Below are 115,343 nucleotides of genomic sequence, written 5' to 3'. Positions count from 1 at the left end.
TGCTTTGACTGATTTAGGAGATCAAAGTGCCGCATTATATTCTAATATCTTTTCTTTAAAAGTAGATTTAGCCCTTTTTAGAAACTAATATTTCATCACTTTACCACCTCGATAATGAAAAATTCCCTTTTACAAAAAATAATTTTCAGCATCCTTTTCATAGCTGGAATCAACAATTCTTTTGCTCAATCAGCTATTTTATCGCAAGACGCTAAAGTTAGCGTCCTAACTTGTGGAACAGGAAATGAATCGTACTCACTATTTGGCCATACTGCGATCCGCATTACTGATGCTCCTAATTTTATAGATCTTGTATACAACTATGGCGCTTTTGACTTTAACACACCCAATTTTGTTGCTAAATTCACCAAAGGAGATCTACAATATTTTGCAGTAACCCATCCGTTTAACGATTTCATGAATGAATATCAATATGAAAGAAGGGCTGTTTATGAGCAGGAATTGAATATATCATTAGATAAAAAACAACAATTATTTGACAACCTCAACCAATCTGTATCATCTGGAGACAGCCATTACACTTATAAATTTATTGATAAAAACTGTACGTCTATGGTTGTAGACATCATCAACAAAACCTTAGGCACACAAGCAATTGTTAAAAAAACAGATACCGATATTACTTATCGCTCCATTCTATACCCCTATTTTGATAATCATTTCTATGAACAATTAGGAACAAGTATCATCTTTGGAACAAAAGTAGACGAATTAGGCACCCATATTTTTTTACCATTCGAGCTATTAAAAAGTTTAAAAATGGTTCAATTTCAAGGACAGCCATTAGCCAAAGAAAGCACAATATTACTCGCTACAAACGACGTTCCTGAAAACTCTTTATGGAACAACATATACAGTTATATTCTATTTTTATTATTAATTGTAAGCATCAATAAAAAAGTCCTACGCCAATTCTATTTTGTCACTATGGGAATATTGGGATTGTTCTTTATTTTTATTGGTTTTTACTCATCGCATCATGAATTAGCCTACAATTACAATGCGCTATTATTCAATCCTAGCTTATTAATTCTTGCCTTTTATTATTGGATAAAGAACAGTAAAATGATGCGAAATCTGGTGTATTTTAACATCGCTTCTTTGATTGTATATCTAGTTATAGTAGCCAATAAAGCCCATTTATTGATTGTACTTCCTTTGATCGCAACTAGTGCTTTTTTATTGATCAAAATCATTTTAAGAATACAGAAAAACAAAATGCACACGAACAAAATCCGGGCTTAAAAACTATTGCCCTCTGTAGAATAAAACAGTCGTAATTGTTTTAAGAGTAATGTTTAAATCCAGATAAAAACTACGATGCTTGATGTAGTATAAGTCATACTGTAGTTTGATTAAACTGTCGTCAATATTTTCACCGTAGGAGTATTTCACTTGTGCCCAACCTGTAAGTCCAGGTTTTATAATATGTCTGGTTTCGTAAAAAGGCATCATTCCCGCAATTTGTTTTACAATTTCGGGACGCTCAGGACGCGGTCCTATAACAGCCATTTCTCCTTTTAAGATATTGATAAATTGTGGCAATTCATCAATCCTTGTTTTTCGTAAAAAGGTACCAAAACGGGTTATTCGAACATCATTGCTAACCGCAAAAACAGCACCATTGCGCTCTGCATTTGCAACCATAGTCCTAAATTTCAAGATGCTGAACACTTGTCCATCCTTACCTATACGTTGCTGACTATAAAACAACTTTCCTTTATTACCAATGGCGTTACCAGCTACCAATAGCGGCAGCAGCAACAAGCCTACCCCTACACCAATCAAAGAAATCCCAACTTCTAAAATTCGAACAATAGACAAGTACAATTTATTATGATTGGAACGACTGAATGGAAAAAATCGATAAAAATCACGCGCCATAAACTGCACTGGAATTCTTTGTGTTTTACTCTCGTATACTTGGGTGTATTCCCGAATCACTTTTCCTGATTCTAAAAGCATTAATAACTGATGGTATAAGTCCGAGGTAATTCCTTGTGTGTTTTTGGAAGCAATAACAATCTCAGAAATTCCTTTTTCCTTTACAAAAAATTCTAAATCTTCTCTTTTAACATGCTGTACGTAATCATGTTGTGAGTAATCATCAATAATCGAGTCGGCATTGACGTAAGCAATAATTCGATAATGAGGATCAATATTCTCGAGACCTACAATCAACTCTTCAACCTCCTCCTTATCACAAATTAAAACTGCATTTTGAATAAAGCGCGTAGAGGCTAAAAACCGAACATAAAAAAGTCGCCAAAGGACCAAAATTAAGAAAAAGACTAGGAAGAAAACCAAAATTTGCAACCGATTAGAAGGCAGGACAGGAGAAATAAATGGAGTCAATAGATAGACTAAAACTGTTGTAGAAACTGTTAGTAAAATACTCTTTAAAACTAGGTATTCACTGCTTGCAACTTGAAGATTGTATAATTCGAAAATGATCCCAAAAACGTTGAGATATACAATCAAGAATAGTGTATATAAAGGATTATGAACAGAAAATTTAAGGTATTCCAATTCGAAAACACTCCCTGCCAGATACAAAGCCCCTAATACAAAAACCACATCAAAGAAATGAAGAATCATCTTTCGCTCTGATATTTCAAAATGCATTTTGTGTTTTGACATAATAATTGTGGTAATTGTCGCAATTTAGCGCAAAAAAAGTAACAAAGAAAACTATTCTAAGTCTCTTTTTTTGAATCTCCCAATTGCACCTGTAAAATAGACAAGGCGTATATAAATGCCGGAACAGCGGTTCGCATTGCTGCGTGATTAATGGTTAAAAACCAAAAGGTAACGAAACATAACAAATACATGTTAAACTTATTTTCGAGGTACAATACGAGCGGTGTCAAAAAAAGGATCAGCAATCCCAAAACTCCAAGTGTACCATGTTCCGCAAGCATGCGCGTAATCTCATCATGGGAAACGATAAAAACCCCGGTTTGTTGCTCTCTAATTTCAACCCCTTTACCAACACCAACACCTAGAAGAGGGTTATCGAGAAAAAGTTGTATTTCATTTTGAGCCACTTCTTCCCGTCCTGTAAACTGACTCTCCTTCGCACGACCAGCAGCATCTTGATTGGCATATCTTTTATTAATTAGTCCATTAGTTTGCAAAGAGGTATAGCTCCAAATAGCGGCTAGCATAATGAAAACCAATATAAAAATATAATTGAGTTTTATTTTACCCCCTTTATTAGATTTATAATACAAGAACAGCAGTAATAAAACAATCATTAAAAAACCGGTAATCATTCCTCCTCTTGAAAAAGTCACCATACCGCGATAGCCAATATTAAAAACCACAATCAAATTGATTAATAACACATACTTCGATTTGGACTCCAAGATAATTCTAGAAAAAAAGATAAAGACCCCTAAACCTAGAATAGTAGCCACTTGATTAGGTCCAAATCCTCCCGAAGTTTCAAAATTAGACTGTGTGCCCGTAACAACATCTTGTACATTGGGCGTATAAAAAATCAAATAAACGGTACAGGAAACAATAGGTAATCCAATCGATAACAAGATGTTATTCATTTGCCTCAAGCTAACCCTCCTTCTATACGTGTACAATGAAGCTAATGCCAAACAAATAGGACCGGAAATATTAAATACAATACTATTTCTTAAATTCGAGTCAAAATTAAGCACAAAAGTAGACAGGACCACGCCAGGAATCAGTAACAATATAAAGATCCAATAAGGAATCGCACCCTTAGAAATCCCACTGTAATACATACCCAGCAACACAAAGATCATTACCCCATACTTAGAAAATTCATAGGTAACATTACCACCTGTCATACGCAGCAACACTTCACTACCTACAACATAACCCGCAACAAGTAAAGCCTCGTTGTTCTTATTTTCGGTTTTTATCACATAATAAAGTCCCAGTATAATAGTAGAATACCCATAAATTTTTGACATAAAGGGAAAGAGGAATATCAACAAACCGATCCCAACATGGAATAAAATTACTTTAAGATAATTACTTTCTTCTTTATTCATTTTTAATCGTACGTTTTATCCAATTCATATAGTGTTCAACTACACTTTCCCCCGTGTATTTATCATTTATTGTTTGATACAACCTATTACCTAATTGTACTCTCAAGCTTTCGTCATTAATTAGCTTTACTAATGAATCCAAAAACAATTGCTCATTATCAAGAGCAATCACCAAGCCATTGACATCCTGAGTCACTACCGTGGCTACTTCACCAACATTTGTAACTACAACAGGTTTCTTAAATAATCCGTATTCTAATAGAGCAAGCGGTAAACCTTCGGACTGTGATGTAAGAATACCTATTGTAGATTGCTCCAAAACGGCAGCTATAGCTGTTATACTATCGTATAAATAAACCTGCTCACTTAATCCTTTGTCTGTAATTTGATTTTTTATTGTAGTAGCATATTCATCTTGAAAATCTTTCCCAACCAAGTGAAATGTCCAATCAGGATTCGTTTTGAGCAATTTCTCAGCCAGTCTCAAAACTAAAAAATGATTTTTTTGAAATCGCAAATTTGCCAAACATACAATTCGCTTGCCATCAATACCATGCAAAATTGTTGTTTTATTCTCGTTATTGTAATTTTGCTCGCTCACAAAATTGGGTAAATACAGACTATTACTAAAATGCAGTTCATTACTGGCCCAATTTTTTAGTTTTTGATTAACCACAATAACGCCTGCAAAAAAAGGCAAAATCGTTTTTAGTAACCAAACTGATCTTTTATCCAGAAACTCACTATTTCCATAGTGATCATGCCAGATCATTTTTACTGATGGACAAATTAACTTTAAAAGAAATGCAATAAAAAAAGAAGTACTGTGAGCATGAATTATTGCTACTTGATTTTTTAAAACAAATTTTCTCAATCGCCAAAGCGCCCAGAGATCAAAACTCGCCTTTTTATTCAAAAAAAGATAGTCAACTTTTTCATTCAGTTGCTCCTGCAACGCTCCCTCTTTACGACTCACTACTAATCCCGAAAAATCAATTTCGTCCGCTAGTGCGTTAGCATAGTTAACAGCCATCCTTTCTGCACCGCCAATTTCAAGAGAATCTATGATTTGAATAATACGCATTAGATCAATAGTTTTTTTATTTCCGTTTCAAAAAGGTCAAGCGTATACTGTTGAGACCAATCGAAGGCGCGTTTTTGCTTTATTTTATAGTCATTATTATTTTGTAAAATAGTGATCAATTTTTCGATATCATCATTTATGTTCATAGTCAACAACACTCCTCTACTTTCATAATCTAACATAAAGGGAACGCAAGAAACTGCAGTTGCAACAGGCACTGATCCCCAAAACATGGCCTCAGCAATTGCTTTTGGCCAACCTTCACTTTCAGAAGGCAGCAGTGTAAAATGACTTTGTTGGTATGCTTTTTTCAAAGCCTCTTTATCTTGATTCCCTTGTAGGGTAATAAATCTACTTAAACTATTTGCTGCAATATAGGCTTCTAAATTGTTTCTTTCAATACCATCACCATATAAATCCAAGCCAACATTGAACCCTTTACGTATTAAACCCTCTACTAAACGTATGGCATACAAAGGATTTTTTCCTTTCACCAAGGCACCAACAAACATAAATCTAATAGTTGAATCTAAATTTTTAACCACCAAATCCTTTTTTTCGTTTTCAAAATAACTGGCTGTAAAAAATGATTTGCAATTTTTAGTTTGCCCTTCCCATGTGCCGTAAATTAAAACCTGCATATTTCTAGTCAAAAAAGTATTTTGAAGTATTTTCTGCTGCAATTTATAAGTCCAAGGCTGCTTTGATTTCGGATCCCAATTCCCTGCGTACTTGGCTGTTTTCTTTTTGTTTGGAAATAAAATTTGAACAAAGCAAGCTAGTAATCCTATATTTCCAGGGCAACGAAGGTGAATATGATCTGCCTGACGCATGGATTTATATAATATCCACAGTATTTTTGGGATTTTAACAAAAGTACGCAAACTGCCTTTTAAACTTAAAACATCAAAATTTTCAATGCTTATAAACCGAATGTTTTGTTTCTCATAAGCCAAATGTATAGCTGTTTTCAAACTATTGTCAACTGGAGCTACAATAACTACATCATCAATATTTGGTGTCCAAATATTCATCTCTCGAACGTAAGGTGCGTAAGCAAAATAGTGATCACTTTCAATGATATGTGGAACATGAGTTAAGATTAAAAATCGCATATTTATGAACTTAAAAGGCGAACAGCAGTATTAACTATTCAACAAGAGAATTAATAATATAATGTGCCTGAGCCAATGGTGTGCAATAGGTGTCAAAGTATAATTTAGCTTTAGCGCCAATGACTTTATGAGCTTCAGGATTTTCAATTACATAATCCAGTACCTCTTTGTAGTGTGCTACAGCTGTAATTGAATAAATACCAGAACTATTCACAAAATCATTGGGCAATTGAACTTTAAAAGGAAACGACAAAACAAATAAACCTTGATTTAAATATTCGGCTAATCTCCAACTTATGGCACCACAAACAGCGGGATTATTTAAGGCTACCAATGATTTAGCATTCAATTTTGAAAATTTCATTGGCGAATACTTTTTACTATTAAGCTCATTATCATAACCATAATTAAAACCATCTGACCGAGGAACAAAACCTCCTTCAAATTTTATTCTGCTATCTGCTCTACAAAAACGAATAAACGCCGCTCTTATTTCATTAGTCTCCGATTCTTTTTTCCAAATATTTGACGAGAAAAAAATAAAATTTTCCTTTTCAAATCTAACTTTGTAATTTTCATACACTGGTCTTCGAACTAGTATATACAACTGTCTAACTACCTCTTTCAGTTTCAAAAAACGAAACAAGCCAATACCAAAAACACGACAATACAGCGTGACTATATTGACAGGATAATGAGGATATAAAGGTTTAACCTTAGGCTGCTCATAAGCAGCATGCCCCATTAACTTATTTGTAACAAAATACAAACTGCAAATATCATATAAATCTTGATGTACCCCTACAGGATCATCATTGTCAATCACTACAATTTTACCATCCATTCTAAAAACAAGGACTGGTTTATTATTATAACCAATAAAATTAATATCCATTTTAAAAATTAAAATACAGACCTGTTGTAATCCTAATAAATAATAGGAGGTATAGTAATTAGGAATATTTAGTAATTCTATCTTTTTCATCATATATCAGTGCAATCGCAAATAGAAAAATTATTTTGGTTTATTAATCAACAAACTCCACCAACCTACCGTTCTACCCAAGGCTTCGGTAAATGCTTCTTTTCTACTTGAACTTGTAATTACATTTGTAAAACGAATCACCGTTAATAAAATAGTAATGGCGTGCCATTTTAATTGATGTTTAAATATTGGGTTTGGATTTTTAGTACGCCATACATACCAGCCATTTCGTACCACCATTTTGCCATATAAGTACTGATTAGGTCTACCAGCGGCATCATGGTAGTGATTTAGTTTTGCTGCAGTATTCAAATATAATTTCCCTATTTTAGAAACTCTCAATGTAAAATCGGCGTCTTCATACAAACCATAACCTTCAAAATAAGTGGAAAACTGAAGGGTATTAAAAACTGTTTTCCTAAAAGACGAAACGCCTCCCATCAACATTTCTACAGGATATATTTTGCCGCTTGGAGGTAAAAACCCCACACTGCGTCCGTGCGAATACATGGATGAATATCCGGGCGGGCAATCACTATCGAGACCCAGTTTTTTGCGCATCACAAAACGACTACCGTCTTTTTGCTTCCAGCCATCAAAATAATATTCTTTAATTATTGGTTTATAATCATAGCCTACAAACTCACTTTTAGTTTCATTTATAATATAGCCTCCTACCCCTAGAGCTTCAGGATAATCACTATATGTTTTTAAAATTTGTTCAAAGTAATCGCTTTCTAAAACAGTGTCATCATCAAGAAAACAAACCACTTCTATCTCCTCACCCACACGTGCAACACCATAATTACGTTGCTTGGTTAAACCTCGTTCGTGGTCTAAAACCTTATAATATCTTATATTATCAATAACATGCATCTGCAAAATTGCCTTTGTAGCGTCATCCGTAGAACCATCAACAATTAAAATTTCGTCTGGATATACCGTTTGCTGCTGTACTGATAGTAATAATTTCAGCAAAGGTTCAGGACGCATATAGGTACAAATAATCAAAGAGAATTTCATACTGTAGTATTTAATTTACCTGCCCAATAGATACTGCGTTTCCATTGTTTTTTAAAATTTATGAAATAAGTAAATGGGTTTTTTATGGATTGGTGCTGGTAATACTTAAAAAATAAAATAGTCTTATAGCCTAAGTTTTGCTGTTTTGTTTTATGGTTAATTTGAAACAACATTACCGTAGGAGAGGGTTTTGGCTGAATTTCATCATGCTCCCAAGCTAGTTTGGGTTTGGTTCTAAAACCACCCATTGGCGCTTTTAAATGTAAAATTCGAGGTTCAGGCAAATACAACACATCAATACCTTGATTTCTAATTTGCATCCCGAAATCATTGTCTTCTCCATAACCAAATTCATAACCTTTTTGAAACGAAACTCCGTTTAGCAGTTCCTTTTTTACAAAACTATTTCCAGCTCCAAAAGTTTCAGCTTGCTTTACATTCGAAATCAAAACTGCTTCTCTATTTTGAGGATAGGCCACCGAAACTGCATAAGCTCCATACTGCGTCAGTTGTACAAAAACAGTTTCTATTAAAGTAGATTCAAAACGATTATCATCATCCGCTAGAAAAACCCATTCACTTTCTACCTCTTGCAATGCGAGATTTCTAGCATTACAAGCTCCTGCTTGATGCGTGAAAATATGTTTAATTTCAAAAGGCCAACTTTCCTTTATTAGATAATCTAAGTCGGAAACACTTTTATCAACTGGGTTTTGCTCTACAACAATGACCTTTTGCGGCAATACTGTTTGTTTTGCTAAATCCTTTAAAACATCGTGCAAGTATTTTTCCCTCCCTATAGTCGGGATAATAACATCAATGGTTTTCTGTTGTACAACATTCTCATTTGAGGCGACTTTTATATCCTCTAAATTAATCTTACTTGCTACTCTTCTTTTATAAAACAGCGAAAGAAAAAAAGGAAAAATCGGCAGCTTGTTTTCGTACCATAATAAATTAAGAAACAATAAAAAGACCCAACGCGTTTTATAATGTTGTTTTACAAATCGAAACAAAGTGAACATTGACGCTGTTACTTCCTTACTATTGTTTTGGTCGAATAGCAATCTAGGTTCTGAATAGCACAGCAAACCTTTTGGCATTGCTAACTTTGCTATCGAGCTCAAATAATAATCCAAATTATTTTGACAAGGAATACTTTCTAACTTGACAAGTACCGAAGCATGAATCATGCCCACAGCACTACTCATTTGCCAAGTAGGAAAACGCACTTTTTTATTGACATTCACAAATAATGACTCATCAATATACCCAATTTGTTCACTTATAAAAAAGCTGTTATTTGGGTTAAAAGAAAGCATTAATTTATTGTGGTGAAACAACTTGTTTACAACCTCAATATTCAAACCCTTCGCGTAATCTACGTGACACCATACTAAAACAACATCCGGATTCTTGGCCGCTATTTGTCGCAATCCGAAAGAGACCGAAACGGTAGCGTCAAAATCAATCAGTTCTCCTAATTCATTTTCGACCCTTGAAATGGCATTGTTAGTATGATATATAAAAATCAAATTTTATTGAATTACAGTTTTATAAAAATCCATGCTTTGCTTTGCTACAACTGCAATGCTAAATTTCGCTATTGCTTTTTCTCTGGCGGCTAAACCTAACTTTTGCTGTAAAGCTGCATTTTCTAATATCGAATTTATCTTAGCAGCATAAAGGGAGTGTTCTTTTGGGTGCACCAAAAATCCATTTATACCATCATCAATTACATCCGAAGCCCAGCCAATATTGGAAGATACTATTGGTTTTCTTAACGCCATTGCTTCTATCCACGAGACTGGTAAAGCCTCCGCAAACGAAGGAAAAACACAAACGGTTGCTGCATTTATATGCTGCTGAATTGCTGCATACGGTACCGCTCCAACATAATTGACACGCAATAAAGCTTCTGGCGTAAACAGCTCTTGCATCATTTCCCAAGTTGAAGCAGCACCCGAAATAATATCTGGCACATCTTTACCTACTATAACCAATTGTACAGTTGGATTTAGTGCGACCAATTCATTAAAAATGAATGGCAGTTCTAGCAGTCCTTTTTTTCGAATGAGACTTCCAAAATACAAAACAGTATTGGGTATAACAACGCTATCTTCGTTTTGATCAAACGAACTGACGTCAATCGAATTAGGGATGATAGTGAATTTTTTATTTAGCCCAAAAACAGCATTCGTTTGATCAGCGGTAAACTGACTAACAGAGAGTAACGCGTCAGCCTTTTGTAATGCCCGTTTTTCATGAAATTTATTTTTCCATTTTACCTTGCGATGGTCTAAATTACAGAAATAGGTATCTGAACCATTCAAACGAATCACTATCGGGCATTTTTTCGGGCTAATAAAAGAGGTGATTCCCGTCCAATCTGACGCTTCAACTAAATCGACTTGGTTGCTTTTATGCAATTGATTGATAATGCGTTCGATTTTTTTTCGAGTAAAAAACCAAGACAAGCCTTTAATTTTAATATTTTTTAAGCGTTGAATCACCACCTTTTCATCCTTAAAAACGGCATCTTGATCTTGTCCATACACTAAAACATGTACTTCACAACCAGCTGCAACAAGTCCTACCGCCAGGTTCTTGATGCTAGTACCTATCCCTCCTGAATTTCCAGTAAGAACATGCGGATATTCTGGTGTAAGAAAAGCTATTTTCATTTTTTTGATTTAAAAAAATCGTGTATAATAACATTTGTAAACAGGCGCGCGCCTTCATCATTCATGTGACCACAAGAAGAAAAATACTTGTTTTCTACCACTGCATTTTCGTAATTGTGAATTTCAGGATACGCTTTGTGTACTTTATCAAAATAATTCATTCCGGTAACATTTTCACACATAGGTGTCATGATGGCAATGAAATGAATATTATTGGCCCTGCATAAAGCTTTTATCTCTTCATAATATTTGTTGTGAGGCAACGGATTCAAATTGACAATATTGTTTTTCATATTCCCTTTGGTTTTCCCTAAAGAGTAATAGCCTTTGTTATTTAAAACTGACGTTTTTTCGTTGGTTGCCACTTTGAACATATCACGAAACCCTATCTTAGTTTCAAACTTCAAATACCTATAAAAAGGAATATAATAGAGCTCGTTGAAATCTTGTTCGTTTTCAAAATGTTTTCGTACGGTTTCTGAGCTATGTAAATACGGTAAGTATTTGGCTGAAACCCCCTCTGATTGCTGGTCATTTGATAGATTCAAATCGGCTTCAAGAATTACATTTTTGATTTGGTATTTTCGTTCGATCATCAATTTCAGGAGCAAATCCGCTTCAAATAAATGCCCGCCACTCATCCCGTAATTGAATGTTTTTAAGCCTTGTTTTTCGAACAAATCAGAAACAAAATGATTGTTGGCTCTTGACGAACCTAAAATTACCACATCATATTTACGAGCGTTTGAATTAAAAACATAATCGATTTTCCCTCTGTTTTTAGATTGTTTGTAAATGGTTGTAAAACCAAAGTCTAGCGCAATAGCAACAACTACAAGAACGATGCTTATTTTTAAAATAAAAAGTAAAAACTTTTTCATATCAATTAGTACTATATATTTTTAAAATTGGAAGTAGATAAATTCTTTGTAATCAGAGTAGGTTCCTAAGGCAATAATAGCAGCAATTGCTAAAGCGACCTTCAACCAACTGTTTTTACCCGAAAGTGGTTCTTCTTTGAATCGATAGTTCCATTCGACCACAACAAAAAGTGCAATCATCAACAGTAGTTCGTAATTGTAGCGTTCGTTAGTAAGGTATTGCGAACTAAAATTCCCCTCAGTGAATATTCTTTTGATGTACAAAACGGCATCTGTAATCGACTTCGCTCTAAAAAAGATCCAAGCCAAGCACGCTAATGCAAAAGTGTAAAAAATGTGCAGAATCTCTTTTGCGGAAGCGAAATTCCATTGCAACTGCACCATCTCCATATTCGAACGGTTTTTATTGAGTACTAAAAGCGGTAAGAAATACAAGGCGTTGATAAATCCCCAGGCCAGATACGTCCAATTAGCGCCATGCCAAAAACCACTGACTACAAAGATGATAAACACATTGCGTACTTGTTTCATTTTAGACCCTTTGCTCCCTCCCAACGGAATATATAAATAATCCCGAAACCAAGAGGACAAGGAAATGTGCCAACGACGCCAGAACTCGGCAATATCTCTCGAAAAATAAGGGTAATTAAAGTTCCGTAGTAAATCCATCCCGAATAACTTAGACATTCCCAATGCCATATCCGAATAGCCGGAGAAATCGCCATAAATCTGGAAGGCAAAATAAACCGCTCCCAACACTAAGGACCACGAATTCATCTGGGTATAATTGTCGAAAATAGCATTGGCATAGGTGGCACAAGTATCGGCAATAACCACTTTTTTTACCAGTCCCCATATAAATTGATACGCACCTTGCTTGGCTTTCTCATAGTCAAACGTTCTTTTTACCTTGACCTGCGGCAGTAAATGCGTCGCTCTCTCAATTGGCCCAGCAACTAAAAGCGGAAAATAACTCACAAATAAAGAGTAGTCCACAAAGTTGTATTCGGCTTTTATCCTTTTGTAATAAATGTCAATTACATACGATAGACCGTGAAAAGTATAAAATGAAATCCCCACAGGCAAGACGACGTCTAGCAAAAACGGACTTGTTTTAAGTCCGAAATCACTTAAAAGTGTCGCAAACGAACTCGCAAAAAAGTTATAGTATTTAAAAACCCCAAGAAACCCTAAATTGATTCCGATGCTCAACCAGAACCAGAATTTCCTAATTTTTTCGTTCTTGTTTTTTTCTATTTGGATTCCGGTATAATAATCCAGAAAAGTAGAAAAAACCAATAAAAATAAAAAACGCCAATCCCAGCAGGAATAGAAATAATAGCTCGCTAGAATTAAAAGTAGGTTTTGACTGCTTTTGTTTTTATTAAAAACAAACCAGTATAATACAAAAACGATGGGTAAAAAAACCGCGAAGGTTAGGGAGTTAAAAAACATAAGTTATAATAAATGAAAGGCGCAAATATACTATTTCAGGAGCGTTATACTTATTTTTGAGAGAGTAATTGCAGGTGATTTTCAACCATTTTATGGAGCGAGAAATCACTTAAATCAGCTGTAAAGGCATCCCTAGTGATAGCTGCTTTTGAACTTAAAATATTTTGAAGAATTGTTTTTAATCCTTCCACATCTTGTTCTTGAAACAAAAACCCGTTTTGATTGTCGATTACTAATCCCAAAACATTTCCTTGATTAGCAGTAGTTACCACTGGTAAATGAGAAAACAACCCCTCTAAAACCGCATAACCAAAAGTTTCTCCATGCGATGGATGTATTAAATAATCATAGTTGGCATACAACTCTTTGAGATTAGAAACACTCCCTTTAAAACTAAAATAATCTTGCAAATTGTATTCTTTAATACAGTTTTCTAGATGAGTTTGGTAATAACCTTCGCCATAAATAGCAATGGTAAAGTCAAATTTAACCTCATCATTCAATAATTTTACAGCCAAAATTAAATCTTGAATTCCCTTTTCTTTTCGCAAATGCGAGGCAACTACAAAACGATTATTTGTAACAAAACTGGTTTTTTGTTTAAAGTTGCCTTGTTGCAATCCGTTATAAACAAGCTTCGTTTTGGATTTTATTTGTTTCCCAAAATCCTGGATCATCGCGTGAACCGAAAAAGGAGACACCCCAATGAATTGATCGATATATCGAGAATACAGCAATCCTTTTAGTCTTTTTTCGACTTTCTTTTTTAACGGATACCCGTGCAACGGCCTAGGGTTATGATCGACTCCAATTACCTCAGCAGTCGATAACTGTTGTTTTATTTTTTTAAAAAACGGCGTACAAAATGCTACAAAATGGGTGATAATATGGGTGTAAGTAGGCTCGTGCTTTTTGCTGAAATCCAGAAAAAAAGCTTCGATACTTTGATTCCCGCTTGCATAAATAGTGAGCTTGTTATAGTCACCATGATCCGATTTGTTGGGAAAAAACCAATCTATTTGAATATTGTTCCGTTTACAACTGGCATCAAACTCCCAAAAGAAATAATCCATACCTCCTACACGTTCGGGAAGCAATTCATAATTACAAAGTATAGCAATTTTCTTTAAATTATCCATTGAGTTGTGCTAGAGATTGCGCAATACGCTTACTGGTTCCTTCAAGAGATGCGCTGATTTGCATGGCTACCAACCCTTTTCGTTGAAGGCTGCGACCAGCAGGATTTGCTAGTGCTTCATTTATTTGTTCAACTAATTCCTTTTCATCTTTAGCAATAGTAACTGCTCCACTATCAATCACTTTTTTATAATGATCGTAATTTAAAAATCGTTGATCATTGTACAACCCATTTTCAAGATTACCAAAAACAGTATTGATTACGGGTTTATCAAACAGCATAAAATCCAAACTCATAGTCGAGCACATATTCACATTGAGATCAGCATATTGCAATAGTGCGCGTAAATCTTTGATATCTTCTATAGACGGAATGCGTTGTGACCAGGCTTCTGCATGGTTTTCGCGAGTTAGAATCCACTTGGGGTTATTCCAACTAATTTCTGGAAATTCCGCTTTGATTGCAGCAAACCGAGTTGCTTCTTCGGCTGGAGAAGTACGAACTACAAGTTGACAATTCGTTATCTTACCAGCTCGAATCGCTTTAACTATCGCTTTAATAACTATTGGATCATTCCCTCCAATACTAGCATCTGCACAGCTGAAGCAAATAATTCTCTTATTTTTATCTAAATCAAAAAGGGTATAAAATTCATCTTTAGAACAACTATATTGCTCCATTGTATAGGGTTCAAACTGAGGTGTACCTACCACTTTTACTTTATCTGCAGTAACATTAGGGTAAAAATGCAACAACTCTTTTTTCATCAAATTACTCCAAACTAAAAAAGAATCAAAGGTTCCTAACATCCTTCCTTTTGAAGCCAAATTGTCCCAACTAAAAATAAAACTAGTTGTTGGAATTTTATGTTTGATAGCAGCATATAAAAAAGGAGCTAAATAAGGCGGTCTTTGGTGGGTAAAAAACAACTGTGTTGGTTCCTCCTTTGCTAACAAATGAATATACGATTGCGTTACTTCATGTTTTGAAAAACTAAAAAACTGTAATTTTTCGATTTGCTTAATACTCCAATCAGAGTGGATTACTCTGGTAACCGCATAAATACATTTTACTAAAATAGCTCTCAATGAATTCTCTTTAGGATAACCTGATTTCAATGTGTCGCTCATTCCATAAAAAGATTTAAATCTTTGCAAATGTGCCACTTCTTTCCATTTTCTAAAAAACCAAGTTAGCTTAGGCTCCTCAAAAACTGTTAATTCTCTTATAGCAACCGTTTCTATCAACTTTGTTGGGAAAGCACTAATAGGTAGGCCCGAATAAATAGTTACTGAATCAAATTCCTTAGTTGCGGCTGCAAGAAAGTCACTCATAATAAAATTACGAAAACCAACCCCATCAGTTATTACTATTCCTAGTTTTTTCATTTCTTTTGGAATTATTAGATTCCTCTAAATTGCTTTTGATGATTGATTGTCCAAAACGTTTCTTTTTCGATTACTTGTAAAAATAATGCGCTGCTGTTTCCAGAACCAAAATCAGGATTAACGACTACTGTTTGATGTTCGTCAATAGTTTTCAAAGCACTACTGATGCTCTTCACCGAATAATCTACATTAATAATATCAGCATGTACCGCACGGTTTTGTTGTCTTGTTCCAATATTGATGATGGGCAATCCGTAATACGGAGCTTCCCTGATTCCTGCACTACTATTGCCAATAATAAATTGTGCGTTTTTGAGTAAGGTTAAAAAATACTCAAAACGCAAAGAAGGAATAACTCTGAAACGGCTATTGTTTTTAAGTTTTTCAAAAGCCGAAATAATATATTTACTGCCCAAATCATTGTTGGGATAAACAACTACATAATTGTGATCATCGGTTAGCAAACAATTGACAAAATTATCTGTGTATTGTTCCATTTCATTTGCCTCGGTAGTTACGGGATGAAACATAACAATGGCAAATTTCTCAAAATCAATTTGATAATATTCTTTAGCAACTTCAAGGCTAGGCAAGGTATTCGAAAACATAATATCAATATCCGGAGAACCAATCGTAAAAACAGAGGAAGCAACTTCGCCCATTTGCAGCAGTCTTTTGGCCGCTTCCTCATTCGAAACAAAATGAATATGACTTAGCTTGCTCACACTATGCCTAATCAATTCATCTACAGTTCCTGATAATTCACCGCCTTCAATATGAGCCACTAATATATTATTCAAAGAACCTACAATGGCACCCGCCAGCGTCTCTACTCGGTCACCGTGCACCACGATTAAATCAGGATTTATTTTTTTAGAATAACTGGATAGCCCTTCAATAGTTTTCGCCAGCGTTAAGTCCATTGTGGCTTCGTCGGTATGGTTTTCAAACGTATAAATGTTTTTAAACTGACAGCGTTGGATTTCCAATAGTGTAAAACCGTATTCTTCCTGCATGTGCATACCGGTAACAAAAACAAAAACCTCAAAATTTGGATGTTGATCCAAAATAGAGATTAATGATTTTATTTTACTAAAATCAGCACGAGTGCCTGTTAAGAATATTATTTTTTTCATTAATTATTTTAAAATTCCTATTGTCAGGCGGAGGGGAGTCGAAGCTCTTGTCTATAAATACATGTTTTGTATTAAGATGATTCTCGACTCCGCTCGAATTGACAATTGTTATCTCATGTACTACTGTCAAGCTGAGCGGAGTCGAAACTCTTTTATCAAATCACGTTTCACCTAAACTAGATTCTCGACTCCGCTCGAATTGACAATCGTTGTTTCATGCACCACTGTCAGGCTGAGCGGAGTCGAAGCCTTTTTGTCAAATTACGTTTCATCTAAACTAGATTCTCGACTCCGTTGAATTGACAATTGTTATCTCATGCACCACTGTCAGGCTGAGCGGAGTCGAAGCCCTTTTATCAAATCACGTTTCACCTAAACTAAATTCTCGACTCCACTCGAATTGACATTTGTTGTTTCATGTACTACTGTCAAGCTGAGCGGAGTCAAAGCCTTTGTTTTTAGCATGTGAATCATTTTTACATTCTGATAAAAATGGTAGCAGATCATATTCTCCATTTATTAAGGCTTCTTTCTTAGCTCTGCTCCATTTTTTAATTTTCTTTTCAAAAACAATTGCTTGATTTGGATCTAGAAAATCTTGATACCACACTAATTCTACTGGTCTAAGTTTATAAGTGTACGCGTCAGGGTATTTGCCAGCATTGTGCTCCATCAGTCTCCTATCGACATTTGATGTAACGCCTACGTAATAGGAGCCGTCTTTACATTTTAACAAATAAACATAGTAAAACTTCATTTGAGTTCTTTTTTATTTTAGCTAGATTCTCGACTCCGCTCGAATTGACAATTGTTGTTTCATGTACCACTGTCAGGTTGAGCGGAGTCGAAGCCTTTTTATCAAATTACGTTTCATCTAAACTAGATTCTCGACTCCGCTCGAAGGGACAATTATTGTTTCATGCACCACTGTCAGGCTGAGCGGAGTCGAAGCCCTTTTATTAAATCATATTTTCATTTAACCAGATTCTCGACTCCGCTCGAAGGGACAATTATTGTTTCATGCACCACTGTCAGGCTGAGCGGAGTCGAAGCCCTTTTATCAAATCACGTTTCACCTAAACTAAATTCTCGACTCCGCTCGAATTGACAATTGTTGTTTCATGCACCATTGTCAGGGGGAACAGAGTCGAAACCCTTTTATCAAATCACGTTTCATCTAAACTAGATTCTCGACTCCGCTCGAATTGACAATCGTTATCTCATCTACCATTGTCAGGCAGAGCGGAGTCGAAGACCTTTTATCAAATCACGTTTCATCTAAACTAGATTCTCGACTCCGCTCGAATTGACAATCGTTGTTTCATGCACCACTGTCAGGCTGAGCGGAGTCGAAGCCTTTGTTTTTAGCATGTGAATCATTTTTACACTCTGATAAAAATGGTAGCAGATCATATTCTCCATTTATGAGCGCTTCTTTCTTAGCTCTGCTCCATTTTTTTATCTTCTTCTCAAAAACAATTGCTTGATTTGGATCTAGAAAATCTTGATACCACACTAATTCTACTGGTCTAAGTTTATAAGTGTACGCGTCAGGGTATTTGCCAGCATTGTGCTCCATCAGTCTCCTATCGACATTTGATGTAACGCCTACGTAATAGGAGCCGTCTTTACATTTTAACAAATAAACATAGTAAAACTTCATTTGAGTTCTTTTTTATTTTAGCTAGATTCTCGACTCCGCTCGAATTGACAATTGTTGTTTCACTTACGACTGTCAGGTTGAGCGGAGTCGAAGCCTTTGTTTATAAATACCTGTTTTATATTAAAATGATTCTCGACTCCGCTCGAATTGACAATCGTTGTTTCATGCACCACTGTCAGGGGGAACGGAGTCGAAACCCTTTTATTAAATCACGTTTCATGTAAACAAGATTCTCGACTCCGCTCGACTTGACATCGTATTTCTCATCAACTTCCCAATTGTCAGGTTGAGCGGAGTCGAAACCCTTTTACAATCATAACCCTAATAAACAACATTATCGACTCCGCTCGAGTTGACAATTGTTGTTTCATGCACCACTGTCAAGCTGAGCGGAGTCGAAACTCTTTTACAATCATAACCCTAATAAACAACATTCTCGACTCCGCTCGAATTGACAAACAATATTTCTCATAAACCTCTTAATTGTCAAGCTGAGCGGAGTCGAAGCCCTTTTATCAAATCACGTTTTGTGTTAAAGTGATTCTCGACTCCGCTCGAATTGACAATTGTTGTTTCATGCACGATTGTCAGGCTGAGCGGAGTCGAAGCCCTTTTGTGAAATTACTTTTTATCTAAACTAGATTCTCGACTCAGCTCTAATTGACAAACGATATTTTTCGGCGGAGTCGAAACCCATTTACTCAATATCCTCCAATCTCAATTGTTCATCATTCTTTATATCCCTAAAAGCAATTTTACCAATCAACTCATTAAATCGTTCGGCTAAAACTTCACCCGTTCCGGGGCGTTTTACCCAAATATTATCCATGGTAAAAGCTTCTCCCTTTTTTATTGGCTTAATTGTACACACGGTTGCAAAAGCAAAATCTATAGTGACTTGTTCTTCTTTGGCTGGTTCTTTAGTGCCACCTCGCATTTGCCAGATTTCATTAGAACTTACAATTAAATCCTTTGTTGCCTTCTCGTCCATACTACACACAATATCTGGTCCTGTGCGTTGCATGGTATCTGTAAAATGACGCTCTAAAATACTTGCGCCCAAAGCTACTGCACCCAAACAGGCATTGTTATTTAAAGTATGATCTGACAAACCAAAAACCTTATCCGGGAATGATTCGTGCAGTTGTGTCATAGCGCCAAAACGAACCAAATGAATAGGCGTAGGATATAAATTGGTGGTATGCAATAGCGCTACTGGAACTTTGTGTTTGTCAAAAATGGCAACTGCCTTTGCCACACTTTCTATGGTATTCATACCTGTACTCAAGATAACGGGCTTGCCAAACGAAGCAATGTGTTCTAGCAAAGGATAGTTATTACATTCTCCAGAACCTATTTTATAAGCCGGTACATTAAATTTTTCTAATCTGTTTGCCGCCGCTCTTGAAAATGGTGTTGAAATAAAGATCATGCCTTTAGTTTCGACATATTCTTTTAAGCTTAATTCGTCTGCTTCATTTAAAGAACAGCGCTCCATGATTTCGTATATCGAAACATCTGCATTGCCTGGAATAACTTTTTTGGCAGCACCACTCATTTCATCTGTTACAATATGGGTTTGGTGTTTTACTACCTCCACTCCTGCTCGATGAGCGGCATCAACCATTTGTTTGGCAACTGCCAAAGAACCTTCATGATTAATTCCAATTTCGGCTATTACTAAAGGCGGAAAATCGGGCCCTATTTTTCGGCCTGCTATTTCTATATAGGTATTCATAATTGTGTTATCAATTAGTTTTTAGGAATTTTTGAAATAAATATTCTGCGTAGTCAAAATCATCTTGGGCATCAATGTCCACAGTAGCAAAAATATGATTTACAAGATAAGGAAAACTACTTTCATTCATAATTTCGCCCTTTACAATTTGTTGTGCTTCACAAATATACAACAGCCCATTTTCAAAATAAAGCGGGGCTAAATCCTGAGAACGCTGACCAGCTTTGTAATTCATTGGAATAAAACGGTCCTCTACAATATTCCCTAGTTTATGCTCATTGCGACTTACCGTAAATAAGCTACTCGACTGATTGTTGCTGAATGTAGCAAAGGCTTCTTTCAATAAATTTTCGGGACGTAATGGATTTGTTGGTTGCAATACGATGACATTTGCAACCTCATGCTCAATGGACTCTAAAACATGTTGCAAGGCAGTTATTGTAGGTTCTAAATCTCCCGCAATATTAACCGGCCTGTCGATTACTCGAACTCCTTGCTCTAGTGCTATTTTCTTGATCAAAGGATCATCGGTACTTACATATATTTCATCTACAATTTCCTGATTTTTTTTTGCGTAAGCGATAGAATGAACTAAAAGTGGCAACCCTCCCAATAGCATAATGTTTTTGTTTGGTAAGCGATTGGAACCACCTCGTGCTGGTACAATGACAATGTTTTTCATATCACTTCTATTTAAAATTAAAACCGCTTTTCACAACATCCTTATTTTTTTATTGCAAAATAAGCTTGCGTATGACCGCGTGATTCGGCTCTTTGTAAAACAAATAGTTGCAATATAAGGTAACGCGCTACATCTTTTAAATAATTAAAACGAATACGAAATTTTGGAGCTATTAATTTTCCAATGGTTGCCATTTCGATAATTTCGAAGCCGTTGTTTTCTAAATGAAATTTTACAATATGTGGCAAGGGAACATAAACATGGTGTTCTACTAAATGTTTCTCTTGAAAAGCATAGAGCGCATTTTTGAATAACAGTGAGAACTTACTTGCTGCGCTTAACGGATTTGGGGTAGTAATAGCTATGAACCCTCCTGTTTCAATATGGTTAGCAATGTTCCTAATACCTACTTCTGGATTTGATAAATGTTCTAAAACCTCCAAAAAAATGACAAACCCAGGCTTGTTGGCTGTTATAGCTGCTGGATTATTGAGATCCCAAATGACAGATGCATCAATTTTCCTGATATAATCAAAGGGTTGCCAGTCCAGTTGAAATTCCTGTGCTATAGGCTGAAACCAGCCAAAGCCAGCGCCAATATCACTTACTGTTTTATTTGGCATTTGAGTAACAACTTGCTTTAATTTTGTCTCAGCCCACTGACCGCGATCTAAGTTTTTATAGTTTATCATCCGTAATTTTTTCGTGGCTTGGTTGCCAATATATTTTTGTTGGGCTTAATTTTGAATACACTTCCCATTCTTTGGGAGACAATCTCTTGCCCTGTTTAAAGAGTTTAGGGAAATTTACAATTAAATCCTTGAATGCTAATAGCAACACCAACAGTACATTTAATTCTCCTTTGAATACTTTTCGTTTAAACTGCATCCAGATTGAATAACTAAATTTTCGTGGCACTAAATGCAATGGAATAAACATAAAAAGCAAATACCAACCCGAGCGTAAAGAGCGTCTTAAACGCAAATTATGATCCAAATCGTTCCTTCGGGCTTTGACATTTGCACGATGTTGTACTAAAACTTGAGGCACATAATCAACAGACCAATTGTTCTTAAACAATTCATAAGAAGCAAAATCCTCTTCGCCGTAAAACTCGAACCATTCTGGGTAATTTGCAATACTACGCCATGCCTCCATACGCCACACATGTCCGCAACCTACAAAACTTTGCACTACCTGATCTTTTTCGTTTGTGCTGGTCGTAATAGGTGCTTCGAGCCCCCAAAAGATGCGAAACGCAAGTAAACCGGACGCTGGATTGGTATCGAAATATGCGCTAATTATTGGTAATGGTTTTTGGGTAATAAAATGGGCATCGTCATCCAAAGAAATAGCGAATGGTGTTGTGACTAAATCAAGTAATCTATTCCGACTATATATTAATCCTTTACTTTCTTTGTTTTGAATTAATTGAATAAAAGGATATTGTTTTGCAATAAAATCATGGCTTCCGTCAGTCGAGCCATCATCACAAATTATATAGTTCACTTGATCATAGCTAAACAAATCGGTACATTTAGCTAAAGTAATCCTAAGATCATGAACCCTATTTTTTGTGGTTATTAAAATCGTAAAAGAAGGTTTTATCGACTCCATTTTTAATACCTTTTAATCATGTGTTTTGGTAATTTTTTACAACGTAAAAAAAGTGTATTCAGCCAACCAAACGATAAAAATTTTACAAACAATCTGTTTTTAACAAAATACACGACTGTATTAATGGGTTTTCTTTTTGAGAAATTGATGGTAGGAAAATCTACTTTTAGCTCATTTTTTGCAGGTACGACCATCCAATCTTCATGCACATTACCCATGTGAAAGGCATAATTATCCTGAGTTGTTAAACGCCAATAATCTTTTTCTAAAGGTAATTTATCCAGATAGCCTTCGCTGTCTCCTCCCATTTTGTAACCTATATAACTCACTATATTTTCAAAAACATCTTTTTTATAAGTCGCTACAAAATGTCCTGATCCAATCAATACTTTCAGATCTGGATTAATGGTTAATGACAAATTGTATTTTAAGTAATCTTGATTATAATTTCTATCCCATCCTATACTGTGATAAAAACGAATTAAGGCTTCTTGATTTTTAACGGGACTAAAGCACATTTTACCATTGAACAAATTAGCCAATAACACATTACCGCAATGGCCTTCATACATTTTAAATTGAGGCGCTATACCCACTACGCCCGCTTGCGGTACCTGATTGAAAATCTTTGTCGTTTCACTTTGCCAACTATTTAAAAACAAAACATCGGCATCTGCAATTGTGACTAATGGAATTGCATTGCCTGCAATTCCTTTTAAAACAGCATTTAGTTTGCCAATATTCTCGGTATGTATCAATTCCTGAATTAGCTTTTGTTCGTATAATTCATTGAGATATATTTTTACGTCATCACAACTCCCATTATTAACAATACTAATGCATGTTTTAGCGTGTACCGTTGCCACTAACGAATTGATGCATAATTGTAAGATCCTAAAACTATCTTTAAAATAATCTTCTTGATGCGGTATATACACCGGAATAACCACCTGATGTAGATAATCTGGTGCACTTAACAATTGATCTTTATGTGGGTTATGACCGACTCTCATTTACAATTTTTCGATACAAATTATTAACTTTTATATTATTAATAGCATAATCCAAACGTAGTTTGGCAATATTTTCATTGAAAGCATATGCTTTAGCAATTAATGACTTATTATTCAAAGCCTTACATATAATAGAATATATTTCGTTGTTACACTCGGGATCATTAATTAAAAAACCGTTTATACCATCAGCTATAATTTCAGCGGTTGCGTTTCCTGGATTAGACTGAATAGGGAAAGCTCCCATGACAATAGCCTCTAAAAGAGTATTAGGTATACCATCTGAAATACTGTTGCCAATATATAAAAGGGATTGCCCCATTAATTGAAGTAATTCCTGTTGAGATAACTCGTTACGTGTGAAAAATTTAAAAGGCAATTTTTTATTTTCGATAAAAGAGCACACTTCTTGGTGAGACCCAAATATTACGATTTCATATTCTGGATAAGTTAACTGTATCTTTTCCATTTCTTGTACAACAATTAAAGCTCTTCCAAAAATATGTTGGTACCCTTTTATTAAAATTATTTTTCGCTCTGCAATTTCCTTTTTATGCTTCGCCAAAGATTCAACCATATATCCAGTTCCTCCGGGGATTACCTCATTAAGATATCCAGAAAAACCTAATCCAACTGCTAGTTTACAGTCACGTTCACAATCCGCTTGCAGGTAATCAACCCTCTGCAACACCTTTCTTAATTTCGCATTATGCCTGCTTAAATCTTTGTAATAATATAGGTCATTTCCCCAGCACGAATAGATCCATTTTAAATTAGGAAATTTCTTCATTGTCCTCAAAATTGGATACGAACAATTTTGCATTTCAAAACTGTGAACGACATCAGGATTAATTTCTTCTATTATTTGCTTTAATTTTTCGTCAATAGTAACTTCAAGCAAAGGCTGGATAATATTAAAAACTGTGGACATTTTTTTTTTCAAAAAATATTCCCCTTTTATATATGGCATTTTTCGTTCTTTCCATTTGGCATATTGCTTCACTCTGGGGAAAGTTTGTAATTCCCCTCTATCCAAAACATCAAACCAATATAAATCATGTTCAGAGTCTTTTAAATTCTCGATCCATCGAACAAAATGAATTGAATTCATCGAAACAAAAAGTATCTTCATTTGCTACAACAATTTATAACCTTTATTAAATATACGGAACACCAAAAAACCAAATAAGGTTTTAAAAACACCTAAAAAATCAAACAAATATAATTGTGAAAATAGAAGACCTTTTAAATAATACAAGTTATGTTCGTCACGCCTAACCATTGCTTCCCGAAATAAATACTTATAACGATCTTTTATATACACCTGAACAATTGAAAGATCAATTTGATTATTGTTTTTTATTATTTGAGAATGTTTATGCCTAGCTCTAAACTCCGACTTAACTTCATCTATATCTAGCTTTTTAATTTGTTGCGACAATGATCTACTGTGAACTCTATACTTAATAAGTACTTCATCTAGATAAGTGATTTTAGGCTTTTGATATATCATTCTTAAATTAAAATCCCAATCGTCTAAATTTCTTATGGTTTCATCAAATAATTCAATTTGATTTGCAAGAAATTTTTTTGTCCACATTGGCGGCGAAACATAAAACTGTACTTTTCCAATTAAATAATCTTGAATCAAATTTTCAGAGTAGATATTATTTATTTTGTCCCAACACCCTGATTCCGCATCAAAATACTCTAGTTTACAAACACTTACATCTGCCCCCAAAGACAAGGAATTCAATTGCTTTTCTAAGCAAGTAGGACACATCAAATCATCACTATCAAACCAATTAATGTAAATTCCTTTCGACAGCTTGTATCCATAGTTTCTGCAAGAATTGGCTCCTTTAGGTCTTTCTATCGGCCTAGAATAATATCTAAAGCGAGAATCCAGTTCTACATACCTACTGATTACAGAAAATGAATCATCGTTGCTATGATCGTCAATAATGATACATTCCCAATTTGAGTATGTTTGATCCACAATACTATCTAATGTATCGCCTATTAAATCCGCTCTATTATAAGTGGGAATAATTACAGAAATTAAAGGATTCATCGATTATTAATTTTCATTATAATTTTATTAAAAAGTTTCAAAACAATAAAGATTCTAAATAACCATCATAAGTTCTTACCTCTATTAATCGCATATATCATTCCTGTGCTTAAAGCCATATTGCGTGCAAAATATTCAAATTTATTATCCCTTAAGATCAACTCCAATGATGAACTACCTTCATCATGCCATTCCAAAATGATATAATCTATTTTCTTCAGGCATCCAGACTCATTTAAGTCCTCAAAAATCTCATACTCGGCACCTTCGCAATCAACCTTAATTGCTATTTTTGAATTAGGATGCTCTTTAAGTATCATTTCAATTTCATTGGAAGCGTTTTTCAATTTGACATTGACATTAGTAACCGCTTCTGCAACAAAACTACTGCTTTTAGATCCACGTATTCCCGTGTTTCCCTTTACATTACTATTAAATAGAAAAACTTGATCTCGGTCATTTTTAGCTAATCCATAATTTTTGATAGATTTGACTTTTAAAAAATGACTATTCATTTTAAAATTAATTAACGCTTGATGATAAGTTTGACGAACCGGTTCAAATGCATAAATAGCTTCTATATTTTCTTTAAGCGATAAAAAAATCGATGCTAAACCTATATTTGCACCAATATCACATAAAACTATCTTTTCACTTGTAAAAAAATCATATTCCTTTTTCACAAAAATCTCTGAAATTATTAATATTTCCTCATACGTTTCTACATAGATTTTAATTTCTTGGAAATTAAAATTTAGTCCGTAGTCACAGTCCTTGATTTGCAGATCTGGAAACGAATACAAAATTTCCTTAATAAACTCTATTGATTTTACTACCAAATGCTGATTAATTCTTGCTTCAAATTGATTTACAAATTTTAAATTTTCGACGTTAATTTTGTTTTTATTTTCAATCCTATATCCACATTTGGAGATCAATGTGTAAATAATCTTTCTCATTAGAGTTAATTTTTAAAAGGTTCCAAATTAATAATAAAATCAATATTATCATTAAATTGTACATCACTAAAATAATTACCAAAGGCAGCCGAAATCTCTTTTTTATCTAAAGTAGTTATAATTAATGCTTCTAATTTTATTGCTATATCGTTTTGATCATTACTTGTGGCCATGTATTTATCATCATTTATAATAGTGCGCAATTCACATACCTTTGGCAATAACGCTAAAACCGGCTTATCGAGTGACGCTACTAATGGCGCTTTCCCAAGTAAGATATTGCTATAATCTAACACACTTTCTATTAAAACAATAATATCAGCTTCCTCTTTCTGTTCGTTTGCAGAATTTGAAAAATCCAAACTATCTAAAATATGAATGGTATCAAATACTTTGTATTTTTCTTTTAATCTATTATTTTCCGAGCTCTTCAAGCGGAGAACTAATTCCGACTGCTCCAAAATCAATTTGTTTTTTCTAATCAACGATATGTATGCATCAATTAGAATATCTATGTTCCGACCAAATTGTAACCCTCCATGATAGGAAATAGAAATTGGCTTTTGTTTTTTCCGAACCTGAGTTACTTTAGACAAGTCAAAAACGTGTTTATCATACTGATGTGGCAGTGTATAAAACTTTTTTTGATTACCATAAATCAATTGCAAATCTTTTGACAGTAAATGCGAGGGTGTTGTACAGCGAAAGGCCTTTTGAACAACAGAATACATTGATTTAAAATCAATTAAGTCTTTTTCTGTCAGAGGACCAGTTCCTGAGGAATCAAAAAACAGTGGAAACGGATCATGAAAATTAATAATAGCTTTCGACAAAATAGGCAAGCCTTCTAAACCTAAAATAGTTTCATACTCTAACCCTGCACTACGAACAAAAACCAAATCATAAGCATCTGCATTAATTTTTGATATTGCTTTTTTATACTGGTTTAATAAAAACAATTTGTACAATGACTTTGTAAAAACTCTTCTATAAATGGCATTAGTAATTTTTAATAAAAAAGAGGGCTTCCTTTTTATTAGGTATTCAGTTATACTATTCACCGGCAAAATCTCCTTGTCATACTCGTGTTTGTAGTACATGAAATAGTGCACATCTAGCACTGCATTGGGATATAAATGGGACAACTTACCAATAAAAGAACGAGAAACGATCCCTTCACTAGTTCCTGAAACCCTAAGATCTTGAACAATTATTAATATCTTCATGATATTTTTTTTAGAACCATCAGTCCACTTTTTATCAGGAACTTAATATATTTTTTAAAGTAACCTTTGCTCAAGTACAACTTCGTAAAAAGTACCCAAAACCGAATGTTTTTTTTATTATATAAAAACGTTTTTTCAAGATTCTCTTGTAAAACAGGGATTTGAAGGTCGCTAAAAAATCCCTTTTTCTCCTTGATCAAATAATAGAAAAACTCAAAACTAGCTTCGTTTTTTAAAACTAAATTATCAGCTCTAGATGTGATGTTATCACCACTTAACCTAAATTGCACAACGGCCTCATTAATCGTATAAATTAATCCAAAATTGGACACTTCGAGCACCGCTAAAATATCCGAAAACCAAGCCAAAGGAAGATCCTTAAATTTATGCTTGAGCAAAGCATCTTTATTAAAAATAAATTCACTTAACGAAGAGCGGGTGCCACCCTTAAACTTACGCATCAAAAAATCAGCCGAAGTCTCATACATAGGATGTGTATATATACCAGATAATGTTGCATCGTTCTGATCGATTACTTGCGTTGCGTAGCGAATCACTTTGCAATTCTTACTTTCAACCAGATCTTTATTTTGGTAAAATAGTGCCACGCAATTAGCATCAATAGTATCATCATCACCTAGAATCATTACCCAATCTTGGTTGCCGACCATAGCCAAACAACGTTCCCATTGTTGTGTTAACGATATCGAGCCTAAGTTAGTTTCGTAATACTGATATTCAAAATCAAATTGACTTTTAAATTTCTCTAAAAGTTTCGATGGATCCTGATCACTAGCATCATTTCCAATATAAACTTTGAAGCGTTTATCTGTTTGAAGCGCCAGCGATTGCAAGGTAGCTTCAAAAAAACGGATTTTATAATACGGAATAACAATAGCTAATACCAATGCTTTTACTTTAAAGATTTAAGATATAAAAAGACTGCTTTTGCAAAGGCTAACAAACCTAATTTCTCAGTTACTTTTTTACACAACAAACCAAACTGATAGGTATTTGACTTTTTTAAATTCACTTCTCTTTCTCTCCAATAAGTCATCCCGTTATGATTCCTAATTATGGCCGATTCGTAAAGTTTTTGAAATTCAGCTTCATTTAAAAAATCTTTTAAATAATGAATGGCTTCAAGCGTTTCATTAAAAAAACCTTTGATTTGTGTGCGTCCTTTTGGATTTAAACGGTAAAAAGCCAACTGTTCATCAATATAGAAAGTCTTTGGGGATTTCTGAAATATTCTAAGCCAAACTATCCAATCTTCCTGAGCAGTTAGACCCTCAGGAAATATAACAGCATCAAATAAATCTGCCTTAAAAAACCAACAATGAATAGGAATTGTAAAACCATCATTCCAATACCTTGCAAGATTCTCAAAATTAAATTCAAAAGAGGCTAATTTAGAGAAAGGAGGTAATACATGTATCGTCGATTTGGTAAACATTGAATAATTACAGCAGCAAACTTGAACATTGTTTTTAAATATTGCCTCAAGAGAAATTTGTACTTTATCTACTGCTAGTACATCATCTGCATCTAAAAACTGAATATATTCTCCTTTTGCGAGTGTTAGCCCACTGTTTCTTGCTGCACTAACGCCTTTATTTACCTGATTTGTATATTTAAACCTATTATCTTTAGTAACCCATTCCGTTGCGATAATTTCGGTACGATCTACACTGCCATCATTTATAATAATACATTCCCAATTTGAATACGTTTGATTAAAAACAGATTGCAAAGTTTCATCCAAGAATTGATCTTGGTTGTAGCAAGGGATAATAATCGAAACTAATGATTTCATAACTGTACTATTATTATTTTTCACTTTGCTTTTTATAACATCTAACGCGATAATAAATTCACTTTCACACTTTTTACAACTTCGAGCCACTGCCTGCCGTAAGTAGCGTCGGGTTCAATATAATTACCTTCAGCCCACTCATTCCATGATTTGATAATCACAATTTGAGGATTATGCGGGTTTTTCAATAATTCATTGACCGTATTTTGCAAATGAACCTTCCAAGACAGTGGGGTGGCATTGATGAAGATCATCGCTTTTTTACCTGTTCTTGCGGTATTATCCCAATTTGGAAATACACAAGAAATATGTTTTAAACTTGTGAAACTAGAGTTCATTTTTGCCACACCTTTCTGATAATCGAAAATTAAAGGTTTTGATCTTTCATCAATTGATTTATTCTTTCTATATAAACTATTCGTAATCTTATTATATTTTCGCTCTAGTGTAAGATAAATGCTATTTTTAAGAGACATAGTTTTTTGACTGTAGCGCATTTTCATAAAAACATCTACTCCAACTTTACCATAAACAAAATCGCTATTTAACACTGCTTCTGAGCATATCGTGGCTATCAAATGTATACCATCAAATCCTTCTTGAATAGCAAGTTCATTAAAAGTAGTTACAAAGACGGCTATATCTGGTATATCATCTAATTTATACACATGAAAAACAGGTTTATTCTGCTCTTTGATGTATCGTTTGTCTTGAAAAAAAGGAAGTAAATATTCGAAATAGGCTTGGTAACCTTCCTTGCCTTGATACGTTTGTTCTATTAAGACTCTTGGATCGTGAATACCATGCCAAATACCTTTCCAGGTTTCGTTTGCCCAACAAAAACAAAAAGGGAAATCTATATTCTTATTGCTAAGCATGGCTTCTGCGGGTTTTTCTAATAGCATTTTCCCCTTACCAAACCAATACTGATAGTATACAAAACCATCTATACCGTATGACTTAGCTAATAGTGCTTGTTGCTCTTGAATTTCGGGAATTCGTAAATCATAAAAACCTAATTCGCCTGGCATAATTGGTTGATTATGTCCTTTGAACAAAGGCTGTGCTTTGGTAACATTAGTCCACTCTGTAAAGCCTTTGCCCCACCAACTATCGTTTTCAGGAATAGGATGAAACTGAGGCAAATAATAAGCTAAAAATTGTATTTTATTGGCCATTATTTTCAAGGTTTTCTTTTGTGATTTTTAGATATTTTTTACCCCATTTTTGACATGGCTCTAAGTGATTACCCTCCGCCCACTCATTCCAAGCATTAATAAATAAAAACTTTTCATTGTTAAGTTTCCAAGGAAAGTTTTTTACTATAAACCCCAACCAATCGCCATAAATTTCAGGTGTTGAATTAATAAATATAGCTGCATTTTTTTTTCTTCTAGCACTGTTATCCCACATAGGGATAAGACATGGACTTACATTACTAACAAACTTTTTTTGCTTTTGAATAGCAACTAATTTTTTATAGTCAAAAACAATATTGCTTGTGTCATTTTTTTCTTCTGAGGTAAAAATAGATAATATTCTGTTTAAAATATTTTCAGACTTAGGACTATTATAAATTGCTGATTTAGGAAAAACAGGTTGAAATTCTACAGCAAAATCAAAACCCATAAGTAAGGGGTCATCATAAACCCCCCAACTCTGCATATAACCTAAATGCATTTCACCAATTCCTTTTTCTATGGCAATATCCCTCCAAATTTTTATAGTTTTATTAATATCAGCGAACAATTTAGGTCTATAAATAATAAAAACTGGTTTACCATTGTGTCTAATATATCTTTCGTCAGTAAAGTAATGATGACAGAGAAAATTAAAATGTTGTGCATCATCTTCAAAACTATATTCTTGATTCATTAATATTTCTTGCTCTTCACCATCCCAACGTCTAGTCCAGTTTTCATTTGCCCAACACAGCATAAAAGGCAAATTTTCCTTTGGATTTTTTAATTTACGATCCAAAGGTTCATGTAAGAGCCTTTTGCCATTAAACCAATAATGATAGTAACAAAAACCATGAATACCATATTCTTTTGCCAATTGCTCTTGGGCTAATCTAGTTTCTTCCAATCTTAAATCATAAAAACCTAGATCAGCAGGTAAGTGAGGTTGATAGTGTCCTTTGAACAATGGTTTCGCTTTAGCGACATTTGTCCATTCCGTAAACCCTTTTCCCCACCATCTGTCGTTGTCAGGAATTGGATGAAATTGTGGTAAATAAATGGCAATGGGTTTAATTTGATTTGACATACCTATAAATTTTTACAAAAATTGGTGGTATAAAAGCAACTATTAAATCTGTCATTTTTTCCCTTTTATTTCTTTTTCTAATACTTTTATCTTCCGTCCTCACATTAAAATAATTAACATATAATATGTTTTTCTGGATGTGTTTTTGGAATAGCACAACTTGATTTCTAGTTTTCTCAGCATTACTCGTCATGCTTTCAGGATGAATTCTGATCAAAGTTTTGGTGTTGTTTGCATAGCCAATATGTTCAAAAACTAAATTGTGTAATGCACATCTAAAGTGAAAATCCCAATCTTCTAAAGCCGCTAGGCTTAGATCAAAAAAACCAACTAAATTAAAAACCTCTATTTTATAAATTGGTGCACTAATAACCATAGGGTTGCCGAAAGATAAAACTTCTTTTATATCGATGTCATACCTCGTTAAAAATACTTCAGGTTTAAAGCCGTTCCTTCCTAAAATTTTTAAGGTACTGGAATTAGATTCGAAATACCGGTAACCCGAAATAGAAATGTCTATAGTCGGATTATTTAGCATGAATTGAATCTGATATTCTATTTTATAACTTTCAATGAGATCATCAGCATCCAAAAACTGAATATAATCACCCTTTGATGATTCAATCCCTGCATTTCTAGCACTACTCAAACCACCGTTTTCTTTATAAATGTATTTAAAACGAGGGTCTTTAATCAGCCATTCTTTCGCAACTATATCAGTATCATCTGGGCTACCATCATTGACAATAATACATTCCCAGTCGCTATACGTTTGATTCAATACAGACTGTAATGCCTCAGGCAAATACTGAGCTTGCTTAAAACAAGGAACGATGATAGATATTTTAGGACTATTCATTAGTTTTTTTTTGAAATAACCATAATTGATAAATTTCAATTTTTGGTTTACCTTTATCTGGAGAAATAGAAAAACGATCTAACATTTTTTTGGTAAAACCATTATTGGTGACAAGATTTTCTAATTCTGATTCCAAAATCCAGTCTTCAATTGGCTGATTTGGGTTACTATATTTAACCCATTCCTTTTGAGCCTCTTTTCTTGGTGTAGTCACAATTAAATGTCCGTTATCATTTAATAATCTAAAGATATCCTCAATAAATTGTTTTTTACTATTATCAGGAACATGTTCAATGACTTCTGAAGTAACAATTAAATCAAACTTTTCAATTTCCCGATTTTTTAGCAAATCTTTTGAAGTCCCACAGATAAATTTTATTTCAGGAAATATTTTTTTTGCGTACTCAACAACAGGTCTTACTGGCTCAATCCCAATCACATCTCCATAATCTGAAAGCAAATTAGTCAACCATCCTCTCCCACATCCTAAATCTAAAATAGAAAAGTTATTAAACCCTTTTTTAAACTCCATTGTCTTCAAAAAAGTTTCAATAATTTTCCATCGTATTTTTTCCTCTTCATTTGGCTCAGTTGAATTCCAATAGGAGTTTTCAACAAACATTTTTTTATAAAACTCTGTTTCTTTTTGATTTTCTGATTGAAAAACCTTTGTTAAAAAATTAATAGCTTTTCTAAACATTAACTAATCATTTATTTTATTATACTTCCAAACAATCTTATCGTGAAACACTTTATTAAGCTTAAAATTCAAACTATTAAGTATTCCATTATGAAAAGATTCACTTACAGTAAACTTTATAGCGTCATTTACAATTTCAATATCAGTTACAGAGTCCCCTAAATACAAATCTATTTTATACTCACCTGGAAAAAGTTTTAAAGATTCAATATAAACTGTCACCCTACCATTATAGATATTAGAACTATTAATTTTTTCTTGATGATAATGTCTGTTATTAACTCCTATTAACTCAACATCATTTAAATCTTTTATAACTATACCAAGAACTAAATTTGTTATACTATTTTTTGCTTCAAAATAGATTTCCAACTTAAAACTACAATTGTATTTAATCAAACCATTAGAAGTGTGTAATAACGCTTTTTTTATAATCTTACTTCCATTGTATTGAGTTTCATTTTCAAAAACTGAATCAGAGTTATATTTCTCAATACAATCATCAATCCCACCTTCAAAAACAACTCCACCATACTCTAATACAATACCCCTAGTACACAAGCTTTTCACCGCCGCCATATTATGACTCACAAACAACACTGTTCGCCCGCCTTGTTTAGAAATATCTTGCATCTTGCCAATGGCTTTTTTCTGGAATTCAGCATCACCTACAGCTAGAACCTCATCGATGATCAAAATTTCGGGCTCTAGGAATGCGGCTACGGCAAATGCCAAACGCACCGTCATTCCGGAACTATATCTTTTAACCGGAGTGTCGATATAACGCTCACAACCTGAGAAGGCAATGATTTCGTCTATTTTGGAGGCAATTTCTTTTTTGGTCATCCCAAGAATGGCACCGTTTAGAAATATATTTTCCCTGCCCGTCATTTCACCGTTAAAGCCCGTCCCTACTTCTAGTAAGGATGCCACACGGCCACCAAACTTGATACTCCCTGTTGTAGGAGCTGTAACTCGTGATAAAATTTTTAATAGCGTAGATTTCCCTGCACCGTTTTTACCAATGATTCCTAATACTTCTCCGCGCTCAACTTCAAAATTAATGTCTTTTAACGCCCATACGTACTCACTTTCCCCTTTGGTAGATCGGTCATTAGTATCACCAACTTGTAAATACGGGTTTTCCTTACCACGTATGGTATGCCACCACCTGTTCAAGTCATGACGGAGCGTACCCGTACCTACTTGTCCTAAGCGGTATTGCTTTGAAATATTTTCGGCTTTTAGAATAATGTCTTTACTCATTTTTATTTTTTGACTGTATCAAGTCCTTCGCTCTAATTTTCTATTATTAATCAAATACATTTGCAATTTGTAAATCACAAAATTACTTAATATCATCCCACAGCTACGCATCCCTGAGTCCCATATAAAAGGAAACTCAGAAATAAATTCATTTATTAAAAATACTATAATTTAAATCGTTCCACGCTTGTCAAGAATTACCTTCTCACTCCTCACGTAAACAGAATTAGCTAAAACTTAGATACTGCTTCGCATTCTGAGTCACATTTTATTGACAGCAGATGCTACTTTATTTTTTTTATTCGTTAGTACTCTTTGTCATGACAAAGACTCCGCAGCGACTCCCCTTCCTTCGGAGGGGGCCGGGGGGAGGAATTTAAACCGTATCTATAAAACTCTTCTCAGTATTATTAAAAACCAATATGCCTACTAAAAATAAAACCACCGTTACCACTGCTGTATAAAGCAATCCTAAAACAGAAATACTACCTACACTCAACAACATAAAACGAGTAGATTCTATGATGTAAGCCAAGGGATTGTATTTTATAATCCAAGCGTATTCGGGCATTTTTTCTTGTACTAAAGCCATGGGATACACTACCGCCGAGATGTACATCAATAATTGAATTCCGAAACCTATTAAGTAACTAAAATCTCTGTATTTTGTAACCATTGAGGAAATAATCATCCCCAAACCGAGTCCTAAAACGCCCATTAGAACAACCAAAACAGGAAAACCCAGACTCCAAATACTCAACCCTATTGGAGCTCCTTGTAAATAATAGTAAATATAAAAAGCAATGAAAATAAAAAATTGGATTCCGAATTTCAATAAATTAGAGATTACAATAGAAATAGGGACGATGATCCTAGGGAAATATACTTTTCCAAAAATTCCTGCATTGGCACCAAAAGTGTTTGAAGTACCAGTAAAGCAAGCCGTAAAATAATTCCAAATAGTAATTCCTGCTAAGTTAAACAAGAAAGGCGGAACGGATCCAGTAGAGATGCCTGCCAAATTATTAAAAATAATCGTAAAGGTAATCGAAGTAAACAAAGGCTGAATTAAATACCAAAGTGGCCCTAAAACAGTTTGTTTGTAAACCGTAACCACATCTCGCTTGACAAAAAGTGTAAGCAAGTCTCGGTATTGCCAAACCTCTTTAAGATTGAGCGTGAAGAAATTATTTTTGGGTGTTATTTCAAACAACCAATTGGCATTGTTTTTTTGGCTATTCATTGGTGGTATTTAAAGCGCTGCAGGGTAATACAATTTTCTAAATTAATGAATTTTGAGAAATAAACCCCTTTTTACTAAAACAAAAAACACAAAGAGAATCTTTGTGTTTTTTGTTTACTATTAGTTACATTAATGAAAATTAACTATTTATCCAATAATTGAAATTCCGAATTCATGCTTTTAAATTCTGGAACTATTTTTTTCATTTTGGCTACAACTTGTTCGTTGTTGAAATTGTTTGCTATTTGGATTAACTCATTAATATCAAAATGCAATACTTCATATTCATCCTGAATTTCTTCGGCTATCATAATTTTATCGTGATAGGTTGGAATCGTTTTTGAAGTATCGTTTAACAATTCTTCGTATAATTTTTCACCTGGACGTAGGCCTACAATTTTAATCATGATATCTCTATCCGGCACAAATCCAGCTAACTTGATCATTTTCTTGGCCAAATCAATAATCTTAACTGGTTTCCCCATGTCAAAAATATAAATCTCCCCTCCGTTACCCATTGCTCCAGCTTCTAACACTAGCTGACAAGCCTCTGGAATCGTCATAAAATAGCGAATAATATCGGGGTGCGTGATTGTTACAGGTCCACCCTCGGCAATTTGTTTGGTAAACAAAGGCACTACTGATCCATTCGAGCCCAATACGTTTCCGAAACGTGTTGTAATAAATTTGGTGGCTTTTAATTCATTTAGCTCTTGGCTTCTCAATTGCAATGACTGCACATATTTCTCGGCAATTCTTTTACTAGCACCCATTACATTGCTAGGATTAACTGCTTTATCAGTAGACACCATTACAAATTTCTTCACTTGGTATTGACACGACAAGTCGGCCAGAATTTTAGTACCCCCAATATTGGTTAAGATTGCTTGCGATGGATTTTCTTCCATCAAAGGCACGTGCTTGTAAGCAGCAGCATGAAAAACAACTTGAGGCAAATAGGTACTAAACACATTATTCATTGCTTCCTTGTTCCTTACATCACCTACGATCGTAATAATCTTAGAATTGAACTCACTTTTTTCCATTTCTAGGTACAAATGGTGCAAAGGCGTTTCGGCTTGATCCAAAACCAATACCGTTTTTGGATTAAAAAGCAGCACTTGTCTCACGATTTCACTACCAATAGAACCCGCAGCACCAGTAATCAAAACGGTTTTATCCTTGAGCTGTTTCGTAATTCCTTTATTGTCTAAAACAATGGGTTTTCTTTCTAATAAATCTTCAATCTGAATGTTTTTTACCTTTTGAGAGATTTCTTTTTGGTTTTCCCAATCCGTAATCAAAGGCACCATATATACTTTATAATTGAACTCTAGACATTGGTCTACAATAGTCAGTCGTTCTTTTTTTGACATACTCTTGTCTGCAATAATAACCCCTTGAGTGCCTATAGAGCGCATTAAAACAGGTAATTTTTTCTTTTGAACAAATATGGGTAAGTCCAACATTCGTTTGGAAGAATTCTGATTGTTTTTATCTACAAATCCTACAATTTTAAAACGAGGAGGCGTTTCTAACTTCAGCGCTTTTGCTACCGAAATAGCATTGGCATCTGTACCATAGATTAAAGTTCTTGTTAACTCTACTTTATTCGTTTCGGCAAAATACCTTTCAAAGGTTTGCTTGATCACTACTCGGTACAAAAACAACCCACAAAAAGCAAGTAGCATGTTAATAAACAGGGCTGTATTTAAAAAAGCTTTATAACCAAAATATAATGAAAAACCAAAATTAGCCACTAAAAAAACCACTAAAACTGATATTTGAGAAAATAAAAGTTTCAAGGCATCGATATAAGAGGAATGCCTAATGATCCCTGAATAGGTTCTAAACAACCAAAAGAAAAATACATTGACACCAAAAAAAGCAACTAAAAAAAGGAGCTTATTGGGAACAATGATATACGGCAAACCGGTACCATTAAAAATTAATTTGGTAAATATAAACGCTATAACTAAAACAACTAAATCCATAAAAACAATAATCCATCGTGGCAAATAGCTCATATTATGGATGTTGATCTTATGATTTGTTCTTGAAAAAAAACTAGCGATAATGTTGCCTAGCTTCGGATTTTCGTCTGTGTTCAAAATAGAATATGTTTTTTTTTAATGTTTAATTTTTACTGAGTCAAAAATACAATTATTTGTATCAAAAAAAATAATTTTGTTTTTAAGATAACCAATACGAGAAGTTATTATAGCAGAATTTACCTTAGTTAAAACTCCATAAAACACATATCACCTAACCTTAGCCTATTCTAAAGTTTAAAACTTCTGTTTTATTAACCCTAGTAGGTACTCCCCATAACCTGATTTTTTTAAAGGCTCAGCTAAATCTCTTAATTGTTGTTCTGTTATAAAGCCTTGTCTCCAAGCAATCTCTTCAATACATCCCACTTTTAAACCTTGACGTTCTTCCAATACTTGAACAAACTGTCCCGCTTGCATCAAACTGTTGAATGTTCCCGTATCTAACCAAGCGGTACCTCTACTTAAAATACCTACTTTCAGATTCCCTTGTTCCAAATAGACTTTGTTCACATCGGTGATTTCATACTCGCCACGCGGACTTGGTTTAATATTCTTGGCAATTTCAACTACTGAATTGTCATAAAAATACAAACCTGGAACGGCATAATTTGATTTTGGTTCTAATGGTTTTTCTTCAATAGAAAGTGCTTTGAATTCATTATCAAATTCTACCACACCATAACGTTCCGGGTCTGAAACATGGTACGCAAAAACCACTCCGCCTTGCGGTTTTGTATTCGATCGAAGCAACTCCTGCATATTAGCTCCAAAAAAAATATTATCTCCTAATACCAAAGCTACATCATCCTTACCTATAAATTCTTCTCCAATTACAAAAGCTTGAGCTAAACCATTAGGAATAGCTTGCTCTGCATAACTGAATTTACAGCCGATTGCCAAACCGTCTCCTAATAATTTTTTAAAATTAGGCAAATCGTGAGGCGTTGAAATGATCAAAATTTCATTGATCCCTGCCATCATTAATGTAGATAACGGATAGTATATCATAGGTTTGTCATACACGGGCATCATTTGCTTACTCATCGCTAATGTCAGCGGATGCAATCGTGTTCCTGAACCACCTGCTAATATAATTCCTTTCATAGTTTATTTTGTTATTAGTAATTCGAATTTCTAAAATTAACCATTATTCTATAGCTTAATGAAGCTGCGCCAAAATTATTAACATACCCAGTTCCATTTTTGTACATTTTAAATAATTGGTCAACTGTGCATAAAATGCAACTCGTATTTGTGATACTACTTTTATCTCTACAGTAATTGCATCACAGCAAATAAAGCGATATTAATTGAAGTTTTGCGATTTTAAAAGTAATCCAAATTGCTATTATTTGCGAGAACTAACCGTCCTTAACATACGCAGTCGAGTGTCAAATATTTGAAGAATGCGCAAAAAGAAAAGGTGTTTGAGTACGTAGTCCGAGTTTTTTTCTTTTAATATTCGAAAATAAATTTGACCGACGAGGATGTGGAGACTTAATTTTTATGTTTCTTTTTTGATCAAGCAAAAAGAAAATCATATCCTTACAAATAAGTAATCCTCACTTTAATACAAGTCTCAATAACACCAAATAGCTCTTCTTTTTAAAGTATTTAATTGCTCGAATCCATTAGTGAAATTCGACTTAAATTCGTTTTCAATTCGCGTATTGTTTCTCATAATACGTTGCATACTCCCCACTCGTGATATTATTCAACCAAGTTTGATTATCCAAATACCAATTCACTGTTTTCTCTAAGCCTTCCTCAAAAGTAACCGAAGGCTTCCACCCTAGTTCTTTATTGATTTTATTGGCATCGATAGCATACCGTAAATCGTGACCTGGACGGTCTTTCACATACGAAATCAATTGTTCTGACGTGCCTGCTTCGCGACCTAATTTCTCATCCATGATTTTGCAAAGTAGTTTTACCAAATCAATATTTTGCCATTCATTAAAGCCTCCAATGTTGTAGGTATCGTGATTTACCCCTTCATGAAAAACCAAATCAATAGCAACGGCATGATCTTCTACAAATAACCAGTCACGCGTATATTTACCATTCCCGTAAACAGGTAAAGGTTTATTTTGAATAATATTATTAATGAATAGCGGAATCAATTTTTCAGGAAAGTGAAAAGGTCCGTAGTTATTAGAGCAATTGGTCAAAACATAAGGCAAACCATAAGTCTCTCCATACGCACGTACAAAATGGTCAGAACTGGCTTTGGATGCCGAATACGGTGAATTAGGATCGTAGGCTGTAGTTTCAGTAAACAAGCCTTCAGCACCTAAACTTCCATACACCTCATCAGTACTGATATGGTAGAAACGTTTTCCTTCCATATCATCTTTCCAAATCGTTTTGGCAGCATTCAATAAATTCATGGTACCTATCACGTTTGTTTTCACAAATGATAACGGATCTGTAATAGAACGATCCACATGCGACTCTGCAGCTAGGTGCAAAACCCCATCAAACTGATGTTCCGCAAACAAGGCATCAATAAAAGCAGCATCTACAATATCTCCTTTTACAAAAGTATAATTCGGTTCGTTTTCAATATCAGTGATATTTTCCAGATTACCTGCATAAGTCAAAGCATCCAAATTGAATATTTGGTATTCAGGATATTTTTTCACAAAAAGGCGTACCACATGAGAACCTATAAATCCGGCACCTCCTGTGATTACTATTTTTTTCATTTATATATTATTTTTATATTCGTCAGCCCGAGTAAATTTATAAAATTGTCTTGAGAACTGTTAAACAATTTTAAACATTAAACATTTTTTCAAACTCTCTTTATAATGCGGCACAGTAATACCGTAAACCTCTTTAATCTTAGTTTTATCCAATAATGAAAAAGCAGGTCTCGCAGCAGGCGTTGGATACGATGAAGAGGGTATACCACTTACTTTACAACTATCTCCAGTAGTTTCTTGTATCGCCAATACAAATTCGTACCAACTGATGGCTCCTTCATTCGAATAATGGTAAATTCCAGGAATCCATTCTTTCGCTGATACGATGTCCATCATGGCTTGCGCCAAATCAGCAGCGTAGGTAGGTGATCCTATTTGATCATTCACCACGCCTAATGAATCACGTTCATGCAGTAGACGTTGCATTGTTTTAACAAAATTATTCCCAAAACGACTGTACACCCATGACGTTCTAAGAATTAAAACATCTGTATTAAACATCAAAGCAGCTAACTCTCCTGCGCGTTTCGTAGCGCCATATACATTGATCGGATTGGTAATAGCTTCTTCATTCAACGCAGTTGACGACGTTCCATCAAAAACGTAATCGGTCGAAATGTGTATCAACTTCACCCCATGTTCTTTTGCAAAGGTAGCAAGCACTGCAACAGCTTGATGATTGACAAGATCAGCTAATTCCGTTTCCGATTCCGCTTTATCCACTGCCGTGTATGCTCCACAATTCAATATAATGTTTGGTTGGATAGCTTCCAATTGACTTTTCAATACAGACAAGTTGTCTAATGAAACTTGTGTCCTATCTGCAAAAACCCATTCGTATTGCGGATAATTGACAGATAATACTTTTAATTCCAAACCTAATTGTCCTGTAGCTCCTGTTACTAAAAATTTTTGCATTAAAACTTACTATTGCAATTTTCAAAACTAGGCAAAACAAGATCTTTTCCTGAAATAATGGCTTCATTTAAATTAATACCCCAATCTATATTCAAAGTCTTATCATCAAAACGAATACCTCCTTCACTTTCTCTATCATAACAATTATCACATTTATACATCACAATTGCAGAGTCACTTATTACCGAAAAACCATGTGCAAAACCTTGGGGTATTAATAATTGCTTTCTATTCCCAGCTGTAAGATAAATACTAAAAGATTTCCCAAATGTAGGCGAATCTTTTCTTAAATCTACCGCAACATCAAGTATCTCACCATGCAAAACTCGAACTAATTTTGTTTGTGCGAAAGGTGGGTTTTGATAATGTAGTCCTCTCAAAACACCTTGCTTTGAAAAAGATTGATTATCTTGAATGAAAGATAAATTAATTCCTAAATCACTTAATTTACTTTTATTAAAGGATTCAAAAAAAAAGCCTCTTTCATCTTCAAATACATCTGGAGTAAGAATTACCAAATCTTTAATTTCACTGGTTTCAATATTCATATGATTTACTATTTTTTTACTCCAAAAAAAGAAGTAACAGCATTAGCTATTCTTTCCCGATCTTCATCTGTTAAATTTGAACCCGAAGGCAAGCACAAACCATTATCAAACAAATTTTCAGCTACTTTAGTTCCATAATAAGGATATTTAGCAAAAACAGGCTGTAAATGCATAGGCTTCCATAAAGGTCGAGATTCAATGTTTACATCTTCAAAAGCCAAACGTAAACTTTCCCTATCAATTCCAAGTGCTTTATTCGGTTCTATTACTATAGCACTTAACCAATAATTAGCATAATAATCTTCATTAGGTGAAATAAAAACGGTTACACTTGGAATATCTTTGAATAAAGCTACGTAGAAATCATTCATTGATCTTCGCAAGGCAACATGATCGTCTAAAACTTGCATTTGCCCTCGACCAATTCCAGCACAAATATTGCTCATTCTATAATTATACCCTATCTCACTATGTTGATAATGTGGCGCGTTATCTCTAGATTGTGTAGCAAAAAACACCGCTCTATCTTTCAATTCCTTCGATTTAGTAACTATTGCACCACCCCCTGAAGTAGTAATAATTTTATTACCATTAAATGACAAAACTCCTATGTCGCCAAAAGTACCACACTTTTGTCCTTTATAGCTACTTCCTAATGCCTCAGCACTATCTTCTAAAACTGGAATTCCATGTTTCTCTGAAATAGCCTTAACAGCCTCAATCTTATATGGCACTCCATATAAATGAACTGCTATTATAGCTTTTGGCTTTTTACCTTTCGCAATCCTATCGATAATAGCTTCCTCTAAAGCTATTGGACAGATATTCCAAGTTTCATCTTCACTATCAATGAAAACAGGAGTAGCGCCAAGGTACAAAATTGGATTAGCTGAAGCAGAAAAAGTCATGCTCTGACATATCACCTCATCACCTGCTTGCACACCAAGTAGAATTAATCCTAAATGTATTGCAGCTGTACCTGAACTTAATGCTCCAACATGTGCACTATTCCCTAAATAATTTTCTAAATCAGTTTCTAAACCATTTACATTAGGCCCTAATGGAGCAACCCAATTGGCATCAAATGCCTCTTTAACAAATTTTTGCTCGGATCCTCCCATATGTGGAGACGAAAGCCATATTTTTGTGTTATTCATATAATTTTTATTACTCATGAAACTTTATTGGTTTTGCAGGAATACCTACTGCAGTGCAATTTCCTGGAAGTGATTTAGCAACTACAGCACCGGAACCAACAATAGTGTTTTTACCAATATTTAACAAATTAATGATCTTTGCCCCTGTACCTACATAAACACATTCTTCAATTATCACTTCACCTGAGACATTAACAGATGGCATAAAAGAGCAAAAATCTTTTATAATAGTATCATGTCCTACTGTACATTGCAAATTCAAAATCACAAATTCACCTATATTTATATTAACAGTAATAATTGTAGAAGCACAAATAATCGAACCTTTACCTACAGTCACAAAATCAGTACCTATTATTACATTCGGATGAATTAAAGTAGGAAAATAAGCAAAACTATTACTTATTTTATTATAGATATCTTTTCTAATTTGAGGAATTGCTACTGCAATTACTATAGCTGTACTTTCATTCAAATTATTAATATCACTTACCTTACCTAACACTGGAAAGCCATTTACGATATCCCCTTTAACAAGACCATCATCAAAAAACCCAACAAACTCATACTTGTTTTTTTCAATATTAATTTGATCGATTAAAAATTTGACTTCCCGACCAAACCCCCCAGCTCCTACGATTGCTATTTTATCCATATTTAATTCCCTTTAAACGCTTCGGTCGTTACCTGACCTTTCATATTTATACCTTCACTTACAAACACTTTTTTAATTGTCAAAAAAAATATCTTGAAATCTAACACAAAACTTAAATTACTAACATAGAATAAATCATACTCGAATTTTTTATCCCATGATATTGCATTGCGCCCGTTGATTTGTGCCCAACCAGTAATTCCTGGTCTAACATCATGTCGCCGATTTTGTTTTTCATTATACAAAGGCAAATATTCTGGTAATAAAGGTCTGGGACCTACAAGACTCATATCGCCTTTTAAAACATTTATTAATTGTGGAATTTCATCAAGGGACGTCTTTCGAACAAAAGAACCTATTTTCGTAAGTCTTTCAGCGTCAGACAAAAGACTACCCGAAGAGTCTTGCTTATCATTCATCGTTTTGAACTTGATGATTTTGAAAATTTCTCCATTTAATCCTGGACGTAACTGGAAAAAAAATGGCTTGCCTTGATTTGCAAAATACAAACCAACAGTTATTAAAACAAAAAAAGGGCTTAAAAGTAGTAAGCCTACCACAGCAGAAATAAAATCTATTATTCTTTTAAAAAAAAATCTATACATTATCTAATATTCATATGTTTTCGCATCAATTCAATATACTTTTTAGCTAAAATAGTTCTATCAAAATTTGCTTTTGCAAATCTATATCCATTTTCTCCTTGTGTTTTAACTTGCATTGGGTCATTTAAATACATTCTAATTTTCTCAGCAAAATCTTTGGCATTTTCTGGCTTAACAAATACCCCCGCCTCAGCATCTTCTACTAATTCTTTTGAAACCCCATCAATAGCCATTAAAACAGGACGTTTACAAGACATGTAATCAAACGTTTTATTAGAATAAACAGTTTTGAAAGTATCCACATCTTTAAGTACTGAAGCTCCCATGTCGGATGCCAAAATATATTTGAAAACTTCTCCTTTTGGAACGGGATCCAAGAAACGAACATTAGTCACTTTCCTTTCTGTCGCCAACGTAATCAGTTTTTTCTTTTCCATACCATCTCCTATCAACAGAAATAAGACATTTGTATCAGCCAATAATAATCCAGTTTCAATGATTTGCTCTAAATGATTTGCAACGCCATGTGCTCCAACATACGTTATCACAAACTTGTCAACAAGATTATGTTCCTTTCTAAAAACAGCACTATCAAAATTCTCAACAAGCTTATCTGACAAAGTAAAATCAGCAGCGTTAGGAATGAAAATGATTTTATCAGCACTTACTTTTTTCTTTTCGATTAAAACATTTCTAAAAGCAGGTGTTAAGACATTTATAAGTGTTGCTTTTTTATAGATAAAAGCCTCCAATGCATAAGCCAACTTTATAATTATACCATTAGTTACTACGCCAGTATCTATAGCTGATTCCGGCCATAAATCTCGAATTTCGAAAACAAAAGGAGTTCTTTTAAACAGAGAAATCAAATACCCACTTATACCTACAAATAAAGGTGGAGACGTTACAATGATAACATCATACCTTCCTTCGGTCATAAACAAACCAGCCCACAAACTTGAAAAAACAAAGGAAAAATACCCCCATAATCTACCTACAAAACTAGAATTATAACTCTCTGAAACATGACATCGAATGATATTTACAGCACCTTGTTGTTTTTTCTTAAACCATTTTCCTTTGTATTCTGGTCTTTTACAACTTGAACTATAGTGCATCATCCCTGCTATAACCGTAACGTCATTTCCTTCCTCGGTCCATTGCTTGGTAATTTCATTCCAACGGGAACCACCGTGATCATTGTCTTCTAAAAAATATTGATGAAGTAAAAGTATTCTCATAATAAAAAATTAATATAATAAACAATACAAAAAAAGCTATAAAAACAATTTTGCAAAAACAAGTTAAAACTACAATCGTAATAGGACACGATTCATTTTATTAGCGAGCCATAATCTAAGGCAAATTTACTTTTATTTAAATTAACTATACTGTACTAATATCAAACTTTTTAGAAGTGTAATTCACACAATAGCCAACAAAAATCCAAAATTCAGGACGTTGCCAAAATGAAGAACTAACAAACAAACGTCCCATTGCAATCAAGAAAAGTACAAAAAAAATCATTTTTCTTTCCTTACTAGTACTACTAACAACTTTAAAAATATTGTAAAAAATAAATAAAAAGAAAAATGCAAAACCTATCACTCCAAAATTCACCAAAATATCTAAAATAATATTATGATAATATGTTGACCCCGTATCGATAAAGCAAGTATTCAAGGGAGAACCAAACCAAAAAGACTCATCTATCCGTTTAAAAGCTAATCCATAAATATCGTCTCGTCCAGAACTAGTCGAAGCCAATGAATCTCCATTAAAAAGATTTAAATACTTAGTTAAGGAATAGGAATACAAACCAAAAGTATCCAAACTTTCAAGTAAATATTCTAAAACAAACTTTAAACTTGCACCAATTAAAAAAAGAAAAAAAAGTATATACAATTTAATTTTTTTACTGACATCTGAAATAAAAAACAAATAGATCAGCGCAAATAAAATAAATGTTAACATCGCACCACGCGCCCCAAACAATAGAAGCTCTGCAAACGATAAGCAAAAAACAATAAAAGTCCACTTTTTATTATTATCTCTAAATAAAAAAAGAAATGAAAATATAACTGTAGGCAATATAGCATATCCAAAACGCATATAATTTATTTCATCTAAATACAATGAAGTAAATGGAATTGCACCTAATAGAAAGAAATTCAACAAGCCTAATTTATACCCATAGCTTAAAAAATGATCTTGCGAAAACCTCAAGGAACCTATCAAAATACCCGACATTCCTATTGCAAAAAAAGAAATTATCAATTCCATTGCCACATTAGTTTCTGCAACATAACGTTCAAAAGGTAACTTTGTTATTAAAACACTTAATGGAAGAATAAACGATAAAGCCGAATAAGATGAAATAATAATCCTATTATTAACCAATGCATAACAGAATAACAAAACGGTAAAAATAGCTATAGGGTATTGACCTCTCATCACCACGGTTATAGGGATTAACAAACCGTATTGAAAAAAATACAACAAAACTAATAACGTATTGCTTTTGGCATCATTTATACTTTTCTCTGCAATTGTCATTATTGAATGCATTTATATATTATACTTTTTTTACTATTCACCAATAAAAAAAGTCTCATATTTATTATTCTTAATAAAATCTATCCAGTTAATAAATTCTCTGCAAACAATAGTTTTTGTGTTAATAGTTTGAATAGAAGTTGATTTAAGTAATTTATTTAATATATTTTCAAAAAACAGAAATTTAATGTTATTTGTAAATAAACCATTGTGGTTTTCTCTAATCAATCTATTTAAATAAATTGAAAAACTATGAAAATTAATGTTAATATAATTTAAATCTCTAATACAATTTTCTACTGACGACAGTTTAAAAAAATCAGGTGATAAATTTACAATTTCAATTTTATTTTTAATTGATTTTATTCTAACAGAGGTCACAGGATATTCAATAATACCAGACTGGGTTTTGTACACTTCTGCTTCGAAAACCTCACCAGTTAGCATATCCAAATTAATCTTTTTTTCTTTTTGAAGTAAAGAACTATTTTTATAGCCTGCATCAACTAATGAATTATAATAGGAATCATTAGCACTAAACCCTCCCGGTCTAAATGACTCTACCTCTATGCCTTGGTTACTAAAAAAATCTTTTGCAAAAGTCAACAATTCAGTCTGCTGTGACTGATTGTATTTATTAAACGCATCATCTTTACATTCAAAACTGACGGGTAAATTAAAGGCATGAATGTGAGGCTCAATTTTAACATTCTCGTAAGCACTTAAACTATGTATTAACCATTTTACACATTCAGTGTATTCTTTTTGATCAATTCCTGCTTGTTTTGATGATAGGCTAATAAAAAATGTGGCTTTTAAATCCCTTTTTCGCAACTCCTCCGCCATATACATTGATGCCAAATACACACCCGCTAAATAATTTTCACTACGACTTATTCCCGAAACAATAGTTTCAATATCAACTGTTAAATATACTTTCTTCATGAAATTATGGCTCTTTTTATTGAAATAATCTTTGGTATTAAACTCTTAAAACTGCTATATACTTTTTTAAAAATAAAAAATTTAATATTGTTGTTCTTAAAATATACAGTCCTATAACTTTCCTTTAAAACTGGATTAAACATACTCTTGAAACGTTGTACTTCATCTGGACCGCCATACGAAATATCATAAAACGACAAATCCATACTTCTTGCAAGTAACATTCCTTCTAGTTGCAAAAAATAGCCCGTAAGCAAATCAGGACTGTTACGATAAACACCTCCCATTGTATAACTTAAAACATTACTAGATCTTTCTAGAAAAATGGCCCCTTGAATTGTATCATTATACCATGCGGAGATAACAAATGCTGTTTTGTTTTGAACACTTTCAATCACAAAATCCCTCATATCCTCCCAACTTCTTACATGATAGCCCTTCTTTTTTGCATTAGTTTCAAAACACAAATAAGCCTGCTTCAATTCATCCTCTGTTGTTGGGCACTGAGACACTAACCCTTTTCTACAAGAAGCTCTAACGTCCCTTCTCCCTCTTGGTAAAAAGGAATTGATTAATTCTTCTTTAGACAACCAGTCTTCATTTAACTTAAGATTAATTAAATTAGAATACCTCGGATTAGAAATATTAGTAAATATACGACCCTCAATACTTTTAAAAGAAGCATCCACCAACAAATCCATTGGAATCGTTATTTGAGAACTAAAAGCCCTTAATTCTTTCCCTCTATTTATAAATTGTTTAATAAACTCATTACTATCAAAAATGGTTTTTATGTTGCTACTCATAGTAGGCCCATAAGAACAAACGTATAATTTAAAAAAAGGTAGTGTAACTATTACATTAGCTGATCCAACTTGAATAGTATCACTTTCATCAACACATAATAATAATTCCCAATCCATTCCGTATTTTTCATAGGCTTTTACTCTATATATAGACTGAACAAATGAACTTGACTCGTCAGACAACATAAAATCATTCCATTTATCAATCCATTTTTTTTCTTTCGTATAAATCCAATTATTCATTCAAATACCCATTTTTAAAATCATTAAAATTATCTCTAACCCGAAAAGCAACTATCATTTAGATCTCATTTTTAAAAGATTAAAATTCAAATATTTCTTTGAAAAATAATAAGAGAAAAAACAGGACAAAACAAACATCAATCCTCCAGCTGAATATCGTATATATACATTTTCTTCCATACTTATAAAACTAGTAAGAAAAATAAAAAGTAATGCGAGTAATGCCGTTTTAACAAACAATTTTTCAAACCTAATTAAATACAGCTTCTTAACCGCGACTGTCATAAATACCATGTGAATAACTCCACCAAGAACCATTGAAATTCCCATGCCGATTAAACCGTAAAACTTAAAGAAAACAACATTTAAAACAAGCTCAATAACTCTATACACAATTGCTAAAATTGTAAAAAATTTAGTATTGTTTTTGGCTATCAAAATCAAATCAACTTGATTTGAAATTATAGTAATTAGAACACCATAGATACCAATTCTAATAAAGTTAATTATTGGATCAAATTCTTTGGAGTACAAAAGCGTAATCAGAAAAGGCAATACCATCAAAAATAAGACGATCAGTGGAAAAGAAATTAACAAACTTACTATTGATTGTTGATTCAATTCATTTTGCACTTTAGCATTATCATTATTAACCGCAGCGATCCTAGGGTAATAATCAGTGGTAAGAGCATTAATTATTACACTAAAATATCCAACCATAATTATTACACCTGCATTATAAAATCCTACAGACTGAAGCCCCCCTTCTTTACCAATATAGCTAGAAACCAAAAAAACAGATAATTGGCTAAGAAAAGTCGTGATAGACAAGGCAACACCCATTTTTACCATGGGTGTAGCTTTTTGAACTAATTCTCTTTTTGATAATTTTATTCTTCTGTATTCTATCTTACGAACATAATAATATGAAAATAAATATGCACATATTGGCGTTATAATTAAAACTGGAATAATACCTTCAATCTCAAATACTAAATATAAAGGTATAGAAATAAAAAGCCCCACTAGTGATCCAAAAACATTTGCTTTTGCCAATAATCTAAGATGCCTCATCCCTTTTAAAATAGCCAACTGACCCTCCCATAAAGTGATAAAAGCTACCGCTATAGACAACAACAAAAAACTCGTAGTGTACAAGTTATTACCAAAAGACCATTCACTTAACCATGGCGACAATACTGCTGTAATCACAAAACCAATAGCTGCTGTTATTACGATTATTTTTTGTGTAGCAATTATCGTTTTTGAAAAAGCTTCTATATCATTATTTTGATTAGCTTCCGAAATATCTCGAACCGCACTTTGTGAAATACCTAAACTCGTTCCCGTCTTTAACATTCCTATGGCAGAAGAAAAAAGACCAATCATACCGATCCCCGCAGAACCAAGAGTAACTGCAGCAACTTTATTTAGGACTACTTTTACAAGAATACTAAATGCCTGTACGAATGCAAAAAGAAAAGTACTCTTGAATATAACATCATAATTTTTATTTTCTGACATAAACTAAAGCTACCTTATTTTTGTAATTCTACGTCTTCGCTGGGTACCGAAAAACGATTGGGTTTCATATTCCCTAATAAGCCCATTACAGCTCCAAAAATTAACCAAAAATATTCTTTAATTTGATAAAAGTTCCCCTTAATTAGATTAATTAAAATCTTATATAAAGACCCAAACACATAAAATAAAAAAACATAGATTACTCTTAATAAACCATAATGCTTTTTAGCCACATAGACCTTATTTCTACCCGCCAAATACTTTGTATAGGGATCTCTTCTGTTTGTGTTCGTATCTTTATTAATATGTTGATGCCATGAAACTGCATCACTGATAGCCGCCAATGTGTATCCACTTTTTTTAGCTCTCAAACCCATATCAACTTCATCCGAATACATAAATAAATTATCATCCTGTAAACCCACATTCTCATAGAACTCTCTCTTTGAAAGATTCATACCGCCAGTTAAAGCCTCACAATAATGAATGTTTTCATTTATATTAGAATGAACTTTCCCTACACAATATGGAATCATTATCAAAGCTTTAGATATCGAACATCCAAAATCTTCAACAATCATAGAATCTTTAGTCAATAATATTGGAGCAATCATACCCAATTTAGCGTCAGAAAACAATCTTCTGTGCATTATTGTCGAGGCCCCTACTTTTAATCTTATGTCATTTCCAATTAACATTATTGCATCTACATCAGGTATAGAAAGCGCATACCTAATTCCATCATTATACGCTCCTGTACACCCACCGTTAGAAGTTCTGTATATAATGTGGGATCGACTAAATCCTTCTTGAAGCTTTTCTTTATATCCTTGTTCTGAATTATTATCTACGATTACATGAAGAAAAATTTCATTTTCATATTCTAAAAAATGTTCTTGCCATTCTTTATATTTGTAATCATCATTATACGTTATTGTTATAGCAGCTATCCTCACTTTTATCCTTTAATTATATTTTTCACACCTCAAAAATAATTTCTATATTCTTATCTTACAAAGCTCCTCACTTACCTACAAGCTATTCCTTTTCACCATTTAATCTACTGGGACTGTTTTTAAAATTTCCAAAGTATTACTATTTATTATTCAGAAAACTATTTCAAACAACTTAAACTTTGCCCTCAACTCAATTAAAATTATCCAAATATTCGTCATTCATAATAATATTACTCTTAGACAAACTAATTACAGAATTGACAACCTATACTTCATTCTTCAAAAAAAAAAATCTACAAAAAATAGATTTTTCAAAATTGTTAATTCAATCAAATTTTTTTTTAAAACTAACACCAAAAACCACATAGCACAAAAACACTTTTCTCTATAATTTATTCTTATTCTATAGGTCTAATCAATAAAATAATAACTTCTACAATCAAACTTGATTCGTAAATAACTCTTAGTCCTATCAAAACAAAATTTTGCCATCAAAATGATAAAAACTTGCCTGTTTAATATTAAATATCTTAAAAATTTTTAATTAAATATCACTACATACAGTTTTGCTAAACTAGAACTTGAATTTATAGGTCTATAAATTTCTATATTTTTTTTTCAATTATTAAAATAACCTTCCCGTATAATCTATATTATTAACATTCTCCTTAAAGTTAAAAATCATAGACTTAATCTCTATATTCTTTAAAACATTAGAATTATCACAATCCAAAATTGCCCATCCGTTTTTTGAATAAAATGAAATTAAATTCTGTTTACAAAATAAATACCCCGGAATATCTACAGAAACTAAAAAATCATTTAATTTTCTTACTATTTTACTTCCAAAACCACTCCCGTTTTTACTTGAACAAACATTTCCTATACCATATACGGACCATAAATTTCCGTTTATTAATAATCGAACATCTACTAAATTAAGATATGCAACCAATACATCATCATTGTATAGAAGAAAATGTAGATCATCTTCATATAAATTCTTCAAAATCCATTGCTTTTGACTACCTATACTATAATCCCCAAAAACAGATTTAATCTTACATACTTCTAACAATTCTTGTTCCGAAATATCCTTTTGCTTCACAATACTTAAGTACTCCATTGAATTTTACTTTTTCATCCAATCAAACCACCATCCACAAGGAATAGCTACAAATTGTTGTTTGAATTTATTTACTCCAACTAAATTAATTTTATTATTAAAAACAGAATAAATATTATTGTTAATATGTACCCCCGTGGCATAATAACCTCTTGATTTAAAATAGGCTATTGTTTCCTTACTATTTTCTGAAAGCGTACCAAAAACCCAGTAATTAGGTTGGCTATCCTTCATTATAACTAATGGGCTAACTTCAATATTATTTTGCAACTCATTTTGCCATTTTATAGCGTTCTGTTGTTGCTTTTTTAATAATTGATCAATACCTAACATTTGCTTTGTACCAATAAATGAATTTACTTCACTCATTAATCCCCCATATCCTTCTAATTGTATATCACAGTCAGGATTGATTTCTCCATCAGCTGTTCTGAATTGCGATCTATCTATACCATAATCTCTAATTAATACTGCCTTATCATATAAAGCTTTATCTTTAAATACTATAGCCCCTCCTTCAATTGTATTGGGCAATCGAACGGTCTGAAAAGAAAAAACAGTTAGATCTGTCCCTACATTCCCTAATCTTTCCCCTTTATATTCAGCACCAAAAGCCTCAATTCCATCATCAATAATAGGAATTCCATATTTTTCGCCTAAAGTATTAATAGCTGTAATATCTCCAACATATCCACAGAAATGATTGTGAAAAATAGCTTTAGTATTTTTAGTTATTTTAGATTCAACATCAGTAGGACATAGAGTTCCTGTTTCATGATTAATATCCGCCCAAATAACTTTTAATCCTTTTGTGGCAAAAGGTTGATTAGAAGCCAAACAACTCACAGGACTTGCTATTACCTCATCACCAAATTGCAACCCTAAAGTTGACAACACCACCTGCATAGCTGTATTATAAGAATTAATAGTCAAGATATAATTGCAACCTATAAATTCCTTCAACTGAGACTCAAATTGCTTGCCATATTTTCCAAAACCTAACTGTCCAGAATAAAGTATTTCATTTATTCCGGTAATTAAATTTTCCGGCATATAGGGTTTGTAAATTGGAATCATTACCAGCCTTGTTTTATTAAAGTTACTATTTTTTCTCTATCTTCATCTGAAACCCACCATCCACAAGGAAGATGCACCATTTTACTATAAAACAAATCTAAATTGGGTAATTTAGTTGGAAAATCATTCAAATAGGTATGCAAATCATTTCGCTTATGAAGTTCCGAAGCCATAATTCCATTCTCAGCCATCATTTTGACAAATCCATCACGATTATCTACTTTGATAGTATACAACCAATAAGATGGTTCTGAATCAGGATAATATTCGATCATTTCAACTCCTTTAACATCCTTAAGTTGCTCGTCAAAATACTGCCCATTTTCGATATATCTTTGAATAAGTTTTTCTATATTCTCCAATTGAATCAATCCAATGGTAGCATTCACATTATTCATGTGGTATTTGTAGCCTTGAAAAGTAATATCATTGTCTAAACGGCTTAATTTCTTATCTAAACCAAACCATCTTATCACCTTGCCTTTTTCATACAATTCCTTATCAGCAATTTGCAAAGCTCCACCGTCAATCGTTGTTAAATGTTTGATGGCTTGAAAAGAATAAACCGTAAACGGAAAATGATTTCCTGTTTTTTGGCCTTGGTATTTAGCCCCTAATGCATGAGCTGCATCTTCGATAACTGGAATATTATACTTTTCGGAAATCGCTTTAATTCCTTTTACATCTACTGGAATCCCTGCATAATCAACCACAATAATGGCTTTTGTCTTCGAGTTGATAGCATTTTCAATTGCAGCTGCCGAAATATTTCCTGTAGTAGCATCAACATCAGCCCATCTTACTTTAGCTCCTACCATTTTAATGGCGACATTGGTTGGTTCAGCCGTCAAAGCTGTACTAATTACCTCATCACCTTCTTTGACTCCTGCTAAAATCAAAGCAATATGCAAAGCTGCTGTTCCTGAATTTAAAGAAAGTGTATTTCCACCTCCAATATATTCTTCAAATTTTCTCTCAAATTCTTCAACTACTTCCCCTTGCGCGACATAGCCACTATACAAAACTTGCTCTAATCTTGGCATTAGAACTTCTCTAGGAGGAATGCTTGTTTTTATTAATGGAATCATAAAATAAATTATTTGGTATGTGAAGCTAATTCTTCTTGAACATATTCTAAGGTAAGCAATAATTTTTTCAACTCTTCAACATTCAATCGTTCCGTATTATCTGAATTATATTCCCCTTCAACTAATTTAGGTCCCTCTTCTTGAACATATTTTGTATAGTTAAGATCTCTAAAATCTGCAGGAACTCTATAAAATCTGCCTAAATCTTCAGCCTTTGACATTTCTTCTTTAGAACACAAAGTTTCATACATTTTCTCAGCATGTCTTTCCCCAATAATAACTATTTCATTATCGGCTTTAAATAGTTCTTTTAATGCTTGTGCTAAATCTTCAATTGTTGCTCCAGGCGATTTTTGCACAAAAATATCTCCTGGATTTCCATTCGCAAAAGCGAACATTACTAGTTCAACAGAATCATCTAATGACATCATAAAACGAGTCATTTTAGGATTTGTAATAGAAAGTGCTTTACCTTCCTTTATTTGTTTTATAAATAATGGAATAATCGAACCTCTTGAACACATTACATTTCCATAACGTGTTGCTGTATAAATAGCTTTGGTCTCTTTAACCCTTGAATCTCTTGCTTTAGACACTGCCATTTTTTCCATCATCGCTTTGGATATTCCCATTACGTTAATTGGATAAACTGCTTTATCAGTACTTAATACTACAACTCTCTGAACATTATTTCTGGCTGCTGCTTCTAATACATTTTCAGCTCCAAGAATATTCGTCTGAACAGCTTGCATTGGATAGAACTCACAAGAAGGAACTTGTTTTAATGCAGCTGCATGAAAAACAAAATCAACTCCTCGCATCGCATTATTAATACTATCAAAATCACGAACATCCCCAACAACAAAGTTTAACTTGTCATTTTTGTAGGCGATACGCATATCTTCTTGCTTTTTTTCATCTCTACTGAAAATTCTAATTTCTTTTAAGTCTGAATTTAAAAAACCTTTCAACATAGCGTTACCAAAAGACCCGGTTCCTCCAGTTATTAATAATATTTTATTTTTAAACATATTCTAATTATTTAAATTTAAGACTCCACAAAAATCTAGAACAATTTTCGACTCGTCTATATTAAGCTTTTTAAATTCATTATGTGCCACCAAAAACACTACAATATCTGCTTTATCAACAGCTTCATCAACAGGCGTTAATTTAAAAACTTTATGATCCTGGATATTAGGCTCTACAATAAAACAACTATCGTCATGCGAATCTTGCAATATACGCTGCGCTATATACTTTGCAGGAGACTCTCTTAAATCATCAATATTGGGCTTAAAAGCCAACCCCATGATAGCAACACTAGCTTTTCGTCCGTGTTTTAATTGAAACTCCAGTTTTGCTGATTTAACTTTCTCTGCACACCAAAACGACTTATAGTTATTAATCTCTCTTGCTTTTCCGATAATTTGAGATTCTAAAGGATAATCGGCTACAATAAAATAAGGATCAACTGCAATACAGTGACCACCCACTCCACAACCTGGTTGCAAAATATTTACTCTTGGATGTTTATTTGCCAAACGAATAAGTTCCCATACATTTATATCTGCTTTGTCGCAAATAAGCGACAATTCATTGGCAAAAGCTATCTGAACATCACGTGAGGAATTTTCAGTTAGCTTGCACATTTCAGCTGTCCTAGCATTAGTTTGATGCAATTCTCCTTTTACAAATTGACTATAAAATGCTATAGCTTTCTGAGTTGACAAGTCGTCAACCCCCCCAATCACTCGATCATTATATACTAATTCATGCATTACATTCCCCGGTAAAACACGTTCAGGACAATACGCTATGTAAAGTTTATCCCGTAACTCCGGACGTTCACTATAAATAAAGCGCATCATTTTTTCAGTTGTACCAATAGGTGAAGTTGATTCAATAATATATAAATCACCTTCTTTCAACAACGGTATAATAGCTTTTGTCGCAGCTTCGACAAACGAAATATCAGGCTCATTTTTTGCCTTAAAAGGAGTTGGAACCACGATCAAATACGCATCTGCTACTATAGGTGTTGTTGCTGCTTTTAAGAATCCTTTTGAAACTGCTGTAGCAACGGCTTCGTCTAAACTTGGCTCTACAATGTGTATTTTACCAGCATTAATAATTTCTACAACTTCTGGGTTTATATCAACACCATGCACATGTATACCATTATTAGCTATAAGCGCTGCTGTGGGCAAACCTATGTATCCCAAACCAATCATTACTACACTTTCGTTGTTCATATTATCTATTTATAAAGATTATGTGTTCTACTATACGCTCACAAGCCTTCCCGTCTCCGTAAGGATTGTGTAAAGCACTCATTTCTTGATATTTCTGTATGTTTACTAATAGGTCATTACATTCTTGTACAATTTTTTCTTTATCAGTACCTACAAGAATTACTGTTCCTGCATCAACAGCCTCAGGGCGTTCTGTTGTGTCACGCATCACCAAAACAGGTTTTCCTAAACTTGGTGCTTCCTCTTGTACACCTCCTGAGTCAGTGATTATTAAATAAGATTCATTCATCAACCACACAAAAGCTGGATATGCTAATGGATCAATTAAATGAATAGCATTAACTCCCCCTAAAATTTTGTAAACAGGTTCTTTTACATTAGGATTTAAATGAACTGGATAAATAATCTGTACATCTTCATTTTTTAAAGCAATTTCTTTTAATGCTTCGCAGATATTGATAAATCCTTGTCCATGATTTTCTCGTCTATGACCTGTAACTAGAATTAATTTTTTTGATTTATCTACAATAGTCTTAAGTTTTTCTATTTCAATATTTTCAATACTATGTACTTTTACCGAACTTTCTAATAAAGCATCAATAACAGTATTTCCTGTGATAACTATTGTGTCTTCTGCAATGTTTTCCTGCAATAAATTTTCCTTTGATTTAGTAGTTGGCGCAAAATGATAATCAGCTATTCGACTCGCTACTTGTCGGTTCATTTCTTCAGGAAAAGGCGAATATTTATTATTTGTGCGTAAACCGGCTTCCACATGACAAACTTTTGCTCCAGCATAAAAAGATGCTATACTAGCTGCCATCGTCGTAGTCGTATCCCCATGTACATAAACATAATCTGGTTTAAATTCCTCTAATACTGATTTTAATCCTAAGATAATATCCGATGTTAAAGAAAATAAATTTTGATTAGGTTTCATTAAATCTAAATCAAAATCCGGTTCGATATCAAAAAAATCCAAAACTTGATCTAGCATTTCCCTATGTTGAGCAGTAACGCAAACTTTAGTATCGAATCCCGTTTGTTTTTGAAATTCTTTTACTAAAGGAGCCATTTTAATTGCTTCTGGCCTGGTTCCAAAAATGATTAAATTTTTTATCATTATGATTTTTAAAGTAATAATTAAACATTAAGCTCCTACCCCTATACTAATTCTCTTAAAATTCGTTTCACAATCAGTACTAAAACCAATAAAAAACCAGCAGTAAAACCACCCAACAAAATTCCATTTGCTTTACCAAATTTCTCTTTTGGCAAGGGCAAAATTGGTCCATCAATAACCTGAATCAGCGGCGTTTCCTTACGTAAAGTAACCTTAGCTAACTCGGATTGTTTTACTAACTCTGTTAATATCGCAGTATTTGCCTGAACATCAACTTGCCTGCGAGCAGAAGGGGCGCGACGCACATTTAAAGCTGGATTTAAATTAAAAGTATTATCATTAGCAACCGCTACTCCAGTAATAGCCCCATTTAGTTCACCTCGAATGGAGTCTGTCTGCCTCTCAAGAATGTCCATATTCATACGAGCTTTTTTGCTTTTAGTAGCAACATAAAAATCAGATACCTCTCTCACTAGAGCTTCCGTAAAATATTTGGCAAACAATTCATCCGTCGAATGCACATCAATAGTTACAATAGCAATTTTTTTATCTTTTTGGTCGACTGACAAGGAATTTTTATACAAATTCTCATAGATCACTCCCAAAATACTATCGTGTACTCTAGTAAAATACTTTCTTTTTGTTTCGGGTAAAAATTGAATATTTTTATATTTGGGATTATCGTTCCAACTATCTCTCCAATCACTGTTTTGAATATACATTTCAGCTAAAGAAACCACTTTACCATTTAATCTAACTGGTGATAGCAAAGTCTCTTCAACCATAACACGCGACTTGAACAACTCTGTTAGATTTGAGCCAGTAAAAATACTACCACCTCCACCACCAACGTCCAAACCTAATGAACTAGCCAAACCCAAAGCACTACCTAATCCACCACCAGACTTCTCGTCTTCTAATGCAAAAGACAAACTAGCAGTGTATACGGGTTTTTTCACGAATGAATACACCAAACCTAAAGAAGCCCCTACGAATATTGCCAAAATGATAATTTTCCAATGCACCAACAAGTAGAGATACCACTCCTTTGTTTTTTGCATCAATTCTTTAACAGATAATTCGTCTTTTTCTATATTTTTATTCTCAATATTCATTTATAGGTATTATTTAAAAGCCGTCACAATTAATAAGGCTAAACTAGCAATCACACTCCCAATACTCACGTACTCTCCCGTGCTCATCTTCTTCACTTCCGGCTTTTCAGGTACAATAATTTGCGCCCCTGGTGTCACTTTTGGATACGATTTTACAAACATAAACGAATGTGTAACCGCCGCTTTACCATTAGGGTAAATAATATACGCTTTTTTTCGCCAGCCTTTACTATCTAAACCACCAACCGCATCTAAATAATAATTGAATCCTTTACCTTTATTAAACGGAATCTCCGAAGTTAATAATACATTTCCAGTAACTTTTACCCCTTCGTTAAAATCTGCTATTTCTATTATATCCCCAGGAAAAAGAGTAACATTCGTACTACTTCTTTGATCTTTCACAATTGACTTCCAATCTACTGGGATAATTGCATATTTTAAATCTTCTTTTAATTTCTTTTCCAACTTGTTTTGGATACTGTCTTTTTTACCCAAATTCAAGTCCACGCTCTCCAGTTCTTCAATTTGCTTTGCTTTGATGGGTCTCTTGATCTTTACCCCATCAATATTAGCCAGAGATGTTAATCCACCTGCTCTTTCGATAATATCATACACCCTTGCCTTTTTACTAGCTAGCACGTACTTCCCTGCGTAATGTACGGCCCCAGTTACCGCAACCATTTCTGGTTTTTCATACACTGCCATCTTGCGAATGTTCACTACATCAAAAGGACTTAATTTAAAATTTTTGGACTGTTCGTTATTTTCAGGCGTAATATCAATATTGAACAATTCTGCTTTATTGGGATTGGTGTTATCAATTTCTTCTGAAATTAACATTCTTGCTATTTCGACTCTCTTAGAAGCCGAACCAGTTAAACCACCAGCTTCAACTAACAAATCGTTTAATGTAAGGCCTTCATAAAACCTATACGTACCAGGGTTTTTAATTTCTCCATCAATGATTACTTTAAAGACCTCTACAAAACCCAAAATAGAATAGACCGTTAAAACATCCTCTTTGTTCAACACCAAATTTGCTTCCATATCTCCAGTAAGTGCTTTGTCTAAATCAACATGGAGAACCTCAGTCGTTAAGTCGCCTTTTAATCTTGTAACACGCGCTCTTTTGCCATAAGCATCTTCTTTTAACCCATCGGCTTTTTTTACTAAATCCGAAATACGCATTCCAGTATAAAAAGAATAGGTATCCGGTCTAAAAACTGCTCCCTCAATTTTGATACGATTTTCAAAACGATTCAAAATTCTTGTAATTCTAAAAACATCTCCTGACTGTGGCAAATACGTTTTAAAATCAGCTTGCTTAATGTCTGTTACTTTGAATTCCTTAGCCGTTTTTTGAATTACATTTATAGAAGCGGTATAAGCCAACTCGTTAAACCCAGAGGCAAACGATAATAAAGATTGAAAACTCTCCCCTTTTTTCAATTCGAAAATACCCGGACGTTTCACTTCACCCTCTAGTGTTACTCTATTCAAATAAGCTGGAATTCGAATCACATCATTGTCTTTCAAACCAATATTAGCAGACTGATCTCCTTTGACTAAGAAATCATAGATATCCACATATTTATAAACCTTATTGTTACGGATCAACTCAATATTACGGTAACTTCCATTAACAGCTGGCCCACCAGCTACATGCAAAGCATTATAAACAGTAGCCAAAGAAGAAACGGAATAATTTCCCGGCTGTTTGGCTCCTATAATCGTCACCTTAATAGTACGTATTTGACTCAAGCTTACACTTACTTGCGATTGCCCTGAAGCAACTGTACTATACACTCCTGCAATAGCTCCTTTTATTTTTTGAGTAGCTGCTTCTATGGTCATCCCAGAAACCGCTAATTGCCCTACATAATCAATTGCAATTCTACCTTCAACCGAAACAGGAACACTAGCAGAGTACTGTTGCACCCCGTATACACTAATTTGCAGTTCATCACCAGGTCCTAATACATAATTAACAGGCGTAGCTAGCTTTAAATCGGCTGTGAAATCCAACGTAGGATTATCAAATAACTCAGAACCAAAAACTAAGGCATTGGCTTCGTCTTTTACTTTAATGTTTGTCTCCAGAACTTGTTTGCGTCCGCCGTTTGGCGTGCTAGTCGTTTGACTTCCACTAGCAACAGACTTAGCGCTGAGTCTCGCTTTCAATTTAGCTACATTAGCTGCTGTCATTCCTTTGGACAACAACATTGGCTCTGCCTGCTCAATAGTCATGTTATTGGTCTTTAGCTGTGCTTGAATCTTAGCCAAATCGGCCTCAGAAAGATTATCCACATTAACCGAACTTACATCCTTTGCTTGCAATAGATCTTGAGCCTTTGTTTGAGGTGCCATTAAAAGAGCTCCTAAAAGCGCAAAAGCAAAAATTACATTTTTCATACTACTATACTATATTTATCTGTTTACTATCATAAACCTTTACTGATAGCAACGGCTTCGCCGCAGTAAACCCCATTAAATCGGGATTTACACACTTTATTTATTATTACACTTTATACAACCGATTCAAAATCACTTAAAAACGCTGCGGTTGATTTTTGGCAAATATAGAAAAAAAGAAATCCTAAATGAAGTTTAAAAGGAATCAAAAAGAATCATCTAAAAACCAAAGCTCTTTACACATTGAAAAACAATGGATTAAAACCTAAAATATCACCTAATTTGGTTAGAGCAATCCATTCCAATTTCACCAATTAAATCTGGAAGAAAAATCACACTTACTCTAACAATTCAGGTATTTCACGCTCCAATGTTCCATACAAACTTTTCACATCTTGTGAAAACTCCTTTTGAAGAATCAAATGAGCAGTATCGGTATAGATAAAAATAGTATCTTTCATTCCAATAAACGCTGTATACTTATCCGTACCTATGACCATATTCCTGTGTTTATCAACTGGATGCCCTATAGTGACCAAATAATCATATACCGATTCAAAAGACCCTAAGTCAGACCAGACAAATTCCGAAGCAACTACTTTTATCTTTTTACTTTTTTCCATTACTGCATAATCGACACTGATAGAAGGGATTTCCAGAGAAGCCTCCAGATCCACAATACCATTTACACTTTTCTCCCAAGCTATTTTCGATTTTTCATAAACAGCAGGAGCGTATAATTTTAATTCTTCTAAAAAGACAGCGGCTTTGAAACAAAACATTCCGCTATTCCATAGAAAATTTCCTTTGGCAATAAAATCAGCAGCGGTTACTTGATTTGGTTTTTCTCTAAAAGAAATTACATCATCTCCTTTTCTTTCGATATAGCCATACCCAATTTCTGGTTTTGTAGGTACAATTCCAAAAGTCACAATATAACCCTGAGAAGCCATATCCGTTGCTTGACTAATAGCTTGCTTATAACTAGCCATATTATCAATAATATGATCTGAAGGCGTTACAATTAATATATCATCAGCAGCAGATCCAAAAGCAGCAAAAGCAATAGCTGCAGCCGTATTTCTAGGCGTAGACTCGATAATATCTACATAATTAGTATTGGTTTTGTTTAAAATAGCCTTACTTAAATGGCAATTGTCAATATTTCCAACCACCATTATTTTAGTCGCAATATCCCTATTCCTATTAACTGTTAACTCAAATAACGATCTACCATCAAAAATATCCAAATATTGTTTGGGTCTGCTTTTACGAGACAAAGGCCACAATCTACTTCCCACTCCTCCTGTAAGGATAACATGTGTAATTGATTTACTTTCCATATTTTATTTTTTTAAATTCGTATCTATTTACTTTATTTACAATCTACCTCCAGCTTGATCCCCTAACACTCCTTTTACATCATATAAAAGACCTAAAGGATGCATCAATTGAGAAAAATCTAAATCTAAAAACACTTTATGCGCCACTCCCAAAACCACTGCATCATATTTATCAGTAGGTATAGCATTAGTCATTTTTAATTGATACTCCTCCCATACCGTTTCAGGATTAGCCAAAGGATCATAAATACTTACTTCAATGCCATAATCAGACAAGGCAGTAATGACATCAACCACCTTAGTATTGCGCACATCAGGACAATTTTCTTTAAAGGTGATTCCTAACATCAGGATCGTTGCACCATTAATCGAAATCCCTTTTTTAATCATCAGCTTTACAATTTGCGAAGCGATATACGATCCCATACTATCATTTAACCGTCTTCCTGCCAAAATAATCTCCGGATGATATCCTAGTTCCTGGGCTTTTTGAGCCAAATAATACGGATCAACACCGATGCAATGACCGCCAACCAAACCCGGTTTAAAAGGCAAAAAATTCCACTTGGTAGCTGCTGCTTCCAAAACGGCAGTGGTATCGATATTCATAAGATTAAAAATCTTAGCCAATTCATTCACAAAAGCAATATTAATATCACGTTGCGAATTTTCGATCACCTTAGCCGCTTCAGCTACCTTTATTGAAGGAGCCAAATGCGTTCCAGCGGTAATCACACTGTTATAAAGCGCATCAACTGCTCGACCTACCTCTGGAGTAGAGCCTGCAGTGATTTTTAAAATTTTATCTACCGTATGCTCTTTATCACCTGGATTAATACGTTCCGGCGAATAGCCCACAAAAAAATCGACATTAAATTTTAATCCCGATACTTTTTCTAAAACAGGTACACACTCTTCTTCTGTAACCCCAGGATAGACGGTAGATTCGTAAATCACAGTATCTCCTTTTTTCAATACGCTCCCAACGGTTTCGGACGACTTATACAAAGGAGTCAAATCTGGTCGATTGTTTTTATCAACAGGCGTAGGAACGGTAACAATAAAATAAGTACACTCTTTTATATCCGAGCTATCAGACGAGCAAAACAAACCATTTGCTGGATGGGCGTCCAAAACTGGATTCGATTCTAAAAGCACCGCTTTCAAAACCGATTCTACCAGCTCAAAGGTGGTATCCTTTCCCGCTCTTAATTCTGATATTCTTTTTGTATTAATATCAAAACCCACTACGGGATATTTTGTAGCAAACAATCTAGCTAATGGCAAACCCACATAACCCAGACCTATAATTGCTATTTTTGAACTGACACTCATTCTATTTATCTATTATATTTAATTTTTAACACACAACCCAGGTTTTCTAAAACCAGTGAATAATGGTTGCTACTTATTTCTTGAACCACTGCTTGCTGAGACGCAAATGGTCCAGAATCTAGCGTAATTCGATCTCCTACTTTCACCGTATCAACCAATACTTCGTACTCATCCGAGGCATCCAACCATTTTTTAATGGTATTGATTTCGTCATCCTTTACAATAGCTGGTTTTCCCAACCAAAATAAATAGCGAACAACTCCCGCTGATTCAAAAACAACATTGCGATCTTTTTCTTCCAAACGTACGAAAACATACGAATTAAAAAGAGGTACTTCTACTTTTTTCTTTCTATCCGTCCATTGCCTTATTTGAATCGTCAGTGGACAGTAACATTCAATATTGTTTTTTAATAATTGTTCTGCTACTTTTTTCTCCCATTTCGGTTTTGTATAAACTACATACCAATTCATCTGCATTGTTTTAAACATTTATATCTTTAAAGCCCTTTATTTGTCCTAAACAGTACTATACAACTACTAAGAACCAATGGCTTGGTATATAAATCCTATGTTTTTTAATTCTTGTCCGTTCAAAATATTTCTTCCATCGAAAATGAAAGCAGGCTTCTGCATGCCATCATAAATTCTTTGCCAATCGTATTCTTTAAATTCATCCCATTCGGTCAAAACAGCAATAGCATGTGCGCCTTTACACCCTTCATAAGGATCTTCAACTGCCGCAATCAAAGCCTTATTTTGATCTAATGTTCTTGTTTCTAAATAATCTAAATCGGCTAAAATCTTCTTTTCAGAAACCTTGGGATCAAACACCACAATTTGTGCTTGTTCACTCATCAAATCGTCTGCCACATAAATTGCCGCTGATTCTCTGGTATCATTCGTATCTTTCTTGAAAGCCCATCCTAAAAACGTGATTTTCTTTCCGGATACTGTATTGTATAATGTTTGAACTATTTTATTAGAAAAACGTCTTTTTTGATAATCGTTCATGATAATGACTTGCTCCCAATAATCGGCTACTTCATTTAAACCATACGATTTAGCTATATACACTAGATTCAAGATGTCTTTTTGAAAACAAGAACCACCAAAACCTACTGAAGCTTTCAAAAACTTTGAACCGATGCGGCTATCCATTCCAATAGCTTTTGCTACCTGATTGACATCAGCACCTGTTTTCTCGCACAACTCTGACATTGCATTTATAGACGAAATACGTTGCGCCAAAAAAGCATTAGCAGTCAGCTTTGACAATTCTGACGACCAAACATTAGTAGTCAAAATTTTATCGGCAGCAACCCAATTCGCATACACGCTGACTAGCGCATTAATTGCTTTTTGCCCTTCAACAGATTCATCCCCACCAATTAATATTCGATCAGGATCCAATAAATCGCTCACTGCAGTTCCTTCGGCCAAAAACTCAGGATTGGACAGAATTTGAAACTGTACTCCATTTCCTGTATTGTCCAGTATGCTTTTAATAGCTTCGGCAGTTCGTACCGGTAGCGTCGATTTTTCGACCACAATTTTATCTTCTTTCGCTACTCTAGCAATTTGTCTCGCACATAATTCAATATACTTCAAATCAGCAGCCATCCCTTTCCCTTTTCCATAGGTTTTAGTAGGCGTGTTTACCGATATAAAAATAACCTGAGCCTCATCGATCGCTTTATCTACATCAGTAGAAAAAAACAAATTTCGCCCTCTTGCCTCACCAACAACTTCTGCCAGCCCTGGCTCGTAAATAGGAATATTTTTAACATCTTGATCATTCCAAGCCGCAATTCTTTCTTGATTCAAATCAACAACTGTAACCTGTATATGAGGGCATTTTTGTGCAATCACAGCCATTGTAGGACCTCCTACATAACCAGCTCCGATGCAACAAATTTTTGTAATTTTCATTTATTCTATTTTATTATGCTTTGTATGAATGCTATGGATTGGAACTACATTTTATTTTAGATTCTCCCAATACCAGGCCACTGCTTCTTCTAATCCGTTTTGCAAAGAAAATTTTGGGTCGTAGCCCAATAATCCTTTGGCTTTATCAATGCTAGCTAGTGAATGCGGGATGTCACCTGCACGGTTTGGACCATACTCTATTGCTACATTTGCAATTTCTGGATTGTATTTCGATAAAAAATCTTTTAAATACTTCACTAAATCATTCAGCGTATTGCGATCTCCAAATGCTGTATTATACACCGTATTTACTGCCTCCTTATTGGTAGTATTCATCGCCAATTCATTCATTTGAATGACATTATCAATATAGGTAAAATCTCTTGAATAATTACCATCCCCATTAATTCTAGGGCTTTCTAACTGCATTAATTGCATGACAAATTTAGGAATTACCGCAGCATAAGCGCCATTAGGATCTTGATTTCTTCCAAAAACATTAAAATAACGCAAACCTATCGTTTCGATTCCGTACGTTTTACTAAAAATATCGGCATATAATTCATTTACATACTTTGTAATGGCATAAGGAGATAATGGCTTACCAATCACATCTTCTACTTTTGGCAACCCTTCTGAATCTCCATAAGTAGACGAACTAGCCGCATACATAAAACGTTTTACTTTCGCATCTCTGGAAGCCACCAACATATTTAAAAAACCCGAGACATTGACATCATTTGTCGTCACAGGATCATTTATAGAGCGTGGCACAGAACCTAAAGCCGCCTGATGAAAAACATATTCAATACCAGCCACTGCTTTTTGACAATCAGCCGCAATACGGATATCACCTTCAATTAACTTGAAATTTGGGTTATCGATGCATTGTACTAAATTATGCCTGTGACCCGTTGCAAAATTATCCAAACAAGTCACTTCATGTCCTTTGGCTAAAAAATACTCGCATAAGTTGGACCCTATAAATCCAGCACCACCGGTAATTAAAATTTTATTTATTGTTCCTTCTGTCATTATTTTTTAATTTGATACAAATCAATTTATTTTTTTCGAAATTTGTCCTTCACTTTGTCAATTATGGTCTTTGGTTGCTCATCGTCATGGTACCCATTTGCGTAAGCGCCATAACCATAGCCGTAACCGTATCCATAACCTGAACCGTATTTTGCCTTATGTTCAAAACCATTAAAAACAATACTCGCATTATTGAGTTCGCCTCTTTTTATTCTATTATTCAACAAGGTAATCATTTCTTTTTTAGAAAAATTCTGTCTCACAATATACAAAGTCACATCAGAATATTGAGCCAACTCTAAAGCATCTGACACTAAACCAACTGGTGGCGTATCCAGAATAATATAATCGTATTTGGTTTTTAACTCTTCTATTAAAGCAACCATACCGTCGCTCATAATCAACTCCGAAGGGTTTGGCGGTATAGGTCCCGACAGGATTACGTCAAGATACGGAATATGTGTGTGATTTATGATCTCGTCAACCGTTTTTTGATGAATCAAATAGTTTACAATACCCACATCATTTGATAAATTAAACTCGTCAAATAATTTCGGTTTTCTTAAATCAAGACCTACAATCACTGTGCGTTTTTCGCTAAGCGCAAAAACTGTAGCAATATTAATAGAGCAAAATGTTTTCCCTTCACCACTCACAGATGAAGTAATCATTAAAGTCTTTGCTCCATCCACATTTTGCTTTTTATATAAAAATTGCAATGAAGATCGAATAGCCCTAAAAGATTCTGAAAGGGCTGATTTTGGACGATCATACACCGCCAAATCTGTAATTTCTTTATTTAAACCAACGACACCTATCAAAGGTATTTTGGTTAGCTTACTGATATCCTCCGTGTTTTGAATCGAATTATTGATAAAAAAAATGGCGAATACAAACAATAACGGAAACAAAATACCTAGAAACAACGCCATGATATAATTCACCGAAGTCTTAGGACCTATCAATCCACCACCAACATCTTTGGCAGGATCTATAAAATGAATATCCGATAAATTGGCTGCTTTTACAATATCGGCTTCACTCCTTTTTTGTAAAAACGTACTGTAAATATTATCGCTTAAATCATACTTTCGTTTGATCTTGATTAACTCTTGTTGATCATCTGGCAGCGCCTTAATGGTGTTTTCGGCCTGATTGATTTTACTATTAATCATCCCTAAATCAAACTGCAATGATGACTTTGCCGAAATAATATTTTGCAACAAAACATTCTTTATGGCTTCCATTTGATTATCAAAATCCTTGAAAATCTTATCGCTTTTTACAGCATACGCCATCTCAGACCTTTGGGTTGACAAAGAAATCAACTTGGATACGTTGACCACAATATTTGGATCATCAATACCCGCCACGGATGGCGCGGGCAATCTAGAATAGTCTGTACTGTTTTTTAAATAGGCTTTCAAAGAATTATAATAGGCTAGCTTGCGCGTGAGCTCATCCTTAGCGACATCAAAACCTGAAATTTTATCCGAAAATTTACCGCCACCTTCTTCGATGTCATAAATGTTTTTTCCTTGACGAAAAGTCTTTAACTGATCTCCCGTTTCTTTTAACTGCGACTCCATAGCCACCAAAGTACTATCGATAAACGCAATCGTATTAGTTGCAAACTGATTCTTAGCATCCAGCTGTCTTTTAATCAACATTGCTACGGTTGCATTCAAATACTCGACCATTCTTGCCTTATTCTCCCCCTGCATTCCTAGGGTAATAATAGAACCACCTTTATCATCCGAACGCACATTTATGCCTTTGTATCGCGAAACTGTTCCATTAAAATCATTAAACCGTATGAGATACTCATTGCCTTTATAGATTCCTGGATTGTCTTTTATTTGTAATTTTAAGTTTAAAAAAGGCAAAGCAACTTGTTCGCCAACTTTATATTTCTTAACAAAATCACCCACCGCAACAGCAGTAGATCCATAGGTATTATCGGCGTAGGTAATAACAGAAACCGAATTAGTAGCAAATGGAATTTCGATTTGATAATCAGTCTCAGACAAAAATTTTATTTTGACCAAAGTACCCGCTATTTGCCCTTTGGTTTTATCAATATTTACATAAAAAGGAACCGCGCCGTATGCATCAACAATATTGTATTCTCCTTGCGATAAGTAGTCAATGTAATATTGCAACTTATCAACCACAAGTTCATTGTGAGAGCGAGATTGCAATGTAGTAGAAATAGTTTGAACCTGATCTGAGGTTCCTCCCCAGTTAAAAACTAAATTAGTGCTAGATGTAAAAAGAGGGTTACTTTCTTCCTTAACCGAAATTAGCGTTTCCATGCTATACACTTTCTCCTTACGAATATTAACTTGATAAGCTATCGTGTATGTAATCAATAAGCTAAGCAAAAACCATTTCCAATAACTCGCGATTTTTATTAAAAACCCCTTGAAATCAAAACTGACTTGATTTTCAAAAATTGCAAAATCTTTTATATCTAACATTCTTTGAACAGTATTTTAGTTTTTTAATAATAAAAAGGTGGTCGTAGCCAAAGACAACAATGTGATTATTGTACCCAATGACTCTATACCTGTTTTTCCTGTTCCCCACGTTTTTTGTTTGAGCGGTTTCACATAAATATAATCATGAGGTTGCAAATAAAAATAAGGCGAATTAATCACATTCCTGTCGGTTAAATCGAGATCATGCATTTCACTACCTGTAGGCGACTGCCTAATGATTGTAACCGCTTTTCTATTTCCGGTTATTGTGATATCGCCAGAATTAGCAATAGCTTCCATGATATTAACATGCTCTTGATACAACACTTTTGTACCAGTACTCCCCACTTCACCATTGATGGTATATCTAAATCCAGCCAACTTTACAGTGACAAAAATATTAGCTTCTTTTTTAAAATATTCTTCTAATAATTGTTTTTCAATTTTAACCCTTACCTCTTCAACAGTGTACCCTATGACATTGATTTCTCCCAAAATAGGCATCCTAATGTTACCATGATCGTCCACGGTAAATCCATTGTAATACAAACCAGCATCTGATTTTTCCGATTCGGCTTTTTCTGTTGTATTAAAAATAGCTACTAGTTTCGGGTCAATTGCTTTGATATTGATACTCAAAACATCATTAGTTTGCAATCGATATGGTTTTGACATGACCGCTGCTATCGAATTATCAGTTGTAGCAGCGTCCTTATTTTGTAAATAAATCAAATCTTGAGTGGAGATACAAGAAGTAAATAAAACACCAATAGTTAACAATAAAAAGAATATATACTTGCTCATTACTTTATTTTGAATAACAAATATAGCTTTTCATTTACTATATTTAAAGTTATGTTATTTTTATCTGGGTTAATTGTTCTTAAAAGCCTTATCGAATGGTACCCTATGCAATATACTACGTCCCAATGTCACTTCATCTGCGTATTCAAGTTCGTCTCCTACTGCTATACCCCTGGCAATAGTTGAAACAACAATATCACAATCGGCAATTTGTTTAAAAATATAAAAATTAGTTGTATCGCCTTCCATCGTTGAGCTTAACGCAAAAATAACTTCGCTTACGGTTCCTGTTTTTACTTTTTCAACCAGCGTGCTAATTTTTAATTGACTTGGGCCAACTCCATCAATGGGTGATATTTTTCCGCCCAATACATGATAAACACCTCTAAACTGACCCGTGTTTTCAATTGCCATTACATCCCGAATATCCTCAACCACACATACTATTTGATGATTCCTGTTTGTATTAGCACATATTTCACAAGTGGTACTGTCTGAGATATTATGACAATTATCACAATACTTAATATCCGCTCTCATGCTTAGTAACGCTTCCGCTAAAAAACGCGTTTGCTCCTTAGGCTGCTTCAATAAATGCAACGCTAATCGCAAGGCCGATCTTTTTCCGATTCCAGGCAACTGCGATATCTCGTTTACTGCTTTCTCTATTAATTTTGACGAAAATTCCATAACTACAAATGTAATAATTTGTTTATTCAATTAAAGGGTAATTTCAGGAATACCCTAGGAAAATTGGTGGTTTTCTAAATAAACAATTTAACAAATCTTGATTTAAACAAAAAATTGTATTTTGCCTCCTCAAATTACCATACATGACACCAGCTACTATACTCACTTTAATCCTAATCTACTTCGGGATTTTATTTGCCATTTCGCATTTTACCAGCAAAAACAATAGCGGCAACGAAGCGTTCTTTAAAGCCAACAAGAATTCTAAATGGTATCTCGTCGCTTTTGGAATGATTGGAACAGCACTTTCGGGTGTGACTTTCATTTCGGTTCCCGGTGAGGTGGGAGCACCCAGTGGAGAGCAATTCAAATACTTTCAGTTTGTATTGGGAAACGCAATAGGCTTTATAATTATTGCCAAGGTCTTATTACCCCTTTACTACCGAATGAACTTGACGTCTATTTACGGCTATATTGAACAACGACTTGGTACTTATTCCTACAAAACGGCAGCTACCATTTTCCTAATTAGTAGAACAATTGGATCAGCGTTTAGATTGTACCTTGTCGTTATCGTTTTGCAACGCTTTGTATTTGATTTTTATAACATTCCATTTGCAGCTACTGTCTTAATTTCACTCGCTTTAATTTTTGCTTACACCTATCGCGGTGGTTTAAAAACGATCATAATCACAGACACACTACAAACACTTTTTTTAGTAAGTTCAGTTTTTTTGACCATTTACTTTATTTGCCAAAGCTTAAACCTGAGCTTTGTTGATGCTTTTGAAGAAGTCAAGAATAGTAATTATTCGAAAATATTTTTCTTTGATGATTTCCTTTCGAGTAAGTTTCATTTTATCAAACAAATACTAGGTGGGATATTTGTAACTATTGCCATGGTAGGACTGGACCAAGATCTTATGCAAAAAAATTTGAGCTGCGCTACTATTGAAGAAGCACAAAAAAACATGTTCACTTTTACAGGGATTTTTGTCCTGATCAATATTTTCTTTTTGAGTGTAGGTGCGCTTTTATACATTTATGCCAACAGAAACGGAATTGAAGTACCTACTGATTTGATTACTGGAAAACCTAGAACCGATTTGCTTTTCCCTGAAATAGCATTTCATCATTTAAGTTTTGTCCCATCCATCATCTTTTTACTAGGCTTAACAGCCGCAACATTTGCCACAACCGATTCGGCTTTAACAGCACTTACTACTTCGTTTTGTGTAGATTTTTTACACATGGACAAAACCGAAAACTTAAATAAACCCAATGTAGTACGAACAAGACATTTTGTTCATGTAGGTTTTTCGCTTTTAATGTTCTTGGTGATCATTTTATTCAATGCTGTCAATGACAGCTCAGTAGTAGGTATGATCTTTAGAGTTGCATCCTATACCTACGGCCCTTTATTAGGACTGTATTGTTTTGGTCTTTTTATGAAATCAAAAACCGTAATTGATAAATATGTCCCTTTGATTTGTATCCTTGCTCCAGCGCTTACTTTTTTAATAACCGAGAATTCTAAAGCTTTGTTTTTTGGGTACGTTTTTGACAACGAATTAATCATCATCAACGGCCTGATTACTTTTATTGGTTTATTATTAATTAGCAAACCTTCATCAGAAAAGATATCGTTTTAGATTTCTAGTCCTGATAGCAGTGGAAATCCTTTTCCATTTTTTTTCTTTAAAAAAAGGAAAAGATTAGTCCGTCAATCCGCTTTGCATAGGTGCAAGGAATAGCAGGTTTATCTACTAAAAAAATTAATATCTATTAGTAGTCAATAGCACCAAAGTACAAGCTACCTCTGATTTTATATTATTCAGTTCTAAAAGTTGAACTAACTCTGGATTCTCTGTTCCTGGATTAAAAATCACTCGTTTTGGCTTAGCTTCTACGATATAATTGTAATAATCACGTTGGCGAGCTGGGTTTAAATACAAACTTATAGTATCAATATTTGACAAAGGAATAGCTTTAGTCTTGATTTTTATGCCGGCTACTTCACCATTATTTTGACCGATCGCCAGCACCGAATGCCCTTTATCTACAAGCATTGTAATGGCTTTAAAAGCATATCTCTCTGGTTTTGTCGAAGCACCAAGTACTAAAGTTTTCTTATTTTTCATTGTGTTGCAATTATTTTTTTAGCAAAAGTACTAAAATACTATAGCTTGTTTTCAATTAAATCAATATCTTTCATTTTTTTCTAAAGGAAAAGTACTTCAATCAATTGATTAATTATAACATTTTCTTAATCTCACAGCAGTGTTTTCCTTAAACCGAACCACCTAATTTCGCAAAAAAAACATGGAACTTTTTATTTACTTATTTGCCGCACTTTTCTCTGTTATAAACCCTATAGGAACTGTCCCAATATTTGTTGGCCTAACGATGGACGACGATAAAAAAGAGCGTTCTAGGATTTCATTATGGACCGCCATCAATGTTTTTATCATCTTAATTATTTCATTCTTTTTTGGAGAATATGTATTGTCATTTTTCGGTATTAGCATTGAAGCATTGCGCATTGCGGGAGGTATTATCATTGCTACTTCGGGATTTTCATTATTGACCGGCAATTTCAATAAGAAGAGAGGTGTAAATAAAAAGGTGGAAAATGACGCGCAAAGAAGAAACGACATTGCTCTTACTCCTCTAGCGATCCCAATGCTTGCTGGACCAGGATCAATCTCATTATTGATCGCTTTTTACCATGAACATCAAAACACAAGCGACATCATCATTTCAATTTTGGCCATTCTAGCGGTAGCCATTGCTATTTTCGTAACCTTGAGAAGTGCCCATTTTCTAGCAAAACTACTTGGAGCATCCGGAATTGTAGCCATCTCTAGAATTGTGGGATTTATCGTTATTGCTATTGGAGTTCAATACATCATCAGTTCGATCATTACAATTGTTGAAACTAATTTTATGAAATAAACAATACCCAACTTTTCTTTCCATAAAAAATGCCCCAAATAGTTTTAAACTTCATGGGGCATTTTTTTTTAATTTTAAAAGTGAATTAGGCTCTAGGCAAAAATATCTCGGCCATCATACAGCGCGCACTTCCACCACCACATGCTTCTATAGTATCCAGACTTGAGCTCAATATAATTGCATGCTTTTCTAACTGCTCGACTTGTTTAGTGGTCAAACTTTGATGTGCAGCAGCGCTCATTACTAAATATCTTTTATCAGAGGCTCCACGAACTTCAAGCATATTTCCAGCGAAATTATTAACTTGAGATTCGGTTATTAGAACGACTTCTTTACCATCTTTCTTCAATGACTCAAGAACCATTTTGCGTTCTTTTTTATCATCAATGCAATCCGCACAAATAACAGCAAATGTTTCACCCAAACACATCATTACATTCGTGTGATAAATCAACTTACGTTCCCCATCCACCGTTTGAAAAGCTTCAAATAAAACAGGTGCATAATCAAAATCTTCACAGAACTCAATAAACAATTCTTCATCTGCTCTAGGCGACAATGCACAATATCCTTTTTCATTGGCTCTATCAAGAAGCAAACTTCCTGTTCCTTCTAGAAAAAAACCATCTTCCTCTGCCGAAGTATAATCAACAATATTGACAATCTTAAATCCTTTTTCCTCTAAAACATCAAATATTTCCTCACGACGTTCTACACGACGATTCTCGGCAAACATAGGATACAAAGTAACATCTCCATTTTCATGAAATGATACCCAGTTGTTAGGAAAAATACTATCTGGTGTATCAGGATTCAAAGTATCATCAACCACCGTTACATCAACACCTACAGCTGTTAACTTTTCTACAAAATCATCAAACTCTTGTTGTGCTTTAGCATTTACAGTCGCCGGCAAAAGTCCATCAAGTACTTTTTGGTAATAATTATTTACAGCCGTTTGCTCATTCATACGAAACGCAACGGGGCGGATCATCAATATTGAATTAGTTGTTTGTTTCATTTTTATAGTATTATTTTTTATATTTAGTTGAGATGGCCTAAACAACATCTCCATTATAATCTAGTCTCTTATCAATGGTAAGGTAGAACAACGTAGCAAACCTTCTTGTTTTGAAATTTCGGCATAAGGAATTTCTTCAACAATAAAGTCATTTGAACGCAGCCAATTGTTCAATCTCGTGAAATTTCTTTCAGACACAACAACGTTTGTATCAATTGAAAAGACATTCGAATTCATATTGTACATTTCGTCCCTTGTGATATGAAACAAATTATCTTTACCAAACAGGTTTACCAAATACAAATAATCAGCCTCTTCACGAAAACCACTTTTATAGATAATCCCTTTATTTATGCCCACTGGTTGAAAACAACAATCCAAGTGCAAGGCATTGTCTCTCGCTTCTAATTTTGACTTTACTAAATCGAACTCTTTGACAATCTTATTTGGAAACAAATCTTTAATAAACTGTACCCCTTTCATATTGGTACGCGCGGTCATATAATCTTTATAATCGCTCCCTTTATAAGTTCCTACAAAAATATAATCATTCCACAGCATAACATCACCACCTTCAATATGCACCTCCTCAGGAGGACGCACAACCTTGGCAGGATTCATAGTATCAATCACATATTGAATCGCGTCTAATTCCCGTTCTCTATCTGGCAAAATATTAGCTTTGATAAAAACATCATCAATTACAAATCCTATATCACGTGAAAAAATCTGATTGTAATTTTCAATTAACTCAGGTCTAAAAACAGTAACATTATATTTCTTCAAAACTGCGTTAAACGCTTCCATCTCATCCACCATATCACGCTCGATTGGGTAGGAACCGGCCAAAATATGTTCTAAGGACTTAGGATCATATGCTTCGTCAATTGTTGGGCTAGGCCCATTATTAACTGCCGACCCTAAAACGACAGCTCTTAACCTTGAAGTCTCGTTATTTACATTTAACTCTAGCATACGTTATTTTATTATTTTTACAAAGATAAAAAAAAGCCTCACTAGATAGTGAAGCTTTTTAGTTGTTTTTATTATTCTGGCTTTTTGAAATCCCTTAAGGATTCACCAGTATAAATTTGTCTAGGTCGCCCTATTGGTTCTTTATTTTCGCGCATTTCTTTCCATTGTGCGATCCATCCTGGTAATCTACCAATTGCAAACATTACAGTAAACATATCAGTAGGAATCCCAAGTGCTCTGTAAATAATTCCAGAATAGAAATCAACATTAGGATATAAATTTCTTGCTTTGAAGTACTCATCTTCTAGAGCAGCAGCTTCTAATTTTTTAGCAATTTCAAGAATTGGATCATCAACTCCTAAAGTAGCTAACACTTCATTTGCCGCTTTTTTAATGATTTTTGCACGTGGATCAAAGTTCTTGTATACTCTATGACCAAATCCCATTAAACGGAATGGATCATTTTTATCTTTGGCTTTCGCCAAATAAGCATCAGTATCTCCACCATTTGCGTGAATTTCTTCTAACATTTCAAGTACCGCTTGGTTTGCTCCACCATGAAGAGGCCCCCATAATGCCGAAACTCCCGCAGAGATCGAAGCAAATAATCCAGCATGAGAAGAACCAACCATTCTTACTGTTGAAGTAGAACAGTTTTGCTCATGATCAGCATGCAGAATAAACAATTTATCTAATGCATCAATCACAATTGGATTAGGCTTGTAAGGCTCAGTAGGCAATTCAAACATTAAACGCATGAAATTTTCAACATATCCTTTCGTATTATCGTAATAATTCAAAGGATACCCCATACTTTTTCTATACGTCCAAGTAGCAATTACTAAAAATTTACCCATAGTTTTACAAACTGCATGGTACATTTCTTTTTCATTATCTACATTTACCGACTTAGGATTAAAAGCTGTTAAAGCACTTGTTAGAGCAGCTAAAACTCCCATAGGATGGGCTGTTCTTGGGAAACCATCGATGATGTTTTTCATCTCTTCGTTCACCAATGTGTGCTTTCTAATATCCACCTCAAACTGCTTCAATTGAGCAGCCGTAGGCAATTCACCAAAGATCAATAGGAAAGAAACTTCTAAGAAGTCTGCTTTCTCTGCTAAGTCTTCAATTGAATATCCTCTGTAACGTAAAATACCTAGCTCTCCATCAAGGAAAGTGATTTTACTTGTACATGAACCTGAATTTTTGTAACCTGGATCTAAAGTTATAGCTCCTGTTAAATCACGTAATTTGTTAATATCGATAGCTTCTTCATTTTCGCTCCCTTTAACTACAGGAAACTCATACTTTTTACCATCAAATTCTAATATAGCTGTTTTTGACATAATATTTTGGAAATAAATCTTTACATTTAATAATTTACCAAATCTAAGGATAATAACATTAAATAAAAAGAGAAAAACACAATGATAATGTTAAATTTAATAAAAAAAGCCATCCTTATTAAAAGGATGGCTTTATATACTAACAATACAAAAATATTATTTGATTTTAAAAGCATTAATTCCAGGGAAATATGCTGTATTACCAAGCTCTTCTTCAATTCGTAATAATTGATTGTACTTAGCCATACGGTCAGATCTTGAAGCTGAACCTGTTTTAATTTGACCACAATTTAAAGCAACTGCTAAATCGGCAATAGTATTATCTTCAGTTTCGCCAGAACGATGTGACATTACAGATGTATAACCAGCATTTTTAGCCATGTTTACAGCAGCAATAGTTTCTGTCAAAGTACCAATTTGGTTTACTTTAATCAAAATTGAATTTGCAATCCCTTTTTGAATACCTGTAGAAAGACGCGTTACATTAGTAACAAACAAATCATCTCCAACTAATTGTACTTTATCACCGATTTTCTCCGTCAATAATTTCCAACCATCCCAGTCATTCTCATCCATACCATCTTCGATAGAAATAATTGGATACTTAGCAGCCAATTCGGCTAAATAATCAACTTGTTCTGCAGAAGATCTTACTTTTCCTGTTGCACCTTCGAATTTAGAATAATCATATTTACCGTCTACATAAAACTCAGCAGCAGCACAATCTAAAGCAATCATAATTTCGTCACCAAAAGTATAACCAGCATTCTCAACTGCCTTTTTAATAGTATCTAATGCATCCTCAGTCCCTCCAGGTAAATTAGGTGCAAAACCACCTTCATCACCCACAGCAGTACTCAAACCTCTGTCATGCAATACTTTTTTAAGACTATGAAAAATCTCTGTACCCATTTGCATAGCATGCGTAAAAGAAGTTGCCTTTACAGGGAAAATCATAAATTCTTGAAATGCAATAGGCGCATCAGAGTGCGAACCTCCATTGATGATATTCATCATTGGAACTGGTAACGTATTAGCCGAAACTCCTCCAACATATCTGTACAAAGGCAAACCAAGTTCATTAGCAGCAGCTTTTGCAACAGCAAGAGAAACTCCTAAAATCGCGTTAGCCCCTAAATTTGATTTATTTGGAGTACCGTCTAAATCAATCATGGTTTGATCGATCAAGTTTTGTTCAAAAACAGACGTACCAACTAATTCTTCGGCAATGATTGTATTAACATTTTTCACTGCATTTAAAACTCCTTTTCCTAGAAAAGCTTTTCCACCGTCACGTAATTCAACTGCTTCATGCTCTCCAGTAGAAGCGCCAGATGGAACCGCTGCTCTTCCTAAAACACCATTGTCAGTTATTACATCTACTTCGATAGTAGGATTACCTCTTGAATCGAAAATTTGTCTTGCGTGAATTTTAATGATAATACTCATATTACTTTAATTTTAAATTTTTAATTACAAATATATTCTATCTTTTGTAATGATATAATGAAAATTATGAATGTTATTAACGAAAACGTTATAATTATTCAATAAAAATCAACAAATACTGATTTTGCAAAAACTATCACTCATTTCGGATCAATTTTAATGAACTTATAACAAATACAGAACCTTTAAATAAAATACCCAAACATTACAAATATGACAATATAACCTAAAAAAAAGGGAGCTATTTAAAACAAATAGTTCCCTTAAAATATAATTTTACTTTAACAAATCGACAAACTGATCAAAAAGATACGAAGAGTCATGAGGCCCTGGACTAGCTTCAGGGTGATACTGAACTGAGAAACATTTTTTATTTTTCATTCGCATCCCGGCTACAGTACCATCATTCAAATGTAAATGCGTAATCTCAAGATCAGCATTCAACTCCAATTCTTCCTTGCTTACAGCAAAACCATGATTTTGCGAAGTTATCTCCCCTTTACCAGAAACTAAATTCTTAACAGGATGATTTATCCCCCTGTGCCCGTTAAACATTTTATAAGTAGAAATACCATTTGCCAAACCTATAACTTGGTGTCCTAAACAGATACCAAACAACGGCTTATCATTTGCCAAAATGTTTTTAGCTACTGCTATAGCACTAGCTAATGGTTCTGGATCTCCTGGCCCATTAGAAAGAAAATACCCGTTTGGTTCAAAAGAAGCCATATCTTCATAACTTGAATCAAAAGGAAAAACCTTGATATAGCAATCTCTCTTAGCTAAATTTCGAAGAATATTAGTTTTAATCCCTAAATCTAAAGCAGATATCTTATAAGTCGCATTCTCATCACCATAAAAATATGGAGTTGAAGTCGACACCTTTGAAGCTAATTCCAAACCTTTCATATCAGGAACATTAGCCAAAGCCAACTTTAAATCTGCTACAGCAGTCCCATCAGTACATATAACCGCATTCATAGCTCCATTATCTCTAATATAACTAACCAATGCTCTTGTATCAACATCAGAGATGCAAATAAGGTTTTCTTTTATAAAATAATCCTCTAAACTTTGAGAAGCATCTTCACGAGAATAGTTGAAACTGAAGTTTTTACAAACCAAACCTGCTATCTTAATCCCATCTGATTCGACTTCTTTATCATTTACCCCATAATTACCAATATGCGGATTGGTCGCAACCATAATTTGTCCAAAATAGGACGGGTCAGTAAAAATCTCTTGATAACCAGTCATTCCTGTATTAAAACAAACCTCTCCAAATGTAGTTCCGCTAATTCCAATAGACTTTCCGTGAAAAATAGTACCATCACTTAATAAAAGGATAGCACTTTGTCGTGTTGTATATTTCATTGGTTATTTTTTATATTTTCATGAAATCGAAAACCGATAATTCATGTGTAGTTAAATATTGTGCAAATTTAAATTAATAAAACAATGGATGCAAACTTTTAAATTGTATTATCGCGCAAAAAAGTTACAACAATCATAACTTTCAACTAAAACCGCACCTTACAAACTTGAATAATAAATCAAAATTCGGGATAAGTCCGCGTCGTTAGTATAACTTAAATCATACTGAGAAGCATACTTACTTACTGCTTCTTTTTTATCTTGAACTAATTTTAAAATTAATTTTTTTGACATCTTTTCTCTTTGAAAAACACCAGCCTGAACAACATAATACACAGGCACCTGAACATACCTGTCATCATCGACCTTAGCTTGAGTTAGGCGATCAAAAGCACCTTTTTTAATACCTAATTGCATCTCTTTATAGATCTGAAAACGACTACCAGCATACAATTCTACAAACAAACCATTAACTTGTTCATTACGAACCACCTTATAAACAGTCTGACCTTCCTTCACAAGATCTATTTCACCCAAATCGTATTGAAATATCGAATCTTTCCCTACTGAAGATTCTAAATTTTTAGTTTGTAGGTTGTAATTTAAATTTAAAATCTGTGTAGTATTATGATTCTTCCCAACAACAGTATATAAACCAATCCAATTATCAAATAAATAAACGGAGCCTGAAACAGTATTACTACTGGCCACTTTAGGAACCCACAAACCTGATTTACCAATACTAATTTCACTATCAAAAGCCCTCATTGCAGTTTTATTACCTAAATTGTTTGTATCTTGAGCCAAAATAGAAAAACACCAACAAGAACATATACCCACATAAAGTTTATATATCATCATACTTCAATTATTTTATAAATTAGTAAAAACAAAAAAAAAGGATAAACTATAAATAGCTTATCCTTAATTTTATTGAATGATTATTTTCATAACTATTCAGCAGCGTCAGTAGATGTTTCAGTCTCAGCAGCTGGAGCTTCAGTAGCTTCATCTCCTTTTTTAGCTTTTCCACCACGACGGCTTTTAGCTTTCTTAACTTCTTTTTTACCACCATTGTAAAGTTCATTGAAATCTACTAATTCGATCATTGCCATATCAGCATTATCTCCTAAACGATTTCCAACTTTAATGATACGAGTGTATCCACCTGGACGGTCTCCTACTTTAGCAGCTACGTCTCTGAATAAATCAGTTACGGCATATTTGCTACGTAAATAAGCAAAAACGATACGACGGTTATGAGTAGTATCTGATTTTGATTTTGTTATTAAAGGCTCAACAAATTGTTTAAGCGCTTTTGCTTTAGCAACAGTAGTATTAATACGTTTGTGCTCAATAAGAGAACAAGCCATATTAGCTAACATAGATTTTCTATGCGCAGTCTGTCTGCTTAAGTGATTGAATTTTTTTCCGTGTCTCATGACGTGTGTTTTTAAACCCTCATCTTGCTACTATCCTCTATGGAGAGCAAAATATGAGTAATTTATTCTTTATCTAGTTTGTATTTCGCTAAGTCCATACCGAAGTTCAAATTCTTAACAGCTACAAGTTCATCTAGCTCAGTTAAAGATTTTTTACCAAAATTACGGAATTTCATTAGGTCATTTTTATTGAACGATACTAAATCACCAAGTGTATCAACTTCAGCCGCTTTCAAACAATTTAATGCTCTTACAGATAAATCCATATCGACAAGCTTAGTTTTAAGCAATTGTCTCATATGCAATGATTCTTCATCATACGATTCTGTCTGTGCGATCTCATCAGCCTCAAGTGTAATTCTTTCGTCAGAAAACAACATGAAATGGTGAATTAAAACTTTGGCAGCCTCTGTAAGTGCATCTTTAGGATTAATAGATCCATCAGTTTTAATTTCAAAAACTAATTTCTCATAATCTGTTTTTTGCTCTACACGGAAGTTTTCAATTGCATATTTTACATTTTTTACCGGAGTAAAAATTGAATCTGTAAAAATGGTTCCAATTGCAGCATTCTGTTTTTTGTTCTCTTCAGCAGGAACATATCCTCTACCTTTTTCGATTGTTAAATCAAAATTCAGTTTGATCTTACTGTCTAAATTACAGATCACTAGTTCTGGATTCAGAACTTGGAAACCTGAGATAAACTTTTGAAAATCACCTGCCGTTAATTGATCTTTACCCGAAACAGAAATAGTAACTGCTTCATTATCTATATCTTCAATTTGACGTTTAAAACGTACTTGTTTAAGATTAAGAATAATTTCGGTAACGTCTTCAACAACTCCTGAGATAGTAGAAAACTCATGATCTACACCTTCAATGCGGACAGATGTAATTGCATAACCTTCTAATGCTGAAAGCAAAACTCTTCTAAGTGCATTACCAACGGTCAATCCGTATCCTGGTTCTAAAGGTCTGAATTCAAACTTACCTTCAAAATCGGTTGAATCGATCATGATAACTTTATCGGGCTTCTGAAAATTAAATATTGCCATAAATTTCGACTAAGTCAATTATTATTTGTTGTACAACTCTACGATTAATTGTTCTTTAATGTTTTCTGGAATTTGAAGTCTAGCTGGTACAGTAACAAAAGTACCTTCTTTAACGTCATTATTCCAAGTAATCCACTCATAAACATGACTTGAATTAGATAAAGAACGTTCGATAGCTTCTAATGATTTAGATTTTTCACGAACAGCAACTTTATCACCTGGCTTAAGGTGGTAAGAAGCAATATTTACAACATCACCATTAACAGTGATATGTCTGTGAGAAACTAACTGTCTAGCACCTCTTCTAGAAGGAGCAATACCCATTCTAAAAACAACGTTATCTAATCTTGCTTCACACAATTGTAAAAGAACTTCACCAGTAACACCTTTAGTAGCTGATGCTTTTTTAAATAAACCTCTAAATTGCTTTTCTAATATTCCATAAGAATATTTAGCTTTTTGTTTCTCCATTAACTGGATAGCATATTCAGATTTTTTACCTCTTTTTTTAGCCATCCCGTGTTGTCCAGGTGGGTAATTTCTTTTCTCGAAAGATTTATCATCTCCGAATATTGCTTCGCCAAATTTACGAGCAATTCTAGTTTTTGGACCAGTATATCTTGCCATTTCTAAAAAATTTATTTAAGGTAGAGATTATGAATTCAGGTCATATCCTTCGATAATCGTATATTCTACCTAGTTATACTTAAATATATTATTAAACTCTACGTCTTTTTGGAGGACGACATCCATTGTGAGGCATTGGAGTAACATCGATAATCTCTGTAACTTCAATTCCACCGTTGTGCAAAGAACGGATAGCAGACTCACGTCCGTTTCCTGGTCCTTTAACATAAACTTTCACTTTTTTAAGTCCTGCTTCAAGAGCTACTTTACTACAATCTTCTGCTGCCATTTGGGCTGCGTATGGAGTATTCTTTTTAGAACCTCTAAAACCCATTTTACCAGCTGAAGACCAAGAAATAACTTCACCTTTTTTGTTTGTCAAAGAAATGATGATGTTATTGAAGGTAGCAGAAATATGAGCTTCTCCCGTTGATTCAACGATAACTTTACGTTTTTTTGCAGTTGCTTTAGCCATATTACTTATTATTTAGTTGCTTTTTTCTTGTTTGCAACAGTTTTTCTTTTACCTTTTCTAGTTCTAGAGTTATTCTTAGTTCTTTGCCCTCTTAAAGGAAGACCAGTTCTATGACGAATACCTCTATAACAACCAATATCCATTAAACGTTTGATGTTTAAAGAAACTTCAGAACGTAATTCTCCTTCAATTTTGAAAACAGATACCGCCTCACGAATTGCTCCGATCTCGTCATCATTCCAGTCTTGAACTTTTTTATCTTGGCTTACTTGAGCTTTTTCTAAAATCTCAATAGCTCTACTATTTCCTAATCCGAAGATATAGGTAAGTGCTATAACACCTCTCTTATTTTTTGGGATATCTACCCCTGCTATTCTTGCCATAACTATCCTTGTCTTTGTTTAAATCTAGGATTCTTTTTGTTTATAACGTACAATCTCCCTTTTCTACGCACAATTTTGCACTCGGGACTTCTCTTTTTTACTGATGCTCTAACTTTCATTGTGAATATCCTTTAATATCTATAAGTAATTCTTGCCTTTGACAAATCGTAAGGGCTCATTTCTAGTTTCACTTTATCACCAGGTAATAACTTGATATAATGCATACGCATTTTTCCAGATATATGAGCAATAACAATATGTCCATTCTCTAATTCTACACGGAACATCGCATTTGATAATGCTTCAATTATTGATCCGTCTTGTTCTATTGCTGATTGTTTTGCCATAAAATTAAGCTACTGCTTTTCTATTTTTTCCACTTTTCATTAAACCATCATAATGTTTGTTTAACAAATATGAATTAATTTGCTGAATTGTATCGATTGCAACACCAACCATAATGATTAACGAGGTACCCCCAAAAAACATTGCCCAAGATTGTTGAACATCCATAAGACTTACAACAATCGCTGGGAACACAGCTATCAAAGCAAGAAATAAAGATCCTGGGAAAGTTATCAATGACATTATTTTGTCAAGAAAATCAGAAGTTTCAACCCCTGGTCTAACACCTGGAATAAAACCACCACTTCTTTTCAAATCATCAGACATTTTATTAGTAGGAACAGTAATAGCAGTATAAAAATAAGTGAACACAACAATCAATGTTGCGAATACAAAGTTATACCAAAAACCGAACATATTACTAAAAGCACCCACAATAGATTGTGAAGCGTCAGACTTTGATAACCCAGCAACAGCAGCAGGGATAAACATAATCGCTTGAGCAAAGATGATAGGCATAACTCCTGAAGCGTTTAACTTCAAAGGAATCCATTGTCTATTACCACCCATTAAATCTTGTTCATAATCTCCTGATGTAGTACGACGAGCATACTGAACTGGTATTTTTCTAATTGCCATAGTTAATAAAACACAAGCAATAATAACCAATAACCAAATAATAATTTCGATAACCAATAACATTGGTCCTCCGTTGTTATTTGTAACCCTGGTTGTAAATTCTTGAATAAATGCTTGAGGAAATCTAGCAAGTATACCAACCATAATTAAAAGAGAAATACCATTTCCAATTCCTTTATCAGTGATCTTTTCTCCTAACCACATGGCAAAAATTGTACCTGTAACTAAGATAATTACTGAAGAAAATAAGAATTCAAAAGAATTAAACCCTAATAAAAATGCACTACCAGGTAAAGTTCTATAAAGATTGTAGATATACGTAGGCCCTTGAACTAAAGTAATAACTATAGTTAACCAACGCGTGATCTGATTTATCTTTTTTCTACCACTCTCTCCATCGCTTTGCAGCTTTTGCAAATAAGGAATAGCAATTCCCATCAGCTGAACCACAATAGATGCCGAGATATAAGGCATAATTCCTAAAGCAAAAACAGACGCTTTAGAAAACGCTCCACCAGTAAACATATCTAGAATAGATCCAATACCACTTTTGGTTTGACCTGCTAAACTATTTAATTGTGTCGCATCTATTCCCGGAAGCGTAACGTGTGCTCCAAAACGATAAACTAAAAGCAGACCTAATGTAATTAGGATTCTGTTTTTTAGTTCCTCGATTTTCCAAACATTACTTATTGATTCAATAAATTTCTTCATAAATTGAAAAATTATATTGTTACAGCTTCTCCACCAGCAGCTTCAATAGCAGCTTTTGCAGTAGCAGTAAATTTGTGAGCAGTTACTTTTAATTTTGCTTTCAATTCTCCTCTTCCTAAAATCTTAACGATCTCATTTTTAGTAGCCAAACGGTTTGCTACGTATGTTGTCATATCGACAGCATCAGTAATAATCCCATTATCTACCAATAATTGAAGAGTATCTAGATTCACACCTTCGTATTCTTTACGATTGATGTTTGTAAAACCAAACTTAGGTACACGTCTTTGAAGTGGCATTTGCCCTCCTTCAAAACCAATCTTTTTAGAATAACCAGAACGAGATTTTGCTCCTTTGTGACCTCTTGCAGAAGTACCACCTTTTCCAGAACCTTCTCCTCTACCTAATCTTTTATTTTGATTGTGCGTTGACCCTTCAGCTGGTTGTAAGTTACTTAAATTCATAACAGTATTTGTTATTTAGCTTCTTCGACAGAAACTAAGTGTTTAACTTTGTTTATCATCCCAAGGATTGCAGGGTTTGAATCATGTTCTACAACTTGACCCATTTTACGTAGACCTAAAGCCTCTAATCCTCTTTTTTGATCAAGTGGACAGTTGATTTTACTTCTAACTTGTTTTACTAATAATTTAGCCATAATTTCCTTGAATTAACCTTTAAAAACTTTTTCTAAAGAAAGCCCTCTTTGTTTTGCAACAGTATAAGCACTTCTCATTTGTAATAAAGCATCAAAAGTTGCTTTTACTACGTTGTGAGGATTTGATGATCCTTGAGATTTAGATAATACATCGTGTATACCTACTGACTCAAGAACTGAACGAACAGCTCCACCAGCAATAACTCCTGTACCATGAGAGGCAGGAATTAAAAACACACGTGCACCACCAAATTTACCTTTTTGTTCGTGAGGTACTGATTGACCATTCAAAGGAATCTTTACTAAATTTTTCTTAGCATCTTCTACCGCCTTAGCGATTGCTTCAGAAACATCTTTAGATTTTCCTAATCCGTGTCCAACAACACCATTTTCATCACCTACAACTACAATAGCAGAAAAACCAAATGCTCTACCTCCTTTTGTAACCTTAGTAACACGATTTACACTTACCAAACGATCTTTTAATTCAAGACCACTAGGCTTTACTAACTCTACATTCTTGTATTTACTATTAGACATACTATTAGAATTTAAGCCCAGCCGCTCTCGCGCCTTCTGCTAATGATTTAATACGACCGTGATATAAATAACCTCCTCTATCGAACGTTACTACATCTATCCCAGCTTTTAAAGCTTTCTCTGCAACAAGTTTTCCAACTGCTGTTGCAACTTCAATGTTCGTACCTTTACCTATTTCTTTTTCTCTTGAAGAAGCAGCCAATAAAGTAACTCCGTTTACATCATCAATAAGTTGAGCGTAAATTTCTTTGTTACTTCTAAATACAGAAAGTCTTGGATTAGTAGCAGTACCACTAATCGTTTTTCTAATTCTGAATCTAATTCGTTGTCTTCTTTCAGGTTTTGTTAATGACATAATCTTATTTTTTAAGCTGATTTACCTGCTTTTCTTCTTAATACTTCACCTACAAATTTAACACCTTTTCCTTTGTACGGCTCAGGCTTACGGAAACCTCTAATTTTTGCCGCAACTTGACCTAAAAGTTGTTTGTCAAACGATGTTAGTTTAACAATTGGGTTCTTACCTTTCTCAGATATTGTTTCCACAACTACTTCAGCAGCTACTTCTAAAACAATATTATGTGAGAAACCAAGAGCTAAATCTAATTTTTGTCCTTGATTTGAAGCTCTATAACCAACTCCTACCAATTCTAATGATTTTGTAAACCCGTCAGTTACACCGATAATCATGTTATTGATTAAAGATCTATATAAACCGTGTTTTGCTCTGTGGTCTTTGTGATCAGACGATCTGTCTACTTGAACTTGACCGTCTTCAACTGTTACAGTAACTTCTGAGAATTCCTGTGTTAGTTGACCATTTTTTCCTTTAACTGTAATAATACCGTCTTTAACTTCTACAGTTACACCAGCAGGGATTACAATTGGATTTTTACCTATTCTTGACATCTTATAGTCTTTTTATTAGTATACGTAACAAATTACTTCTCCACCAACATTAAGTTGTTTGGCTTTCTTTCCAGTCATCAAACCTTTTGATGTAGAAACGATAGCAATTCCTAATCCGTTAAGGATTCTTGGAATAGAAGCTGAACTTGAATATTTACGTAAACCTGGTTTACTAATTCTTTGGATATCTTTAATTACTGACTCTTTAGTATCTTTATCATACTTCAAAGCAATTTTGATCGAACCCTGAACAGCGTTGTCTTCAAATTTGTAACTTAAGATATAACCTTGATCAAATAAGATCTTAGTTATTTCTTTTTTTAGATTAGATGCAGGAATTTCAACAACTTTGTGGTTTGCAGCCACAGCGTTACGAACTCTAGTCAAATAATCTGCAATAGGATCTGTATACATATGTACATATTTGCGGTTATGGTTTTCTTCAGACCTTCTGAAAAACCTTTAACCAATTAAAACTCAATTTTTTACCAAGATGCTTTTTTAACACCTGGAATCAATCCATTGTTAGCCATCTCACGGAATGTTACACGTGAAATACCGAATTGACGCATATACCCTCTTGGTCTACCTGTTAATTTACATCTATTATGCAAACGAACTGGCGAAGCATTTTTCGGTAACTTTTGCAAACCTACGAAATCTCCAGCTTCTAACAAAGCTTTTCTTTTCTCAGCGTATTTTGCTACCGTTTTTTCTCTCTTAACCTCACGGGCTTTCATTGATTCTTTAGCCATATCTTAATTCTTTTTAAAAGGTAATCCCAATTCAGTCAATAACGATTTTGCTTCTTTATCTGTCTGAGCAGTAGTAACAAAAGTAATATCCATTCCTGAAATCTTGTTTACTTTATCAATGTCAATTTCTGGAAAAATGATCTGCTCTAATACTCCAAGGTTATAATTTCCTCTTCCATCAAAACCTGTAGCTTTAATCCCACTAAAGTCTCTCACACGTGGTAAAGCTGAAGTAATAAGTCTATCTAAAAACTCATACATTCTTTCTCCACGTAAAGTAACTTTAGCTCCAATTGGCATCCCTTTTCTTAATTTAAAAGACGCAACGTCTTTCTTAGAAATAGTCGATACTGCTTTTTGTCCAGTTATCTTTGTTAATTCATCAACTGCATAGTCAATTAATTTTTTATCAGAAACTGCTGCTCCAACTCCACGGCTTAAAACGATTTTCTCCAATTTAGGAACTTGCATTACGTTTACATATCCGTACTCTTCTGTAAGAGCAGAGATAACTCTACTCTTATATTCTTCTTTTAGTCTAGGTGTATATGCCATTACTATAGTACTTGATTAGATTTTTTTGAAAATCTTACTTTCTTATCTCCTTCAACTCTAACTCCTGTTCTAGTTGCTTCCTTTGTTTTAGGATCAATTAGAGAGATATTAGATATTTGAATAGAAGCTTCTTTTTTCACAATACCACCTTGAGGGCTTTTTGCACTTGGTTTCGTATGTTTTGAAACCATGTTTACACCTTCAACGATCGCTTTGTTTTTCTCACGGTCAACACGTAATACTTTACCTTCTTCACCTTTATGGTCTCCAGCAATTACTCTTACGATGTCACCTGTTTTTATTTTTAGCTTTATCATCTTAAAACGAATTAAAGCACTTCTGGTGCTAATGATACAATTTTCATGAATTGTTTTTCACGAAGTTCTCTTGCTACCGGTCCAAAAACACGAGTTCCTCTCATTTCCCCTGCCGCGTTCAAAAGAACACATGCATTGTCATCGAAACGGATATAAGAACCATCGGCTCTTCTCACTTCTTTTCTGGTACGTACAACAACTGCAGTTGAAACAGCTCCTTTTTTAACGCTTCCGTTTGGAGTTGTATCTTTGATAGAAACTACAATCTTGTCACCAACAGAGGCATACCTTCTTTTGGTACCTCCTAAAACACGGATAGTTAAAACTTCCTTTGCTCCAGTGTTATCTGCTACTTTTAGTCTTGATTCTTGTTGTACCATAATTATTTAGCTCTTTCTAGGATTTCAACTAATCTCCAACATTTTGATTTACTTAAAGGACGCGTTTCGCTAATTCTTACAGTATCTCCAATGTTACAGTCGTTTGTTTCGTCGTGTGCAACATATTTCTTTGTTTTCAACACGAACTTACCGTATAATGGGTGTTTTACTTTACGTACTTCTGCAACAACAATAGATTTATCCATTTTGTCTGAAGTTACAACACCAATTCTCTCTTTTCTTAAATTTCTTTTTTCTTCCATCTTTCAGCAGATTACAATTATTGTAACTCTCTTTTTGTAAGTTCTGTAGCTAATCTTGCAACTGTTCTTCTTACACCTCTAATTTGAAGTGGATTCTCAATTGGAGAAATAGCGTGAGCCATTTTTAGGTCGGCATATGCCTTCTTAGTTTGACTAAGTTTTTCTTGCAACTCCGCTGCAGAAAGATCTTTTATTTCTGATTGTTTCATAATATAATATAGATTATGCTTCGAAATCTCTAGCAACAACGAATTTAGTTTTTACTGGAAGCTTTTGAGCTGCAAGACGTAACGCCTCTTTTGCAACTGACAAAGGTACTCCACCAACTTCAAACATAATTCTTCCGGGTTTAACAACGGCAGCCCAATACTCAACTGCTCCTTTACCTTTACCCATACGTACCTCAAGAGGCTTCTTAGTAATTGGTTTGTCTGGAAATATTTTGATCCATAATTGTCCCTCTCTTTTCATGAAACGTGTAGCAGCAATACGAGCTGCTTCAATTTGACGAGAAGTTAAAAACATTCCATCTTCATGTACAGATTTAATACCAAACATTCCATTAGAAAGTTCATGCCCTCTTCCAGAGTTCCCTTTCATTTTACCTTTTTGTACCTTACGGTATTTTGTTCTTTTAGGCTGTAACATTTTTCTTTAATTTAAAAATTACTTTCTTTTACGAGCGTCTGGTTTTCCACCTTTATTAAAGTTAGATTTCCCACGAGGAGAATCTCCACCTTTTCCGCCAGATTGTTTCTTGTCCATTCCAGCAAGCGGAGAAAGATCTCTCTTTCCGTAAACTTCACCTTTCATGATCCACACTTTGATACCCATTCTACCATAAGTAGTATGCGCTTCAGCTAATGCATAATCAATATCGGCTCTGAAAGTTGATAAAGGAACTCTTCCTTCTTTGAAACCTTCTGAACGTGCCATCTCAGCACCATTCAAACGACCAGAAATCAAAACTTTGATACCTTCAGCGTTCATACGCATAGAAGCAGCAATAGCCATTTTGATTGCACGTCTGTAAGAAATACGGCTTTCGATTTGACGACAGATGCTTGTAGCAACTAGATACGCGTCAAGTTCAGGTCTTTTAATTTCAAAGATGTTGATTTGAACCTCTTTGTCAGTAATTTTCTTAAGCTCTTCTTTCAACTTGTCTACCTCTTGTCCACCTTTTCCGATAATGATACCAGGTCTAGCAGTAGTGATAGTAACGGTTACAAGTTTCAAAGTTCTCTCGATGATTACTTTTGATACACTAGCTTTTGATAAACGAGCATGGATGTACTTTCTGATTTTGTGATCTTCGGCAAGTTTATCACCATAATCATTTCCACCATACCAGTTTGAGTCCCATCCTCTGATGATACCAAGTCTATTTCCAATTGGATTTGTCTTTTGTCCCATCTTGTATTAAATTGCTTGTGTGTTATTAATAGATCCAAGCACGATTGTTACGTGATTAGAACGTTTTCTAATTCTGTGTGCACGACCTTGTGGAGCTGGACGAAGTCTTTTCAACATCATTCCACCATCTACTGTAATCGTTTTAACAAATAAACCTGCTTCTTCTAAACTAGCTTCAGGGTTTTTTTGCTCCCAATTGTTGATTGCAGACAAAACCAATTTTTCTAATTTTCTTGAAGCTTCTTTAGAACTAAATCTAAGAATGTTTAATGCTCTCTCTACCTTCTGACCTCTTACCAAGTCCGCTACTAAGCGCATTTTTCTAGGTGAAGTAGGGCAGTTATTCAATTTTGCGAAAGCAATAGACTTATTAGCCTCTTTTCTCGCATCTGCTGTTTCTCTTTTACGAACTCCCATTGCTTCTTATTTTTTACCTTTATTTTTTGCTCCAGCATGACCTCTAAAAGATCTAGTTGGTGAAAATTCTCCTAATTTGTGACCTACCATGTTTTCTGTTACGTAAACTGGTACAAATTGACGACCGTTATGAACTGCGATAGTTTGTCCAACGAAGTCTGGAGTAATCATAGAAGCTCTAGACCAAGTCTTTACTACTCCTTTATTTCCACCAGCGATGTTTTCTTGAACTTTCTTGTCTAACTTATAATGAACGAAAGGTCCTTTTTTTAATGAACGTGCCATATCTTATTATTTCTTTCTACGTTCTACGATATACTTGTTACTCGGGTTTTTCTTAGAACGAGTTCTATAACCTTTTGCTGGTATTCCATTTCTTGAACGTGGATGTCCACCAGAAGAACGTCCTTCACCACCACCCATTGGGTGATCGACAGGGTTCATCGCTACAGGTCTTGTTCTAGGTCTTCTACCTAACCATCGTGTTCTACCTGCTTTACCAGATACAACTAATTGGTGGTCTGAATTAGAAACAGCTCCAATTGTAGCAGAACAAGTTAACAAGATTAATCTTGTTTCCCCTGAAGGCATTTTAATTGTAGCATATTTTCCATCTCTTGCCATTAACTGAGCAAATGTTCCAGCTGAACGAGCAATTACCGCTCCTTGACCTGGTCTCAATTCAATACAAGAAATTACAGTTCCAAGTGGAACTCTACTTAAAGGCATTGTATTTCCAATTTCTGGCTGAGATTCTGGACCAGAAACTAATTTCTGACCAACTTTCAATCCATTTTGTGCAATTACATAAGTTTTCTCACCATCAGCATAAGCTAATAAAGCGATAAATGCAGTACGATTTGGATCATATTCAATTGACTTAACCGTAGCTGAAATTCCATCTTTTGTACGTTTAAAATCAATGATACGATATCTCTGCTTGTGACCACCACCCGTATAACGCATGGTCATCTTTCCTTGACTATTTCTACCTCCAGAGTTTTTTATCGGCGCTATCAAAGAGCGTTCCGGCTTATCAGTTGTAATGGCGTCATAACCATTCACAACTCTAAATCGCTGACCTGGGGTAATAGGTTTTAATTTTCTTACTGACATTTTTCTATCTTAGATATTGTTGTAAAAATCAATTGTTTCTCCTTCTTTTACTTGAACAATTGCTTTTTTGATTGCATTTGTTTTTCCAGTAATTAAACCACTTTTAGTGTATTTTGTAGTTCTATCTGGTCTTACGTTCATCGTGTTAACACTCAAAATAGTCACACCATAAGCAGCTTCAACAGCTTTTTTGATCTCAACTTTATTTGCTTTTTTGTTAACAACGAATCCGAAGCGATTTAAAACTTCACTTTCTTTGGTTACTTTTTCCGTTACTATAGGTTTAATTATGATGCTCATATCCTATTATTTGCTTAAATTTTCTTCAATTATCTCTAAAGAACTCTCTAAAAGAACTAAGTTATTAGCATTTAATATAGCGTAAGTGCTTAATTCTAAGCTACTTACTACATTAGAGCCCTTTAAATTTCGTGATGACAAATATACGTTTTTATTCGTATCGCCCAACACAAAAAGAGATTTTTTATTATCTAACTCTAAAGCTTTCAAAACATTAATGAAATTTTTAGTGTTTGGAGTCTCAAAACTAAAGTCCTCAAGAACGATAATATTTGATTCTTTTGCTTTCATTGAGAACGCAGATTTTCTTGCCAAACGTTTCAAGTTCTTATTCAATTTGAATGAATAACTTCTTGGTCTAGGTCCAAAAACTGTTCCTCCACCTTTAAACAATGGATTCTTTGCACTACCCGCACGAGCAGTACCAGTTCCTTTTTGTTTTTTAATCTTACGTGTACTTCCTGCAACTTCAGCTCTTTCTTTAGCCTTGTGCGTTCCTTGTCTTTGATTAGCTAAATATTGCTTAACATCAAGGTATACAGCGTGATTATTTGGTTCAATTGCGAATACTGAATCAGAAAGTTGAACTTTTCTTCCAGTATCTTTTCCGTTGAAATCTAATACTTTTACTTCCATTACTTGTGAATGATTACATAAGAGTTATTATGACCAGGAACACATCCTTTGATCACAAGTAGATTCTTCTCAGTAACTACTTTTAAAACTCTAAGGTTTTGAACGTTTACATTTTCGCCTCCCATACGTCCAGCCATACGCATTCCTTTGAATACTCTAGATGGATAAGATGAAGCTCCTACAGAACCTGGCGCTCTTAAACGGTTGTGTTGACCGTGAGTTGCTTGACCAACACCACCAAATCCGTGACGTTTTACAACCCCTTGAAAACCTTTACCTTTAGACACACCTTGTACATCTACAAATTCTCCTTCAACAAACATAGAAACATCAATAAGATCCCCTAATTTTTGTTCTGTTGCAAAATTTTGAAATTCAACGACTTTTTTCTTAGCTACAGTTCCCGCTTTTTTAAAGTGACCTAAAGCCGCTTTTGTGGAATGTTTCTCGTTTTTGTCATCGAAACCCAATTGCAACGCTTCGTACCCGTCAACACCTTTGGTTCTGACTTGGGTAACAACACATGGACCCGCTTCGATTACTGTACAAGGAATATTCTTCCCGTTTTCGTCGAAAATGCTAGTCATGCCGATTTTTCTACCAATTAACCCAGACATAAATATTAATTATTAATTATTAAATATAAAAATAGAACACATCATTTAAGCGAACCCTTATTTTTAAAGTGGTGCAAAAGTATAACTTATTTACACACAATCCAAAAAAAGTTTTCACTTAAACAAAGTGCTCTTAATTTTCTCTTGTTAGAAACTAAACTTTAATCTCTACTTCAACTCCACTAGGCAATTCTAATTTCATTAAAGCATCAATAGTTTTAGATGAAGATGAATAAATATCAATTAATCGCTTATATGACATTACTTCAAATTGCTCTCTCGCTTTTTTATTAACGTGCGGAGAACGTAGCACTGTAAAAAGTTTTTTGTGAGTTGGCAACGGGATTGGCCCTGTAACAACTGCACCAGTAGTTTTAACTGTTTTTACAATCTTCTCAGCAGACTTGTCTACTAACATGTGATCGTAAGATTTTAGTTTTATTCTGATTTTTTGACTCATTTTCTTAAAATTAAGCGTTTCCTTTTGCTTTTTTGATTACTGCTTCTGAAATATTAGAAGGCGTTTCTGCGTAGTGTGAAAATTCCATTGTTGAAGTTGCACGACCTGAAGACAAAGTTCTTAAAGTTGTAACATATCCAAACATTTCAGATAACGGCACATCAGCCTTAATAGTTTTAGCACCATTTCTATCTCCCATATCATTAACCTGACCTCTACGACGGTTGATATCACCTACGATATCCCCCATGTTTTCTTCTGGTGTAATAACCTCCATTTTCATGATTGGCTCAAGAATAACAGCACCTGCAGCTTTAGCCACTTCTCTATATCCCATTCTAGCTGCTAACTCAAAAGAAAGCGCATCAGAATCCACAGGGTGGAAAGATCCATCTAACAAAGTTACTTTCAAGCTATCCACTTGGTACCCGGCTAAAGGACCAGTTTTCATAGCTTCTCTAAATCCTTTCTCTACAGAAGGAATATATTCTTTAGGAACGTTACCCCCTTTTACAGAGTTAACAAATTGCAATCCAACTGGAGCTTTACCATCAACTTCATCAGCAGGCTCGAGAACAAATACGATATCACCGAATTTACCACGACCTCCAGATTGTTTCTTGTACGTTTCTCTATGTTGAGCACTTCTTGTAAATGCTTCTTTGTATTCAACTTGAGGCTCACCTTGGTTCACTTCAACTTTAAATTCACGACGCATTCTATCTACAAGAATATCTAAGTGCAACTCTCCCATTCCTGAGATAATAGTTTGGCCAGAAGCTTCATCTGTTCTAACTGTAAACGTAGGATCTTCTTCAGCTAATTTAGCCAAAGCCATACCCATTTTATCTACGTCAGCCTTAGTTTTAGGCTCAATAGCTATACCAATTACCGGCGCAGGGAATTTCATAGACTCAAGAATAATTGGGTGTTTTTCATCACACAATGTATCTCCAGTTTTAATATCTTTAAATCCAACTGCTGCTCCAATATCCCCAGCTTCGATATAATCGATTGGGTTTTGTTTGTTTGCATGCATTTGGTAGATACGAGAAATTCTTTCTTTGTTACCAGAACGAGTATTTAATACATAAGAACCAGCATCTAAACGTCCTGAATAAGCACGGAAGAAAGCTAAACGACCTACGAATGGGTCAGTAGCAATTTTAAATGCTAAAGCAGCGAAAGGCTCTTTTACATCTGGTTTACGTAATATTTTAGTTTGATCTTCTTCTAAAAGTTCAGCATCATCAGGATGAATCCCTTCAATACCTTCTTTATCCATTGGAGATGGCAAGTATTTACATACAGCATCTAACATGAATTGAACTCCTTTGTTTTTGAAAGATGAACCAGCAATCATAGGAATGATAGCCATATCCATTACAGCAGCTCTTAAAGCAATGTTAATCTCTTCTTCTGTGATAGAATCTGGATTTTCCATGTACTTATCAAGTAAATTCTCATCATAATCAGCTACTGCTTCGATAAGAATATCTCTGTATTCTTTTACTTCATCAACCATATCAGCAGGAATATCAACAACTTCATAGGTCGCCCCCATTCCAGCATCATCCCAAACAATAGCTTGGTTTCTTACTAAATCCACAACACCTCTGAAATCATTTTCTTCACCAATTGGCAAAGTGATCGCAACTGCATTTGATTTTAACATATCTCTTACTTGTTGACAAACCATCAAAAAGTTAGAACCTTGTCTATCCATTTTATTAACAAAACCAATACGAGGAACTCTATATTGATCAGCTAACCTCCAGTTAGTTTCTGATTGAGGCTCAACACCATCAACAGCACTAAACAAGAATACTAATCCATCAAGTACACGTAAAGAACGGTTTACTTCAACTGTAAAGTCAACGTGTCCTGGAGTATCAATGATATTAAAGTGATAAGGTAACGTTTCAGGTAAAATCTTACCTTGTGTCGTTGGGAAATTCCATTCACAAGTAGTAGCAGCAGAAGTAATTGTAATACCTCTTTCTTGCTCTTGTGCCATCCAGTCCATTGTTGCAGCACCATCGTGTACTTCACCAATTTTGTGTGATTTTCCAGTATAGAATAATATACGCTCAGTAGTTGTTGTTTTACCAGCATCAATATGAGCAGCAATTCCTATGTTTCTTGTATATTTAAGTTCTCTAGCCATTTCTTAGAATTAAAATCTAAAGTGAGAGAAAGCTTTATTAGCTTCTGCCATTTTGTGAGTATCCATTCTTTTCTTTACAGCAGCTCCTTCTTCTTTAGCCGCAGCTAAACATTCTGAAGCTAACCTTTGAGCCATTGATTTTTCGTTTCTTCTTCTTGAATAAAGAATTAACCATTTCATCGCCATAGAAATCTTTCTATCTGGACGAATTTGCATTGGAATTTGAAATGTAGCTCCACCAACTCTACGACTACGTACTTCTACGTGAGGCATAACATTAGTTAAAGCATCTTTCCAAATTTCTAATGATGGTTTCTCTGCATCTTGCTTCTTAGCCTCTATAATGTCAATTGCATCATAAAAAACTTTAAAAGCTGTTGATTTCTTACCATCCCACATTAAGTTGTTCACAAAACGTGTTACCAATTGGTCGTTAAACCTTGGATCTGGTAAAAGTGGTCTTTTCTTTGCCGCTCTTTTTCTCATGTCTTTTTTTTAATAAAAATTCATACTTATCTAGACACGATTACTCGCGTCTCCATAAACATAAGTCTTTAAATTACTTTTTTGCTTCTTTTGGGCGTTTTGCTCCGTACTTAGATCTTCTTTGCGTTCTTCCTGCTACTCCTGACGTATCAAGTGCACCACGAACGATGTGATATCTAACTCCTGGTAAATCTTTTACCCTTCCACCCCTAACTAATACTATCGAGTGCTCTTGTAAATTGTGTCCTTCACCAGGGATGTAGGCATTTACTTCATTACCATTTGTCAAACGTACACGCGCTACTTTACGCATTGCAGAGTTTGGTTTTTTTGGTGTTGTAGTGTAAACACGCGTACAAACCCCTCTTCTTTGAGGACAAGAATCTAAAGCAACCGATTTACTCTTCTTAGTTATCTGAGTTCTTCCTGTTCTTACTAATTGTTGAATTGTTGGCATAATTAATACTAAAAATTTATTATGTATATTTAATTCCCGCTTTTTACGGGGTTGCAAATGTATAAATTATTTTTCACTCTACAAACGTTAATTCATTAATTTTCAATAAGATTATTTCTCCCTATTAATTCTACAGCAAAGACTTAGAATTTTATATTACTTTTATCACAAAAAACAAACCCATTGAAACAAGCCCTACTATACCTATTACTATTAATAACAAGCATCACCTGCTATAGCCAATCCATACAACTAAACCTGATAGGAAAATCAACCTATGAAACCCAAACAATAGACTCCACCCTCTACAATAAAAATCACTTAAACACTAAATCCATAGAAAACGAAATAAAAAATACTGTAGAAAAATTAACCAAAAAAGGATTTATAAACACTCAAACAATCGCAATCACAAAAACCAACGACTCATTATACACCGGAACATTATCACTCCGGAAGCAAATAAAAAAAGCAATCATCAACATAAAAGACGCGACAAACTTCAAAGAAAAACTATCCTACGCCCCCGATCAAACAGAAATAGAACTACCATACGCTGCACTAGAAACTTTCCTCAATAATCAAATTCAATATTTAGAAAAAAACGGATACGCATTCACCACCCTAAAACTAACCAAGATCTACACAGCAAACGAAACTCTACATGCACAACTCCTATTCAAGACCGAAAAACAAAGAAAAATAGACGACATCACCATAAACTACGCTAACAACAAGCACTTTCTACCAAAAGGCTTTTTAACACAAATTAAAAAAAAATACAGCAAGCAAATTTACAATCAAAAAACCGCAAGCATAATATACAAAGATTTCGAAAGCATCTCCTACGCAACACAAACAAAATATCCCGAAATACTATTCACCACAGACTCCACCAAAGTTTTTATTTACCTTAAAAAAAGAAAGTCAAACAATTTTGACGGATACATCGGCTTTAATACTGACAAACAAAACAAACTAACACTTAACGGCTATCTTGATCTAAAACTAGAAAACATTTTACTAGCAGGAGAACAACTGACGTTATTTTGGAAGAACGACAACAACAAGCAAACCACTTTTCGAACCAACGTTCAAATACCTTACTTATTTAACATCCCGTTAAGCCTGCATAGCCAAATTGAAATTTTTAAACAAGACAGCATCTTTCAAAATACGAAAACAAGTTTTGAACTCGGATACCTACTAAATCCAAAAACAAGCATTCTAATAGGAAAACAATCCACAACATCGAGCGACATACAAAACACAAACAGCACAACAATCTCTGACTACAAAAACGCTTTCTACACAGTGAACTTAACCTATACCAAAAACGAGAACAACACTATTTTCCAAAAAAAAACCAATCTATCTATCAAAACCGGCACAGGTACGCGAACAAACACAGGCAAAGACAACACCAACCCATACCCGAAACAAACATTCCTACAAATTGATTGTCAACATAATTTTAACATAAATAAAAAAAACTACTTTAATACACATTTACTTACTTACTATTTAAAAAGCAAAACATACACCATCAACGAATTACAAAGATTTGGCGGCATAAACAGCATTCGTGGATTCAACGAAAACTCCCTTCAAGCATCCTACTCCACAACACTAGCGACAGAATACCGCTATTTACTAACAACATCCCTATACATACATACTATACTAGATTACAGCATATTAAAAAACCCCTTCGCGAATTCCTCAACCACCAAAAACCAAAAATTACTAAGTACAGGCCTCGGTTTAGGTGCCGAAATGAAGAATGGAAACTTAAAAATATCTCTTGCAAACGGCAGTCAAAAAAACGAAGCAATAAAATTTTATAACACAATCCTATATATTAGTTATAATGTTAAATTTTAAGTATGCACACAAAATAACAAACTAGTTATTAGGAAAGTTAACAAATTATTAAGAGTTTTGTCAAACTAATTCAAAACAATTTAAAATGAAACTAAAGTTCAATGGAATCTTAGTGCTATTAATAGTACTTATGGCGCAATTAACATTTGCGCAAGAGAGAGCTGTTACGGGAGTTGTTTCTGACAATACAGGAATGCCTTTACCAGGTGTAAGCGTATTAGTTAAAGGAACTAAGACTGGAACACAAACTGATTTTGACGGAAAATATTCTATCAAAGCTGCTGCAAGCCAAATTATAATTTTCAGCTACATTGGTATGAAAACACAAGAATTTAAGGCTTCTTCATCTTCAATCAACGTAAAACTTCAAGGAGATGCACTAGAACTTGAAGGTGTTACAATTAACGTATTAGGTATCGAGGTTAAGAAAAACCAAAGTGCTTCATCTTACTCAAAAGTAAAAGGAGACGTTATTGCAAATTCAGGAGAAACATCTTTATTAAAAGGTTTATCTGCAAAAGCATCAAGTGTTAGCATCGTATCAAACTCTGGAGACCCAGGATCTGGAGCATATATCCAAATTAGAGGTCAAAACTCAATCACTGGATCTACACAACCATTATTTGTTATTGACGGTATACCAATGTCAAGTGACGAATTAGGAAGTGGAACTGATGGAGTTGGTCAACAAAGTAGAATGAATGACATCAATCCAAATGATATCGCTTCTGTTCAAGTACTAAAAGGAGCATCTGCTGCTGCATTATGGGGATACAGAGCTGCCAATGGAGTTGTGTTAATTACAACTAAAAAAGGAAAAAAAGGAAAAATATCTGTAGACATTAACTCTAGCGTGTCATTTGACAAGGTGAATGTAAAAATGGATCTACAAAATATTTACGGACAAGGAATCGACGGACTTAATATAGGCCAATTTAGAGCTAATGGTGCACCCGTAAGAAATAACGCTAACTCGTTTGGTGATAAAATATCTACAAGAGCTGGAGGAAATGACGTATTCAACACATCAGGTCAGTATTTCATATCTAATAACGGTAACACAATCTACCCTGTATCAACAAAAAACAGTACTGCCAATTTCAACGACTCTAACATGGATTCGGTAATAGGTAACGGACACAACATTGATAACCACATTGGAATTAGTGGTGGTGGAGAAAACACCAACTTCTACCTTGGAATTGGTAACACGAACCAAGAAGGAGTTGTAAGAAACTCAACTTACGAAAGAACAAGTGTTGATTTCTCATCTGAATCAAAAATAGGTGACAAAACAACATTTAAAAGTAAATTTGGATACTCTTCAGTTAACTCAAACAGAGTTCAAACAGGATCTAACTTAGCTGGATTATTTTTAGGACTATACAGAACTCCAGCTGACTTTGACAACAGAGATTTCCTAGGAACAAATTACAGAAACGGAGTTCCTTCACTAAACAGCCAAAGAGCTTACAGACAAGACGTAGGGACAAACGCTACTGACAGAAACCCTAGTTACAACAATCCATTGTGGACAACTGACGTACAAAAGAACCCTAACACAGTGGAGCGCTATGTTGCTGGTTTTGAACTTAAACACGAAGTAAACAAATTCATGTCGTTAATTGCTAGACTTGGTTTAGACGGCTACAGTGACAAAAGGATTTCAATGTTCCCGATGAACTCAGCAGAAAACGGTGGAGGCGGTAGTGCAAGTGAAAGCGTAACTGATTACCAACAATTCAACGTTGACTTTATGGCTTTAGGTGATGTTGCCATCAACGAAGACTTAGGTTTAAATTACCTTGCAGGAATCAACTTTGCTCAAACAAACTACGATCAAAGAGGAGGAACCTATAAAAATTTCTTAATTGATACAGATAAATTCTCTTATGACAATGCACTTATCAATGACAAAACAACTTTCTTAGACAGAACTTACTCAAAACTAAGCGGAGCTTATTTCTCAGCAGCGTTTGATTACAAAGATTACTTATTTTTAACATTAGGAGGTCGTTTTGAAACAGCTTCATCTTATGCTCCGAACTTAAAAGTATATTTCTATCCAACTGCAGAATTTGCTTATAAATTCACTAAGGATTTAGACAGTCAAATTTTAACAAATGGAAAATTAAGATTAACATTTGGACAAATTGCTTCTATTCCTAGACCATACGCAGGAACTACTTACTTCAATTCTGCTACAGGAGCTGAAGGATGGGGGCCAGCATACGATTCAGGAGTTTATAACGGTTCATTCCAAAGATCAGCAACACGTGGAAACTCAGATTTAAAACCAGAAATTAAAACTGAATTTGAAGTAGGAACAGATTTAGAATTCTTCAAAAGAATCAACTTAAACCTTACTTACTATACAAACGAAACAAAAGACTTACTAGTTGACGTACCCTTAAACGGTAGTTCTACGTACAGTGGTCGTTATGGAAACTTTGCTACAATTCAAAACCGTGGAGTTGAGTTAGAATTTGATGCAAACATGCTATCTTACGACTCACCAATCAAATGGACCATTTTTGGTAACTGGAGTAAAAACGTGAATGAAGTTACTAAATTAACAGGAACTGAATCATTATTTTTAAATGGATTTACAGGATCATCTTCTCGTGCCGTTCTAGGACAGCCTTTAGGAGTACTTTGGGGTGGTAAATTTGATAGAGATGCAAATGGAGCAATGATACTAGATGCAAATGGATTCCCAACTGTTGCAGATGCTGAAGGAGTAATAGGAAACCCTAACCCTGATTTTAGAGCTGCCATTGGAACATCTATCTCATACAAAAACTTCAAACTTAGCACATTGTTTGACGCCTCTATCGGTGGAGACTTATGGGATGGAACAAACGGAGCATTAAACAACTTTGGTAGAACATGGGAAACAGCTAACGAAGTTACGTTGACAAGCCCTACAGTAAACTACGCAGGAGCAACAATTCCTGTAGGAACCATAAGAGGTAACTTAAGAGACTTTGGAGCAGGTAATGTTTTACTTGATCAATCTTGGTACCAATCAATTGGTGGAGGATTTGGACCAGTTGGAGAGCAATTCGTAAAATCTGCATCGTGGATTAAATGGAGAGAACTAAGCTTGTCATACCTATTAAAATTAAAAGATTCTAAATTAGGAGTTGAAAGTATTACTTTCACAGGAACAGGAAGAAATTTATGGTTATGGACTGAAGCCAAAGACCTTGGACAAGATCCAGAAACTAACCTTACAGGTGGTTCAAACGGAAGAGGTTTACAATATTTCAATAGCCCAAACACTAAATCAATTTTATTTAGCGTTAATTTAAAATTCTAAAAACATGAAAAATACTTTTATAAAAATAGCAAGTCTATGCTTAGCAGTATCAACTATATTTAGTTGTACTAGTTATGTAGAAGACATGAACGTTGATCCAGATTTATTAACGGACTCAGATGCTTCGAACTTATTTCAAGGAGTTCTTTTGGCTGATCAGTTCTTTCAAACTAGTTCAACAACTAGAGATGTAATGATTTGGTTGAATCAAGCAAATGGTGAAAACAGACAATATGTTGCATTAAACGATTGGAACAACACAACTGCTTCAGAATTTGACGATAGTTGGAATACAGCTTATGTAAACTGTATTACGCAATCTAAAATAGCTCAAGCTAAAGCAGATGCAGAAGTAAATCCAAAGTTAAAAGGTGCTCTTCAAGTAATCGAGGCGCATTGTATGGGAACTGTAACTTCATTATGGGGTGATGCTCCATACTCTGAATTGGACATTACTGGTAATAACCCAAATCCAAAGTATGATTCACAAGCTGCAATCTATGCCAGCCTTCAAATTTTACTTACTAACGCAATTACAAATTTAAACTCAACTGGAACGATTCCAGCTGCTAAAGATTTGTATTACGGTGGAGACAGAGCAAAATGGATCAAACTTGCTTATTCACTTAAAGCAAGATACTACCTTCACGTAGGAAACTATCCATTAGCAAAAACAAATGCAGTATTAGGAATGAGCAGTGCTGCTGATGATTTCAAAGCACAATTTGCTAATTCTTATGGACAAAGTTTCAATCCTTTCTACTCATTCTTAGTTATTGACAGAGATGATTATATGTCTGGAGATGGTTATGCAGCTAGATTGTTAGACCCAACAAATGCATTATACAGAGGAAATGCTAAAACTGATGAAAGCGCTAGATTAGCATTTAGCTACAACGACGAATATTGGTCTCCTTACGGTCTAAACATCTATGGTGGTGACTACGGTGGAACTAACGGTAAATTTGGTAGTGATTCACCAATGCCTTTGGTAACATACGGAGAAATGTTATTAATCATTGCAGAAGCTGATACTAGAACTTCATTTGCAGCAGGATTAACGTCTTACAACAACTACAGAGCTTTATTGAATACTGGATATTCTATAGGAATAGACAACTCAGGATACGACTCTGCAACATTTAGCTACCTACCTTATCTTGCTACTGATTTTGTACTAGGAGGAGTAGAAAACACCACGGGATCATTAACTTCACAAAATGCATTATTGAGAGAAATCTATCAAGAAAGATACATTTATTTCATGGGATCATTTGAAAGTTATACAGACTTTGGTAGAAGTAAAAATATTGCTGAAATTCAACTAAAAACTGGAAAAGCTGGAACTCCTCAGAGATTCTTGTATCCACAAGTTGAGATTAACGCAAATCCAAATACACCAAGTCCAATTCCATCAATTGTAACTAAAACACCAGTTCACAATTAATTTGAATTAACAAGTTGTAAAAAACCATCACTTTCATTAGTGGTGGTTTTTTTTTATATATTTGCACCATGGAAAAAGAACATCAAATATTTGGAATACGAGCGATAATTGAAGCGATTCAAGCAGGCGCAACAGTTGATAAAGTTTACATTCAAAAGGAAGCAAGCAGCGAACTAATGAAAGACTTGATGAAAGTCATGAAACGCGGTAACATAAATTTTTCTTATGTTCCAGTTGAAAAGCTAAACAGACTAACACCAAATAATCATCAAGGTGCTGTTGCAACTATATCTCCTATCTCATTTTTTGATTTAGAGACACTAATTAATACTGTGGTAGAAAATGGTAAAACTCCATTATTTTTAATTCTTGATCAAATATCTGATGCCCGTAACTTTGGTGCGATTATCAGAACTGCTGAATGTACTGGAGTCAATGGAATCATCGTTCAAAAAGCAGGATCGGCGCCAGTTAATGGTGACACGGTAAAAACATCTGCAGGTGCTGTTTTTAACATTCCTATTTGTAAAGTAGAACATATAAAAGACGCTATCTTTCTTTTGCAAGCAAGCGGAATAAAAACTGTTGCTGCTACTGAGAAAACAGATCAAAACATCTATGATATTTCGCTTAACGAGCCAGTTGCGATTATTATGGGATCTGAAGATCGTGGTGTAAACCCTTCTGTACTAAAAATTGTTGACGAAAAAGCTAAGCTACCAATGTTTGGAACTATAGGTTCACTAAACGTGTCTGTAGCTTGTGGTGCTTTTTTATATGAAGCGGTACGTCAAAGAAGCTAATACAAAAATTTATTTTTAAGCTAAGAATAAAATCAAAATAATAAATGAATCAAGACTCCGGTTTTGGTTCATTTTTTTTGCTTTCGATAAAATCGTAATTAACAACATAGTTTGAAGAATAATACGATTGCATCTCCTCCTCTATTTCTACAGGAGGCAGATTCACAAAAACACCATTTTCATCAAAACGTTGCATGAACTTGTCTTGCGAAGGATCATAGTTAGGATGTTCCCATTCGTACTTTATGACCTTTTCATAGTCCGGTATTTTTAGAAAAATAGCCAACATAAATCCTGTAACCATTCCGGCAAGATGACCTTCCCACGAAATAGTCTCATCAACTTTTGGAAAAACATACCAGATCATTCCGCCGTAAAACATAATCACAGCAAGTGACAGCGCTACTAGTCTATAGTACTTTGTTAAAATTCCTTTGAGAAAGATAAAACTTACTAAGACATAAATAAGTCCACTCGCGCCTATATGATAACTATCTCTACCTATAAACCATGTTACAAGACCAGAAAAAATAATTCCCAATGTAACAACAAGCAAAGACTGCTTAGCATAAAAAAACTGTAAGGCAGCCAATAAAATCAATAAAGGAATGGAGTTACTGTATAAATGCTCCATATCGGAGTGGATGAATGGACTAAAAATAACTCCCTGTAAGCCCGAAAATGTTCTAGGTAAAATTCCGTTTTCAACAAAATCATAATCATACCGGATTTCGAGCCAATACACAAACCATAATAACAGTACCGAAAATAGTGGCAATGCAATAACCCAGTTTGAATATCTAAAATCCTTTTCCATGTTCTAATTTTTATAGGTAGTTGATACTCAAAAATTCTTCCAAATAAAAAATAATGCTATTTTGTCATATAATAGCTTGTTAATTAAAATCTCAAATCGTTTTTAGCCCAGATAGGAACGGCATCCTTTTATATCGTGGCGAGGAACGAGCAAACGAAATAAAAGATATAGTGGATAGCTGGAATAGCTTCAAATAAAAAATAGTAATTTTACAACATGGAAGCACCATTAGCAGAACGAATTCGTCCACAAAAACTAGAAGACTACATTAGTCAGTCCCATTTAGTAGGGCCTAACGGCTCTTTGACACATCAAATAGCCAAAGGAATCATCCCGTCACTCCTACTATGGGGGCCGCCGGGAACAGGAAAAACTACTTTGGCGCAAATCATTGCACAAGAATCCAAGCGTCCTTTTTATATTTTATCGGCGATCAACTCAGGTGTCAAAGATATTCGTGATGTGATCGAAAAGGCAAAACAAAGCGGTGGCCTTTTTACTGCCAAAAACCCAATACTGTTTATTGATGAGATTCATCGTTTTAGCAAATCGCAACAAGATTCATTGTTAGCAGCAGTTGAAAAAGGATGGATAACCTTAATAGGGGCGACTACAGAGAACCCCAGTTTTGAGGTAATTCCTGCCCTCCTATCACGTTGTCAGGTTTATATTTTAAATGCCTTTACCAAAGCAGATCTTGAATCCTTACTACAACGCGCACTAAAGACTGATTCGTTTTTAGCAACGAAAGACATTACACTGAAAGAAACCGAAGCCTTACTTCGATTATCTGGTGGTGACGGGCGCAAGCTATTGAATATTTTTGAACTCGTTATCAATGCAGCCGCTGCAGACAAAATTGTGATTACAAACGAAAGAGTATTTGAGCTCGTGCAACAAAATACGGTTTTGTATGACAAAAGTGGTGAACAACATTATGATATTGTGTCGGCCTTTATAAAATCGATCCGCGGAAGCGATCCTAATGGAGCTGTTTATTGGTTGGCTCGAATGATTGAAGGCGGTGAAGACGTCAAATTTATTGCCCGACGCATGTTGATTCTTTCCAGTGAAGACATTGGAAATGCAAATCCTACTGCGTTTATTATGGCCAATAATACATTTCAAGCGGTAGCAACTATTGGCTATCCTGAAAGCCGGATTATACTAAGTCAATGTGCTATTTATCTTGCTACATCACCCAAAAGTAACGCCTCTTACCTTGCCATAGGAACGGCGCAACAACTGGTGAAGCAAACTGGAGATTTGTCTGTGCCCATTCATTTGCGAAACGCACCAACCAAATTAATGAAAGAGTTAGGTTACGGAGAAGAATATAAATATTCGCATGATTATACTAACAACTTTGCGGATCAGGAATTTTTACCACAGGAGCTAAGCAACAATCCAATTTACATTCCTGGCAACAATTCAAGAGAAAACACGACACGAGAATTCTTAAAAAACCGATGGAAAAATAAATATGGTTACTAATAAAAAAAGCAGATTATTCTAATTGAATAATCTGCTTTTTTTATTAGTAACTAACGACTTAAAACTAGAACTTAACTGCTATTTTCTCTGAAAATAATTTGTCGTTTTTATAATATTCAAAATACCATTGCCCCTCTTTAGAGATCAAAACCCCACTTACACCTTCTTTATCAGCAATATAACAACTAGCTATTGATGTTTTAAAAACTTTCATCACCACTTTTGGAGTAGTATCCACTAACTGAAACCCATTTAAAACCGGTTGCGCATATAAAAAACTACCATCTTGCATTATTTCTTTTTTAGCGACAGGAACTAATTTTTCTTCGACTTCCTTCTTTTCTTGTACAACTACCGTCTCTACTTTTGCAACTGTGGCTTTCGGAGCTACTTTTGCAACTGCATTAGCAAGACCTGTATATTTATAATTTAAAGCATAAATTGACTCAAAAGCATCATTCAAAGCCTCGGTGTAAGCTAGTTGATAATCCTTTTGTTTACTCACGCCAGTCTCTGATTGATAAATCACCTTGCCATAACAATCTTTAAAAATAACATGTAGTTTTGTTGTTAAAAACGATTTTTCTTTAACAACATCAAACGATAATATATCACATCTTTGAATATTTTCACTAGGTAAAGACTCATTATCATAAAAAGCTGCAAAACCAGCTTTATTCAAATTAAACTTCGATAAAGTAGCCAAACGATATTGATTATCACTACTGATAAAATCGAACTTCAAAGGCACAACAACGTATTTATAGTTATTGATCGATTGTGAAAATCCGTTAAAAGACAATAACATAACAAGTAATACTAATACTTTCTTCATAATTTATAAATATTTTTTTAATTCTAATAAATGATTAATTTGTTTAATATCATTTCCTACAGGGTTTGCAATTTCACTAAAAAAGATAGCGTCTAACCCACAATCCAAAGCACCTTGCACATCGGCATCTAACGAATCCCCAATCATAATACTATGTTCTTTTTTGGCTTTAGCCAAATCTAAAGCGTACTCAAAAATAATTGGATTTGGTTTCTTCACTCCCGCCATTTCTGAATTAGTAACCGTATTAAAATAACTCGAAAGCTGAGCATTACTAATTTTTCTAGTTTGCACATCCGCAAAACCATTGGTAATAATGTGCAAATTGTACTTACCATTCAGATAATCCAAAACTTCGAATGTCCCATCAAAAAGATGATTATTATCTGGCAAGTACGCAATATATTCGTCTGCTATGAGATCAATTTCTTTATCCGAAATAATATAATTCAAAGCATCAAATGACTGTTTCAATCTATTATAACGTAATTCTTGATGGGTTATTTTGTCATACTGATACAGTTTCCAACACGCTTGATTAATTGGTATATACTGATCAATAAATGATTTTATTTCAACTGTTGGGTGGTTCCTTCTAAATATGTTTTCAAAAGTAATTTCTGAGTTTTTATCAAAATCCCATAAGGTATGATCTAAATCAAAAAACACATCTTTTATATTATCAATCTTCATTTTATTTCTTTTTATTAAAATATTCCTTCGTCTACAAAACTAAAATAACTGGTCTCCGTGACGATTAAATGGTCTAAGACTTTTATTTCGAGACTATCTCCTGCTAATTTTAGTTTTCTAGTAATCTGTTTATCAGCATCACTAGGAATCAACGTTCCCGATGGATGATTGTGACACAATATTAAACTTGTGGCGCCTAGCTCTAAAGCATTTTTAAAAACCAATCGTACATCTACCAAAGTTCCGGTAATTCCGCCTTTGCTCAGCTGGGATTTTGAAATCACTTTATTTGAATTATTCAAATACACAATCCAAAATTCTTCATGCGGTAATTCTCCAATTATGGGTTGCATTAACTCAAAAATAGCTTTGCTCGAAGTAATTTTTACCAATTGAACAGCATCCTCGGCTCTACGGCGTCGTCCTAATTCTAAAGCTGCAATAATCGAAATTGCTTTGGCTTCGCCAATTCCTTTAAATGCAATCAATTGCGCAATAGACAATTTTCCTAAAGCATTCAAGTTGTTATTTACACTACCCAAAATACGCTTACTCAGCTCCACCGCCGACTCGTTTCTACTGCCTGATCCAATTAAAATCGCAATCAACTCGGCATCGCTCAAAGCGCTTTTGCCTTTTAACATCAACTTCTCACGAGGCTTGTCGTCTTCGGACCAATGGGTAATCGGAAAATTATTTTGTTCCACATTTAAAGATTTAAATTGATACAAATACAAAAATCATGCTCTCTTTAAACCCAATATGAAACGGAGTTTAAATACTTTTTTTCATGCAAATACTATTTTTCAACCCTTCATAAGGCGGATAATTCTCTATGATACTATAACCCGCTTTTTGATACATCCCGATCGCCGCTTCTTGCTTATACAAGGTTTCCAAAACCGAAAAAGAAAAACCCATCGTAGCTGCCCAAGCTTCTAACTCCTGTAACATTCTTTGCGCCAATCTTTTCCCGCGTGCGTCAGGAGAAACAAACATACGTTTTATTTCGATTGTATTTGAATCGTATTTCTTAAAACAAGAACAAGCAACCGCCACATTATCAATATAAACCACAATTGCATTTGGGTTTAATTCGATAATATTATTGCCCCAATAATTCGACTGTAGCTCAGGATAGGTCTCCCACAAACTTTTGTCTAATTCTCTTACTAACGCAATAAAATCTTTATCCTCGCTCGTAGTTCTAGTAATCTTAATTTGTTGTTCCATTATTCAAGATTACTCTATTATCTTCTTAACTTCGTCAAAATTCAAACCGCCGTAATTCCCTGAACTCATCAATAACAAAGCCGAATTGTCAAAATTAAGACCAAACAAATATTCTTTAAATTCGACAGGATTGGTGTATATAATTAAATCTTTTCTATTAAAAGCTGTTGCAATTTGATCATAAGTCACTTCCTCCAGTTGCTTAATCTTCACTGCATCTGGCGAATAAAACACCACAGCAACATCTGCATGTTCTAGAGCCCCTTCGTATTCCTTCAAAAACTCGGCATTTAAGCTACTATAGGTGTGCAATTCTAAACAAGCTACCAAAGTACGATTAGGATATTGTTCCTTCACCGCCTTAGTAGTTGCAGCTACTTTACTTGGTGAATGTGCAAAATCTTTATAGGCTACCGCTGTTTTACTTTCGGCGATTTTTTCTAATCTTTTTGAAGCGCCTTTAAAACTGGCAACGGCTTCGTAAAAATCAGCTTCGTCAACGCCCATATTTTGACATATCCATTTGGCTCCAGCCAAATTATTTAAATTATGTCCACCAAAAACTTCGATGGGCATATCCCCTTCGGGAGTTTCTAATAAGGTTACACCATCTTCCACCTTATAATTTGGTGTGGTATAAGCTAATTTTCTAATAGGGTTTGTTGCTGCTTCGGCTACTCTTTTTACTTCGCCATCTTCTTCGTTGTACACTAAGATCCCGCCATTTGTAATTTTGCCAATGAAAATCTCAAACTGCTCTACATAATAATCATAAGTTGGAAAAACATTAATATGATCCCAAGCAATCCCAGATATTAGTGCAATATTGGGTTGGTATAAATGAAATTTCGGTCGTCTATCAATAGGCGATGACAAATATTCATCCCCTTCCAAGACAATAAAATCATTCTCTTCGGTCAAATGAACCATGGTATCAAACCCTTCCAGCTGTGCTCCCACCATATAATCTACCGCAATATCATGGTAATGCATAACATGTAAAATCATCGATGTGATCGTCGTTTTACCATGTGAACCCCCTATTACCACACGGGTTTTATTTTTAGATTGTTCGTATAAAAACTCAGGATACGAATAGATTTTCAACCCTAATTCTTGTGCTTTCAATAATTCTGGATTATCCGCTTTGGCATGCATACCTAGAATCACCGCTTGTACATCTTGTGTTATTTTTTCAGGAAACCAACCCAGTTCAGCAGGTAAAATTCCTTTTTTATCTAAACGTGATTTTGATGGCTCAAAAATGGCATCATCACTACCAGACACTTGATACCCTTTATTATGTAAAGCTAAAGCCAAATTGTGCATGGCGCTACCACCGATAGCGATAAAGTGCGTTCTCATATATTTTACTTAGAAGTTGAATTTATTTTTTTTATGGTTTGTAAAACAGCCTCTGCTTTCGCGCTGTCTTTCATTTTGTATTTGTATAAATTGGCGAGTAATTGGTAGCTTTTTACCGAATTACTCACTGCAATTGCCTTTTTGTATTGCTGTTCGGCTCTTGTATATCTTTTAAAATATTCATCAATATGCCCTCGAGACATGTACCCATCTACTGTTGATAGTCGCAACAACTCATTCGAATATTGAATTGCTTTAGACTCACTACCACCCACAATTCCAGGTAATTTGATGTACAATTCTATCAAAGCCCATCTCGCATCGATATGACGTGAGTTAAGCTGAATCGCTTTTTCAAACGACTCTTTAATATCATCAATCATCCCCAGCGCCTTAAACTTATTAACTTCCAGCGCCTTCATTCCTAGAGCGCCACCGTATTTGTAATAGTAATTTGCTTCAGATGGCTTTAAAACCTTTAGCTTTTCATAGTACATAATTGCTTTGTCCCACGACTTATTTTGTCCTGCGATATCGCCTAAATATTCAATGGCTTTTAAATTGGATGGCTCCGTTCTTAAAACAGTTTCAAAAACACTTTCGGCCTGATCCATTTTCCCAGCTTCAAATAAACCTTGTCCTTTATCAAAATTAGATTGAGACAACACCAAAAGTGGAAAAAACAAAATGAAGTATAAAATGTATTTCATTTTTCAAAAATAAGGAAATTTTAAAGGAATAAAAAGTCTTTTAACGAACATAAAAAACATCCTATTTCTAAAAACCTTAATGAATTAGAAAACTTAAAAGAACCTTTACATAACAAGCTAGAATTACATTTACTATAGCAAACCGCAAACACATTCGCTTACTAAAACACAAGGACTATGAAAATATTCTACGCCATACAAGCCACAGGAAACGGCCACATCTCAAGAGCTATGCAACTGTACCCGTATTTATTAAAACATGGCACCGTAGATTTCTTCTTAAGCGGCAATAACGCCAGTCTGGAAACGCAGCTACCTGTAAAGTTCAAGAGCAATGGCTGTAGCTTGCATTACAGCAAATGTGGCGGTCTCAACTACTGGGATATTGTAAAAAACATCAAACCAAGACAAATCTATAAAGATGCCGAATCACTCCCATTAAAACACTACGACATCGTCATCAATGATTTTGACAGCATTACCTCCCTGGCTTGCAAAATGCAAAATATCAACTCGGTTCAACTGGGACACCAAGCCAGTTTTATTTCGCCGCAAACACCAAGGCCTGACAAAAAAAGCGTCATGGGTGAACTCATCTTAAAGCATTACGCACCGTCCCGCAAAAACATTGGTCTACATTTTGAGTCATACGACACCTTTATTCGGCCACCCATCATTAAGGACGACATTGTTAATGCACAACCCAACAACCTCAATCACATCACGGTTTACCTGCCTTCATTTGACAAAGATTGCCTAGAAAAAGCCTTCAATAGCTTGCCCGACTTACAGTTTCATTGGTTTTTAAACACCATCACCCATACCCATACCGTGGGCAACATTACCTATTTTCCTGTGGACCACAAAAAATTCAACAAAAGTCTTATTAGCTGTGACGGTATCATCACCGGTGGCGGATTTGAGACGCCCGCCGAAGCTTTATACCTTGGCAAAAAAGTGCTTTCCATCCCCATTCGCAACCATTATGAACAAGAATGCAACGCGGCTGCCTTGAAAAAGCTTGGCGTTCCCGTGGTTTATGAAGTGGGCCAAGACTTTAACACCATCATCGAAAACTGGATCAATCTAGACTGTAAATACCCGAAAATTCAAGCCAACAATATTCCCGAAACCCTCCAATATCTTTTTGACACCTACAAGGACTAGATTTATTTTCAGGGGCTGCCCCGCAAAAAAAGCGGGTCGCGCTTTCCGTTGCAATCTTTTATGAGGTAAAAAAACCTCATAAAAGGATTTCCACTTCAATCCCTCAGCCAAATAAAAACAACCCCACCACAGAAATCGATAATAAAAAAACCATAAAATTAGTGATTGTGTATTTTTTCAGTAAATTAGCGACCGATAACAAAAATAAAACATGAAAACATTAAACGAATGGTTTGACGAGTACGGTGTAAGTCACAAAAATGTGACTAATAAAAAAATACACTACATCTGCGTGCCTTTGATCTTTTTCTCAGTTGTTGGACTGTTTATGAGCATCCCAAACGGACTACTGCAACCACTAGCATTCTTGCCTTCTATATTTGTAAACTGGGCTTTTGTAGTTTTACTATTTGTTTTGCTATTCTATTTTAGACTTTCAATAGCTATGGGTTTAAAAATGCTGTTATTTACAGCTATTTGCCTTGTTGGTAATTATTACATCGGACAAGCAGTGCCATTATTATACTTTTCTATAGCGCTATTTGCAGCCGGCTGGATTGGTCAATTCTATGGACACCAAATAGAGGGTAAAAAACCTTCCTTTATCAAGGATTTACAATTCCTACTAATAGGCCCAGCTTGGGTAATTGATTCCGTATTAAAAATCAACTAAAACCAGATTAATTAGGGCTTGCTGAAAAAGTATTCTCAATTTTCATATAACTGGATTTAATTTCACCAAATAATCACTTTCATAATTG

Annotated in this window: 120 protein-coding genes (1 of these 120 running past the window's edge); 11 read left to right on the top strand and 109 right to left on the bottom strand. The window is 34.4% G+C overall.

Going from position 1 to position 115,343, the window contains the following annotated elements:
• Positions 1–88 carry the 3' end of a putative type IX sorting system protein PorV2 gene (locus H8R24_RS04080; protein WP_449404288.1) on the top strand. It extends 983 nt beyond the left edge of the window, so only the last 88 of its 1,071 coding nucleotides appear in the window; the start codon falls outside the window, past its left edge; it ends in the stop codon at positions 86–88.
• 26 nt (positions 89–114) lie between these two features.
• The gene (locus H8R24_RS04075) at positions 115–1,266 is read left to right on the top strand and encodes a lipoprotein N-acyltransferase Lnb domain-containing protein (RefSeq protein WP_187017285.1); all 1,152 of its coding nucleotides are present in this window, start codon (positions 115–117) and stop codon (positions 1,264–1,266) included.
• A gap of 3 nt (positions 1,267–1,269) precedes the next feature.
• Here H8R24_RS04075 and H8R24_RS04070 read toward each other — a convergent pair whose 3' ends face one another.
• The 63 genes from H8R24_RS04070 to recR form a co-directional block, all read right to left on the bottom strand.
• Positions 1,270–2,664, bottom strand: a complete 1,395-nt coding sequence (locus tag H8R24_RS04070) for an exopolysaccharide biosynthesis polyprenyl glycosylphosphotransferase (protein ID WP_317172564.1) — start codon at positions 2,662–2,664, stop codon at positions 1,270–1,272.
• Between the two features lie 53 nt (positions 2,665–2,717).
• The gene (locus tag H8R24_RS04065; RefSeq protein WP_187017284.1) at positions 2,718–4,055 is read right to left on the bottom strand and encodes an O-antigen ligase family protein; all 1,338 of its coding nucleotides are present in this window, start codon (positions 4,053–4,055) and stop codon (positions 2,718–2,720) included.
• The gene (locus H8R24_RS04060; RefSeq protein ID WP_187017283.1) at positions 4,048–5,139 is read right to left on the bottom strand and encodes a glycosyltransferase family 4 protein; all 1,092 of its coding nucleotides are present in this window, start codon (positions 5,137–5,139) and stop codon (positions 4,048–4,050) included. The genes H8R24_RS04065 and H8R24_RS04060 overlap by 8 nt, the downstream gene beginning before the upstream one ends.
• The gene (locus tag H8R24_RS04055) at positions 5,139–6,254 is read right to left on the bottom strand and encodes a glycosyltransferase (RefSeq protein ID WP_187017282.1); all 1,116 of its coding nucleotides are present in this window, start codon (positions 6,252–6,254) and stop codon (positions 5,139–5,141) included. Before H8R24_RS04055 ends, H8R24_RS04060 begins: the two co-directional genes overlap by 1 nt.
• 34 nt (positions 6,255–6,288) lie before the next feature.
• Complete coding sequence (locus tag H8R24_RS04050; protein ID WP_187017281.1) at positions 6,289–7,242, bottom strand: hypothetical protein; 954 nt, start codon at positions 7,240–7,242, stop codon at positions 6,289–6,291.
• Positions 7,243–7,269: 27 nt separating this feature from the next.
• Positions 7,270–8,262 carry a glycosyltransferase family 2 protein gene (locus H8R24_RS04045; RefSeq protein ID WP_187017280.1) on the bottom strand — a complete coding sequence of 331 codons (993 nt, stop codon included), beginning with the start codon at positions 8,260–8,262 and terminating at the stop codon, positions 7,270–7,272.
• Entirely contained in the window at positions 8,259–9,797 is a 1,539-nt protein-coding gene (locus H8R24_RS04040; protein ID WP_187017279.1) for a glycosyltransferase family 2 protein, read from the bottom strand. The genes H8R24_RS04045 and H8R24_RS04040 overlap by 4 nt, the downstream gene beginning before the upstream one ends.
• 3 nt (positions 9,798–9,800) lie before the next feature.
• Entirely contained in the window at positions 9,801–10,946 is a 1,146-nt protein-coding gene (locus tag H8R24_RS04035; RefSeq protein ID WP_187017278.1) for a glycosyltransferase family 4 protein, read from the bottom strand.
• Complete coding sequence (locus H8R24_RS04030; protein ID WP_187017277.1) at positions 10,943–11,827, bottom strand: hypothetical protein; 885 nt, start codon at positions 11,825–11,827, stop codon at positions 10,943–10,945. The genes H8R24_RS04035 and H8R24_RS04030 overlap by 4 nt, the downstream gene beginning before the upstream one ends.
• 21 nt (positions 11,828–11,848) lie before the next feature.
• Complete coding sequence (locus H8R24_RS04025) at positions 11,849–13,282, bottom strand: MBOAT family O-acyltransferase (RefSeq protein WP_187017276.1); 1,434 nt, start codon at positions 13,280–13,282, stop codon at positions 11,849–11,851.
• A 50-nt stretch (positions 13,283–13,332) separates the two neighbouring features.
• Positions 13,333–14,421 (bottom strand): glycosyltransferase family 4 protein, encoded by a 1,089-nt coding sequence (locus H8R24_RS04020; RefSeq protein ID WP_187017275.1) that lies wholly within the window; start codon positions 14,419–14,421, stop codon positions 13,333–13,335.
• A complete protein-coding gene (locus H8R24_RS04015) occupies positions 14,414–15,808 on the bottom strand; it encodes a hypothetical protein (protein ID WP_187017274.1) in 1,395 nt (464 codons plus the stop codon). The genes H8R24_RS04020 and H8R24_RS04015 overlap by 8 nt, the downstream gene beginning before the upstream one ends.
• Positions 15,809–15,822: 14 nt before the next feature.
• The gene (gene neuC / locus H8R24_RS04010) at positions 15,823–16,944 is read right to left on the bottom strand and encodes a UDP-N-acetylglucosamine 2-epimerase (RefSeq protein ID WP_187017273.1); all 1,122 of its coding nucleotides are present in this window, start codon (positions 16,942–16,944) and stop codon (positions 15,823–15,825) included.
• Between the two features lie 415 nt (positions 16,945–17,359).
• Positions 17,360–17,701, bottom strand: a complete 342-nt coding sequence (locus tag H8R24_RS04005; protein ID WP_187017272.1) for a GIY-YIG nuclease family protein — start codon at positions 17,699–17,701, stop codon at positions 17,360–17,362.
• Positions 17,702–18,265: 564 nt separating this feature from the next.
• Positions 18,266–18,607 (bottom strand): GIY-YIG nuclease family protein, encoded by a 342-nt coding sequence (locus H8R24_RS04000; protein ID WP_187017271.1) that lies wholly within the window; start codon positions 18,605–18,607, stop codon positions 18,266–18,268.
• A 697-nt stretch (positions 18,608–19,304) separates the two neighbouring features.
• On the bottom strand, positions 19,305–20,345 hold the full coding sequence (locus tag H8R24_RS03995; protein ID WP_187017270.1) for an N-acetylneuraminate synthase family protein: 1,041 nt from the start codon (positions 20,343–20,345) through the stop codon (positions 19,305–19,307).
• 10 nt (positions 20,346–20,355) lie between these two features.
• Positions 20,356–21,027, bottom strand: coding sequence for an acylneuraminate cytidylyltransferase family protein (locus H8R24_RS03990; RefSeq protein WP_187017269.1), 672 nt, complete (start codon positions 21,025–21,027; stop codon positions 20,356–20,358).
• A gap of 41 nt (positions 21,028–21,068) precedes the next feature.
• Positions 21,069–21,719 carry a methyltransferase domain-containing protein gene (locus H8R24_RS03985; protein ID WP_187017268.1) on the bottom strand — a complete coding sequence of 217 codons (651 nt, stop codon included), beginning with the start codon at positions 21,717–21,719 and terminating at the stop codon, positions 21,069–21,071.
• A complete protein-coding gene (locus H8R24_RS03980; RefSeq protein ID WP_187017267.1) occupies positions 21,706–22,644 on the bottom strand; it encodes a glycosyltransferase family 2 protein in 939 nt (312 codons plus the stop codon). Before H8R24_RS03980 ends, H8R24_RS03985 begins: the two co-directional genes overlap by 14 nt.
• Before the next feature lie 2 nt (positions 22,645–22,646).
• Complete coding sequence (locus H8R24_RS03975; protein WP_187017266.1) at positions 22,647–23,657, bottom strand: glycosyltransferase family A protein; 1,011 nt, start codon at positions 23,655–23,657, stop codon at positions 22,647–22,649.
• Positions 23,641–24,789 (bottom strand): glycosyltransferase, encoded by a 1,149-nt coding sequence (locus tag H8R24_RS03970; RefSeq protein ID WP_187017265.1) that lies wholly within the window; start codon positions 24,787–24,789, stop codon positions 23,641–23,643. The genes H8R24_RS03975 and H8R24_RS03970 overlap by 17 nt, the downstream gene beginning before the upstream one ends.
• Before the next feature lie 3 nt (positions 24,790–24,792).
• On the bottom strand, positions 24,793–25,731 hold the full coding sequence (locus tag H8R24_RS03965; protein ID WP_187017264.1) for a glycosyltransferase family 2 protein: 939 nt from the start codon (positions 25,729–25,731) through the stop codon (positions 24,793–24,795).
• A gap of 65 nt (positions 25,732–25,796) precedes the next feature.
• Positions 25,797–26,690 carry an FkbM family methyltransferase gene (locus H8R24_RS03960; protein WP_187017263.1) on the bottom strand — a complete coding sequence of 298 codons (894 nt, stop codon included), beginning with the start codon at positions 26,688–26,690 and terminating at the stop codon, positions 25,797–25,799.
• Positions 26,691–26,695: 5 nt separating this feature from the next.
• Positions 26,696–27,916, bottom strand: coding sequence for a glycosyltransferase family protein (locus tag H8R24_RS03955; RefSeq protein ID WP_187017262.1), 1,221 nt, complete (start codon positions 27,914–27,916; stop codon positions 26,696–26,698).
• Entirely contained in the window at positions 27,913–28,824 is a 912-nt protein-coding gene (locus H8R24_RS03950) for a glycosyltransferase family 2 protein (protein ID WP_187017261.1), read from the bottom strand. The genes H8R24_RS03955 and H8R24_RS03950 overlap by 4 nt, the downstream gene beginning before the upstream one ends.
• 5 nt (positions 28,825–28,829) lie before the next feature.
• Entirely contained in the window at positions 28,830–29,732 is a 903-nt protein-coding gene (locus tag H8R24_RS03945; protein WP_187017260.1) for a glycosyltransferase family 2 protein, read from the bottom strand.
• 41 nt (positions 29,733–29,773) lie between these two features.
• Positions 29,774–30,910, bottom strand: a complete 1,137-nt coding sequence (locus H8R24_RS03940) for a glycosyltransferase WbsX family protein (protein WP_187017259.1) — start codon at positions 30,908–30,910, stop codon at positions 29,774–29,776.
• Complete coding sequence (locus H8R24_RS03935; protein ID WP_187017258.1) at positions 30,900–32,000, bottom strand: glycosyltransferase WbsX family protein; 1,101 nt, start codon at positions 31,998–32,000, stop codon at positions 30,900–30,902. The genes H8R24_RS03940 and H8R24_RS03935 overlap by 11 nt, the downstream gene beginning before the upstream one ends.
• Positions 31,984–32,859: a glycosyltransferase family 2 protein gene (locus H8R24_RS03930; protein WP_187017257.1), complete on the bottom strand. Its 876-nt coding sequence runs from the start codon at positions 32,857–32,859 to the stop codon at positions 31,984–31,986. The genes H8R24_RS03935 and H8R24_RS03930 overlap by 17 nt, the downstream gene beginning before the upstream one ends.
• Complete coding sequence (locus tag H8R24_RS03925) at positions 32,852–33,559, bottom strand: class I SAM-dependent methyltransferase (protein WP_187017256.1); 708 nt, start codon at positions 33,557–33,559, stop codon at positions 32,852–32,854. Before H8R24_RS03925 ends, H8R24_RS03930 begins: the two co-directional genes overlap by 8 nt.
• 3 nt (positions 33,560–33,562) lie before the next feature.
• Positions 33,563–34,825 carry an ABC transporter ATP-binding protein gene (locus H8R24_RS03920; RefSeq protein ID WP_187017255.1) on the bottom strand — a complete coding sequence of 421 codons (1,263 nt, stop codon included), beginning with the start codon at positions 34,823–34,825 and terminating at the stop codon, positions 33,563–33,565.
• A 376-nt stretch (positions 34,826–35,201) separates the two neighbouring features.
• On the bottom strand, positions 35,202–36,068 hold the full coding sequence (locus tag H8R24_RS03915) for an ABC transporter permease (RefSeq protein ID WP_187017254.1): 867 nt from the start codon (positions 36,066–36,068) through the stop codon (positions 35,202–35,204).
• A gap of 143 nt (positions 36,069–36,211) precedes the next feature.
• Positions 36,212–38,179: a polysaccharide biosynthesis protein gene (locus H8R24_RS03910; RefSeq protein ID WP_187017253.1), complete on the bottom strand. Its 1,968-nt coding sequence runs from the start codon at positions 38,177–38,179 to the stop codon at positions 36,212–36,214.
• A gap of 177 nt (positions 38,180–38,356) precedes the next feature.
• Positions 38,357–39,226 (bottom strand): glucose-1-phosphate thymidylyltransferase RfbA, encoded by an 870-nt coding sequence (gene rfbA, locus H8R24_RS03905; RefSeq protein WP_187017252.1) that lies wholly within the window; start codon positions 39,224–39,226, stop codon positions 38,357–38,359.
• 55 nt (positions 39,227–39,281) lie between these two features.
• Entirely contained in the window at positions 39,282–39,419 is a 138-nt protein-coding gene (locus H8R24_RS18410) for a GxxExxY protein (RefSeq protein ID WP_187017319.1), read from the bottom strand.
• Between the two features lie 361 nt (positions 39,420–39,780).
• A complete protein-coding gene (rfbB, locus tag H8R24_RS03895; RefSeq protein ID WP_187017251.1) occupies positions 39,781–40,830 on the bottom strand; it encodes a dTDP-glucose 4,6-dehydratase in 1,050 nt (349 codons plus the stop codon).
• Positions 40,831–40,890: 60 nt separating this feature from the next.
• Positions 40,891–41,748: a dTDP-4-dehydrorhamnose reductase gene (rfbD, locus tag H8R24_RS03890; RefSeq protein WP_187017250.1), complete on the bottom strand. Its 858-nt coding sequence runs from the start codon at positions 41,746–41,748 to the stop codon at positions 40,891–40,893.
• The gene (gene rfbC / locus H8R24_RS03885) at positions 41,748–42,296 is read right to left on the bottom strand and encodes a dTDP-4-dehydrorhamnose 3,5-epimerase (RefSeq protein ID WP_187017249.1); all 549 of its coding nucleotides are present in this window, start codon (positions 42,294–42,296) and stop codon (positions 41,748–41,750) included. The genes rfbD and rfbC overlap by 1 nt, the downstream gene beginning before the upstream one ends.
• Before the next feature lie 8 nt (positions 42,297–42,304).
• A complete protein-coding gene (locus H8R24_RS03880) occupies positions 42,305–43,453 on the bottom strand; it encodes a DegT/DnrJ/EryC1/StrS family aminotransferase (RefSeq protein ID WP_187017248.1) in 1,149 nt (382 codons plus the stop codon).
• A gap of 10 nt (positions 43,454–43,463) precedes the next feature.
• A complete protein-coding gene (locus tag H8R24_RS03875; RefSeq protein ID WP_187017247.1) occupies positions 43,464–44,108 on the bottom strand; it encodes an acetyltransferase in 645 nt (214 codons plus the stop codon).
• A 2-nt stretch (positions 44,109–44,110) separates the two neighbouring features.
• Entirely contained in the window at positions 44,111–44,713 is a 603-nt protein-coding gene (locus H8R24_RS03870; RefSeq protein ID WP_187017246.1) for a sugar transferase, read from the bottom strand.
• Positions 44,713–45,954, bottom strand: a complete 1,242-nt coding sequence (locus H8R24_RS03865; RefSeq protein ID WP_187017245.1) for a glycosyltransferase family 4 protein — start codon at positions 45,952–45,954, stop codon at positions 44,713–44,715. Before H8R24_RS03865 ends, H8R24_RS03870 begins: the two co-directional genes overlap by 1 nt.
• 145 nt (positions 45,955–46,099) lie before the next feature.
• Positions 46,100–47,281 (bottom strand): O-antigen ligase family protein, encoded by a 1,182-nt coding sequence (locus tag H8R24_RS03860; RefSeq protein ID WP_187017244.1) that lies wholly within the window; start codon positions 47,279–47,281, stop codon positions 46,100–46,102.
• A 21-nt stretch (positions 47,282–47,302) separates the two neighbouring features.
• The gene (locus tag H8R24_RS03855) at positions 47,303–48,214 is read right to left on the bottom strand and encodes a polysaccharide deacetylase family protein (protein WP_187017243.1); all 912 of its coding nucleotides are present in this window, start codon (positions 48,212–48,214) and stop codon (positions 47,303–47,305) included.
• Positions 48,211–49,263: a hypothetical protein gene (locus H8R24_RS03850; RefSeq protein WP_187017242.1), complete on the bottom strand. Its 1,053-nt coding sequence runs from the start codon at positions 49,261–49,263 to the stop codon at positions 48,211–48,213. Before H8R24_RS03850 ends, H8R24_RS03855 begins: the two co-directional genes overlap by 4 nt.
• Positions 49,264–49,317: 54 nt before the next feature.
• A complete protein-coding gene (locus H8R24_RS03845) occupies positions 49,318–50,787 on the bottom strand; it encodes an oligosaccharide flippase family protein (protein WP_187017241.1) in 1,470 nt (489 codons plus the stop codon).
• A 14-nt stretch (positions 50,788–50,801) separates the two neighbouring features.
• Positions 50,802–51,743 carry a glycosyltransferase family 2 protein gene (locus H8R24_RS03840; protein ID WP_187017240.1) on the bottom strand — a complete coding sequence of 314 codons (942 nt, stop codon included), beginning with the start codon at positions 51,741–51,743 and terminating at the stop codon, positions 50,802–50,804.
• Positions 51,744–52,368: 625 nt separating this feature from the next.
• On the bottom strand, positions 52,369–52,869 hold the full coding sequence (locus H8R24_RS03835) for a GNAT family N-acetyltransferase (RefSeq protein WP_187017239.1): 501 nt from the start codon (positions 52,867–52,869) through the stop codon (positions 52,369–52,371).
• A gap of 6 nt (positions 52,870–52,875) precedes the next feature.
• On the bottom strand, positions 52,876–53,946 hold the full coding sequence (locus H8R24_RS03830) for a DegT/DnrJ/EryC1/StrS family aminotransferase (protein ID WP_187017238.1): 1,071 nt from the start codon (positions 53,944–53,946) through the stop codon (positions 52,876–52,878).
• The gene (locus H8R24_RS03825; RefSeq protein ID WP_187017237.1) at positions 53,946–55,034 is read right to left on the bottom strand and encodes a DegT/DnrJ/EryC1/StrS family aminotransferase; all 1,089 of its coding nucleotides are present in this window, start codon (positions 55,032–55,034) and stop codon (positions 53,946–53,948) included. Before H8R24_RS03825 ends, H8R24_RS03830 begins: the two co-directional genes overlap by 1 nt.
• A gap of 8 nt (positions 55,035–55,042) precedes the next feature.
• The gene (locus tag H8R24_RS03820; protein ID WP_187017236.1) at positions 55,043–56,065 is read right to left on the bottom strand and encodes a polysaccharide biosynthesis protein; all 1,023 of its coding nucleotides are present in this window, start codon (positions 56,063–56,065) and stop codon (positions 55,043–55,045) included.
• A 3-nt stretch (positions 56,066–56,068) separates the two neighbouring features.
• Positions 56,069–57,289: a UDP-N-acetyl-D-mannosamine dehydrogenase gene (gene wecC, locus H8R24_RS03815; RefSeq protein ID WP_187017235.1), complete on the bottom strand. Its 1,221-nt coding sequence runs from the start codon at positions 57,287–57,289 to the stop codon at positions 56,069–56,071.
• Position 57,290: 1 nt separating this feature from the next.
• Positions 57,291–58,412, bottom strand: a complete 1,122-nt coding sequence (wecB, locus tag H8R24_RS03810) for a non-hydrolyzing UDP-N-acetylglucosamine 2-epimerase (protein ID WP_187017234.1) — start codon at positions 58,410–58,412, stop codon at positions 57,291–57,293.
• A gap of 41 nt (positions 58,413–58,453) precedes the next feature.
• Complete coding sequence (locus H8R24_RS03805) at positions 58,454–59,527, bottom strand: Wzz/FepE/Etk N-terminal domain-containing protein (RefSeq protein ID WP_222617356.1); 1,074 nt, start codon at positions 59,525–59,527, stop codon at positions 58,454–58,456.
• A gap of 9 nt (positions 59,528–59,536) precedes the next feature.
• Positions 59,537–61,942: an SLBB domain-containing protein gene (locus H8R24_RS03800; protein ID WP_187017233.1), complete on the bottom strand. Its 2,406-nt coding sequence runs from the start codon at positions 61,940–61,942 to the stop codon at positions 59,537–59,539.
• 338 nt (positions 61,943–62,280) lie between these two features.
• Positions 62,281–63,285, bottom strand: a complete 1,005-nt coding sequence (locus tag H8R24_RS03795; protein WP_187017232.1) for a mannose-1-phosphate guanylyltransferase — start codon at positions 63,283–63,285, stop codon at positions 62,281–62,283.
• Between the two features lie 36 nt (positions 63,286–63,321).
• Positions 63,322–64,620, bottom strand: coding sequence for a nucleotide sugar dehydrogenase (locus tag H8R24_RS03790; protein ID WP_187017231.1), 1,299 nt, complete (start codon positions 64,618–64,620; stop codon positions 63,322–63,324).
• Between the two features lie 5 nt (positions 64,621–64,625).
• Positions 64,626–65,093, bottom strand: a complete 468-nt coding sequence (locus H8R24_RS03785) for a UpxY family transcription antiterminator (protein WP_187017230.1) — start codon at positions 65,091–65,093, stop codon at positions 64,626–64,628.
• A 66-nt stretch (positions 65,094–65,159) separates the two neighbouring features.
• Positions 65,160–66,551, bottom strand: coding sequence for a UDP-glucose 6-dehydrogenase (locus H8R24_RS03780; RefSeq protein WP_187017229.1), 1,392 nt, complete (start codon positions 66,549–66,551; stop codon positions 65,160–65,162).
• A gap of 51 nt (positions 66,552–66,602) precedes the next feature.
• On the bottom strand, positions 66,603–67,586 hold the full coding sequence (locus H8R24_RS03775) for an SDR family oxidoreductase (protein WP_187017228.1): 984 nt from the start codon (positions 67,584–67,586) through the stop codon (positions 66,603–66,605).
• A 26-nt stretch (positions 67,587–67,612) separates the two neighbouring features.
• A complete protein-coding gene (locus H8R24_RS03770) occupies positions 67,613–70,066 on the bottom strand; it encodes a polysaccharide biosynthesis tyrosine autokinase (protein ID WP_187017227.1) in 2,454 nt (817 codons plus the stop codon).
• Between the two features lie 15 nt (positions 70,067–70,081).
• The gene (locus tag H8R24_RS03765) at positions 70,082–70,870 is read right to left on the bottom strand and encodes a polysaccharide biosynthesis/export family protein (protein WP_187017226.1); all 789 of its coding nucleotides are present in this window, start codon (positions 70,868–70,870) and stop codon (positions 70,082–70,084) included.
• Between the two features lie 69 nt (positions 70,871–70,939).
• Entirely contained in the window at positions 70,940–71,560 is a 621-nt protein-coding gene (recR, locus tag H8R24_RS03760) for a recombination mediator RecR (protein ID WP_187017317.1), read from the bottom strand.
• 143 nt (positions 71,561–71,703) lie between these two features.
• Here recR and H8R24_RS03755 point away from each other — a divergent pair, with 143 nt between their 5' ends.
• Entirely contained in the window at positions 71,704–73,212 is a 1,509-nt protein-coding gene (locus tag H8R24_RS03755; protein ID WP_187017225.1) for a sodium:solute symporter, read from the top strand.
• Positions 73,213–73,335: 123 nt separating this feature from the next.
• On the opposite strand, the gene H8R24_RS03750 is transcribed toward H8R24_RS03755, so the two are convergent.
• The gene (locus H8R24_RS03750; RefSeq protein WP_187017224.1) at positions 73,336–73,701 is read right to left on the bottom strand and encodes a CoA-binding protein; all 366 of its coding nucleotides are present in this window, start codon (positions 73,699–73,701) and stop codon (positions 73,336–73,338) included.
• A gap of 181 nt (positions 73,702–73,882) precedes the next feature.
• Between H8R24_RS03750 and H8R24_RS03745 the strand changes: the two genes are divergently transcribed.
• The gene (locus H8R24_RS03745) at positions 73,883–74,515 is read left to right on the top strand and encodes a MarC family NAAT transporter (protein ID WP_187017223.1); all 633 of its coding nucleotides are present in this window, start codon (positions 73,883–73,885) and stop codon (positions 74,513–74,515) included.
• Between the two features lie 85 nt (positions 74,516–74,600).
• Here H8R24_RS03745 and ctlX read toward each other — a convergent pair whose 3' ends face one another.
• The 38 genes from ctlX to rpsL all read right to left on the bottom strand — a co-directional run bounded on the left by ctlX (position 74,601) and on the right by rpsL (position 98,812).
• Complete coding sequence (gene ctlX, locus H8R24_RS03740; protein ID WP_187017222.1) at positions 74,601–75,536, bottom strand: citrulline utilization hydrolase CtlX; 936 nt, start codon at positions 75,534–75,536, stop codon at positions 74,601–74,603.
• Between the two features lie 60 nt (positions 75,537–75,596).
• Positions 75,597–76,511, bottom strand: a complete 915-nt coding sequence (locus H8R24_RS03735) for a dimethylarginine dimethylaminohydrolase family protein (RefSeq protein WP_187017221.1) — start codon at positions 76,509–76,511, stop codon at positions 75,597–75,599.
• A 71-nt stretch (positions 76,512–76,582) separates the two neighbouring features.
• Positions 76,583–77,860: a citrate synthase gene (locus H8R24_RS03730; protein ID WP_187017220.1), complete on the bottom strand. Its 1,278-nt coding sequence runs from the start codon at positions 77,858–77,860 to the stop codon at positions 76,583–76,585.
• A gap of 156 nt (positions 77,861–78,016) precedes the next feature.
• Positions 78,017–79,309 (bottom strand): phosphopyruvate hydratase, encoded by a 1,293-nt coding sequence (eno, locus tag H8R24_RS03725; RefSeq protein ID WP_187017219.1) that lies wholly within the window; start codon positions 79,307–79,309, stop codon positions 78,017–78,019.
• Between the two features lie 276 nt (positions 79,310–79,585).
• Positions 79,586–80,683: a glutamine-hydrolyzing carbamoyl-phosphate synthase small subunit gene (gene carA, locus H8R24_RS03720; RefSeq protein ID WP_187017218.1), complete on the bottom strand. Its 1,098-nt coding sequence runs from the start codon at positions 80,681–80,683 to the stop codon at positions 79,586–79,588.
• A 159-nt stretch (positions 80,684–80,842) separates the two neighbouring features.
• Positions 80,843–81,544, bottom strand: a complete 702-nt coding sequence (locus H8R24_RS03715; RefSeq protein WP_187017217.1) for a hypothetical protein — start codon at positions 81,542–81,544, stop codon at positions 80,843–80,845.
• A gap of 92 nt (positions 81,545–81,636) precedes the next feature.
• Entirely contained in the window at positions 81,637–82,125 is a 489-nt protein-coding gene (gene rplQ / locus H8R24_RS03710) for a 50S ribosomal protein L17 (protein WP_187017216.1), read from the bottom strand.
• Positions 82,126–82,187: 62 nt separating this feature from the next.
• Positions 82,188–83,180, bottom strand: a complete 993-nt coding sequence (locus H8R24_RS03705; protein WP_066080995.1) for a DNA-directed RNA polymerase subunit alpha — start codon at positions 83,178–83,180, stop codon at positions 82,188–82,190.
• 21 nt (positions 83,181–83,201) lie between these two features.
• Positions 83,202–83,807, bottom strand: coding sequence for a 30S ribosomal protein S4 (gene rpsD, locus H8R24_RS03700; protein WP_187017215.1), 606 nt, complete (start codon positions 83,805–83,807; stop codon positions 83,202–83,204).
• Positions 83,808–83,898: 91 nt separating this feature from the next.
• Positions 83,899–84,282: a 30S ribosomal protein S11 gene (rpsK, locus tag H8R24_RS03695; protein ID WP_024981527.1), complete on the bottom strand. Its 384-nt coding sequence runs from the start codon at positions 84,280–84,282 to the stop codon at positions 83,899–83,901.
• Positions 84,283–84,290: 8 nt separating this feature from the next.
• Positions 84,291–84,665, bottom strand: coding sequence for a 30S ribosomal protein S13 (gene rpsM / locus H8R24_RS03690; RefSeq protein ID WP_187017214.1), 375 nt, complete (start codon positions 84,663–84,665; stop codon positions 84,291–84,293).
• Positions 84,666–84,667: 2 nt separating this feature from the next.
• A complete protein-coding gene (gene ykgO / locus H8R24_RS03685) occupies positions 84,668–84,784 on the bottom strand; it encodes a type B 50S ribosomal protein L36 (RefSeq protein ID WP_008992256.1) in 117 nt (38 codons plus the stop codon).
• Between the two features lie 12 nt (positions 84,785–84,796).
• On the bottom strand, positions 84,797–85,012 hold the full coding sequence (gene infA, locus H8R24_RS03680; RefSeq protein ID WP_007136545.1) for a translation initiation factor IF-1: 216 nt from the start codon (positions 85,010–85,012) through the stop codon (positions 84,797–84,799).
• A 4-nt stretch (positions 85,013–85,016) separates the two neighbouring features.
• Positions 85,017–86,363 carry a preprotein translocase subunit SecY gene (gene secY, locus H8R24_RS03675; RefSeq protein WP_187017213.1) on the bottom strand — a complete coding sequence of 449 codons (1,347 nt, stop codon included), beginning with the start codon at positions 86,361–86,363 and terminating at the stop codon, positions 85,017–85,019.
• A gap of 11 nt (positions 86,364–86,374) precedes the next feature.
• Positions 86,375–86,827, bottom strand: coding sequence for a 50S ribosomal protein L15 (gene rplO / locus H8R24_RS03670; RefSeq protein ID WP_187017212.1), 453 nt, complete (start codon positions 86,825–86,827; stop codon positions 86,375–86,377).
• 11 nt (positions 86,828–86,838) lie between these two features.
• Positions 86,839–87,021 (bottom strand): 50S ribosomal protein L30, encoded by a 183-nt coding sequence (gene rpmD, locus H8R24_RS03665; RefSeq protein WP_026707002.1) that lies wholly within the window; start codon positions 87,019–87,021, stop codon positions 86,839–86,841.
• Between the two features lie 12 nt (positions 87,022–87,033).
• Positions 87,034–87,561 (bottom strand): 30S ribosomal protein S5, encoded by a 528-nt coding sequence (gene rpsE / locus H8R24_RS03660; RefSeq protein WP_187017211.1) that lies wholly within the window; start codon positions 87,559–87,561, stop codon positions 87,034–87,036.
• Positions 87,562–87,565: 4 nt separating this feature from the next.
• Entirely contained in the window at positions 87,566–87,916 is a 351-nt protein-coding gene (gene rplR, locus H8R24_RS03655) for a 50S ribosomal protein L18 (RefSeq protein WP_116761858.1), read from the bottom strand.
• Positions 87,917–87,927: 11 nt separating this feature from the next.
• Entirely contained in the window at positions 87,928–88,470 is a 543-nt protein-coding gene (gene rplF / locus H8R24_RS03650; protein WP_187017210.1) for a 50S ribosomal protein L6, read from the bottom strand.
• Positions 88,471–88,485: 15 nt separating this feature from the next.
• Positions 88,486–88,884: a 30S ribosomal protein S8 gene (rpsH, locus tag H8R24_RS03645; RefSeq protein WP_072945389.1), complete on the bottom strand. Its 399-nt coding sequence runs from the start codon at positions 88,882–88,884 to the stop codon at positions 88,486–88,488.
• Between the two features lie 71 nt (positions 88,885–88,955).
• Positions 88,956–89,225 (bottom strand): 30S ribosomal protein S14, encoded by a 270-nt coding sequence (rpsN, locus tag H8R24_RS03640; RefSeq protein ID WP_026707007.1) that lies wholly within the window; start codon positions 89,223–89,225, stop codon positions 88,956–88,958.
• A gap of 3 nt (positions 89,226–89,228) precedes the next feature.
• Complete coding sequence (gene rplE / locus H8R24_RS03635) at positions 89,229–89,780, bottom strand: 50S ribosomal protein L5 (RefSeq protein ID WP_026707008.1); 552 nt, start codon at positions 89,778–89,780, stop codon at positions 89,229–89,231.
• Positions 89,781–89,782: 2 nt separating this feature from the next.
• Positions 89,783–90,097 carry a 50S ribosomal protein L24 gene (gene rplX, locus H8R24_RS03630; protein WP_187017209.1) on the bottom strand — a complete coding sequence of 105 codons (315 nt, stop codon included), beginning with the start codon at positions 90,095–90,097 and terminating at the stop codon, positions 89,783–89,785.
• A gap of 11 nt (positions 90,098–90,108) precedes the next feature.
• Complete coding sequence (gene rplN / locus H8R24_RS03625; protein WP_007136556.1) at positions 90,109–90,477, bottom strand: 50S ribosomal protein L14; 369 nt, start codon at positions 90,475–90,477, stop codon at positions 90,109–90,111.
• Between the two features lie 2 nt (positions 90,478–90,479).
• A complete protein-coding gene (gene rpsQ, locus H8R24_RS03620) occupies positions 90,480–90,740 on the bottom strand; it encodes a 30S ribosomal protein S17 (RefSeq protein WP_072945395.1) in 261 nt (86 codons plus the stop codon).
• A gap of 17 nt (positions 90,741–90,757) precedes the next feature.
• On the bottom strand, positions 90,758–90,949 hold the full coding sequence (rpmC, locus tag H8R24_RS03615; RefSeq protein ID WP_026707011.1) for a 50S ribosomal protein L29: 192 nt from the start codon (positions 90,947–90,949) through the stop codon (positions 90,758–90,760).
• 13 nt (positions 90,950–90,962) lie between these two features.
• A complete protein-coding gene (gene rplP, locus H8R24_RS03610) occupies positions 90,963–91,388 on the bottom strand; it encodes a 50S ribosomal protein L16 (protein WP_016989325.1) in 426 nt (141 codons plus the stop codon).
• An 18-nt stretch (positions 91,389–91,406) separates the two neighbouring features.
• Positions 91,407–92,156, bottom strand: a complete 750-nt coding sequence (rpsC, locus tag H8R24_RS03605) for a 30S ribosomal protein S3 (protein ID WP_026707012.1) — start codon at positions 92,154–92,156, stop codon at positions 91,407–91,409.
• Positions 92,157–92,162: 6 nt separating this feature from the next.
• Positions 92,163–92,573 (bottom strand): 50S ribosomal protein L22, encoded by a 411-nt coding sequence (gene rplV, locus H8R24_RS03600; RefSeq protein WP_187017208.1) that lies wholly within the window; start codon positions 92,571–92,573, stop codon positions 92,163–92,165.
• 6 nt (positions 92,574–92,579) lie between these two features.
• Positions 92,580–92,858 carry a 30S ribosomal protein S19 gene (gene rpsS / locus H8R24_RS03595; protein WP_007136562.1) on the bottom strand — a complete coding sequence of 93 codons (279 nt, stop codon included), beginning with the start codon at positions 92,856–92,858 and terminating at the stop codon, positions 92,580–92,582.
• A 6-nt stretch (positions 92,859–92,864) separates the two neighbouring features.
• Positions 92,865–93,689: a 50S ribosomal protein L2 gene (gene rplB / locus H8R24_RS03590; protein ID WP_187017207.1), complete on the bottom strand. Its 825-nt coding sequence runs from the start codon at positions 93,687–93,689 to the stop codon at positions 92,865–92,867.
• Between the two features lie 9 nt (positions 93,690–93,698).
• A complete protein-coding gene (rplW, locus tag H8R24_RS03585; RefSeq protein ID WP_026707015.1) occupies positions 93,699–93,989 on the bottom strand; it encodes a 50S ribosomal protein L23 in 291 nt (96 codons plus the stop codon).
• Positions 93,990–93,995: 6 nt separating this feature from the next.
• Positions 93,996–94,625, bottom strand: a complete 630-nt coding sequence (gene rplD, locus H8R24_RS03580; protein ID WP_187017206.1) for a 50S ribosomal protein L4 — start codon at positions 94,623–94,625, stop codon at positions 93,996–93,998.
• Complete coding sequence (gene rplC, locus H8R24_RS03575; RefSeq protein WP_187017205.1) at positions 94,625–95,242, bottom strand: 50S ribosomal protein L3; 618 nt, start codon at positions 95,240–95,242, stop codon at positions 94,625–94,627. Before rplC ends, rplD begins: the two co-directional genes overlap by 1 nt.
• A 154-nt stretch (positions 95,243–95,396) precedes the next feature.
• Complete coding sequence (gene rpsJ, locus H8R24_RS03570) at positions 95,397–95,702, bottom strand: 30S ribosomal protein S10 (protein ID WP_007803605.1); 306 nt, start codon at positions 95,700–95,702, stop codon at positions 95,397–95,399.
• A gap of 10 nt (positions 95,703–95,712) precedes the next feature.
• Entirely contained in the window at positions 95,713–97,869 is a 2,157-nt protein-coding gene (gene fusA, locus H8R24_RS03565) for an elongation factor G (protein WP_187017204.1), read from the bottom strand.
• Positions 97,870–97,878: 9 nt separating this feature from the next.
• Complete coding sequence (gene rpsG / locus H8R24_RS03560; protein ID WP_026707019.1) at positions 97,879–98,355, bottom strand: 30S ribosomal protein S7; 477 nt, start codon at positions 98,353–98,355, stop codon at positions 97,879–97,881.
• A gap of 73 nt (positions 98,356–98,428) precedes the next feature.
• Positions 98,429–98,812 carry a 30S ribosomal protein S12 gene (gene rpsL / locus H8R24_RS03555; RefSeq protein WP_007136570.1) on the bottom strand — a complete coding sequence of 128 codons (384 nt, stop codon included), beginning with the start codon at positions 98,810–98,812 and terminating at the stop codon, positions 98,429–98,431.
• A gap of 183 nt (positions 98,813–98,995) precedes the next feature.
• Here rpsL and H8R24_RS03550 point away from each other — a divergent pair, with 183 nt between their 5' ends.
• The 4 genes from H8R24_RS03550 (at position 98,996) to rlmB (ending at position 106,268) form a co-directional block, all read left to right on the top strand.
• Positions 98,996–100,696: a BamA/TamA family outer membrane protein gene (locus H8R24_RS03550; RefSeq protein WP_187017203.1), complete on the top strand. Its 1,701-nt coding sequence runs from the start codon at positions 98,996–98,998 to the stop codon at positions 100,694–100,696.
• An 85-nt stretch (positions 100,697–100,781) separates the two neighbouring features.
• Positions 100,782–104,018 carry a SusC/RagA family TonB-linked outer membrane protein gene (locus tag H8R24_RS03545; protein WP_187017202.1) on the top strand — a complete coding sequence of 1,079 codons (3,237 nt, stop codon included), beginning with the start codon at positions 100,782–100,784 and terminating at the stop codon, positions 104,016–104,018.
• Positions 104,019–104,022: 4 nt separating this feature from the next.
• A complete protein-coding gene (locus H8R24_RS03540; protein ID WP_187017201.1) occupies positions 104,023–105,465 on the top strand; it encodes a SusD/RagB family nutrient-binding outer membrane lipoprotein in 1,443 nt (480 codons plus the stop codon).
• A gap of 68 nt (positions 105,466–105,533) precedes the next feature.
• Complete coding sequence (rlmB, locus tag H8R24_RS03535; protein WP_187017200.1) at positions 105,534–106,268, top strand: 23S rRNA (guanosine(2251)-2'-O)-methyltransferase RlmB; 735 nt, start codon at positions 105,534–105,536, stop codon at positions 106,266–106,268.
• A 49-nt stretch (positions 106,269–106,317) separates the two neighbouring features.
• On the opposite strand, the gene H8R24_RS03530 is transcribed toward rlmB, so the two are convergent.
• Positions 106,318–107,085, bottom strand: coding sequence for a rhomboid family intramembrane serine protease (locus H8R24_RS03530; protein ID WP_187017199.1), 768 nt, complete (start codon positions 107,083–107,085; stop codon positions 106,318–106,320).
• A gap of 216 nt (positions 107,086–107,301) precedes the next feature.
• Between H8R24_RS03530 and H8R24_RS03525 the strand changes: the two genes are divergently transcribed.
• Positions 107,302–108,579 carry a replication-associated recombination protein A gene (locus H8R24_RS03525; RefSeq protein ID WP_187017198.1) on the top strand — a complete coding sequence of 426 codons (1,278 nt, stop codon included), beginning with the start codon at positions 107,302–107,304 and terminating at the stop codon, positions 108,577–108,579.
• 64 nt (positions 108,580–108,643) lie between these two features.
• Here the strand turns inward: H8R24_RS03525 and H8R24_RS03520 are convergent, their stop codons facing one another.
• The 6 genes from H8R24_RS03520 to H8R24_RS03495 all read right to left on the bottom strand — a co-directional run bounded on the left by H8R24_RS03520 (position 108,644) and on the right by H8R24_RS03495 (position 113,415).
• The gene (locus H8R24_RS03520) at positions 108,644–109,414 is read right to left on the bottom strand and encodes a hypothetical protein (protein WP_187017197.1); all 771 of its coding nucleotides are present in this window, start codon (positions 109,412–109,414) and stop codon (positions 108,644–108,646) included.
• 3 nt (positions 109,415–109,417) lie between these two features.
• Positions 109,418–110,107: a YjjG family noncanonical pyrimidine nucleotidase gene (locus H8R24_RS03515; protein ID WP_187017196.1), complete on the bottom strand. Its 690-nt coding sequence runs from the start codon at positions 110,105–110,107 to the stop codon at positions 109,418–109,420.
• Between the two features lie 14 nt (positions 110,108–110,121).
• Positions 110,122–110,814 (bottom strand): RadC family protein, encoded by a 693-nt coding sequence (gene radC, locus H8R24_RS03510; RefSeq protein WP_187017195.1) that lies wholly within the window; start codon positions 110,812–110,814, stop codon positions 110,122–110,124.
• Between the two features lie 67 nt (positions 110,815–110,881).
• Positions 110,882–111,340, bottom strand: a complete 459-nt coding sequence (locus H8R24_RS03505; protein WP_187017194.1) for a GNAT family N-acetyltransferase — start codon at positions 111,338–111,340, stop codon at positions 110,882–110,884.
• A 9-nt stretch (positions 111,341–111,349) separates the two neighbouring features.
• Positions 111,350–112,705: a UDP-N-acetylmuramate--L-alanine ligase gene (locus tag H8R24_RS03500; protein WP_187017193.1), complete on the bottom strand. Its 1,356-nt coding sequence runs from the start codon at positions 112,703–112,705 to the stop codon at positions 111,350–111,352.
• A 5-nt stretch (positions 112,706–112,710) separates the two neighbouring features.
• Positions 112,711–113,415: a tetratricopeptide repeat protein gene (locus H8R24_RS03495; RefSeq protein ID WP_187017192.1), complete on the bottom strand. Its 705-nt coding sequence runs from the start codon at positions 113,413–113,415 to the stop codon at positions 112,711–112,713.
• A 177-nt stretch (positions 113,416–113,592) separates the two neighbouring features.
• On the opposite strand from H8R24_RS03495, the gene H8R24_RS03490 reads away from it, so the two are divergent.
• Together H8R24_RS03490 and H8R24_RS03485 are read left to right on the top strand one after the other, a co-directional pair.
• Complete coding sequence (locus H8R24_RS03490) at positions 113,593–114,582, top strand: glycosyltransferase family protein (protein WP_187017191.1); 990 nt, start codon at positions 113,593–113,595, stop codon at positions 114,580–114,582.
• Between the two features lie 211 nt (positions 114,583–114,793).
• Positions 114,794–115,255, top strand: a complete 462-nt coding sequence (locus H8R24_RS03485; RefSeq protein WP_187017190.1) for an Mpo1 family 2-hydroxy fatty acid dioxygenase — start codon at positions 114,794–114,796, stop codon at positions 115,253–115,255.
• Positions 115,256–115,343 lie beyond the last annotated feature (88 nt).

The organism is Flavobacterium muglaense, from assembly GCF_014305155.1.
In the GTDB taxonomy this organism is placed as follows: Bacteria; Bacteroidota; Bacteroidia; order Flavobacteriales; family Flavobacteriaceae; genus Flavobacterium; species Flavobacterium muglaense.
This window is presented reverse-complemented; position numbering and strand designations above follow the sequence as displayed.

Coding starts and splice junctions, on each gene's coding strand:
- H8R24_RS03515 (WP_187017196.1), bottom strand. CDS start 110,107: ATGAAGATTGATAATATAAAAGATGTGTTTTTTGATTTAGATCATACC.
- H8R24_RS03500 (WP_187017193.1), bottom strand. CDS start 112,705: ATGAGAACGCACTTTATCGCTATCGGTGGTAGCGCCATGCACAATTTG.
- H8R24_RS03505 (WP_187017194.1), bottom strand. CDS start 111,340: ATGGAACAACAAATTAAGATTACTAGAACTACGAGCGAGGATAAAGAT.
- H8R24_RS03955 (WP_187017262.1), bottom strand. CDS start 27,916: ATGAAGATATTAATAATTGTTCAAGATCTTAGGGTTTCAGGAACTAGT.
- rpsD (WP_187017215.1), bottom strand. CDS start 83,807: ATGGCAAGATATACTGGTCCAAAAACTAGAATTGCTCGTAAATTTGGC.
- H8R24_RS03775 (WP_187017228.1), bottom strand. CDS start 67,586: ATGACAGAAGGAACAATAAATAAAATTTTAATTACCGGTGGTGCTGGA.
- rplR (WP_116761858.1), bottom strand. CDS start 87,916: ATGTCATTAACAAAACCTGAAAGAAGACAACGAATTAGATTCAGAATT.
- H8R24_RS03735 (WP_187017221.1), bottom strand. CDS start 76,511: ATGCTAGAGTTAAATGTAAATAACGAGACTTCAAGGTTAAGAGCTGTC.
- neuC (WP_187017273.1), bottom strand. CDS start 16,944: ATGAAAAAAATAATATTCTTAACAGGCACTCGTGCTGATTTTAGTAAA.
- H8R24_RS04060 (WP_187017283.1), bottom strand. CDS start 5,139: ATGCGTATTATTCAAATCATAGATTCTCTTGAAATTGGCGGTGCAGAA.
- H8R24_RS04025 (WP_187017276.1), bottom strand. CDS start 13,282: ATGTTTTTTAACTCCCTAACCTTCGCGGTTTTTTTACCCATCGTTTTT.
- H8R24_RS04035 (WP_187017278.1), bottom strand. CDS start 10,946: ATGAAAATAGCTTTTCTTACACCAGAATATCCGCATGTTCTTACTGGA.
- H8R24_RS03915 (WP_187017254.1), bottom strand. CDS start 36,068: ATGAATAGCCAAAAAAACAATGCCAATTGGTTGTTTGAAATAACACCC.
- rpmC (WP_026707011.1), bottom strand. CDS start 90,949: ATGAAACAATCAGAAATAAAAGATCTTTCTGCAGCGGAGTTGCAAGAA.
- ykgO (WP_008992256.1), bottom strand. CDS start 84,784: ATGAAAGTTAGAGCATCAGTAAAAAAGAGAAGTCCCGAGTGCAAAATT.
- H8R24_RS03835 (WP_187017239.1), bottom strand. CDS start 52,869: ATGGAGTACTTAAGTATTGTGAAGCAAAAGGATATTTCGGAACAAGAA.
- H8R24_RS03930 (WP_187017257.1), bottom strand. CDS start 32,859: ATGAATAGTCCTAAAATATCTATCATCGTTCCTTGTTTTAAGCAAGCT.
- H8R24_RS03830 (WP_187017238.1), bottom strand. CDS start 53,946: ATGATTCCAATTTACAAACCCTATATGCCGGAAAATTTAATTACCGGA.
- eno (WP_187017219.1), bottom strand. CDS start 79,309: ATGAGTATTATCATTAAAATTCACGCAAGACAAATTTTCGATTCAAGA.
- H8R24_RS04015 (WP_187017274.1), bottom strand. CDS start 15,808: ATGAAAAAACTAGGAATAGTAATAACTGATGGGGTTGGTTTTCGTAAT.
- rpsN (WP_026707007.1), bottom strand. CDS start 89,225: ATGGCTAAAGAATCAATGAAAGCCCGTGAGGTTAAGAGAGAAAAAACG.
- secY (WP_187017213.1), bottom strand. CDS start 86,363: ATGAAGAAATTTATTGAATCAATAAGTAATGTTTGGAAAATCGAGGAA.
- H8R24_RS03800 (WP_187017233.1), bottom strand. CDS start 61,942: ATGAAAAATGTAATTTTTGCTTTTGCGCTTTTAGGAGCTCTTTTAATG.
- rplO (WP_187017212.1), bottom strand. CDS start 86,827: ATGAATTTAAGTAACTTACAACCAGCTGAAGGGTCAACGCACAATCAA.
- H8R24_RS03745 (WP_187017223.1), top strand. CDS start 73,883: ATGGAACTTTTTATTTACTTATTTGCCGCACTTTTCTCTGTTATAAAC.
- H8R24_RS03755 (WP_187017225.1), top strand. CDS start 71,704: ATGACACCAGCTACTATACTCACTTTAATCCTAATCTACTTCGGGATT.
- H8R24_RS03970 (WP_187017265.1), bottom strand. CDS start 24,789: ATGAAGATACTTTTTGTTTCGATGAATTCAATTCATTTTGTTCGATGG.
- rplX (WP_187017209.1), bottom strand. CDS start 90,097: ATGATAAAGCTAAAAATAAAAACAGGTGACATCGTAAGAGTAATTGCT.
- rpsL (WP_007136570.1), bottom strand. CDS start 98,812: ATGCCAACAATTCAACAATTAGTAAGAACAGGAAGAACTCAGATAACT.
- recR (WP_187017317.1), bottom strand. CDS start 71,560: ATGGAATTTTCGTCAAAATTAATAGAGAAAGCAGTAAACGAGATATCG.
- ctlX (WP_187017222.1), bottom strand. CDS start 75,536: ATGAAACAAACAACTAATTCAATATTGATGATCCGCCCCGTTGCGTTT.
- H8R24_RS03820 (WP_187017236.1), bottom strand. CDS start 56,065: ATGTTTAAAAATAAAATATTATTAATAACTGGAGGAACCGGGTCTTTT.
- H8R24_RS03870 (WP_187017246.1), bottom strand. CDS start 44,713: ATGTATAGATTTTTTTTTAAAAGAATAATAGATTTTATTTCTGCTGTG.
- H8R24_RS03525 (WP_187017198.1), top strand. CDS start 107,302: ATGGAAGCACCATTAGCAGAACGAATTCGTCCACAAAAACTAGAAGAC.
- rfbD (WP_187017250.1), bottom strand. CDS start 41,748: ATGCAAAAATTTTTAGTAACAGGAGCTACAGGACAATTAGGTTTGGAA.
- H8R24_RS03785 (WP_187017230.1), bottom strand. CDS start 65,093: ATGAATTGGTATGTAGTTTATACAAAACCGAAATGGGAGAAAAAAGTA.
- fusA (WP_187017204.1), bottom strand. CDS start 97,869: ATGGCTAGAGAACTTAAATATACAAGAAACATAGGAATTGCTGCTCAT.
- H8R24_RS03705 (WP_066080995.1), bottom strand. CDS start 83,180: ATGGCAATATTTAATTTTCAGAAGCCCGATAAAGTTATCATGATCGAT.
- H8R24_RS03855 (WP_187017243.1), bottom strand. CDS start 48,214: ATGAAGAAAGTATATTTAACAGTTGATATTGAAACTATTGTTTCGGGA.
- H8R24_RS03790 (WP_187017231.1), bottom strand. CDS start 64,620: ATGAGTGTCAGTTCAAAAATAGCAATTATAGGTCTGGGTTATGTGGGT.
- H8R24_RS03880 (WP_187017248.1), bottom strand. CDS start 43,453: ATGAATAACACAAAAATATGGCTTTCGTCTCCACATATGGGAGGATCC.
- rpsG (WP_026707019.1), bottom strand. CDS start 98,355: ATGAGAAAAAGAGCGGCAAAGAAAAGACCACTTTTACCAGATCCAAGG.
- H8R24_RS03995 (WP_187017270.1), bottom strand. CDS start 20,345: ATGAATACCTATATAGAAATAGCAGGCCGAAAAATAGGGCCCGATTTT.
- rpsJ (WP_007803605.1), bottom strand. CDS start 95,702: ATGAGTCAAAAAATCAGAATAAAACTAAAATCTTACGATCACATGTTA.
- H8R24_RS04020 (WP_187017275.1), bottom strand. CDS start 14,421: ATGGATAATTTAAAGAAAATTGCTATACTTTGTAATTATGAATTGCTT.
- H8R24_RS03730 (WP_187017220.1), bottom strand. CDS start 77,860: ATGTCAAAAACAGCTATATTAGAATTTGATGGTAAAAAGTATGAGTTT.
- rpsQ (WP_072945395.1), bottom strand. CDS start 90,740: ATGGAAGAAAAAAGAAATTTAAGAAAAGAGAGAATTGGTGTTGTAACT.
- rplP (WP_016989325.1), bottom strand. CDS start 91,388: ATGTTACAGCCTAAAAGAACAAAATACCGTAAGGTACAAAAAGGTAAA.
- H8R24_RS03860 (WP_187017244.1), bottom strand. CDS start 47,281: ATGCATTCAATAATGACAATTGCAGAGAAAAGTATAAATGATGCCAAA.
- H8R24_RS03990 (WP_187017269.1), bottom strand. CDS start 21,027: ATGAAAAACATTGTCATTGTACCAGCACGAGGTGGTTCCAATCGCTTA.
- rplB (WP_187017207.1), bottom strand. CDS start 93,689: ATGTCAGTAAGAAAATTAAAACCTATTACCCCAGGTCAGCGATTTAGA.
- rplF (WP_187017210.1), bottom strand. CDS start 88,470: ATGTCAAGAATAGGTAAAAATCCAATTGTAATCCCTGCTGGTGTAACT.
- H8R24_RS03945 (WP_187017260.1), bottom strand. CDS start 29,732: ATGAAATCATTAGTTTCGATTATTATCCCTTGCTACAACCAAGATCAA.
- H8R24_RS03845 (WP_187017241.1), bottom strand. CDS start 50,787: ATGTCAGAAAATAAAAATTATGATGTTATATTCAAGAGTACTTTTCTT.
- H8R24_RS04000 (WP_187017271.1), bottom strand. CDS start 18,607: ATGAAGTTTTACTATGTTTATTTGTTAAAATGTAAAGACGGCTCCTAT.
- rpsM (WP_187017214.1), bottom strand. CDS start 84,665: ATGGCAAGAATAGCAGGGGTAGATATCCCAAAAAATAAGAGAGGTGTT.
- rplD (WP_187017206.1), bottom strand. CDS start 94,625: ATGGAAGTAAAAGTATTAGATTTCAACGGAAAAGATACTGGAAGAAAA.
- infA (WP_007136545.1), bottom strand. CDS start 85,012: ATGGCAAAACAATCAGCAATAGAACAAGACGGATCAATAATTGAAGCA.
- carA (WP_187017218.1), bottom strand. CDS start 80,683: ATGAAATATACAACACGACAAAGTGCTATCCTTTTATTAAGTGATGGT.
- H8R24_RS03980 (WP_187017267.1), bottom strand. CDS start 22,644: ATGGAGTCGATAAAACCTTCTTTTACGATTTTAATAACCACAAAAAAT.
- H8R24_RS03850 (WP_187017242.1), bottom strand. CDS start 49,263: ATGAATAATTGGATTTATACGAAAGAAAAAAAATGGATTGATAAATGG.
- rfbB (WP_187017251.1), bottom strand. CDS start 40,830: ATGAAAAAAATAGTAATCACAGGAGGTGCCGGATTTATAGGTTCTCAT.
- H8R24_RS03875 (WP_187017247.1), bottom strand. CDS start 44,108: ATGGATAAAATAGCAATCGTAGGAGCTGGGGGGTTTGGTCGGGAAGTC.
- H8R24_RS03925 (WP_187017256.1), bottom strand. CDS start 33,559: ATGTTTAGAAAAGCTATTAATTTTTTAACAAAGGTTTTTCAATCAGAA.
- rplV (WP_187017208.1), bottom strand. CDS start 92,573: ATGGGAGTTCGTAAAAGAGAAACAGCAGATGCGAGAAAAGAGGCTAAT.
- H8R24_RS04050 (WP_187017281.1), bottom strand. CDS start 7,242: ATGATGAAAAAGATAGAATTACTAAATATTCCTAATTACTATACCTCC.
- H8R24_RS04065 (WP_187017284.1), bottom strand. CDS start 4,055: ATGAATAAAGAAGAAAGTAATTATCTTAAAGTAATTTTATTCCATGTT.
- H8R24_RS03495 (WP_187017192.1), bottom strand. CDS start 113,415: ATGAAATACATTTTATACTTCATTTTGTTTTTTCCACTTTTGGTGTTG.
- wecB (WP_187017234.1), bottom strand. CDS start 58,412: ATGATAAAAAATTTAATCATTTTTGGAACCAGGCCAGAAGCAATTAAA.
- H8R24_RS03865 (WP_187017245.1), bottom strand. CDS start 45,954: ATGAGAATACTTTTACTTCATCAATATTTTTTAGAAGACAATGATCAC.
- H8R24_RS03965 (WP_187017264.1), bottom strand. CDS start 25,731: ATGAATCCTTTAATTTCTGTAATTATTCCCACTTATAATAGAGCGGAT.
- H8R24_RS04045 (WP_187017280.1), bottom strand. CDS start 8,262: ATGAAATTCTCTTTGATTATTTGTACCTATATGCGTCCTGAACCTTTG.
- H8R24_RS04075 (WP_187017285.1), top strand. CDS start 115: ATGAAAAATTCCCTTTTACAAAAAATAATTTTCAGCATCCTTTTCATA.
- H8R24_RS03715 (WP_187017217.1), bottom strand. CDS start 81,544: ATGATGATATATAAACTTTATGTGGGTATATGTTCTTGTTGGTGTTTT.
- H8R24_RS03780 (WP_187017229.1), bottom strand. CDS start 66,551: ATGAAAATTACAAAAATTTGTTGCATCGGAGCTGGTTATGTAGGAGGT.
- rpsH (WP_072945389.1), bottom strand. CDS start 88,884: ATGTATACAGATCCTATTGCAGATTATTTGACTAGAGTTCGTAACGCT.
- H8R24_RS03825 (WP_187017237.1), bottom strand. CDS start 55,034: ATGATTCCATTAATAAAAACAAGCATTCCTCCTAGAGAAGTTCTAATG.
- H8R24_RS03520 (WP_187017197.1), bottom strand. CDS start 109,414: ATGAAGAAAGTATTAGTATTACTTGTTATGTTATTGTCTTTTAACGGA.
- rplC (WP_187017205.1), bottom strand. CDS start 95,242: ATGTCTGGGTTAATTGGTAGAAAAATCGGCATGACTAGCATTTTCGAC.
- H8R24_RS03795 (WP_187017232.1), bottom strand. CDS start 63,285: ATGGAAAGTAAATCAATTACACATGTTATCCTTACAGGAGGAGTGGGA.
- H8R24_RS03920 (WP_187017255.1), bottom strand. CDS start 34,825: ATGAGTAAAGACATTATTCTAAAAGCCGAAAATATTTCAAAGCAATAC.
- H8R24_RS03490 (WP_187017191.1), top strand. CDS start 113,593: ATGAAAATATTCTACGCCATACAAGCCACAGGAAACGGCCACATCTCA.
- rplQ (WP_187017216.1), bottom strand. CDS start 82,125: ATGAGACACGGAAAAAAATTCAATCACTTAAGCAGACAGACTGCGCAT.
- rpsK (WP_024981527.1), bottom strand. CDS start 84,282: ATGGCTAAAGCAACTGCAAAAAAACGTAAAGTTATCGTTGAATCAACG.
- rplN (WP_007136556.1), bottom strand. CDS start 90,477: ATGGTACAACAAGAATCAAGACTAAAAGTAGCAGATAACACTGGAGCA.
- H8R24_RS03935 (WP_187017258.1), bottom strand. CDS start 32,000: ATGTCAAATCAAATTAAACCCATTGCCATTTATTTACCACAATTTCAT.
- H8R24_RS04005 (WP_187017272.1), bottom strand. CDS start 17,701: ATGAAGTTTTACTATGTTTATTTGTTAAAATGTAAAGACGGCTCCTAT.
- rpsE (WP_187017211.1), bottom strand. CDS start 87,561: ATGTCTAATAGTAAATACAAGAATGTAGAGTTAGTAAAGCCTAGTGGT.
- H8R24_RS03985 (WP_187017268.1), bottom strand. CDS start 21,719: ATGATAAACTATAAAAACTTAGATCGCGGTCAGTGGGCTGAGACAAAA.
- rfbC (WP_187017249.1), bottom strand. CDS start 42,296: ATGAATATTGAAACCAGTGAAATTAAAGATTTGGTAATTCTTACTCCA.
- H8R24_RS03960 (WP_187017263.1), bottom strand. CDS start 26,690: ATGAGAAAGATTATTTACACATTGATCTCCAAATGTGGATATAGGATT.
- H8R24_RS03975 (WP_187017266.1), bottom strand. CDS start 23,657: ATGAGAGTCGGTCATAACCCACATAAAGATCAATTGTTAAGTGCACCA.
- rplW (WP_026707015.1), bottom strand. CDS start 93,989: ATGAGCATCATAATTAAACCTATAGTAACGGAAAAAGTAACCAAAGAA.
- rpsS (WP_007136562.1), bottom strand. CDS start 92,858: ATGGCACGTTCATTAAAAAAAGGACCTTTCGTTCATTATAAGTTAGAC.
- H8R24_RS03545 (WP_187017202.1), top strand. CDS start 100,782: ATGAAACTAAAGTTCAATGGAATCTTAGTGCTATTAATAGTACTTATG.
- rpmD (WP_026707002.1), bottom strand. CDS start 87,021: ATGGCTAAATTATTAGTAAAACAAGTTAGAAGTAAAATCAACTGTCCA.
- H8R24_RS03765 (WP_187017226.1), bottom strand. CDS start 70,870: ATGAGCAAGTATATATTCTTTTTATTGTTAACTATTGGTGTTTTATTT.
- H8R24_RS03485 (WP_187017190.1), top strand. CDS start 114,794: ATGAAAACATTAAACGAATGGTTTGACGAGTACGGTGTAAGTCACAAA.
- rpsC (WP_026707012.1), bottom strand. CDS start 92,156: ATGGGACAAAAGACAAATCCAATTGGAAATAGACTTGGTATCATCAGA.
- wecC (WP_187017235.1), bottom strand. CDS start 57,289: ATGAACAACGAAAGTGTAGTAATGATTGGTTTGGGATACATAGGTTTG.
- H8R24_RS03940 (WP_187017259.1), bottom strand. CDS start 30,910: ATGGCCAATAAAATACAATTTTTAGCTTATTATTTGCCTCAGTTTCAT.
- H8R24_RS03750 (WP_187017224.1), bottom strand. CDS start 73,701: ATGAAAAATAAGAAAACTTTAGTACTTGGTGCTTCGACAAAACCAGAG.
- H8R24_RS04055 (WP_187017282.1), bottom strand. CDS start 6,254: ATGCGATTTTTAATCTTAACTCATGTTCCACATATCATTGAAAGTGAT.
- rplE (WP_026707008.1), bottom strand. CDS start 89,780: ATGGCATATACACCTAGACTAAAAGAAGAATATAAGAGTAGAGTTATC.
- H8R24_RS03770 (WP_187017227.1), bottom strand. CDS start 70,066: ATGTTAGATATAAAAGATTTTGCAATTTTTGAAAATCAAGTCAGTTTT.
- rlmB (WP_187017200.1), top strand. CDS start 105,534: ATGGAAAAAGAACATCAAATATTTGGAATACGAGCGATAATTGAAGCG.
- H8R24_RS03805 (WP_222617356.1), bottom strand. CDS start 59,527: ATGAATATTGAGAATAAAAATATAGAAAAAGACGAATTATCTGTTAAA.
- H8R24_RS03540 (WP_187017201.1), top strand. CDS start 104,023: ATGAAAAATACTTTTATAAAAATAGCAAGTCTATGCTTAGCAGTATCA.
- H8R24_RS04030 (WP_187017277.1), bottom strand. CDS start 11,827: ATGAAAAAGTTTTTACTTTTTATTTTAAAAATAAGCATCGTTCTTGTA.
- H8R24_RS03530 (WP_187017199.1), bottom strand. CDS start 107,085: ATGGAAAAGGATTTTAGATATTCAAACTGGGTTATTGCATTGCCACTA.
- rfbA (WP_187017252.1), bottom strand. CDS start 39,226: ATGAAAGGAATTATATTAGCAGGTGGTTCAGGAACACGATTGCATCCG.